Origin of the sequence: Streptococcus sp. 20925_1_22 (assembly GCF_041431685.1) — a bacterium.
In the GTDB taxonomy this organism is placed as follows: domain Bacteria; phylum Bacillota; class Bacilli; order Lactobacillales; family Streptococcaceae; genus Streptococcus.
This window is the reverse complement of the sequence record NZ_JAPVYE010000004.1, coordinates 57,672-173,014: the sequence shown is the minus strand read 5'-3', so window position 1 is coordinate 173,014 and position 115,343 is coordinate 57,672. Positions and strand designations below refer to the sequence as shown.

The 115,343-nt window shown below is 44.6% G+C and carries 108 protein-coding genes, 1 tRNA gene and 1 riboswitch (2 of these 110 cut by a window edge); of the genes, 30 read left to right on the top strand and 79 right to left on the bottom strand.

The annotated features are described in order from the left end of the window. Positions 1–1,186 carry the 3' portion of a serine/threonine transporter SstT gene (sstT, locus tag O3621_RS06855; protein ID WP_314450473.1) on the top strand. It extends 32 nt beyond the left edge of the window, so the window shows 1,186 of its 1,218 coding nt (coding positions 33–1,218); its start codon lies off the left edge, out of view; its stop codon occupies positions 1,184–1,186. Positions 1,187–1,251: 65 nt separating this feature from the next. On the opposite strand, the gene O3621_RS06850 is transcribed toward sstT, so the two are convergent. The 4 genes from O3621_RS06850 to O3621_RS06835 all read right to left on the bottom strand — a co-directional run bounded on the left by O3621_RS06850 (position 1,252) and on the right by O3621_RS06835 (position 4,591). Beyond that, positions 1,252–2,589 carry a sodium:alanine symporter family protein gene (locus O3621_RS06850; RefSeq protein WP_314450471.1) on the bottom strand — a complete coding sequence of 446 codons (1,338 nt, stop codon included), beginning with the start codon at positions 2,587–2,589 and terminating at the stop codon, positions 1,252–1,254. A gap of 85 nt (positions 2,590–2,674) precedes the next feature. Continuing rightward, positions 2,675–2,767, bottom strand: a riboswitch (glycine riboswitch). A gap of 166 nt (positions 2,768–2,933) precedes the next feature. After that, positions 2,934–3,248: a thioredoxin gene (gene trxA, locus O3621_RS06845; protein WP_002898369.1), complete on the bottom strand. Its 315-nt coding sequence runs from the start codon at positions 3,246–3,248 to the stop codon at positions 2,934–2,936. An 89-nt stretch (positions 3,249–3,337) separates the two neighbouring features. After that, the gene (locus O3621_RS06840; protein ID WP_314449103.1) at positions 3,338–3,745 is read right to left on the bottom strand and encodes a polyketide cyclase; all 408 of its coding nucleotides are present in this window, start codon (positions 3,743–3,745) and stop codon (positions 3,338–3,340) included. 99 nt (positions 3,746–3,844) lie between these two features. Next, complete coding sequence (locus O3621_RS06835; RefSeq protein WP_314449102.1) at positions 3,845–4,591, bottom strand: LysR family transcriptional regulator; 747 nt, start codon at positions 4,589–4,591, stop codon at positions 3,845–3,847. A gap of 108 nt (positions 4,592–4,699) precedes the next feature. On the opposite strand from O3621_RS06835, the gene O3621_RS06830 reads away from it, so the two are divergent. Next, positions 4,700–5,218 carry a DUF4865 family protein gene (locus O3621_RS06830; RefSeq protein WP_314449100.1) on the top strand — a complete coding sequence of 173 codons (519 nt, stop codon included), beginning with the start codon at positions 4,700–4,702 and terminating at the stop codon, positions 5,216–5,218. 160 nt (positions 5,219–5,378) lie between these two features. Here O3621_RS06830 and trxA (O3621_RS06825) read toward each other — a convergent pair whose 3' ends face one another. The 5 genes from trxA (O3621_RS06825) to O3621_RS06805 form a co-directional block, all read right to left on the bottom strand. Further along, a complete protein-coding gene (trxA, locus tag O3621_RS06825; protein WP_002898369.1) occupies positions 5,379–5,693 on the bottom strand; it encodes a thioredoxin in 315 nt (104 codons plus the stop codon). 85 nt (positions 5,694–5,778) lie between these two features. Next, positions 5,779–7,197 carry a C69 family dipeptidase gene (locus O3621_RS06820; RefSeq protein WP_032916090.1) on the bottom strand — a complete coding sequence of 473 codons (1,419 nt, stop codon included), beginning with the start codon at positions 7,195–7,197 and terminating at the stop codon, positions 5,779–5,781. A gap of 78 nt (positions 7,198–7,275) precedes the next feature. Further along, the gene (locus O3621_RS06815) at positions 7,276–9,609 is read right to left on the bottom strand and encodes an endonuclease MutS2 (RefSeq protein ID WP_314449094.1); all 2,334 of its coding nucleotides are present in this window, start codon (positions 9,607–9,609) and stop codon (positions 7,276–7,278) included. 54 nt (positions 9,610–9,663) lie between these two features. Continuing rightward, positions 9,664–10,215, bottom strand: coding sequence for a CvpA family protein (locus tag O3621_RS06810; protein ID WP_004188805.1), 552 nt, complete (start codon positions 10,213–10,215; stop codon positions 9,664–9,666). Between the two features lie 10 nt (positions 10,216–10,225). Then, the gene (locus O3621_RS06805) at positions 10,226–10,516 is read right to left on the bottom strand and encodes a hypothetical protein (protein ID WP_002919703.1); all 291 of its coding nucleotides are present in this window, start codon (positions 10,514–10,516) and stop codon (positions 10,226–10,228) included. 188 nt (positions 10,517–10,704) lie between these two features. On the opposite strand from O3621_RS06805, the gene rnhC reads away from it, so the two are divergent. Genes rnhC through O3621_RS06790 form a run of 3 tightly spaced genes read left to right on the top strand, consistent with a single transcriptional unit; the run spans position 10,705 to position 14,654 of the window. Then, positions 10,705–11,595, top strand: coding sequence for a ribonuclease HIII (gene rnhC, locus O3621_RS06800; protein ID WP_004188809.1), 891 nt, complete (start codon positions 10,705–10,707; stop codon positions 11,593–11,595). A 3-nt stretch (positions 11,596–11,598) separates the two neighbouring features. Beyond that, positions 11,599–12,228, top strand: a complete 630-nt coding sequence (gene lepB, locus O3621_RS06795; protein WP_268699176.1) for a signal peptidase I — start codon at positions 11,599–11,601, stop codon at positions 12,226–12,228. A 59-nt stretch (positions 12,229–12,287) separates the two neighbouring features. Then, the gene (locus O3621_RS06790) at positions 12,288–14,654 is read left to right on the top strand and encodes an ATP-dependent RecD-like DNA helicase (protein WP_314449085.1); all 2,367 of its coding nucleotides are present in this window, start codon (positions 12,288–12,290) and stop codon (positions 14,652–14,654) included. A gap of 51 nt (positions 14,655–14,705) precedes the next feature. Here the strand turns inward: O3621_RS06790 and O3621_RS06785 are convergent, their stop codons facing one another. From O3621_RS06785 to dinB, 5 genes are all read right to left on the bottom strand, one after another. After that, positions 14,706–15,344: a TetR/AcrR family transcriptional regulator gene (locus tag O3621_RS06785; RefSeq protein WP_004188816.1), complete on the bottom strand. Its 639-nt coding sequence runs from the start codon at positions 15,342–15,344 to the stop codon at positions 14,706–14,708. Positions 15,345–15,419: 75 nt separating this feature from the next. After that, positions 15,420–16,175, bottom strand: coding sequence for a CPBP family intramembrane glutamic endopeptidase (locus tag O3621_RS06780; protein WP_004188819.1), 756 nt, complete (start codon positions 16,173–16,175; stop codon positions 15,420–15,422). After that, positions 16,165–16,959, bottom strand: a complete 795-nt coding sequence (locus tag O3621_RS06775) for a lysostaphin resistance A-like protein (protein ID WP_371513974.1) — start codon at positions 16,957–16,959, stop codon at positions 16,165–16,167. The genes O3621_RS06780 and O3621_RS06775 overlap by 11 nt, the downstream gene beginning before the upstream one ends. Positions 16,960–17,278: 319 nt before the next feature. Next, positions 17,279–17,605: a hypothetical protein gene (locus O3621_RS06770; protein ID WP_002914412.1), complete on the bottom strand. Its 327-nt coding sequence runs from the start codon at positions 17,603–17,605 to the stop codon at positions 17,279–17,281. Between the two features lie 211 nt (positions 17,606–17,816). Beyond that, the gene (dinB, locus tag O3621_RS06765; protein WP_004188827.1) at positions 17,817–18,881 is read right to left on the bottom strand and encodes a DNA polymerase IV; all 1,065 of its coding nucleotides are present in this window, start codon (positions 18,879–18,881) and stop codon (positions 17,817–17,819) included. A 369-nt stretch (positions 18,882–19,250) separates the two neighbouring features. Here dinB and pflB point away from each other — a divergent pair, with 369 nt between their 5' ends. From pflB to O3621_RS06740, 5 genes are all read left to right on the top strand, one after another. Then, a complete protein-coding gene (pflB, locus tag O3621_RS06760; RefSeq protein WP_004188829.1) occupies positions 19,251–21,566 on the top strand; it encodes a formate C-acetyltransferase in 2,316 nt (771 codons plus the stop codon). A gap of 152 nt (positions 21,567–21,718) precedes the next feature. Beyond that, a complete protein-coding gene (locus O3621_RS06755) occupies positions 21,719–22,495 on the top strand; it encodes a threonine/serine exporter family protein (protein WP_004188833.1) in 777 nt (258 codons plus the stop codon). A gap of 4 nt (positions 22,496–22,499) precedes the next feature. Next, positions 22,500–22,967 carry a threonine/serine exporter family protein gene (locus tag O3621_RS06750; protein WP_004188835.1) on the top strand — a complete coding sequence of 156 codons (468 nt, stop codon included), beginning with the start codon at positions 22,500–22,502 and terminating at the stop codon, positions 22,965–22,967. A gap of 145 nt (positions 22,968–23,112) precedes the next feature. Continuing rightward, positions 23,113–24,291: a hydroxymethylglutaryl-CoA synthase gene (locus O3621_RS06745; RefSeq protein ID WP_004188837.1), complete on the top strand. Its 1,179-nt coding sequence runs from the start codon at positions 23,113–23,115 to the stop codon at positions 24,289–24,291. Beyond that, the gene (locus O3621_RS06740; RefSeq protein ID WP_004188839.1) at positions 24,288–25,562 is read left to right on the top strand and encodes a hydroxymethylglutaryl-CoA reductase, degradative; all 1,275 of its coding nucleotides are present in this window, start codon (positions 24,288–24,290) and stop codon (positions 25,560–25,562) included. The genes O3621_RS06745 and O3621_RS06740 overlap by 4 nt, the downstream gene beginning before the upstream one ends. Positions 25,563–25,603: 41 nt before the next feature. Here the strand turns inward: O3621_RS06740 and fni are convergent, their stop codons facing one another. The 8 genes from fni to gla all read right to left on the bottom strand — a co-directional run bounded on the left by fni (position 25,604) and on the right by gla (position 33,573). After that, positions 25,604–26,611 (bottom strand): type 2 isopentenyl-diphosphate Delta-isomerase, encoded by a 1,008-nt coding sequence (gene fni / locus O3621_RS06735; protein ID WP_314449106.1) that lies wholly within the window; start codon positions 26,609–26,611, stop codon positions 25,604–25,606. After that, positions 26,592–27,611, bottom strand: a complete 1,020-nt coding sequence (locus O3621_RS06730; RefSeq protein WP_314449070.1) for a phosphomevalonate kinase — start codon at positions 27,609–27,611, stop codon at positions 26,592–26,594. The genes fni and O3621_RS06730 overlap by 20 nt, the downstream gene beginning before the upstream one ends. Beyond that, positions 27,601–28,548, bottom strand: coding sequence for a diphosphomevalonate decarboxylase (mvaD, locus tag O3621_RS06725; RefSeq protein ID WP_314449068.1), 948 nt, complete (start codon positions 28,546–28,548; stop codon positions 27,601–27,603). Before mvaD ends, O3621_RS06730 begins: the two co-directional genes overlap by 11 nt. Continuing rightward, positions 28,530–29,408, bottom strand: a complete 879-nt coding sequence (gene mvk, locus O3621_RS06720) for a mevalonate kinase (RefSeq protein WP_314449066.1) — start codon at positions 29,406–29,408, stop codon at positions 28,530–28,532. The genes mvaD and mvk overlap by 19 nt, the downstream gene beginning before the upstream one ends. 150 nt (positions 29,409–29,558) lie before the next feature. Beyond that, on the bottom strand, positions 29,559–30,494 hold the full coding sequence (locus O3621_RS06715) for a serine hydrolase domain-containing protein (protein WP_314449063.1): 936 nt from the start codon (positions 30,492–30,494) through the stop codon (positions 29,559–29,561). Further along, positions 30,491–31,225 carry a CppA N-terminal domain-containing protein gene (locus tag O3621_RS06710; protein WP_314449060.1) on the bottom strand — a complete coding sequence of 245 codons (735 nt, stop codon included), beginning with the start codon at positions 31,223–31,225 and terminating at the stop codon, positions 30,491–30,493. The genes O3621_RS06715 and O3621_RS06710 overlap by 4 nt, the downstream gene beginning before the upstream one ends. Positions 31,226–31,320: 95 nt before the next feature. Beyond that, positions 31,321–32,604, bottom strand: a complete 1,284-nt coding sequence (locus O3621_RS06705) for a DUF308 domain-containing protein (protein WP_314449058.1) — start codon at positions 32,602–32,604, stop codon at positions 31,321–31,323. A 63-nt stretch (positions 32,605–32,667) separates the two neighbouring features. Further along, positions 32,668–33,573: an aquaglyceroporin Gla gene (gene gla, locus O3621_RS06700; protein ID WP_048772187.1), complete on the bottom strand. Its 906-nt coding sequence runs from the start codon at positions 33,571–33,573 to the stop codon at positions 32,668–32,670. A 104-nt stretch (positions 33,574–33,677) separates the two neighbouring features. On the opposite strand from gla, the gene O3621_RS06695 reads away from it, so the two are divergent. Next, positions 33,678–35,966, top strand: coding sequence for a Xaa-Pro dipeptidyl-peptidase (locus O3621_RS06695; protein ID WP_314449055.1), 2,289 nt, complete (start codon positions 33,678–33,680; stop codon positions 35,964–35,966). Between the two features lie 80 nt (positions 35,967–36,046). Here the strand turns inward: O3621_RS06695 and O3621_RS06690 are convergent, their stop codons facing one another. Continuing rightward, positions 36,047–36,460 carry a glycosyltransferase gene (locus O3621_RS06690; protein WP_314449052.1) on the bottom strand — a complete coding sequence of 138 codons (414 nt, stop codon included), beginning with the start codon at positions 36,458–36,460 and terminating at the stop codon, positions 36,047–36,049. Positions 36,461–36,629: 169 nt separating this feature from the next. Here O3621_RS06690 and O3621_RS06685 point away from each other — a divergent pair, with 169 nt between their 5' ends. Continuing rightward, on the top strand, positions 36,630–36,929 hold the full coding sequence (locus O3621_RS06685) for a YbaB/EbfC family nucleoid-associated protein (protein ID WP_002919734.1): 300 nt from the start codon (positions 36,630–36,632) through the stop codon (positions 36,927–36,929). 116 nt (positions 36,930–37,045) lie between these two features. Here the strand turns inward: O3621_RS06685 and O3621_RS06680 are convergent, their stop codons facing one another. Both O3621_RS06680 and O3621_RS06675 read right to left on the bottom strand, forming a co-directional pair. Next, the gene (locus O3621_RS06680) at positions 37,046–38,800 is read right to left on the bottom strand and encodes a glycerophosphodiester phosphodiesterase (protein WP_314449049.1); all 1,755 of its coding nucleotides are present in this window, start codon (positions 38,798–38,800) and stop codon (positions 37,046–37,048) included. 90 nt (positions 38,801–38,890) lie between these two features. After that, positions 38,891–39,385, bottom strand: a complete 495-nt coding sequence (locus tag O3621_RS06675; protein ID WP_002903414.1) for a DUF536 domain-containing protein — start codon at positions 39,383–39,385, stop codon at positions 38,891–38,893. Between the two features lie 300 nt (positions 39,386–39,685). On the opposite strand from O3621_RS06675, the gene O3621_RS06670 reads away from it, so the two are divergent. Next, positions 39,686–40,861 carry an NAD(P)/FAD-dependent oxidoreductase gene (locus O3621_RS06670; RefSeq protein ID WP_314449045.1) on the top strand — a complete coding sequence of 392 codons (1,176 nt, stop codon included), beginning with the start codon at positions 39,686–39,688 and terminating at the stop codon, positions 40,859–40,861. 108 nt (positions 40,862–40,969) lie between these two features. Here the strand turns inward: O3621_RS06670 and O3621_RS06665 are convergent, their stop codons facing one another. The 8 genes from O3621_RS06665 to O3621_RS06630 form a co-directional block, all read right to left on the bottom strand. Beyond that, on the bottom strand, positions 40,970–41,710 hold the full coding sequence (locus O3621_RS06665; RefSeq protein WP_314449043.1) for a MerR family transcriptional regulator: 741 nt from the start codon (positions 41,708–41,710) through the stop codon (positions 40,970–40,972). Positions 41,711–41,815: 105 nt separating this feature from the next. Beyond that, a complete protein-coding gene (locus tag O3621_RS06660; RefSeq protein WP_111676585.1) occupies positions 41,816–42,562 on the bottom strand; it encodes a class I SAM-dependent methyltransferase in 747 nt (248 codons plus the stop codon). A gap of 123 nt (positions 42,563–42,685) precedes the next feature. Beyond that, on the bottom strand, positions 42,686–43,024 hold the full coding sequence (locus O3621_RS06655) for an AzlD domain-containing protein (protein WP_314449038.1): 339 nt from the start codon (positions 43,022–43,024) through the stop codon (positions 42,686–42,688). After that, positions 43,014–43,709 carry an AzlC family ABC transporter permease gene (locus O3621_RS06650; RefSeq protein WP_314449036.1) on the bottom strand — a complete coding sequence of 232 codons (696 nt, stop codon included), beginning with the start codon at positions 43,707–43,709 and terminating at the stop codon, positions 43,014–43,016. The genes O3621_RS06655 and O3621_RS06650 overlap by 11 nt, the downstream gene beginning before the upstream one ends. Positions 43,710–43,718: 9 nt before the next feature. Continuing rightward, the gene (tsaD, locus tag O3621_RS06645) at positions 43,719–44,729 is read right to left on the bottom strand and encodes a tRNA (adenosine(37)-N6)-threonylcarbamoyltransferase complex transferase subunit TsaD (RefSeq protein WP_314449033.1); all 1,011 of its coding nucleotides are present in this window, start codon (positions 44,727–44,729) and stop codon (positions 43,719–43,721) included. Further along, entirely contained in the window at positions 44,719–45,171 is a 453-nt protein-coding gene (gene rimI / locus O3621_RS06640) for a ribosomal protein S18-alanine N-acetyltransferase (RefSeq protein ID WP_371513973.1), read from the bottom strand. The genes tsaD and rimI overlap by 11 nt, the downstream gene beginning before the upstream one ends. Beyond that, positions 45,168–45,854, bottom strand: coding sequence for a tRNA (adenosine(37)-N6)-threonylcarbamoyltransferase complex dimerization subunit type 1 TsaB (gene tsaB / locus O3621_RS06635; protein ID WP_371513972.1), 687 nt, complete (start codon positions 45,852–45,854; stop codon positions 45,168–45,170). The genes rimI and tsaB overlap by 4 nt, the downstream gene beginning before the upstream one ends. Before the next feature lie 9 nt (positions 45,855–45,863). Then, positions 45,864–46,328 carry a winged helix DNA-binding protein gene (locus O3621_RS06630; protein WP_314449023.1) on the bottom strand — a complete coding sequence of 155 codons (465 nt, stop codon included), beginning with the start codon at positions 46,326–46,328 and terminating at the stop codon, positions 45,864–45,866. A 132-nt stretch (positions 46,329–46,460) separates the two neighbouring features. On the opposite strand from O3621_RS06630, the gene O3621_RS06625 reads away from it, so the two are divergent. The 3 genes from O3621_RS06625 to rnjA all read left to right on the top strand — a co-directional run bounded on the left by O3621_RS06625 (position 46,461) and on the right by rnjA (position 49,777). Then, entirely contained in the window at positions 46,461–47,513 is a 1,053-nt protein-coding gene (locus O3621_RS06625) for an SDR family oxidoreductase (protein WP_314449020.1), read from the top strand. 347 nt (positions 47,514–47,860) lie between these two features. Next, positions 47,861–48,091 (top strand): DNA-dependent RNA polymerase subunit epsilon, encoded by a 231-nt coding sequence (locus tag O3621_RS06620; protein ID WP_011836427.1) that lies wholly within the window; start codon positions 47,861–47,863, stop codon positions 48,089–48,091. Between the two features lie 3 nt (positions 48,092–48,094). Continuing rightward, the gene (gene rnjA, locus O3621_RS06615; RefSeq protein ID WP_002898451.1) at positions 48,095–49,777 is read left to right on the top strand and encodes a ribonuclease J1; all 1,683 of its coding nucleotides are present in this window, start codon (positions 48,095–48,097) and stop codon (positions 49,775–49,777) included. A gap of 29 nt (positions 49,778–49,806) precedes the next feature. On the opposite strand, the gene O3621_RS06610 is transcribed toward rnjA, so the two are convergent. The 21 genes from O3621_RS06610 to O3621_RS06510 form a co-directional block, all read right to left on the bottom strand. Continuing rightward, the gene (locus O3621_RS06610; protein ID WP_049544088.1) at positions 49,807–50,553 is read right to left on the bottom strand and encodes a DNA alkylation repair protein; all 747 of its coding nucleotides are present in this window, start codon (positions 50,551–50,553) and stop codon (positions 49,807–49,809) included. Then, positions 50,537–51,124 carry a TetR/AcrR family transcriptional regulator gene (locus tag O3621_RS06605; protein ID WP_049544090.1) on the bottom strand — a complete coding sequence of 196 codons (588 nt, stop codon included), beginning with the start codon at positions 51,122–51,124 and terminating at the stop codon, positions 50,537–50,539. The genes O3621_RS06610 and O3621_RS06605 overlap by 17 nt, the downstream gene beginning before the upstream one ends. Then, the gene (locus tag O3621_RS06600; RefSeq protein ID WP_049544092.1) at positions 51,117–51,536 is read right to left on the bottom strand and encodes a VOC family protein; all 420 of its coding nucleotides are present in this window, start codon (positions 51,534–51,536) and stop codon (positions 51,117–51,119) included. Before O3621_RS06600 ends, O3621_RS06605 begins: the two co-directional genes overlap by 8 nt. A gap of 104 nt (positions 51,537–51,640) precedes the next feature. Continuing rightward, positions 51,641–52,045, bottom strand: coding sequence for a GNAT family N-acetyltransferase (locus O3621_RS06595; protein WP_049544094.1), 405 nt, complete (start codon positions 52,043–52,045; stop codon positions 51,641–51,643). 54 nt (positions 52,046–52,099) lie between these two features. Beyond that, positions 52,100–53,446, bottom strand: coding sequence for a type I glutamate--ammonia ligase (gene glnA, locus O3621_RS06590; RefSeq protein ID WP_002896640.1), 1,347 nt, complete (start codon positions 53,444–53,446; stop codon positions 52,100–52,102). A 31-nt stretch (positions 53,447–53,477) separates the two neighbouring features. Continuing rightward, the gene (locus O3621_RS06585; protein ID WP_049544096.1) at positions 53,478–53,843 is read right to left on the bottom strand and encodes a MerR family transcriptional regulator; all 366 of its coding nucleotides are present in this window, start codon (positions 53,841–53,843) and stop codon (positions 53,478–53,480) included. Positions 53,844–53,923: 80 nt separating this feature from the next. Further along, positions 53,924–54,448 carry an aromatic acid exporter family protein gene (locus tag O3621_RS06580; protein ID WP_002896642.1) on the bottom strand — a complete coding sequence of 175 codons (525 nt, stop codon included), beginning with the start codon at positions 54,446–54,448 and terminating at the stop codon, positions 53,924–53,926. Positions 54,449–54,624: 176 nt separating this feature from the next. Further along, positions 54,625–55,290 (bottom strand): CHAP domain-containing protein, encoded by a 666-nt coding sequence (locus tag O3621_RS06575; protein ID WP_049544098.1) that lies wholly within the window; start codon positions 55,288–55,290, stop codon positions 54,625–54,627. Positions 55,291–55,462: 172 nt separating this feature from the next. Next, on the bottom strand, positions 55,463–60,025 hold the full coding sequence (locus O3621_RS06570; protein ID WP_314448999.1) for an antigen I/II family LPXTG-anchored adhesin: 4,563 nt from the start codon (positions 60,023–60,025) through the stop codon (positions 55,463–55,465). A 299-nt stretch (positions 60,026–60,324) separates the two neighbouring features. Continuing rightward, positions 60,325–61,521, bottom strand: coding sequence for a phosphoglycerate kinase (gene pgk, locus O3621_RS06565; protein WP_002910741.1), 1,197 nt, complete (start codon positions 61,519–61,521; stop codon positions 60,325–60,327). A gap of 194 nt (positions 61,522–61,715) precedes the next feature. Beyond that, positions 61,716–62,405, bottom strand: coding sequence for a VIT family protein (locus tag O3621_RS06560; protein ID WP_314448996.1), 690 nt, complete (start codon positions 62,403–62,405; stop codon positions 61,716–61,718). 178 nt (positions 62,406–62,583) lie between these two features. Next, complete coding sequence (gene leuS / locus O3621_RS06555; protein ID WP_371513971.1) at positions 62,584–65,085, bottom strand: leucine--tRNA ligase; 2,502 nt, start codon at positions 65,083–65,085, stop codon at positions 62,584–62,586. A 165-nt stretch (positions 65,086–65,250) separates the two neighbouring features. Then, positions 65,251–66,345 carry a glycerol dehydrogenase gene (locus tag O3621_RS06550; RefSeq protein WP_009659773.1) on the bottom strand — a complete coding sequence of 365 codons (1,095 nt, stop codon included), beginning with the start codon at positions 66,343–66,345 and terminating at the stop codon, positions 65,251–65,253. A 45-nt stretch (positions 66,346–66,390) separates the two neighbouring features. Beyond that, positions 66,391–67,059 carry a fructose-6-phosphate aldolase gene (locus O3621_RS06545; protein ID WP_002907356.1) on the bottom strand — a complete coding sequence of 223 codons (669 nt, stop codon included), beginning with the start codon at positions 67,057–67,059 and terminating at the stop codon, positions 66,391–66,393. A gap of 14 nt (positions 67,060–67,073) precedes the next feature. Further along, a complete protein-coding gene (locus O3621_RS06540) occupies positions 67,074–69,515 on the bottom strand; it encodes a glycyl radical protein (RefSeq protein WP_295504321.1) in 2,442 nt (813 codons plus the stop codon). A gap of 168 nt (positions 69,516–69,683) precedes the next feature. Continuing rightward, complete coding sequence (locus O3621_RS06535) at positions 69,684–70,985, bottom strand: PTS sugar transporter subunit IIC (RefSeq protein ID WP_002907358.1); 1,302 nt, start codon at positions 70,983–70,985, stop codon at positions 69,684–69,686. A 17-nt stretch (positions 70,986–71,002) separates the two neighbouring features. Then, positions 71,003–71,314 (bottom strand): PTS sugar transporter subunit IIB, encoded by a 312-nt coding sequence (locus tag O3621_RS06530; protein WP_032912650.1) that lies wholly within the window; start codon positions 71,312–71,314, stop codon positions 71,003–71,005. 20 nt (positions 71,315–71,334) lie between these two features. Then, complete coding sequence (locus O3621_RS06525; RefSeq protein ID WP_002907360.1) at positions 71,335–71,658, bottom strand: PTS lactose/cellobiose transporter subunit IIA; 324 nt, start codon at positions 71,656–71,658, stop codon at positions 71,335–71,337. 333 nt (positions 71,659–71,991) lie between these two features. Further along, the gene (locus O3621_RS06520; RefSeq protein WP_371513970.1) at positions 71,992–72,483 is read right to left on the bottom strand and encodes a hypothetical protein; all 492 of its coding nucleotides are present in this window, start codon (positions 72,481–72,483) and stop codon (positions 71,992–71,994) included. A 102-nt stretch (positions 72,484–72,585) separates the two neighbouring features. Further along, the gene (locus O3621_RS06515) at positions 72,586–73,557 is read right to left on the bottom strand and encodes a sugar-binding transcriptional regulator (protein WP_371513969.1); all 972 of its coding nucleotides are present in this window, start codon (positions 73,555–73,557) and stop codon (positions 72,586–72,588) included. Positions 73,558–73,573: 16 nt separating this feature from the next. Beyond that, positions 73,574–74,317, bottom strand: a complete 744-nt coding sequence (locus O3621_RS06510) for a DeoR/GlpR family DNA-binding transcription regulator (RefSeq protein WP_002916109.1) — start codon at positions 74,315–74,317, stop codon at positions 73,574–73,576. Positions 74,318–74,441: 124 nt separating this feature from the next. Between O3621_RS06510 and O3621_RS06505 the strand changes: the two genes are divergently transcribed. After that, positions 74,442–75,218: a glycyl-radical enzyme activating protein gene (locus O3621_RS06505; RefSeq protein WP_185755048.1), complete on the top strand. Its 777-nt coding sequence runs from the start codon at positions 74,442–74,444 to the stop codon at positions 75,216–75,218. Positions 75,219–75,287: 69 nt separating this feature from the next. Here O3621_RS06505 and O3621_RS06500 read toward each other — a convergent pair whose 3' ends face one another. Next, positions 75,288–76,157, bottom strand: coding sequence for a glycosyltransferase family 2 protein (locus tag O3621_RS06500; protein ID WP_371513968.1), 870 nt, complete (start codon positions 76,155–76,157; stop codon positions 75,288–75,290). A gap of 210 nt (positions 76,158–76,367) precedes the next feature. Here O3621_RS06500 and O3621_RS06495 point away from each other — a divergent pair, with 210 nt between their 5' ends. Beyond that, a complete protein-coding gene (locus O3621_RS06495) occupies positions 76,368–77,339 on the top strand; it encodes an NERD domain-containing protein (RefSeq protein ID WP_371513967.1) in 972 nt (323 codons plus the stop codon). Positions 77,340–77,389: 50 nt separating this feature from the next. Here O3621_RS06495 and O3621_RS06490 read toward each other — a convergent pair whose 3' ends face one another. The 6 genes from O3621_RS06490 to O3621_RS06465 form a co-directional block, all read right to left on the bottom strand. Then, positions 77,390–78,805: an LPXTG cell wall anchor domain-containing protein gene (locus O3621_RS06490; RefSeq protein ID WP_371513966.1), complete on the bottom strand. Its 1,416-nt coding sequence runs from the start codon at positions 78,803–78,805 to the stop codon at positions 77,390–77,392. A gap of 118 nt (positions 78,806–78,923) precedes the next feature. Beyond that, on the bottom strand, positions 78,924–79,853 hold the full coding sequence (locus O3621_RS06485) for an aldo/keto reductase family oxidoreductase (RefSeq protein WP_061592292.1): 930 nt from the start codon (positions 79,851–79,853) through the stop codon (positions 78,924–78,926). A 9-nt stretch (positions 79,854–79,862) separates the two neighbouring features. Continuing rightward, positions 79,863–81,641, bottom strand: a complete 1,779-nt coding sequence (locus O3621_RS06480) for a beta-galactosidase family protein (RefSeq protein WP_061592293.1) — start codon at positions 81,639–81,641, stop codon at positions 79,863–79,865. After that, positions 81,642–83,003: a PTS sugar transporter subunit IIC gene (locus O3621_RS06475; protein ID WP_002896670.1), complete on the bottom strand. Its 1,362-nt coding sequence runs from the start codon at positions 83,001–83,003 to the stop codon at positions 81,642–81,644. It abuts the gene before it with no gap. A 5-nt stretch (positions 83,004–83,008) separates the two neighbouring features. Beyond that, the gene (locus O3621_RS06470; protein ID WP_002898520.1) at positions 83,009–83,326 is read right to left on the bottom strand and encodes a PTS lactose/cellobiose transporter subunit IIA; all 318 of its coding nucleotides are present in this window, start codon (positions 83,324–83,326) and stop codon (positions 83,009–83,011) included. Between the two features lie 8 nt (positions 83,327–83,334). Next, positions 83,335–83,652 carry a PTS sugar transporter subunit IIB gene (locus tag O3621_RS06465; RefSeq protein ID WP_371513965.1) on the bottom strand — a complete coding sequence of 106 codons (318 nt, stop codon included), beginning with the start codon at positions 83,650–83,652 and terminating at the stop codon, positions 83,335–83,337. 204 nt (positions 83,653–83,856) lie between these two features. On the opposite strand from O3621_RS06465, the gene O3621_RS06460 reads away from it, so the two are divergent. Continuing rightward, positions 83,857–85,053 (top strand): ROK family protein, encoded by a 1,197-nt coding sequence (locus O3621_RS06460; RefSeq protein ID WP_371513964.1) that lies wholly within the window; start codon positions 83,857–83,859, stop codon positions 85,051–85,053. Positions 85,054–85,139: 86 nt separating this feature from the next. Here O3621_RS06460 and O3621_RS06455 read toward each other — a convergent pair whose 3' ends face one another. Further along, positions 85,140–86,036, bottom strand: coding sequence for a PEP phosphonomutase (locus O3621_RS06455; protein ID WP_002926934.1), 897 nt, complete (start codon positions 86,034–86,036; stop codon positions 85,140–85,142). Between the two features lie 232 nt (positions 86,037–86,268). Then, positions 86,269–88,161 (bottom strand): M13 family metallopeptidase, encoded by a 1,893-nt coding sequence (locus O3621_RS06450; RefSeq protein ID WP_125433851.1) that lies wholly within the window; start codon positions 88,159–88,161, stop codon positions 86,269–86,271. A gap of 149 nt (positions 88,162–88,310) precedes the next feature. On the opposite strand from O3621_RS06450, the gene O3621_RS06445 reads away from it, so the two are divergent. The 4 genes from O3621_RS06445 (at position 88,311) to tpx (ending at position 91,472) form a co-directional block, all read left to right on the top strand. Beyond that, a complete protein-coding gene (locus tag O3621_RS06445) occupies positions 88,311–89,030 on the top strand; it encodes a metal ABC transporter ATP-binding protein (protein WP_312023299.1) in 720 nt (239 codons plus the stop codon). Between the two features lies 1 nt (position 89,031). Further along, the gene (locus O3621_RS06440) at positions 89,032–89,880 is read left to right on the top strand and encodes a metal ABC transporter permease (RefSeq protein ID WP_312023298.1); all 849 of its coding nucleotides are present in this window, start codon (positions 89,032–89,034) and stop codon (positions 89,878–89,880) included. A gap of 19 nt (positions 89,881–89,899) precedes the next feature. Beyond that, the gene (gene ssaB, locus O3621_RS06435; protein WP_371513963.1) at positions 89,900–90,829 is read left to right on the top strand and encodes a metal ABC transporter substrate-binding lipoprotein/adhesin SsaB; all 930 of its coding nucleotides are present in this window, start codon (positions 89,900–89,902) and stop codon (positions 90,827–90,829) included. A gap of 151 nt (positions 90,830–90,980) precedes the next feature. After that, the gene (tpx, locus tag O3621_RS06430) at positions 90,981–91,472 is read left to right on the top strand and encodes a thiol peroxidase (RefSeq protein WP_061592298.1); all 492 of its coding nucleotides are present in this window, start codon (positions 90,981–90,983) and stop codon (positions 91,470–91,472) included. A gap of 20 nt (positions 91,473–91,492) precedes the next feature. Here tpx and O3621_RS06425 read toward each other — a convergent pair whose 3' ends face one another. The 3 genes from O3621_RS06425 to O3621_RS06415 all read right to left on the bottom strand — a co-directional run bounded on the left by O3621_RS06425 (position 91,493) and on the right by O3621_RS06415 (position 97,973). Next, a complete protein-coding gene (locus tag O3621_RS06425) occupies positions 91,493–92,593 on the bottom strand; it encodes a DUF3114 domain-containing protein (protein WP_314447950.1) in 1,101 nt (366 codons plus the stop codon). 287 nt (positions 92,594–92,880) lie between these two features. Next, positions 92,881–95,121 (bottom strand): SEC10/PgrA surface exclusion domain-containing protein, encoded by a 2,241-nt coding sequence (locus O3621_RS06420; RefSeq protein ID WP_314447948.1) that lies wholly within the window; start codon positions 95,119–95,121, stop codon positions 92,881–92,883. A 278-nt stretch (positions 95,122–95,399) separates the two neighbouring features. Continuing rightward, positions 95,400–97,973, bottom strand: a complete 2,574-nt coding sequence (locus O3621_RS06415; RefSeq protein WP_371513962.1) for a GBS Bsp-like repeat-containing protein — start codon at positions 97,971–97,973, stop codon at positions 95,400–95,402. Positions 97,974–98,201: 228 nt separating this feature from the next. Between O3621_RS06415 and O3621_RS06410 the strand changes: the two genes are divergently transcribed. The 3 genes from O3621_RS06410 (at position 98,202) to O3621_RS06400 (ending at position 99,834) form a co-directional block, all read left to right on the top strand. Beyond that, entirely contained in the window at positions 98,202–98,849 is a 648-nt protein-coding gene (locus O3621_RS06410) for a metal-dependent transcriptional regulator (RefSeq protein WP_314447945.1), read from the top strand. Positions 98,850–98,954: 105 nt separating this feature from the next. Beyond that, positions 98,955–99,416, top strand: coding sequence for a MarR family transcriptional regulator (locus tag O3621_RS06405; RefSeq protein WP_314447943.1), 462 nt, complete (start codon positions 98,955–98,957; stop codon positions 99,414–99,416). Continuing rightward, positions 99,409–99,834 carry an EVE domain-containing protein gene (locus tag O3621_RS06400; RefSeq protein WP_111676649.1) on the top strand — a complete coding sequence of 142 codons (426 nt, stop codon included), beginning with the start codon at positions 99,409–99,411 and terminating at the stop codon, positions 99,832–99,834. The genes O3621_RS06405 and O3621_RS06400 overlap by 8 nt, the downstream gene beginning before the upstream one ends. Before the next feature lie 113 nt (positions 99,835–99,947). Here O3621_RS06400 and O3621_RS06395 read toward each other — a convergent pair whose 3' ends face one another. Continuing rightward, on the bottom strand, positions 99,948–100,562 hold the full coding sequence (locus O3621_RS06395) for a CPBP family intramembrane glutamic endopeptidase (protein ID WP_314447941.1): 615 nt from the start codon (positions 100,560–100,562) through the stop codon (positions 99,948–99,950). 497 nt (positions 100,563–101,059) lie between these two features. On the opposite strand from O3621_RS06395, the gene O3621_RS06390 reads away from it, so the two are divergent. Continuing rightward, the gene (locus tag O3621_RS06390; RefSeq protein WP_314448005.1) at positions 101,060–101,860 is read left to right on the top strand and encodes a DUF4037 domain-containing protein; all 801 of its coding nucleotides are present in this window, start codon (positions 101,060–101,062) and stop codon (positions 101,858–101,860) included. Between the two features lie 93 nt (positions 101,861–101,953). On the opposite strand, the gene dtd is transcribed toward O3621_RS06390, so the two are convergent. From dtd to O3621_RS06360, 6 genes are all read right to left on the bottom strand, one after another. Next, the gene (gene dtd, locus O3621_RS06385) at positions 101,954–102,397 is read right to left on the bottom strand and encodes a D-aminoacyl-tRNA deacylase (RefSeq protein WP_227964004.1); all 444 of its coding nucleotides are present in this window, start codon (positions 102,395–102,397) and stop codon (positions 101,954–101,956) included. 56 nt (positions 102,398–102,453) lie between these two features. Further along, positions 102,454–104,673, bottom strand: coding sequence for a bifunctional (p)ppGpp synthetase/guanosine-3',5'-bis(diphosphate) 3'-pyrophosphohydrolase (locus O3621_RS06380; protein ID WP_002910788.1), 2,220 nt, complete (start codon positions 104,671–104,673; stop codon positions 102,454–102,456). Between the two features lie 267 nt (positions 104,674–104,940). Beyond that, positions 104,941–105,333, bottom strand: a complete 393-nt coding sequence (locus O3621_RS06375; protein ID WP_314447937.1) for a DUF1310 family protein — start codon at positions 105,331–105,333, stop codon at positions 104,941–104,943. Positions 105,334–105,427: 94 nt separating this feature from the next. After that, on the bottom strand, positions 105,428–105,829 hold the full coding sequence (locus O3621_RS06370) for a DUF1310 family protein (RefSeq protein ID WP_314447935.1): 402 nt from the start codon (positions 105,827–105,829) through the stop codon (positions 105,428–105,430). Positions 105,830–105,900: 71 nt separating this feature from the next. Continuing rightward, positions 105,901–106,029, bottom strand: coding sequence for a hypothetical protein (locus O3621_RS06365; RefSeq protein WP_314448006.1), 129 nt, complete (start codon positions 106,027–106,029; stop codon positions 105,901–105,903). Positions 106,030–106,294: 265 nt separating this feature from the next. Beyond that, complete coding sequence (locus tag O3621_RS06360; protein ID WP_314447934.1) at positions 106,295–106,954, bottom strand: hypothetical protein; 660 nt, start codon at positions 106,952–106,954, stop codon at positions 106,295–106,297. 250 nt (positions 106,955–107,204) lie between these two features. On the opposite strand from O3621_RS06360, the gene O3621_RS06355 reads away from it, so the two are divergent. After that, on the top strand, positions 107,205–109,616 hold the full coding sequence (locus tag O3621_RS06355; RefSeq protein WP_314447932.1) for a bifunctional 2',3'-cyclic-nucleotide 2'-phosphodiesterase/3'-nucleotidase: 2,412 nt from the start codon (positions 107,205–107,207) through the stop codon (positions 109,614–109,616). Between the two features lie 43 nt (positions 109,617–109,659). On the opposite strand, the gene O3621_RS06350 is transcribed toward O3621_RS06355, so the two are convergent. From O3621_RS06350 to O3621_RS06330, 5 genes are all read right to left on the bottom strand, one after another. Further along, positions 109,660–110,412 (bottom strand): 16S rRNA (uracil(1498)-N(3))-methyltransferase, encoded by a 753-nt coding sequence (locus tag O3621_RS06350; protein WP_314447931.1) that lies wholly within the window; start codon positions 110,410–110,412, stop codon positions 109,660–109,662. Then, positions 110,413–111,366 carry a 50S ribosomal protein L11 methyltransferase gene (gene prmA, locus O3621_RS06345; protein ID WP_314448003.1) on the bottom strand — a complete coding sequence of 318 codons (954 nt, stop codon included), beginning with the start codon at positions 111,364–111,366 and terminating at the stop codon, positions 110,413–110,415. 143 nt (positions 111,367–111,509) lie between these two features. After that, positions 111,510–111,980, bottom strand: a complete 471-nt coding sequence (locus tag O3621_RS06340; RefSeq protein ID WP_314447929.1) for a GNAT family N-acetyltransferase — start codon at positions 111,978–111,980, stop codon at positions 111,510–111,512. Then, positions 111,977–112,429, bottom strand: a complete 453-nt coding sequence (locus O3621_RS06335; protein ID WP_314447927.1) for an NUDIX hydrolase — start codon at positions 112,427–112,429, stop codon at positions 111,977–111,979. The genes O3621_RS06340 and O3621_RS06335 overlap by 4 nt, the downstream gene beginning before the upstream one ends. Positions 112,430–112,438: 9 nt before the next feature. Then, the gene (locus O3621_RS06330; RefSeq protein ID WP_314447925.1) at positions 112,439–112,909 is read right to left on the bottom strand and encodes a DUF3013 family protein; all 471 of its coding nucleotides are present in this window, start codon (positions 112,907–112,909) and stop codon (positions 112,439–112,441) included. An 87-nt stretch (positions 112,910–112,996) separates the two neighbouring features. On the opposite strand from O3621_RS06330, the gene O3621_RS06325 reads away from it, so the two are divergent. After that, positions 112,997–114,265 carry a replication-associated recombination protein A gene (locus tag O3621_RS06325; RefSeq protein WP_314447923.1) on the top strand — a complete coding sequence of 423 codons (1,269 nt, stop codon included), beginning with the start codon at positions 112,997–112,999 and terminating at the stop codon, positions 114,263–114,265. Between the two features lie 265 nt (positions 114,266–114,530). Then, positions 114,531–114,603 (top strand) — tRNA-Lys (locus O3621_RS06320). A gap of 168 nt (positions 114,604–114,771) precedes the next feature. Here O3621_RS06320 and O3621_RS06315 read toward each other — a convergent pair. Next, positions 114,772–115,343, bottom strand: partial view of a P-loop NTPase fold protein gene (locus tag O3621_RS06315; protein WP_314447895.1) — the 3' end only. The gene runs 1,243 nt beyond the window's last position; only the last 572 of its 1,815 coding nucleotides appear in the window; the start codon falls outside the window, past its right edge; its stop codon occupies positions 114,772–114,774.

Below are 115,343 nucleotides of genomic sequence, written 5' to 3'. Positions count from 1 at the left end.
AACCAATCTAATCAAGCGGATTTCCATCGGTATTGGCATTGGTGTCCTGCTGGCTATCATCTTCCCCCAAGCACAAGTCATCGGACTTCTGGGCCAAATCTTCGTTGGCGGCCTCAAGGCCATCGCTCCGCTCCTAGTCTTCGCTCTAGTGGCAAACGCCCTTTCTCAGCAGCAGAAAGGACAAAAGAGCAATATGAAGACAGTCATCTTGCTCTACCTTCTGGGAACCTTTGCGGCGGCCTTGGTAGCGGTCCTGGTCAACTTCTTCTTTCCCATTAGTATAGAGTTGGCTTCGTCCTCACAAGAAGTTTCTCCACCAGACGGAATCGGACAAGTCCTCAGCAATCTTCTGCTTCAGCTGGTGGACAATCCCGTCAACGCCCTCATCACCGCGAACTACATCGGTATCCTATCCTGGGCTGTCATCTTTGGAATTGCCATGCGGGAAGCCAGCCACCACAGCAAGGAACTGCTCCAAACCTTGGCAGATATCACTTCTAAGATTGTCGAGTGGATTATCAATCTAGCCCCTCTTGGTATTTTAGGCCTGGTCTACACGACCATTTCCGGCAAAGGTTTCCAGGCTCTAAAAAGCTATGGTATCCTGCTGCTGGTCTTGATAGCCAGCATGCTGATTGTCGCTCTGGTTATTAATCCTTTGATTAGCTTTATCATGCTGTGGAAAAATCCCTATCCCTTGGTCTGGCGCTGCTTGCGAGTCAGTGGTGTGACTGCCTTTTTCACGCGCAGCTCAGCAGCTAACATCCCTGTCAATATGAAGCTTTGTCGGGATCTGGGACTCAATCCAGAAACCTTCTCAGTTTCTATCCCTCTGGGTGCTACTATCAATATGGCAGGGGCTGCCATCACTATCAATACCCTGACCTTGGCTGCTGTCAACACGCTGGGCATCAGGGTTGACTTTGGAACGGCTCTAGTTCTCAGTATTGTAGCAGCAATTTCTGCCTGCGGGGCTTCCGGCGTAGCTGGCGGTTCTCTTCTGCTCATTCCGGTCGCCTGCAGCCTCTTTGGGATTTCCAATGATTTGGCCATGCAGGTAGTCAGCGTCGGTTTCGTTATTGGTGTCATTCAGGACTCCCGCGAGACAGCCCTCAACTCTTCTACTGACGTTCTCTTTACATCTGTGGCCGATATGAGCAGCTGGCCAAAAGAAAAACGTTATTAATTTCAACATAAAACCTCTAGACTTCCATCATTACAGAAAGCTAGAGGCTTTTTTACGTGCGAAAATTAGTTCTTTCGATGCTTGTCAAAGTATTTCTTTGTTTCACTGATGACAATAGGAGAAAGCGCCAGAAGAGCGATTAAGTTGGGCAAGGCCATGAGGGCGTTGACAATATCTGCAATAATCCAGACCGCCTCCAGACCCACAAAGCCACCGAGAACAATCATAAGGACAAATAGCAGACGATAAACGCGAATATAGCGAACCCCAAAGAGAAACTCAAAGCAGCGCTCACCATAGTAGTTCCAGCCCAGGATCGTAGTAAAGGCAAAGAGAACCAGAAAGACCGAAAGCAGAACTGGACCCAAATTAGCAAAAACAGTCGCAAAGGCTGCCTGAGTCAGGGACACACCATTGAGATTGCCATCCCAGACTCCTGTGATTAAAATCGTCAAGCCTGTCAGGCTACAGATAATCAGGGTGTCGATAAAGGTTCCGGTCATGGAAATCAAGCCTTGTTCTACCGGTTCCTTGGTCCGAGCTGCCGCTGCTGCAATGGGGGCTGATCCCAAGCCAGATTCATTGGAGAAAACTCCACGCGCGACCCCGTTTTGAATTGCCATCTGGATGGTCGCACCGGCAAAGCCACCGACAGCAGCCGTCTGACTAAAAGCTGAGCTAAAGACCAGCTGGAGAGTGGGTAGCAGACGATCTAGATTGACCGCTAAGACAGTCACAGTGCCCAAGATATAAATCGCCGCCATAAAGGGCACAACCTTGGTCGATACTCGAGCAATAGACTGGATGCCGCTGAAAATAACCAGAGCTACTAAAATAGCCAAGATAGAAGCTGTCACAACTGGATGCAACTGAATGGTATTCTGCATGGCCTCTGTGATGGAATTGACCTGCGTAAAGGTCCCAATCCCCAAGAGAGCCACCAAGATACCAGCTAGGGCAAAAAAGATGGCCAGCGGGCGCCACTTCTCGCCCATCCCTAGCAAGATATAGTGCATGGGACCGCCTGCCATGGCTCCGTGAGCATCCTTGCGGCGGTACTTGATAGCCAAGAGACCTTCGGCATACTTTGTCGCCATCCCAAAGAAAGCAGCTACCCACATCCAGAAGAGAGCGCCTGGTCCACCGGTTTTAATGGCCGTTGCCACTCCGATGATATTTCCCGTTCCCACAGTCGCAGCTAGAGCTGTACAGAGAGCCGCAAAGCTAGAGACATCGCCCTGATGCTCCTCGTCTGATACAAAGATTAGCCGAAAGGCACGCGGAAGACGAAAAATCTGCAGCAAGCCCAGACGCAGACTGAGATAGATACCGGTACCAACCAGCAAAATGAGCAGGGGCGGACCCCAAACCAAAGAATCCAGACGATTCAATATTTCCAACATGATATAAGCTCCTTTTCACACCGAGAAAAAGAAAGAGCACATGCAAAACATGTACTCTGGATGTGCTGGAGTAGGGAAATCCCTGCCTCTTCGCTCTGTCCTTTTACCTGAGAGTTTGAGCGGTTCTAAACCGCCTTGCCCCTTCGGTGCCATTCATGGTCTCTCCAGAGTTCCGTCCATTTCACAGTCAGAGGCGCTCGCCTCTTTCTGAAAAACTTCGTTCGGTGTTGATTATTAATTTTCTATTATTCTAAAAGAACATTCGCTTTTTGTCAATATTTTATAAAAAATTTTAAGGATGTAAACGTTTTTTGATACAAAAAAGAAGCCCAGAGGCTTCTTACTTAGCTTAATTCGGCGATAATAGCCTTGAGCTGGTCTTTGGTATGAACACCTGCGACTTGCTTAACGACTTGACCGTCTTTCTTGAACAGAAGGGTCGGAATGGACATAATGCCAAATTCACGGGCAGTATTTGGATTTTCATCCACATCCATTTTAAGGATTTTCAATTCGTCCTCATGGACTTCCCCTGCCAACTGCTCCAAGATAGGTGCCTGCATACGGCATGGACCGCACCAAGTTGCCCAAAAGTCAATCAGAACCAGTCCGTCTTTTGTTTCTTCTGCAAATGTTGCATCTGTAACTGCTGCTACCATAAATTTTCTCCTTTAATAGCTTACTTTTGATAACATTTTACAACAAAAGCCAGAGAAAGAAAAAAATTCTCTAGCTAAGTAGAGAATTCTTATTTTTCCAAACAATTTTTTAAAATAAAAATAGATTGAGGAACATCTGAAAAAACTTGGCTTAAAAAACCCAAATGTTGCTGATCTACGCTATTTAAAGCTACGGTGTGCTTGACATTTACAGTGCCATCATCGTTCTCAATGATCTGATGACCAAAAAGGATATCTCCAAACGGGGTCGCTGTTTCATCCCAAAATTCCTCAAAGGGCTTGACAAGTGTCAGCTGATATTCCATTGGGGGCATTCCTTCGAGTTCCATCATCCCACAAGATCCTGTCTCAAATTCACCATTTAATGTAATATTTTTTAAATCTTCTTCCCAGTCATACCACTTTTCAATATTTTCATAGTAGGCCCATACATCTTCTTTTGATGCTTTTATGGTTAAACTAAAACTAAATTCCATTATAAAATCTCCTTTATATTATATACACTTATTATAAGTATATTTATGAAATTTGTCAAATGGTTTTCCTCTCTAGCATTAGCATTTCTTCTAAATGAGCTACCTGCTTTGGTTCTTCTTTTCATACTGATAAAATGGAATCAGAACGATGTCTTGGTCGTATGGCTTGATTTTCGCTCTCTTATTTAACCATTTAGGCAATAGTGCGATTCCTTTCCCGTTTTCAACTAAGCTGATAATGTTCTCAAAAGAATCAATTTCTACAACTGATTTTAAATGAGCAAACTTCATTAAGCTTTGTTTTCTAAAAGGGCAATTTTTATCTTTATTAACGAATATAGGCATTTCCTCAGTAGCCTTTATATTGCTCGAACAAGCATAAACTGACTCGATATGCCCGATAGTCTCATCATAATGCTTTAAATTTTCAATTTTTTGAAAGCAAAAAATTTTATCAAAGTCTTCCTGATGAGCAATGATTGGTATATCCGAAGTTTTTTGGATATTGATCTCACTTTTATTCAAATCAATTGTTTGTGAATTATTAATATCGTGATTGAACAATAATTCTGAAATTAAGATGGATATTTTCGAGGTTTCACATTTCTTTTTTAATTTCTCTAAATTGTTAGAAGTTTCCTTACAAAATTGATAAAATAAATCTCCACTTTCTGTCGGAATTAAACCATTATATTTTCTGTAAAATAATTTTGTATCTAATTCAGTTTCAAGCACCTTCAATCTAGCACTGAGATTAGATTGCGCATATTGTAAGATCTTTGAACTTTTGTTTATTGACCTTGTCTCATAGATTGTCACAAAAATGTTCATATCATTAAAATTCATTTAAAACACCCTATCACTTTTTATGATAATTATATCATTTTTAAGTATTATTCAATATGATATAAATCATTTATACTATCAATAGTTCATTAGAAAAGGGGTACTACAATGCAAGCAATGCAATATACTATAAAATTACCATCAGATTATGATATGGATATCATTAGACAACGTGTCCGAAATACAGGTCATTTGATGGATGGATTCGACGATTTGTTTTTCAAAGTTTATTTAATCTCTGAAGAATCTGAAGGCCAATTATTTAACAGTTACTGTCCGCTATATATTTGGAAAAATACCAACGGAATGACAAAATTCATATTTGATGGTTACTTTGATCATATTTTAAATTCGTTTGGCAGGCAAAATATTGAAATCGGAATAACTTCATCAGTCGAAATATCTGATCATTTTGACTCAAGTAAATATGCTACATTAGAAGTCATTGATATAGAAGCATCTGAAAGTTTAAAATCCTTTACCATTCACGAGCAAATGCAAAACAACGAAAGTGGCAAAGCCGTTATTTTCAATCCTGATAAATGGAAAAAATGTATCTTTACTTTTTATACCAATAAACCCGACACACAACTACCAACATTTGAAATTTTGCACATTTCACAATAAGTGCTTATGATAAGTTATAGGGAAACGCCTGAGCAAACACTTCTTCAGTATTTTGCACACTATGATAGTATACTTGCTCTTCCCAAAATTGTATGACCTTTACTGTCATCGGCTAAATGAAAAAATCGTTACGACATGTAACGATTTTTTGGCTATGCTATTAACTCAATTCGGCGATAATAGCCTTGAGCTGGTCTTTGGTATGAACACCTGCGACTTGCTTAACGACTTGTCCGTCTTTCTTGAACAGAAGGGTCGGAATAGACATAATGCCAAATTCGCGGGCAGTATTTGGATTTTCATCCACATCCATTTTGAGGATTTTCAATTCGTCCTCATGAACTTCTCCTGCCAACTGCTCCAAGATAGGTGCCTGCATACGGCATGGACCGCACCAAGTTGCCCAAAAGTCAATCAGAACCAATCCGTCTTTTGTTTCTTCTGCGAATGTTGCATCTGTAACTGCTGCTACCATAATTTTTCTCCTTTGAATAGCTTACTTTTTATAACATTTTACACCAAAAACAAGAGAAAGAAAAATATTTGCTACGGGTAGCACCTCAGTCACTTAGTGAGAAATGATTGGTCATGAGATTGCTGGCATCCAAGAGAACTTTCTCCAAGAGCTGGTCTGTCGCTTCTTGCACCTTGTCGCTCATGGCTTGATTTTCAGCTTCAAAGTCCACATCCTCGCCCTTGGCCAGAGCTCGGTCTACCCGACCAATCATTTCATGACCCCAGGCCATGGTCTTTTCCTGATAATCATCCAAGTCTCCGACATGACTGCTAAAATGAGCATCAGCCAACCCAGCAATGAGTCGATTAGCCCAGTAGAAAGAATCTGTCGAAACCTTGTCCGTCGTATTGGCAAAGTAGTCTGGCGTTGTCGAGACTTGAGTAAAGAAAGGAACAGCTGTATTGTAAGGCATGGAGCCGTAGGATAGCCACTGGATCCCAGTCGTTTCCTGCGGTTGATTAGGGCGTAGCTGCAAGATAGCTGTCTGGCTGGTCCGATTGATCCCAATAGTCCGGAAGGCCCGTCTGCTGTGGTGGTCCCCCTCTGCTCCGTAAGGATCATAAGGTGAATCCTGATAGTGACTGCTCAGGACATACTTGACATCTTCGATCGTAATCTTGCGGTAAGGCTTGCGGCACCAAGGTATGAAGAAACTCCTTGGATCTTGCTCCACCTCTGGATTGAGAAATCGCTGGATATCCCAAGCTCGCGGCGTATTGTAATGGCGGTCCTTATCCTTCTGGCTGCCAAAAGCATAGCGCGGATTGAAGCCCTCATCCGAGTAATTCAGATTGAGATAATTTTCCTTGATAAAGTTTTTAAGATTTGGATGACAGAGGAAGTGCTCAGGATTGTCAAATTCAAAATAATCACTACCCAGCTGATTGGGGTTGGTCACATAGGCATCATCCGGAACGCGCCGCGCCATCCAATGATGCCCCCCAATGGTTTCCAGCCACCAGATTTCATTGACATCTGAAATGGCAATCCCATTGGACTCATAAGTGCCGTACTCCTCTAGGATTTTCCCTAAGCGTAGAACCCCTTCGCGAGCTGTTTTGATATAGGGCAGAACCAGCGTAAGAATATCTTCCTCGCTGATACCTGACTCGACTAACGGATCAGCCCCCAGCACGCGGCTATTGGTTGTAATCGTTTCCGTTGCGCTGACAGCAACATTATAACTGTTAATCCCAGCAGCTCCCCAGATCCCATCTTTGGGAACTGCATCTGGCACTGCCGTATAGCGGACTGGATTATCTGGCAACTCCATCTCAAAAGATGTCAAAACTGACTGATAATGGCGTGGCTGGTCTTGTGGCTCCACTACGACAAATTTCTTGGGCGTAAAGACCCCGTTTTGTGAATCCTCTGTACGAGCCACAATGGTTGAACCGTCGTAACTGGCCTTCTTGCCTACCAAAATAGTCGTGCAAGAATCTGATGCGTGTTTTAATCTCATGGCTTCTTCCTCCAATCTATTATACGCCTACATTATAGCACAAAAAATGGCTTAACCAGCCATTTTTCTTTATCCTTCTTACTTAAAGATCACAATCGTTGCGCCGCTCCCCCCAGCATTTTGTGGAGCATAGCCGAAAGACTTGACATGCTTGTTGCGGCGGAGGTATTTTGTCACCCCTTCACGGATGACGCCGGTCCCGATACCGTGGATAATATCCACCTGAGCCATGTTATTGAGGAGGGCCTGATCAATAAAGGCATCCAGCTCTTCCATGGCCTCTTCGTAGCGCTTGCCGCGCAGATCCAGTCTGGCTTTCGGTCCAGCAGTATTAGCCCGCTTGACCACATTGACCTGCTTGCGCTTAGGTTGCTGCTCCTTTTCAGCCTTGAGTAAGTTAAACTCCTGCTCTTCTAGAGTCATCTTGATAAGACCGACCTGAGCTTCCCAACGGCCGTCCTTGAGCTGCTTGACCAAGGTTCCCCGCTGACCATAGCTGGTGACTAGGATATCATCTCCCACCTTGGGTGCCCGATTTTTCTTGGCCTGCTTGAGCACCTTATTCTTTGATAAATCAACCGTTTCTGGTGCCAACTTTTTAAGTTGAGCCTTGGCTTCAATAATCTCATGCGGTTTAAGGCTGGACTTATCATGGAGTTTTTTGAGAATGCTCTCACTCTCTGACAAAGCCAAATCAACGATTTCCTGGGCTTCCAATCGCGCCTTATTCAGCTCGGTTTCCTTTTCTCGGTTAAACTCATTATATAGCTTTTTGAGGGCTCGATTAAATTTGAGATTTTCCTGCTCCACCTCGCGGATATTATCCAAGCGCTTGCGGCTTTCCAGCGTCTGCTCCTCTAGGCGCTCAATGATCCGATTGACATCACTGTCTGTGTCAGTCTGCTCTTGGGCATGGCTAACGATAAGTTCAGACAAGCCTAAACGGCGAGCAATTTCAAAGGCATTGGAGCGGCCAGGCACACCCTGCATAAAGCGATAGGTCGGTCTTAAACTATCTGTATCAAACTCCATGCTGGCATTTTCCACCCAGTCCGTCTCAATCCCATAGGCTTTGAGCTCAGGATAGTGGGTCGTCGCCATTGTTTTAATCTGTCTTAGCCGCAAGTCTTCCAAGATAGCAATGGCCAGAGCTGCACCCTCTTGCGGGTCAGTCCCAGCTCCCAGCTCATCCAGCAGAACCAGACTCTCGCTATCAACCTGCTCTAAAATAGAGACGATATTGGTCATGTGACTGGAGAAAGTCGACAGGCTCTGCTCAATGGACTGCTCATCACCAATGTCTGCAAAAATCTGACTGAAAATCCCGACGCGACTTCCCTTGTCTGCCAGAATCGGCAAACCTGACTGGGCCATGATCTGAGCTAAGCCCAAGGTCTTCAGCATGATGGTCTTACCACCCGTATTAGGCCCAGTAATGACAATCTCTGTCAAGTCTGGCCCGAAATGCAGGTCATTGGCCACTGCATTTTCAATCAGGGGATGACGGACACTGAGCAGTTGGATATCCTGCTCTTCCGACAGGTCTGGCACCACTGCTCCCGTCTCCTGCATGAAGCGGACCTTGGCACGCACCAGATCCAGATGTCCGATAATCCAAGCATTGTTGGCAATTTCAGCTGCATGGGGACGGAATAGGTCCGATAATTCCTGCAAAATCCGCTGAATTTCATATCGTTCATCCGCCCGACTGCTGGCGATTTCTTCGTTGAGATTGACAACTGCTCTAGGCTCGATATAGACGGTATTGCCGCTGGCTGAAATATCGTGAACCACACCAGAAATGCGGTTGCGGTAGGTATTTTTCACAGGCAGCACATTGCGGCCATTCCGACTGGCCACTACCTGATCCGCCAGCATCTCTCCCTTGTTTTTGAGAATCTCCTGCAGGATTTCCCGCACCTGATTTTCATTTTCTTGAATTTTTCGGCGGATACGGCTCAGACTTTCGCTGGCAAAACTTTCGATAAAGCCGCCATCATTCACAGCCTGCAGACTTCCTTGTAGCTTAGGGAAAACAGCTAGATTCTCAAACAGACGGTCCAGCTTTTCCAAGTGCACATTTTCCAAGTCCTCATAAAAGGACTTGAGTTCCTGAGTCACAGCCAAGACGCGCTTGAGAGCCAAAAACTCCTCAATATTCAAGTCGCTCTCCAGCTCCAAGCGCTTGGTCAAGGCAGTAATATCCTGAGTCGCAGCTAGACTAAAGTGCGGATGCTGCACAAAAATCTGCTGCATATCTGTCATTTCCAGAAAAGCCGAGGCCACCGTCTCCTTCTTGCTGGTCGGCAAAAGCAGGCCCAGCTCCAGCTGCCCCTGCTCTGTCAAAAGATAGGGAGCAAAAAGTTCTTTTATTTTCTTAAATTCTAAGGTTTCTAAAATTTTTGTGTTCATAATTTTCTTTTCTAGTAAAAAAGAACCCAGCTAGCAGGCCAACTGAGTCGTCTTTTATCCGATAACTTGATTCACCCAGAGATCTTTGAGGATATTGGATGTGATAGGGGTATACTTGACAATAAAGCGAATCATGAAGCTGCTATTGAGCCGCTCCTGAACCATCTCCATCGGCACCGTCGCTAAAATAGTCAGGCACATTCCTAAAACAAAAATAGAGATGCAGACAGCGATAGCTCCGCTGGTCACATTGTACCATTTGGTATCCAGCTTATTGGGATAGGGAATCAGATTGGCAAAAATCCCGAAAAAGCGCCCAAGGATATAGACAGCCGTAAAGATAATGAGATAGGCCAAACCAGCATAAAAAACCTGATCCAACTGAAAAAGCTGGGAGCTAGGGAAAAAATAGGTCGAAGAGCCCTGAGTTGCGCTAGCGTAAGGCACCCAAAGGCTGATAAACTTAGCCAAGCTTTTATAAAAAGCTCCAGCTACCAGCATAGAAACCATGGTTGCAACAGCATAATAGCTCTGCAGAACAATACCACGAGAGTAGCCAATATAAAAGCTCCAGGCCAATATTAGTAAAATAACAATAGAAAACATTATTTCTCCTCTATTTACCTGACTTTTCTCTCAGCTCACTGAGCATTTTGTGACGAAAATCTTCTAGTTCTTTTTCCTTGTCGTCAAACTCAATCTCGCGGCTAAGCTGAGTAGATAGGCTATTGACCGCCAGCAAAATCGCCAGGACTTCATCATCTGCCGCAGGCATCTGCTCTTTGATAGCCTTGTATTTTTCCTTCGCTACCCGTTCCACTTCTTCCATAAAGAGATTATCGTGTTCTGTTGTTAGAGTTAAGGTCTTGTTTCCAAATGTAAATTTATATCGATTCAAATTTGCCATAAAATCACCTCATTGTATTATATCAAAAAAGAAGCCCTTTGTCAGTTATTAAAACACTGGGAACTAGACAGGGACTTTCTTTTTCATCTTTTTTGACATTGCAAGCAGCGGTGCGCTCCTACAAAATTTTTGTAGGATTTTCAATCTTATGACTTTAGACTTTTCCATTTTATGGTACAATAGGGGGTATGGAAAGTATCACCCTCAGTCCCAAACAGCAAGAAATTCAGGCTTTTGTTGAGACATATCAGAGCCAGCTGGCTCCCAGCAAGAACCCGCATATTCAATATTTCTTCCGGCTGGATCAGGCGACGGTCAGTGTCTTTAGCTCCGGAAAAGCTCTCTTTCAAGGGGCTAAAGCTGCTCACTACGCTGGCTTTTTTGGCCATCAACCAGAAAAATCCAGTTCTAGTCCTACTTCTCAGGATTTTACCCTCATTGGGACAGATGAGGTCGGAAACGGCTCCTACTTTGGAGGTCTAGCCGTTGTGGCTTCTTTCGTTAGTCCCGGCCAGCACGACTTTCTGAGAAAACTGGGTGTCGGTGATTCTAAAACCTTGAACGATAGCAAGATTCGCCAACTGGCACCTGTCTTGAAAGAAAAGATTGCTCATCAAGCTCTGCTCCTATCGCCAGAGAAGTATAATGAAGTCATCGCTTCTGGCTACAATGCCGTCTCTGTCAAAGTAGCCTTACATAATCAAGCTATTTATCTACTGCTGCAGAAAGGCATCAATCCCGAAAAAATTGTCATCGATGCCTTTACCAGCCAGCAAAACTACAAAAAATATCTAAAGCAGGAAAAAAATCATTTTCCAAATCCGGTAAGTCTGATTGAAAAAGCTGAAGGAAAGTTCCTAGCTGTTGCGGTCAGCTCTATTATCGCTCGTGACCTCTTTCTGGAAAATCTAGAGAACCTCAGCCAAGAGTTAGGCTATACCCTGCCTAGCGGGGCCGGAAGCAAGAGCGATCATGTTGCCAGCCAGATTCTTCAAGCCTACGGAATGGCCGGTCTGCAGCATTCTGCTAAACTCCACTTTAAAAATACTGAAAAAGCACAAAAACTTCTAGAAAGGTAACCTATGAAAAAATCAAATCCTGTCCTCGCATTTCTCAAAGAATGGGGCCTCTTTCTCTTCTTTATCTCTGTCATTATTCTGTCACGGCTATTTCTCTGGTCCCCTGTAAAGGTAGACGGTCACTCTATGGATCCTACGCTGGCCAATGGGGAATACCTGCTTGTACTCAAACATCAGTCTATTGACCGCTTTGATATCGTTGTCGCCACTGAGACAGATAATGACGGAACGACCAAGGAGATTGTCAAGCGGGTCATCGGTATGCCGGGTGACACTATTCAGTATGAAAACGATACTCTTTACATCAACGGCAAAAAAACAGACGAACCTTACCTGACGGACTACATCAAGAAATTTAAAGAAGACAAGCTCCAATCCACTTATACTGGGGACGATTATGATGACAATGGTGAGTTTTTCAGAAAACTCGCAGCTCAGGCTCAAGCCTTCACTGTTGATAGTGAAGGTAGCCCTGTCTTCACCGTCAAGCTTCTGGATGATGAATATCTTCTTCTAGGTGACGACCGGATTGTTTCCAAGGATAGCCGCCAAGTCGGTACCTTCCAAAAAGAACAAATTCAGGGCGAAGCCAAGTTCCGCTTCTGGCCGCTGCTGCCCTTTAAGACCTATTAAGCATATCGAACTCAGTTGAACGTCAGCTGAGTTCGTTTTAAAAGAAAAACCTATAAACTATGGAATTTTACTTTTCAGGAACGATTGAACGCATTATTTTTGAAAATCCTAGCAACTTTTTCCGTATCCTGCTCTTAGATATTGAGGATACCGATGCCGAGGATTTTGAAGATTTTGAAATCATTGTCACCGGCTCCATGGCAGATGTCATGGAAGGCGAAGATTACAGCTTCTGGGGCAGTCTTGTCCAGCACCCCAAATATGGCCAGCAGCTGAAAATTTCCCGCTATGAGCGAGCAAAACCCAGCAGTAAAGGCCTAGTAAAATACTTCTCCAGCGACCATTTCAAGGGCATCGGGGTCAAGACTGCTCAAAAAATCGTCCAACTCTACGGAGAAGATACCGAAGACACCATTGACAAGATTTTAGCAGAGCCGGAAAAGCTGACCCAGATAAACGGCTTAGCAGCTAAGAACCGAGAGGCCTTTGTCGCCAAGCTCAGACTCAACTACGGAACTGAGATGGTACTGGCCAAGCTAGCAGCCTACGGCATTCCCAATAAGCTGGCTTTTCAAATCCAGGATACCTACAAGGAAGAAACGCTGGATATTGTCGAAAAATATCCCTATCAGCTGGTAGAGGATATTCAGGGGATCGGCTTTAAAATCGCTGACCATCTGGCAGAAGAGCTGGGTATCCAAAGTGATGCCCCTGAGCGTTTTCGGGCTGGCCTTGTCCATACCTTGCTGACCCAGTCCATGGAGCGGGGAGATACCTATGTCGAAGCTCGTGATTTACTAGAACATACCATCGAACTCTTAGAAAGCTCACGCCAAGTGGAGCTGGACCCTAGTCTAGTTGCTGATGAGCTGGCTCATCTAATTGAGGAAGATAAGGTCCAGAATGTAGAGACCAAGATCTTTGAAAACAGCCTATTTTTTGCTGAAGAAGGAATAAGGAGTAATCTAGTCCGTCTGCTGGAAAAAGGCAAGCAAGATTCTTTCGACCAAGATAAGATTACTACAGCTATCCAGCAAGTGGAGGAGAACTCCGGCATCTCCTATGACAGCATCCAAAAAGAAGCCATCCGTCAGGCTATCAATCAGAAGGTCTTTATCCTAACTGGCGGACCGGGTACTGGAAAAACTACCGTTATCAACTGTATCATCGCAGTCTACGCCCAGCTTCGCGGTTTGGATCTGCGAAAGGTCAATGATCTGCCTATTCTGCTCGCGGCTCCCACTGGACGTGCTGCTCGGCGCATGAACGAATTGACCGGTCTTCCTAGCGCCACTATTCACCGCCATTTGGGAATGACTGGCGATGATGATACCAGTCATTTGGATGATTATCTGGATGCTGATTTTATCATTGTGGATGAATTTTCCATGGTGGATACTTGGCTGGCTAATCAGCTGCTCAGCAATATCTCCTCTCAGACCAAGCTCTTGATTGTCGGAGATGCGGATCAACTTCCGTCTGTCAGTCCAGGTCAGGTTCTGGCAGACTTGCTGCAGATACCGACTATCCCACAGACCAAGCTGGAAACCATCTATCGGCAGAGCGAAGAGTCTACAATCGTCACACTGGCCAGCCAGATTCAGAAGGGCATTTTACCAGCAGACTTTACAGAGAAAAAAGCGGATCGCTCGTATTTTGAAGCTAGAAATGAGCATATTCCGCCTATGATTGAGAAAATCACTAGCGCAGCCATTCGCAGCGGTATCCCAGCTCAAGACGTTCAGGTATTGGCACCTATGTATCGGGGGCCAGCCGGCATTGACCAGATTAACAATCTTATGCAAAATCTCATCAATCCTGTAGAGAAAGATGAATTAACCTTTGAAGCTCCCGACTGTCAGTATCGCCAAGGAGACAGGGTTATCCACTTGGTCAATGATGCTGAAAGCAATGTCTTCAACGGTGACTTAGGCTATATCAGCGACCTGCTGCCTGCTAAGTACACTGACTCCAAGCAGGACGAGCTGACCATTGACTTTGATGGCAATGAACTTGTTTATCAGCGCAGCGAGTGGTACAAGATTCGCCTAGCCTACGCCATGAGCATTCACAAGTCTCAGGGCAGTGAATTTCCCGTGGTTATCTTGCCCATCACCAAGAGCAGTCACCGGATGCTGCAGCGCAACCTCATCTACACCGCTATCACCCGCGCCAAGAGCAAGTTGATCTTACTTGGGGAAAAAGCAGCCTTTGACTATGCTGCAAAAAACACTGGCACCGCCCGCAAAACCTATCTAATCGAGCGCTTTGGCGACTTCCCGCAAGCTGAGAGCAATATTCACAATCCTGTGGATAAAATGAAAACACCTGTGGAAAACTATGTCCTGACTGAAGAAAACTTCCAGAAAATTGACCCCCTAATCGGCCTGACCGAGGAAGATATCCACAGTATATTCAGCACATAAATAAAAAGGCTGGGACAGAACTAAAAAATTTAATTCTGTCCCAGCCTTTTTTTATGCCTTATTTTTCTGGCTAAAGAGCTGCAGGAGCTCGTCAGTAAAGACATCCAGACCGACCGAGGTCATCATAAACTGCAGAAAATGGAAACGTTCTGGCAGTTTTTCGGGCTCACTTTCAAAAGCGGTCCCATGCATCCAGAAGTTCACCAGCAGCAGAAAAACTTCTGCAGCCTCTTCCGGATACTGGGTCTGAAGGGAGCCATCTGCCATCCCTTTTTTGATAATGTCACTGACCACAGGGGCGCCTATCCGCAGATTGTCCCGCATCATGGTCAAAATAAAGCCCGCGTCCTTCTCATACTCACCCACAATGCCGTCCGTAGCCCGGGCTGTCTGACTTTCCAGATTAGACTTGAGGATGGTCTGCAGCTGCTCCCTGCCAGTCAGATTTTCCGTAGCCTTGAGCCACTGCTTCATCTCTTTTTCCATCAGCTCCTGCCGGCTCCTCAACACCGCAAGGACAATCTCATCTTTTGACTTGAAATGATGGTAGATAGCCCCCTTGGAGATGCCCGCCGTCTGAGCAATATCCTGCATACTGGTCTTTTCGGACCCCTTTTGGATAAAGAGCTGGGTTGCTGTATTTAAAATTTTTTCTCTCATGGCCTGGGATTTGTCTTTTCGCTGCGCCATTCTGTTCCCCTTTGTTTCTAATATAGCTTTATTCTACCAAAAAAGCCGGAGAAATACAAAATCATAAAAATATCTTTAAGCCTTGTCTTGCTGATCCCTTTGATACCAAAGATAGATACTGTAAGCCGCCATCAAGATATAGCCTAGGAAAAAGAGCGGATTTTCCGTCCCCTTCCCCAGGAAAATGCCTTCACCAATGGTATTGATGGCCCCGTGGAAAAGAACACAGTAAAGGATGGACTGACTGACCTTGTAAAGAGCCGCCAGCCAGAAACGGGCGAGCAGGCAGGCGGCAGTAAAGACTAGAAAAGAAGTCCCTGCCTGACTGCTGCCGGGGGTAAAGAAGAGGGGCAGATGCCAGACAGCCCAGATTAAACCAGTTGTTACAGTTGCTAAGGGAAAGGGCAGGATCTTCTCCAGACTTGGCTGCAGGAAGCCCTGCCAGCCAATCTCTTCATTGCCGCCTGTCAGAAGAGTCGTTACCAGAGCCAGAACCAAGACATTCAAAAGATTCAAACCTGGCAGCGGCCTGGTCACAAAGGCAATGGAAATCGTGTATAGCCCCACAAAAATCAATAGATAAGGCCAGCTTCTTTTCCTAGTAAACTTGATAAAAGCCAGCATTTCTTTCAAAGACTTACCTAAGACAAGCTTGGCACTTATAGCAGGACCAAATGCTCCCACTATCGTGAGAAGCGGAGGAAGCAACGGCACTCGCCCTTTCAGCACAGCCGAGAGAATCCACGCAGACCAAGTGATACCAAAAGTCCTAAGCAGAAACATTAGAATTTGCTTGACAGATGAGGAATCTTTATAGCTTCTAGCTTGCATCTTTCTGAACTCCTTTCCGATTGCCCTTCCAATACCACCAGCCGACCAGCAGGGCGGTCATGACCAGATTAGCAACCTGGAAGCTGAGATACCTTCCGCCATTTGTAGCACTGCCGACAATCGTCGCCTGAGCAAAGTTAATGCAGCCGTGAAAGGCCATGCAGGCAAAGACAGAGGCCGTCTGCTTGTAGAGAACCGCCAGACAGAAACAGAGCAAGATACCAAAGGAGAGATAGAAGGTCAAAGAAACCTGACTTTGACTCGTTCCCGGAATCAGCCAGAGGGGCAGATGCCAGGCCACCCAGACCAGAGCCGTGATGACAGTTGCCAGAGGGAAGGAGAATTTTTTCTCCAGAGCCGGCTGCAGCACTCCCCGCCAGCCCAGCTCTTCGTTCCCGCCTCCAACAAAGGTGACAAAGATCCAACCAAGAGGAAACATGAGCATGGCATTGAGCGGCGGTAATACAGGATTGGCAATAAAGAGAGTCAAAATCCGAACCAGACAGAAGGCCAGCATATAAATCCACCAGCCCTTAGCATGAGAAAAGATAAAGTCCAGCATCTTCTTAGGATGAGAAATTTTGAGGCTGATAAAAGTTCCCAAGGCCGGTCCGAAGCCACCGATGATAATGAGAGCATAGCCCAAAGGCTCAGCCCCGCTGGTCAGCTTCAGGGCGGCTAAAATATACAGAATCAGCCAGGATCCCCAGCTAATACCAAAGGTCCAAGCTAAGAAAGGCCAAATATGCTTGGGTTCTGGTCCTACATGTGTTTGTGTGTTCATACGATAACTCCTTATCAAATGTAGAATAGTGAAAAGTCATCCGAAAACTGGACAAAGGCATCCTTTACTCTCAGTCGTTCAGATGATTGCCTGTTTTGAAACGTAGTCTTTTTAAATTCCGACCATTCGGTTTGTTTTATTATAAAAAATAAAGACCTGCGCCACATAGAAAACATAGTCTTTTATTCCTTGCCTAAAATAAAAAGCAAAGATAGACTAAATGATGCTAAAAGCTATGTAAGTACCGTTTAGCTACTGCCAGCTGCTTTTTGTTTCTAAGTTGTCCTGGCTCTGATGCTTAAGACAGGTCATCTCTCTGCTACTTACTCCTTTCTTGATTTTGCAATCGCCGGATATGCCAGAGATTGGAGGCAAGGCTCAGACCCCCTACTGCCATAATACCCAGTCCTCGCCATGGGCTAAAGACAGAAGTCAGCAAGCCACCAGCAAGGACAGCATATCCAGCTTTGACTCCCCACTTAGAATAGCGTATGCCATTCTCACCCTGTGTTATCTTTTCTAGCCACACCTTACGTTTTTCTGCCTGCTGCTGCAAAAACTCTTTCTGACCTTCCCGCTGTCGATCCAGCTCCTGATTCAACTTGAGGATGTGCTCGCTTGTTTTTTCTACTACAGATTTCTTCATTTCTGCTCCTTTCTTTTTAAAAACCGACCGGGCGGTTTTTATTTTATAGACCCAGTATAACAGACACAGAAAACTTTGTCCAGTATTTTTTCAAAAAAGATTATTTTTAGTTAATGAAAATCATCAGACAACTTAGAAACTCGTCACAAGCAACTATCTCATACTAAAAACATTTTCTAAAAAAGCCTGGTATCGAACCAAGCCTTTATCTTTATTCAAACCCCGTCACTGTCAGTCCTAGCAGTCGGATACCTCGTGGTTGTTCTTCCAAGCTATCATATATCTCATGAGCCGTTCGCTCGATTTGCTCCTTGTCTTGAGTAGCTAAGGCCAAACTTTTTCTTTTAGTCAAGGTGGAGAAATCGGCATAGCGGATTTTCAGAACGATGGTTCGTCCTTTCTTATCATGCTTAGTCAAGCTATTTTCTACCTTCTGCGCCAACAGGGTCAGCTCTTTCTTAATATCCTCCTCATTATAGAGCAGTTTGGCATAGGTCCGCTCCTTCCCAATCGACTTACGAATACGATTGGATTTGACCGGACTATTGCTGATGCCACGCGCTTTCCGGTAGAGATCAAAACCAAAGCGGCCAAACTTATCAATTAAAGTCATTTCCGGTATCTTGAGCAGATCTGCACCGGTATAGACGCCCATCTCATGCAGTTTCTCGACACTCTTCTTGCCAACTCCATGAAATTTAGCTATGTCCATTGGGGCCAGAAAGGCCTCTGCCTCTTCAGGCAGAATGACGGTCAGACCATGAGGCTTCTCATAGTCGCTAGCAATCTTGGCCAGAAACTTATTATAAGAAACGCCTGCCGAAGCCGTCAGATGGAGTTCATTCCAGATATCGTGCTGAATCAGCTTGGCTATTTTGACTGCGGATTTAATCTCTAGCTTGTTTTCCGTTACATCCAGATAAGCCTCGTCGATGCTCATGGGTTCAATCAAGTCCGTATAGCGTTTGAAAATCTCTCGGATCTGCAAGCCGACTGCCTGATATTTTTCGTAATTCCCCGATATAAAAATCCCCTGAGGGCAACGCTCATAGGCTTCCTTGGAGCTCATAGCCGAATGAACTCCGAACTTTCTGGCCTCATAATTGCAGGTGGAGACGACACCACGACCACCAGTCAAACGGGGATCGCTGCCGATAATGACCGGATGTCCCTTTAGCTTAGGATTATCCCGCTCTTCCACCGAAGCGAAAAAAGCATCCATATCAATGTGGATAATCTTCCGAGATGTATCGTTAATCAGTGGAAAAATCAGCATGTCTTCCTCCTTTCTCCTGCCATCAATCTCAGCTTACAAGCTTTCACAAAGTCGGCCCTTTTTGCTCAAATAAATCTGAAACAGTTTTTCGTTCTTGTAAAAAGTATTTTAAAAGTAAGATTCTTCGTCAGTAATTTTTATATGACATTTTAATTACTTTTATTATAACTTTTTTACCCATTTTTCCAAAATATTTGAAAAGAGTCATGTTTTTCAAATCTATAGTACACATCTGCGACTTTTTACTTTCTGTATTATAAAAGAAAGTCTTTCTTTCTGCCGAAAATGGTTTGTGAAACCGATTACCGTATGATATACTTTACTTATAAATGTAACAGTTTATGTTGCTAGAATAAAGAGGAAAATCAAATGGTTGTAAAAACAGTTGTTGAAGCTCAAGATATTTTTGACAAAGCTTGGGAAGGCTTCAAAGGTGAAGACTGGAAAGAGAAAGCAAGTGTTTCTCGCTTCGTTCAAGCTAACTACACACCTTATGATGGAGATGAAAGCTTTTTGGCAGGTCCTACTGAGCGCTCACTCCACATCAAGAAAATTGTAGAAGAAACAAAAGCTCACTACGAAGAAACTCGTTTCCCAATGGACACTCGTCCAGCATCTATAGCTGGTATCGACGCTGGGTACATTGACAAGGACAACGAACTGATTTACGGTATCCAAAATGACGAACTCTTCAAATTGAACTTCATGCCAAAAGGCGGTATCCGCATGGCTGAAACTACTTTGAAAGAAAATGGATACGAACCAGATCCCGCTGTTCATGAAATCTTTACTAAATATGTTACTACAGTAAATGACGGTATCTTCCGTGCTTACACTTCTAACATCCGCCGTGCTCGTCACGCCCACACTGTAACTGGTCTTCCTGATGCTTATTCACGCGGACGTATCATCGGGGTTTACGCACGTCTTGCTCTTTATGGAGCTGACTACCTCATGGCTGAAAAAGTTCGCGACTGGAACGGTTTGACTGATATTGATGAAGAAACAATCCGTCTACGCGAAGAAATCAACCTGCAATACCAAGCACTCGGTGAAGTTGTAAAACTTGGTGACCTTTACGGAGTAGATGTTCGCCGTCCTGCTTTTGACGTTAAAGAAGCTATCCAATGGACTAACATCGCCTTCATGGCTGTCTGCCGTGTCATCAATGGTGCTGCAACATCTCTCGGACGTGTGCCAATCGTTCTTGACATCTATGCTGAACGTGACTTGGCTCGCGGTACTTACACTGAATCAGAAATCCAAGAATTTGTTGATGATTTCGTTATGAAACTTCGTACAGTGAAGTTTGCTCGTACAAAAGCTTACGACCAACTTTACTCTGGTGACCCAACCTTCATCACTACTTCTATGGCAGGTATGGGTAACGATGGCCGTCACCGTGTTACAAAGATGGACTACCGTTTCCTTAACACACTTGACAACATTGGTAACTCTCCAGAACCAAACTTGACCGTTCTCTGGACTGACAAATTGCCATACTCATTCCGTCGCTACTGTATGCACATGAGCCACAAGCACTCTTCTATCCAATACGAAGGTGTAACAACTATGGCTCGAGATGGTTACGGTGAAATGAGCTGTATCTCTTGCTGTGTGTCTCCACTTGACCCTGAAAATGAAGAGCAACGCCACAACATCCAATACTTCGGTGCTCGTGTAAACGTTCTGAAAGCCCTTCTGACAGGTCTCAACGGTGGTTATGACGATGTTCATAAAGACTACAAGGTATTTGACATCGAGCCTATCCGTGACGAAGTTCTTGACTTCGAATCAGTTAAAGCGAACTTTGAAAAATCTCTGGACTGGTTGACCGACACTTACGTAGATGCTTTGAACATCATCCACTACATGACTGACAAGTACAACTACGAAGCTGTTCAAATGGCCTTCTTGCCAACTTACCAACGTGCTAACATGGGATTCGGTATCTGTGGATTTGCCAACACTGTTGATACCTTGTCTGCTATCAAGTATGCAACTGTTAAGCCAATCCGCGACGAAAACGGCTATATCTACGATTACGAAACAATCGGTGATTACCCACGTTGGGGTGAAGATGATCCTCGTTCAAACGAACTGGCTGAATGGTTGGTTGAAGCTTACACAACTCGTCTGCGCAGCCACAAACTGTATAAGAATGCAGAAGCTACTGTGTCTCTTCTGACTATCACATCTAACGTTGCTTACTCTAAACAAACTGGTAACTCACCAGTCCATAAAGGAGTGTACCTCAACGAAGACGGTAGCGTGAACTTGTCTAAATTGGAATTCTTCTCACCAGGTGCTAACCCATCTAACAAGGCAAAAGGTGGCTGGTTGCAAAACTTGAACTCTCTTGCTAGCTTGGACTTCAGTTACGCAGCTGACGGTATCTCATTGACAACTCAAGTTTCACCTCGTGCGCTTGGTAAGACTCACGACGAACAAGTAGACAACTTGGTTACTATCCTAGATGGCTACTTCGAAAACGGTGGTCAGCACGTTAACTTGAACGTTATGGACTTGAAGGATGTTTACGACAAGATTATGTCTGGCGAAGATGTTATCGTTCGTATCTCAGGTTACTGTGTAAATACTAAGTACTTGACTCCAGAGCAAAAGACTGAATTGACTCAACGTGTCTTCCACGAAGTGCTCTCTATGGACGATGCTTTGAGCTAATAAACGACTTACAAACCATTTGAAAGAAGATTGGAAATCTCCAGTCTTCTTTTTTATATCTATGAGTCTAAATGACTGCCAACTTGATGATATTTTTTAGAGGCTTTATGGTATAATGGTTCTATTGCTATACTAGGAAAAGGACTGGGGAAATGACAGAGAAAGGTATCAGGGAAGAAGCCAAAGATTTCAATCTGGCGGTAGATGTCATCATGCTGGCTGGGACACTGCTGCTGCAGAGCGGATCCGAGACCTATCGGGTAGAAGACACCATGATTCGTATCGCTCATTCGCAAGGGATTATCGACTGCAATGCCTTAGCAATGCCAGTGGCTATTTTCTTTTCGATTGAAAATACAAATATCTCACGGATGAAGCGCAATCTCAAGACCAACTACAATATCGAAAAGGTCTGCGATGTCAATCAGGTCTCCCGTCAGTTGGTTACAGGAGAAATCAGCCTTCAAGAGGCTTTTGATGAGCTGAATCGCCTCAAAGTGAAGGAGCTGCCCTATAACAACAAGCAGCTGATTGCTGCCGCAACGCTCAGTGCTCCCTTCTTCTCCATCATGTTTGGCGGAAACTTCTACGATGCTTTAGGCGCGGCCATTGCCACCTTCTTTGGCTTTGCTTTCTCTTTGTATGTTGACAAATATATCCGTATCCCTTTTGTGACAGCTTTTGCCGGAGCCTTCGTCTTTGGACTGCTGGCTCATATCTGGACACGCTATTCTGGTTTTAACTCCACAGATGATTTGATTATTGCAGGTTCTGTCATGCCTTTTGTGCCCGGCATTGCTCTGACCAACTCTGTGCGTGACATCATGACCAACCATATCAACTCTGGGATGAGCAAGCTCTTTGAATCGCTCCTCATCACTCTTGCTCTCGGTGCAGGTACCTCTGTCGCCCTCCTTATTATGAAATAAGCCTATGACAATCTTGACTTTCTTACTGCAAGCAGTTGCCAGCCTACTGGCCATTATTACTTTTTTGATCGTCCTAAATGTCCAGCGGAGTATGCTGATTCCCGGTGGAGTACTGGGTATGGCTATTTGGCTGCTCTATCTCCTGCTCAAAGGACCGACCAATGTCATCATAGCAACCTTTGTGGCTGCTATCCTTGGTTCCTGCATCAGTCAAATCCTCAGCATCATCTACAAAACGCCTGCTGTTGTTTTTATTTTGGCCATTCTAGCCCCCTTGGTCCCAGGCTATATTTCCTATCGGACGACTGCCTTCTTTGTCACTGGTGACTATAGCCAGGCCATGATTCACGCCACTCTGGTAGTCATTCTAGCCTTGGTCATCTCAATTGGCATGGCCAGCGGCACTGTCGTACTCAAGCTCTATCACTATTTAAAAAAGCGCCAAAGCAAACTCACAGTAAATAAACAGTAGAACTATCTGCTGTTTTTCTTTTGGAAAATACATCTTAAGCCTGATTTAGCTGAGATTAGATGTTTTTTGTAAGAGTTTTATTCCTAAGTATGGTAAAATAGTTTTCGGAATATACTAGAATAAAAGGATTTAAAGAGGTCTTATAATGACAATCGGAATCGACAAAATCGGTTTTGCGACCAGTAATTATGTTTTAAAATTAAATGATTTAGCGGCAGCCCGTAGGACTGATCCAGGAAAGCTTAGCAAGGGGCTCCTACTCAAAGAACTAAGCATTGCTCCTCTGACTGAGGATATTGTTACCTTGGGAGCCGCGGCAGCAGAACCCATCCTGACAACAGAGGACAAAGAAAAGATTGATATGGTCATCGTGGCCACTGAATCAGGAATTGACCAGAGCAAGGCGGCAGCCGTTTTTGTCCACGGCCTTTTGGGCATCCAGCCTTTTGCCCGCAGCTTTGAAATCAAGGAAGCCTGCTATGGAGCTACAGCTGCACTGGACTATGCCAAGCTCCATATCGAAAAACATCCAGACAGCAAAGTTTTGGTGTTAGCTAGCGACATTGCCAAGTATGGCATTAACACATCTGGCGAGCCAACCCAGGGAGCGGGAGCCATTTCTATGCTGATTAGCAGCAATCCCCGTATCCTCGCTTTCAATGATGATAATGTAGCCCAGACACGCGATGTCATGGATTTTTGGCGCCCAAATTACTCGACAACTCCTTATGTCAACGGGCTCTATTCAACCCAGCAATATCTGGATAGCTTAAAGACAACTTGGACGGAGTACCAAAAACGCCACAAGCTAGCTCTCAAAGATTTTGCGGCCTACTGCTTCCACCTGCCTTATCCAAAACTGGCTCTTAAAGGCCTCAATAAAATCATGGATAAAAGCCTGCCTCAAGAGCAGCAAGACCAGCTTAGAAAGAACTTTGAAGCATCTATTCTCTACAGCCAAAAAGTTGGAAATATCTATACAGGCTCCCTCTTCCTAGGCCTCCTATCTCTTTTAGAAAACTCTGATAACCTCAAGGCTGGCGATCGGATTGCTCTCTTCGGCTATGGCAGCGGGGCTGTCTCTGAAATCTTCAGTGCCAATTTGGTCGAAGGCTATGAAAAGCATCTATCCAAGACACGCCTAGAGGAATTAGACCAGCGTCAGGCTCTTTCCATCCCGGATTACGAGCGCATCTTTTTTGAAGAAGCTGAGCTGGATGCGGAAGGCAATGCCAGCTTCTCTGGCTATGAGGAACAAAGCTTTGCTCTGGCGGAAATTGCAGAGCATCAGCGTAAGTACATCAAAGTTGAGAAATCATCATGAAAGTAAACTGGACTGGATTTTCTAAAAAAGCTCCTGCTGAACGGCTGCAAATGCTGAAAGATGAGGGACTTTTACAAGATGAACATTGGCAGCTGCTAGACAGTCAGCAGACTTTGCCTCTGGAAACGGCCAACCAGATGAGTGAAAATGTACTGGCCACTCTAGCCCTGCCCTACTCTCTGGTGCCAGACTTTCTGGTGGATGGCAAAAGCTATCAAGTTCCATTTGTGACAGAAGAGCCATCTGTGGTAGCAGCAGCTAGCTTTGCCGCTAAGATTATCAAACGTTCAGGCGGATTTGAGACGGAGGTTCACAAACGCCAGATGATTGGGCAAATTGCCCTTTATCAGCTTGATAATGCAGACCAAGCTATCAAAGATGTTCTCAAAAAAAAGAAAGAGTTGCTGGAGCAGGCCAACCAAGCCTATCCATCTATTGTTGCTCGTGGTGGCGGTGCTAGAGATCTTTGGCTGGAGCAAAAGGATGACTTCCTCATTTTCTATCTATCTGTGGATACGCAAGAAGCCATGGGAGCCAATATGCTCAACACCATGCTGGAGGCCCTCACCCTTCCTCTGGAAGAGCTGACTGGCGGTAAGAGTCTGATGGCTATCCTGTCAAACTATGCAACAGATAGCCTGGTAACAGCCCGCTGTGTCATCGACTATCGCTTTCTCAGTCGGGATACGGCCGAGGCGGAACTTCTTGCGGATAAGATGCAGCTAGCCAGCAAGCTAGCTCAGGTCGACCCTTACCGGGCAGCTACCCACAATAAAGGTATCTTTAATGGTATTGATGCTTTGGTGCTGGCTACTGGAAATGACTGGAGGGCTGTAGAAGCCGGTGCCCATGCCTATGCCAGCCGAGAAGGAAGCTATCGCGGCCTCTCTACTTGGACGACGGACCCAGACAAACGCCAGCTTCATGGTCAGATGACCCTGCCCATGCCCATTGCAACTAAGGGAGGCTCCATTGGCCTCAATCCCGCAGTGACAGCCAGCTTTGACTTGCTAGGGCAGCCTCATGCCAAGGACTTGGCTTCCCTCATTGTATCAGTTGGATTGGCACAAAATTTCGCCGCCCTCAAAGCACTGGTCAGCACTGGTATCCAAGCCGGACACATGAAATTGCAAGCCAAATCTTTAGCATTACAAGCTGGAGCTCAGGACGAAGAAATTGTTGCTGTAGCCAATCGCTTAACAGCTAATAAGACTTTCAACTTAGCTGCTGCTCAGGAAATACTAGCTGACTTACGAAAACAGGACAAGTAAAAAGGCCTTGATGGCCTTTTTTGTATGTCTTTATGCTTTTTTTAGTCAATCTGTTCCTGAGCTTCTTTTAGCCGACCGTAGAGTAGATAGGGAACACTCTTTAATTCTTGCAAGTTTCGGCAGGATAGGGCGCACATGATGAGACGCAGATCTGATTTCCAGCCTTCTACAATATCAATAACCTCTTCCACTAAGTGATTTTCCACCAAGTCTAGCATGGTACGAGAAAGGCCGACCGCCTTGGCTCCTAAGACCAAGGCTTTGATCATATCCAAAGGATGGCGGACACCTCCACTAGCCAAGAGTTCGACCTCATCGCGCAATGGCTGAAGCGCCAACAGGCTCTGCAGAGTAGATTGTCCCCAATCATTGAGGTAGTTACGATTGCCACCCCGCTGATTTTCAATATAGGCAAAGCTAGTGCCGCCTCGGCCGGAAATATCAAAAGTCTGAATCCCCAAGGAGCGCGCTTCTTCGACAGTAGAGCGATCCATGCCAAAGCCAACTTCTTTGAGAATCAGAGGGACTTCCAGTCGCTGACCATAATCTTCTAAGTGCTGGCGCCAAGAACGAAACTCCCGCTCGCCCTCTGGCATCAGCAATTCCTGCATGAGATTGACATGGACCTGCAAAAAGAGGGGCTGCAAACCTGCTACTGCCTGCTGGGCAGCTTGATAAGGCTTGTCTAAGCCGATATTAGTAGCCAGCAATAAATTAGGCCGACCAGTCGCCACCCGATAGGAAGGATCAGAAGGATTCTTCAAGGCCGCGCTGTAAGAGCCAGTTACAAAAAGAAGGCCACAACTTTCAGCTACTTGAGCCAGCTTTTCATTGATTTGACCGCCTTTTTGGCTGCCGCCAGTCATGGCATTGATGTAAAAAGGAAAGTCCCAATCACGGCCAGCAAAGTAAGTAGATAGGTCTATCTCTGCCAAATCATACTTGGGCAAAGAACGGTGAACCAGTTCCATTTCATCAAAACTGTTGTAACCCGGACTCTGCTCTAAAGAGTATTTTATATGGTCGTCCTTACGATTCTGGCTCATCATGGCCCATCCTTTCTCTGTATAATAACTCAATGCCAGCTTCTTGCCAAGATTGAATCAATTGGTTGCTAGATGCGGCATCAAAGCTGAGAGCAATCCCACAATCGCCACCGCCGGCACCACTGCTCTTAGCCACACAGTTCAGTCCCTCTGCCGCTTCTTTTAAGACTTTCAGCCTGTCTGTATAGATAGCTGGGCTGAGCCTTTCTAAGAGCTGGCTAGCCTTTTCCAGACTAGACTGAATAACGTACTTCTCTCCTGCTAATAAAGCTCTCTCCAAAGCATCAACCTGTGTCCTACTGCCTGTCAAAAAGGACTCTGAAATAGCTGACTTGACCTGATCGACCAAGTCCTTAGAAATCGCTGGCTGCTTGGTCCAGCCAACCAGAAAATCCATGGCTAAGCAAGGCTTAATGATGCGAATTTTAAAATCCCAATCCTCTGCTAACAGCTGTGGCAAGTCGACTTTGTCCATACGCTTACGGACCAATTCTCTATCAAAAGACCGATAGTATATCAAGTCTTCATAAGCAATGCAGGCTAGATCTCCCATGGAGCCATTGTCTCCGCACTTGAGGAGAACGTAGGAAGCCAGCTTAAAGAGTGGCTCCGGCTCTAAGTCTAGCTCATAAAGTGCCGCCATAGCCTTGATGGTCAGAATAACCACACTACCGCTGGAGCCAATCCCGAACTTCTTGCCGTCCCTTTCCATCTTGCCACTAATCTTTAGAGAAAAAGGCTGAAGTTGGTAGCCTAAGGCTAGCAAATAAGTGTTCATAACTGCTACCGTCTCCTGAATCAAGGCATAATCAGGGTCTGGCTTTAGGTTAGCGCTGTGATCAAACATATCTGATGTCAAGCAATAGGCAGAGGCTGCCTGGATGTCCCCCGTCATATAGATGGGAATGGCCTTGATAATGGCTGGCTGGCCGGCCGTCAGCACTGCATATTCACCCGCCAGATAGAGCTTGCCGCAGGTTTGAACTCTTGCACTAACTTTCATCTGACAAGTCCTTTGTTTTGGAGACGATAAGTCGGTAGTCCTTCTCAAAAATAGCCACCAGATGGTCTAGGTCTTCCTCCAAACAGAGGACCTTGACATTTGGCCCCGCATCCATGGTAAAGTAGCAACGCTCGCCCTGGTCCCGCAGCTTTCTGACAGCATCCATAGCTTGGTAAGACTCCTCTGTCAGATAAGAAAAGGGCGGATAAGCTTTTTCTGTTGTAGCATGCATTCGAAGAGCATTTTCTTCCGTCAGCTGACCCACCTTGGCAAAATCATTGCCCTGCAAATAGCCTAGCATAGCCTGATAATCCAAGGTAGACTGGGTAATCCAATCTGGGAAAATCGTGGAAGTTTTGGCACAGAGCTCCATACCGTCGCGGCTGGAAATGGGCTTTTTCTCATCGTGCAGAACCAGCATAATCATGGCTAGCTTCAAATCCGTCTTGACTGGATAAATGGCCCCGCTGTCCTTATCCCAGGCCGCTAGCGGACCAAAGAAAGAGCGAGCTGACGACCCTGAAGCAAACTTGGCCAGCTGAGCCAGCTCTTGCGTCTGATAGCCCGTCTGAAAATAAGCATTGCAGGCCTTGACGAGGGCAGACAGACCGCTGGAGCTGGAAGACAGACCCGCTGCAGTCGGCATATTATTGCTGGTATCAACGCGGACAAAACCATCTTCTGGAGAGCGGAAACGGTCAATTATCTTACTGATTTTGGCATGTTCTGCCGGGCTTTGTAGCTGACCGTCAATATAAAACTCATCTCCAGTCGCTGTATCCGGCAAAGGACTCAGCTGGGTCTCGGTATACATATTTTCCAGTGTCAGCGAGATACTGCTAGTAGACGGAATCATCTTTTCTGCATCTTTCTTCCCCCAATATTTGACAATTGCAATATTGGCATAGGATTTGACACTTACAGGCTTTCGATCCATGTGTTAATGGCCCCTTTCTCTCTCAGTAAGGCGGCTAAGGCCTCCGCCTGATTTTTTTCTCCTACAAGAGCAATGACACAGCCACCCAGACCGCCGCCGCTCATTTTAGCACCCAAAGCTCCATTTTCAAGCGCTGCCGCTACCAACTCATCCGCTTTCTGGCAAGAAACCCCTAGCTTGGCTAGCTTCTCATGAGCCTTGGTCATAGCTTGTCCCATTGTCATCAGGTCCTTGATAGAAATAGCCTTCTCAAGGATTTTCGTTAAATTCCCCAATTCCTGCAGCAAAGGCAGAGCCTTTTGACCCTGACTTTCTACAGCACGGATAGCTTCGCGGGTATGACCGTGAATGCCCGTATCTGCAATCACTAAAAAGGCATCCAAATCCAGCTCAATTTCACTGAAACCGAAATTGCGGATAAACTTAATAGCTACATCACTGAGGCAGGTCTTAGCATCAAGGCCACTGGGATTCATATGGGCAATCATCTCTGCCCGATTGGCTAGAATCTCCAGTGTTTGGTCATCCAGCTCTTCCTCAAAGTAGTCAAAGACCGCACGAATGGCCGCAATACTGACTGCGGCTGAAGACCCCATCCCCCTCTTCTCAGGGACCATAGACTCCACCTGACAGCGAATCTTAGATCCCTGCCGACCGAGATGTTCCAGACAGGCAAAAACAGCCATAGACAGTGTATCCTCAGCGTAGAGGGTCCAGGCCCGCTCAGACGGAAAGACCTGACAGGTCACTTCGATACGATTAAGAGGCAGGGAAATAGCCGGATAGCCATAGACCACCGAATGCTCTCCCATTAAAATAATTTTACTATGTGCCTTGCCGACACCGATTTCTTTTGTCATATTCTTCTCTTGTCTGTAGATTCTCTCTATCTTATTTTAATATACTTTGGCAAAAAAAGCGATTTTTATTCAAATAAAATCACTGGGGCTAGAGACCGATATTTATATAGGCAGACATGATAAAACTCCGGGGCTTGCAGCCGGAGTCTTTTAAAGTTCTATTCTTATCAGGTCCATCAGCTGGTTCCGATCCAAGATCCATTGAGCCCGCTCGTCTTTTTCATAGGTCCGGTTGGATAGGAAAATAGCCGCCTTTTGCTCCTTGCGATTATACATGATAAAGGTTCCCGTGTAGCCAGTGTGGTCCAGCCAGCCGCCCTCTAGATTCCAGGCTAGACTTCGTCTTTTGCCTGGCTCCTTGGAAAAATTCTGGGTCAGATTGGCCGCAAAGTCATCCTGCAGATAATGTTCCAGAAAGACTTCCAAATCCCTGAGAGTTGAAAATAAGCCAGCACTGCCAGCATGGATGCCTAGAACACGCGCCTTAGGGTCATGAACCTGACCATCCTTGACACCGCAAACGGTCGGCACAGCTCCTGGAACTGGTCCAAAACTAGTCTCAGCCAAACCCCAAGGCCGGAAAATCCGACTTTGAAAAATCTGATCCAAAGACTGACCGTAGATTTCTTCCAACATAAAGCCCAAGAGCAGAAAATTCACATCCGTATAGCGAAAGGTCTTATCTTCAAGCACCGTCAAATGATTAAGCGCTGCTTTCAACTCTGGAGCTGTCAGCTGATCACGATTGGGAATAAAGGGATCCAGCCCAGATGTGTGGGTCAAAAGCTGACGCAAGGTCACATCTTCTCGATGGAAGGCCGGATAGTAATGCTGCAGGGGCAAATCCAGCTCCAGCTTGTCCTGCTCATACAAAAAGGCTGCCAGAGTACCAACTCCGACCACCTTGCTGACGCTAGCCAAGTCATAGACCAAACCCGCTTGAGTGGCCTTTCCTTCTTGCGGATCTGCCAGACCAAAGTAGAATTCCTGCCACCGGCTAGCTTGATACAAGGCCAGACTAGCACCGGGATAGATACCGTCTTTCAGCTGTTCTTGGATTTTACTGATGATTTTTTCTAGAGTCATGCTTCAAACCACAATTCAATCTTACTAGAATCCTGACTCAACAGGAACTTATCTGACTTGGGTACAAAGACCTCTTGTTCTTTAAAGACAGGACGCAGGGCAGCGGTTTCTAAACGATTGACCTGAGCTTTGAGCATGGTCAAGTCCCAAGTTAGGGCATTGTCTGCCTGCAAGTCTTGTCCCTCTGCTTCTGTAAAAGTCAGGAAATCCAGCGCATTTTCAATCTTGCTGTAAAATTCTTGGGCTGCATTGGCATCAGGCACACGAATTTCTACCGTCTCTATCTCAAATTGACTAAGACCGATAAAGCCCTCTTGCTTTTCAAAGTCAGGCACCGCCGTTACTTCTTGCAGATTTACTTTATTCTCTTCTGCATGCAGGAGAACTAGGTCACCCTCTGGTGACAGAGCTTCAAAAGCATAGCCTTTCTCTCCTTGATACAGCTTAGTCCAAGCAGGCTTTTGAGCCAATAGCGACTCGATTTCTTTAGCATCTGCAACCTTGACAACGATTCTGGCTAATTTTTTAAGGCCTTTGACTCGCCGCGACCGCATACTGGGTGATTCTTCCAGCTGCAGTTTCTCTGTCTTAGTCTGATCTCCTAAAGACAGAAAAGCAGCTTCCTCTAAAAGGGCCTTCATGCCCAGCTGATTTACAAAAAATTCTTGATTTAAATGACGATTATTTATCTTTAATACAGGGATAATTCTAATAATATGATTCGCGCTCATAATTCCTCCAAACCATTTTATTGTAATGGATTTTCATCTTTTTGACAAGAAATTATGCGCAAATAAACAATTTTTAAAACAAGAAGGACTTGGATTTATTGGTAAACGGTCTGAGCAATGACCAAACCCCTAGCGGACTCAAACTCGTACTGCAGATAGGACTGGTAGGTACCGGGCGCGATAATCCCGCGAATATCCAGAATATCTGTCCCAGCCTGTCCAATAATCGAATCTGCTAGTAGGCAACAGTTGGTCGATAGGACAAAATACGTCTTGAAACGACTGGTTTTAAACTTATATAGCTGCGCTCCTAGTTCATGCTTCAACTTGTAGGAGTATGTTGGCTGGCCATTTTTCAGTTCCGCTGGCGGCTCCCATTCTACCAACAGCTGATCAATTTCAGCCAGGCGCTTCTCAACCGCCTCCTTCTCCTTATCCGTCAAAGCCAAAGAATAACCAAAAAGTGTTTTCTTGCTTTCTTTTTTGCAAAGCTCAATATAGGCGTCTTTAGGAACCTTGAAGAGAACACCATCTCCAATCATGCCCTTGCATCGCTCAGAAAAAACATCATAGCTGCCATAAGAAATCACTTGTCCCTGATAGCAAATATCTACATGACCAATGCCCCCTAATAAACTCGTCTTTGAAGTATGGACCAAAACCTCTAAGTCCGACTTTTTCTCTCCACTCTTAACAAGACTATAAACATTTTTGCGATCAGAAGCTGCATCTCCCTGAATCAGTCGATTAAAGCGCTCCAGATTTTCTACCGGAATAAAGGCTGCAAAAATAATAGGTAGGTTAATACGAATTTGTCTACGCAGCCGATGTTTTTCCCGGTCATTATCAAAAAAGAGACCATCTCGGATATTGGACATTCCCAGCATCATCAAATAGATTCCCAAAATCAAAAACTGTAAGTGTCCGTCGGTCGCAGGCGAAAGAATACTGGTCAGCCCAATCCCACCATAGAGAATGGTATCAAATAGATAGCGCAAACCTCCCTTGACATGATTTTGCCGATAAAGCAGATAGGTCATTCCGTAAATACCGGCAGTCAAGAGCTGGTAGCTACCCAAACTAATAATCACAATATTGACAGGCACATCACTGATTCGGTTGAGCCAGCTGATACCTATAGCGACTGCAATCTGAAGCAGACTATGCCAGACAGCCTCTTCTTTCTTGCGCATAAAAACATGAAGAACAATATTTACCAAGCCAACAACTGTCAGATAAAGCGAAATAAAATCGAAGGCCAGCTTGGTAAATCTGAAGCCATTGACAATGATAATCAGGCCGAAAACAAGGGCTAAAAGACCAAAGAGTAAGGTTCTGCGGCCACTGATCTTATGATATTTTGATACTTGCATCTCCATCTTTACCTTCTCTATCGTTCGAAAAAAGAGCTGGGGAAATCCCCCAACTCTGATCTTATGTGCTTATCCGTAGATTGTTTTAAACAAGAGGACCGCTGTGATACCTGCAAGAATCGGTGCCACAACTGGAACCCAAGAATACCACCATTTTGAATCACCCTTGTGTTTGCCCAAAACAGATTCTGGCAGGATGAAGTGGAGGATACGAGGTCCGAGGTCACGAGCTGGGTTCAGTCCTGGTCCAGTAGGGCCTCCCAGTGAGGTTACCAAAGCCATTACCAAGAAACCAAGTGCCAAGTGAGCGACTGAAAGGCTACCAACTTGGAATGGTGCAACTTGGTCTTTAGCCTGAGATATTGCAGCAGCAATCTGTTCTTTAGGAACTGAAGTCCCTTGTGCTGCCATCTGAGCAGCTTGCGAATTGATAGTTGCTTCAGCTTTGCTCAACAATTCTGCTCCAAAGAAGTTCTTGGTCAAGCCCATAGCAGCAAAGAAAAGAACAAAAGAACCAACAAATTCATTGATAAAACCATTGAACAAGGCTGCTTTACGTGATTCAGGCGTGCCATGGTCTAGACTAGAGATGGTAGAGAAAGTACCCAAAATATTATTAGGATTTTCTGTTCCCAAATAGTAAGGGCGATGAGTCGCAACGACCAAGGCCTGTCCGAAAATAGCTCCTAAAAGCTGGGCTGCAATGTATGGTGCAACCTGTGCCCAAGGGAAATAACCGCTGACAGCCAGTCCCAAAGTAAAGGCAGGGTTGATATGGTTACCGGACACATTACCAAACATCAAAGCTGGAATCATAACCCCCATACCGTAACCGACAGCGATGACTAACCAACCGCTCTGATGTCCCTTAGTTCCTTTTAATTCAACGTTGGCAACAGCTCCGTTCCCCAAGATAATGAGGATAGCTGTTCCTAAAAATTCTGTGGCGTATTTAACGACCCATTCGAAATCCATTTAGTGATACTCCTTAAATATTTTTTAGACAAAGTCTATTTTATCAAGTATAATGGATAATGTAAAGGTCATTTTTTATAAAAATAAGAAAAAGAGGGAAGAATATGCGTTTTAATCAGTATAGTTATGCAAGAACGAAACGGGAAAATATGTTGATAGAATTAGCTGAATTAGGCTTTTTTTATGACAGCAATCGCTCTGATAAGGAAAATCTTGAAGATTTTCTCCGCACCAGCTTTTTCACTTATAATAATACAGATTATCCCTTAAAATCCTGGGCTGCTGACAGTCAAACAGATCTGCTGAGCTTTTTCCAGTCTGACAGAGAACTGACGGCGTCTGTCTTTTACACCGTGGCCTTTCAGCTGCTTGAATTCTCGCCCTTTATTGATTTTACAGATGTTGAGGCCTTTCGCAAAGAAACAGGCTTTCCCATTACATTTGGAGACTTGTTGGAAAATCTCTACCAGCTGCTCAACACTCGGACAAAAAATGGTAATTTGCTGATTGATAAGCTAGTCAGCGAGGGTTTGATTCCTGAGGACAATACCCACCACTACTTCAACGGTAAGAGCTTGGCAACCTTTTCCAGCCATGATGCTATCCGAGAGGTGGTTTATGTGGAATCACGCGTGGATACTGATCGAGACGGCCGTCCGGACCTCATCAAGGTCAGCATTATCCGGCCCTGCTATCAAGGACAAATTCCTGCAGTTATGACCGCTTCTCCTTATCATCAAGGAACCAACGACCCCGCAAGCGACAAGGCTCTCCACGACATGAATGTGGACTTAGTAAAAAAAGAACCTCATCAAATCACGGTACAAGATCCTGAGCTCAAATTGCTCCAGCTGGATTCGCTAGCTCCAGTTCAAGAAGTCTCTGAAGCCGAGGAAAAATTAGGTCATATCGGCACCTACACGCTCAATGATTACTTGCTGCCTCGCGGCTTTGCCAATCTCTATGTGTCTGGCGTAGGAACTAAAGACTCTGAAGGACTGATGACCAGCGGCGACTATCAGCAGATCGAGGCTTATAAGAACGTTATTGATTGGCTCAACGGCCGCTGCCGAGCCTTCACCGACCACACTCGCCAACGGGAAATCAAGGCCACTTGGTCCAACGGAAAAGTGGCTACGACCGGTATCTCCTATCTGGGCACCATGTCCAACGGACTGGCAACGACTGGCGTAGATGGTTTGGATGTCATTATCGCTGAAGCTGGGATTTCTTCTTGGTATAATTACTACCGCGAAAACGGCCTTGTCACTAGTCCTGGCGGCTATCCAGGAGAGGATTTTGAATCCCTGACCGAACTGACCTACTCCCGCAACCTGAGGGCTGGTGACTACCTGCGTCATAATGACACTTATCAGCAAAGCCTAGAGCAGCAGCGCAAAGACCTAGACCGGCAAACCGGGGATTACAATCAATTTTGGCATGACCGCAATTACCTGCTCCATGCAAATAAGGTCAAGGCCGAAGTCGTCTTTACCCACGGCTCTCAAGACTGGAATGTCAAGCCCCTCCATGTCTATAATATGTTTCGGGCCTTACCGCCCCACATCAAAAAGCATCTTTTCTTCCATAACGGTGCCCATGTTTACATGAACAACTGGCAGTCCATTGACTTCCGTGAGTCTATCAATGCTCTACTGAGCAAAAAACTGCTGGGTTGTGAATCAGTCTTTGAGCTGCCAGCAGTCATCTGGCAGGACAACAGCCATGCTCAAAGCTGGCTGACCTTGGAAGACTTCGGTGGACAAGAACAGAAACTTCATTTCCAACTAGGCCAAGACTGCCAATCTATCCAAAATCAATATCCAGAAGAAGACTATAATCGTTTTGCCAAAAACTACCAAAGCTTCAAGACTGAGCTTTTTGACGGTAAAGTCAACCAGATTACTCTGGACTGGACCTTGGAAAAAGACCTCTTTCTCAACGGAGCGAGCCAGCTCAATCTTCGCCTCAAATCCAGCACTGATAAAGGACTGATTTCTGCTCAATTGCTGGACTTCGGACCAGCTAAACGCCTCGCACCGATTCCTACGCCTATTGAGCCTAGAGTCATGGACAACGGCCGCTACTATATGCTGGACAATCTGGTTGAACTTCCCTTTGCTGAAACGCCTCATCGCGTCATCACCAAAGGTTTTCTCAACCTGCAAAACCGGACCAACCTACTGACTGTCGAAGAAGTCACTCCTGACCAATGGCTGGAATTTTCCTTTGAACTGCAACCAACTATCTATAAGATGAAAAAAGGCGACCAACTGCGCCTCGTCCTCTACACTACAGACTTTGAGCATACCGTTCGTGATAAGACTGACTATCAGCTGACGGTAGATTTGGAGCAATCTAGTCTTTATTTGCCAACCATGACATCACATTAATAAAAGAAAAAGACGCTGAAATTCAGCGCTTCAGATTGAAGACAAAGTCCTAAGAACAGAAGTTTCTAAGGGCTTTTCTTTTATTGTAGATTGAGATAGTCCTCTGCATATTTTTTATAATCCGGCTTTTCCTTGCGGTTCATAGCAAAGAGCATACTGCCTGTGAGATAGTCATCGTCTGAGTCAGGAATTAGCATAATAGCAATATTTTTATCTTTCTCAGGAAAGACGATAGAAAATGTTCCGCCATTATCTTTCCGAGTCAGGCCATAATAACTCACCCCATTCTTAAAACCAACTGCATTTTGAGTATACTCATACTCTTCTTCGTTGACAATAATGGTCTTGTCTTTTATTTCAATGGTCTTTTGTTCACCGCTAGCGTCCTGTACATTCCATTTTCCCTGAATTTTGGGGCTGCCGCTGCAGCCAATTAGGATAAAAAGGGATGAGAGCACTACCAACAGCAAAGCTTTTATCTTCTTATTTTTCAAGTTGTCTTCTCCTTGGTATATAGATTCATGACCATTCTACTATAAATGCTAAATTTTTGTCAAACCTCTTAGAAATGTTCTTCTTGCCACTTTCCCAAAAAATGATATAATTTGAAGAGTGAAGATTACCAAGGGCTAAGCCCTTGCGAGAGAAAGGAAAGAAAATCTTATGATGAACATGCAAAGCATGATGAAGCAAGCGCAAAAGCTTCAAAAGCAAATGGAAAAAGGCCAAGCGGAACTGGCTGCAACAGAATTTACCGGCAAATCAGCCCAAGATTTAGTTGTTGCTAAACTGACAGGTGATAAAAAAGTAGTCAGCATTGACTTCAATCCAGCAGTTGTGGATCCTGAAGATTTGGAAACTCTGTCAGAGATGACTGCACAGGCCCTGAATCACGCGTTGGCTCAGATTGATGATGCTACTCAGAAGAAAATGGGCGCTTTCGCAGGCAAATTGCCATTTTAAGCAAGATAAATAACCTTCCAACTTGACTAAACATAAGTCAAGCAATACTCGAACCAGCAAAAAAGACTGAAGAATCTCAGTCTTTTTTGATTTATAGTCGTTTTCTCACTAGTCCACTACACAAAATTAAGCAAATCCGCTGCCTTACTCATCAAAAGCAGGGCATAGTCGGGATTATTTTGCAGTTCCTTGATGGAGCTCTGAACCAGCTCTAAATCATCAGTTATCATGCCATCAACACCCAAGCGGAAGGATTTGCCGATGCTGTCTGCATCATTAATGGTCCAGTCATAAAGCTGCTTATCTGTCGTCCATAGCTTATCGACAAAGTTTTCATCAAGGGTCGAATACTCCATCGTATAGCCGGAAGCCTGTGTCCGTGGGAAAATAGTATTGTAGGGCAGGATAAAGAAGGTCGGTATGCTCTCATCATAGTGTACTGTCTTGTCAATAACCTGATAGTCCAAGGACTGAATCTGGTGGCCATAAACCTTGATGTTGGCTCCGTATTGGCTCAGGAAACGATCCATCATATCGTCTGAGTCCAAGCTGCTGGTCTTGATTTCTATCAAGAGTCTCTGGCCCATTTGATTGGCTCGTTTGAGATAAGCATCAAAGCTGGAAATTTTGGCAGTGTGTCCATTTTCTGAAATATCTAAAGCCGTCAGCTCTTGCAGAGTCAGCTCTTGCGGTCTGGCATCGACGCCGGCCAAGGCTTCTAGATTGGCATCGTGCATCATGACAAACTGGCCGTCCTTGGTCTCCTGAACATCCATTTCGATGTAGTCTGGCTTGAGCAGAGCTGTCTTCTCAAGCGACTCAACCGTATTCTGAACACCATTTCCCTGCGAAACCCCACGATGCGAGATGGTCAGAGGGACGTTTTCCAAGGGCAGATTGAGATAGACAAATCCTTCAAGGGCAAAGACAGAGCTAGTGACCAAAAGGATAAACCAGCGCATGAGAGGCAGGCCTTTTCTGTAGCGGTATTCAGACAGCTTACTGTCTGTCAGAAAAGCCACAAACTTAATCAGAAAGTAGGCTACCATAAAGTAATAAGCCATCTTGATGAGGCAGTAATTGACAACCGCCGCTATCAAGGCTATCTGATTGGACTGGGCATCCGCATACTGCTGCAACATCAAAATCGGAATGCTGCTTAAAAGAAAGAAGAGAAAGCTCTTGGCCAGTATCCAAAAGAGCTGCCAAGTATAGCGAATCAAGTGCCCCTTGGTCTTCTCCAAACTATACCTAATCGCGTCTCGTAGGCGGAAATGCTCAAAAAAGAGCTTGGGCAGGGCAAACATTAGTCGGACAGCTATCAAAAAAAGCAGAAAACCTAAAGCATAGATTGATAATTTCATCCATAAGGCCGTCTTGAGATAGGTCACGATAAATTCTGGAATCAAAATTTTATTCAAGTAGTAGATTTTGAGAATTTGCCGCAGAAAGGGAAAGATAAAACCCATATACAGTGCAATAAAGAGGACCTTGCTGGGCCTAGCGTAGCGAATCAGTGAGCCGCTGTCTTTGAAACTTTTCTTAATGAACTGAAAGGCGCTTCGTTCTTCCTCGTCCAGAAGATTGCGGAGCCCCATAAATATCAGTCCAATCTGAAAATAAGCGACAAAGAGATTAGCTGCAAAAAGCGCTAGAAAGGCTAAGCCAACCCAGACATTTGAAGTCAGAACCTTCAGGGCATTCGTATAAGACAAGAAGAGGTAGCCTGTCTGCTTGAGCAGAGTCTCTGCTGCAAAGGAGTTGAAAGGCACCCAGGCCAGCTCCATGAGCATAAAGACCGTGAAAAAGAGCAGCAGAATTTTATCAAGATTGCGATAGAGACGTAAAAGTCCCAGTCTTTGTGATTTCATTTTCCTCCTTTATGTTGTGAACAATACAAAGCTTACTAAAAAGCGATTCTTATTTAAAACAAGGTTGAGACAGATGTCCCAACCTTATTTTTATTTTCCAAATAAACGTGCCCAGAAGCCCTTGCTTTCCTGCTCCTGCACCTTTTCCTTGGCTTCATCCAACTCCAACAGCAAGGTTTCACGCTCGTTCATAGCCTTAGCTGTTAGCTGCTGCTGCTGGTCCAACTGCTTGTCCTTTTCAGCAATCTGGACATCCTTGATGCGCAGCTGCTCATCTTTCTTAGCCAGTTGGCCGTCCTTGGCCTTAAGCTGCTCATAGAGACGCACAATCTCAGCATTTTTTTCGTCCACCAAGATTTCCATCAGCTCGCGTTGCTTCACATCTTCGCTAACAGGTTCATCTTCAAAAATAGTTTTCTTATAAATCTCTTCCAGCTTAATCAAGCCGCTGCGGGTCACCACCGTGACTCCTTTTTCATTCTTTTCCGTATCTTCTGGCGGCAGTGCCTTGACACGATTGTTAATCGCCTGGCGGCTAACTCCAAGAATCTCGGCTAACTCGCTGACTGTCTTTTCAATTGCCATAATTTCCTCAAAAACTTTTTCTAGTTTGTAGATACCTAAATCTTATCATATCAAGCCTTAACTGTCAAATTTCACAATATTTTTTGAGCCTGACTCCTATCTTTTTAGCCCTTTTTTGTGATACAATGAGACAGATTAGTCTAGTAAAAGAAATGAAAAAATCAAATGAATTTAGAAGCCTAGAGATGTTCAGCTACAACCTTCCAAGAACGTCTACAAGATAGCAAATCCTGCTCACCAAGGAAGCACAAGATTTCTGACTAACTGATAGAAACCACTCTCCACGAAAGGAAAAGACCAATGAAGTATTTCGACACAATCATCATCGGAGGAGGACCGGCTGGCATGATGGCTGCCATTTCCAGTTCTTTCCACGGGCAGAAGACCCTGCTCCTCGAGAAAAATAAACGACTGGGCAAGAAACTAGCTGGTACAGGTGGCGGGCGCTGCAATGTGACCAACAACGGAAACCTAGATGACCTCATGGCCGGAATTCCCGGTAACGGGCGCTTTCTTTACAGCGTCTTTTCCCAGTTTGACAACCATGATATCATCAACTTCTTTACAGAAAACGGTGTCAAACTCAAGGTCGAAGACCACGGCCGTGTTTTCCCAGCGACAGACAAGTCCCGCACCATTATCGAATCTTTGGAAAAGAAAATTGCAGAGCTGGGCGGCACTGTCATCACCAATACTGAAATTGTCTCCGTCAAAAAAACTGATGAGCTTTTTACTGTCAGATCCAGCGACCAGACTTGGACCTGCCAGAAATTGATTGTGACGACTGGCGGCAAGTCCTACCCTTCAACTGGCTCGACAGGATTTGGCCACGATATTGCCCGACACTTCAAGCACACAGTGACTGACCTGGAAGCTGCTGAAAGTCCTCTTCTGACTGACTTTCCTCACAAAGCGCTTCAGGGGATTTCGCTAGACGATGTGACCCTGAGCTACGGAAAGCATGTCATTACCCACGACCTGCTCTTTACCCACTTTGGCCTATCAGGTCCGGCAGCCCTGCGCTTGTCTAGCTTTGTCAAAGGCGGCGAAACTATCTATCTGGATCTTCTGCCGCAGATGAGGAAGCAGGATTTGGCAGATTTTTTAGAAGAACATCGGGAAAAATCTCTGAAGAACTGTCTGAAAATCCTCCTACCCGAACGAATGGCAGACTTTTTTGCCCAGCCCTTTCCCGAGAAAGTCAAACAACTCCATATCAGTGAAAAAGAGGACCTCATCATGCAAGTCAAAGAACTGCCCATCCCTGTCACTGGCAAAATGTCCCTGGCCAAGTCCTTTGTCACCAAGGGCGGTGTCAGCCTCAAAGAAATCAATCCTAAAACTCTGGAAAGCAAGCTGGTTCCCGGCCTCCACTTCGCTGGAGAGGTCCTAGACATCAATGCCCACACGGGCGGCTTTAACATCACCTCCGCCCTCTGCACCGGCTGGGTGGCAGGAAGCTTGCATTATGAGTGATTAGAAAAATATTTTAAAGTAATTGAAAAAACTGGTCGAGGAACATTGCACTGCAACCTAAAAGTTAACTAACTTTTGGGGTGCAGTGCAGAATATTCTCACCAGTTTTTATTCTGCATTTGTCTGCACATAAGCAGCAATCACATCTGCTGTGTACTGGGCAGTTCCTGTTCCAAATTGATCGATATTCTTCTTGAATTCTGGATTGTGGACATAGCCCTGACCGATGTGGGCAAAGACTTGCAGTGAGCAGTCAAAGCCGTAAGTACGAATGGCTTGCAAGAGACGCGCTGCCTGCTCCTGATTTTCTGCTGCTTCAATCGGCAAGCCTTGTTGCATATTCTCTGCCAGACTTTGAAAAACTTGATTGAAAGCTGCGGCAGATTCTTCTTCCCGTCCATTTTGACGAGCCAATGCTTCTGACATGACTTCTTGACCGTATTCTTCGACGGCTTCTTGATGGTATTTTTGATTGTCTTCGTAGGTAAAACCTGCGAATTTTTCTTTCATTGTCATTTTTCTTTCTCCCTTTTCATCTTGGATGGTTTTTTGCAAGGTGGAAATCAAGGTATCCAAGCGGTCTCTTTCCTGCTGCAAATACTCTAACTGCCTAATCAGATGCGGCAATAAGGCCTGATCATCCTGACTCAGCAGCTTTGCTATTTTCTCTAAGGAAAAGCCTAGATACTTATAGTAAAGAATGACCTGCAGCCGCTCTAAATCAGCTTGGTTATATGTCCGATAGCCATTTTCTGATTTGGCGGGTACTAAAAGTCCGATTTTGTCGTAATGATGCAGGGTTTTGACAGAGACTCCCGAAAGCTGCGCAGCTTCTTTGATATGGTACATGATAGACCTCCTTACCACTATAGTATAAGCCCTGACCTAAGGTCAGGGTCAAGCTTTTTTAGAAAATTTTTTCAACCGCCTTAGAGTTTCCAAAGCGGCTAGTATTTATTTGCGAGAAACCATAGCAATAAAGCCCAGTTTTTCTTGATTCTTTTGGAACATCTTAAACATCTTCATAAATTGACTGTAGTTTTCTTTTTTAAGGGCATTGAAGCAGATTTTCAGTGTGCCGCCCAGTCCTTCGTCATAAATCATACCTCGAAGACTCATCAAGGTCATTTCGCCGACAAAGGTGTCCACACGGTCAAAAGCATGAGAACGTGCCAGCTGAATCCAAGAGCCCTCGGTTAGAGGCCCCACATTGACATTAATCGCACGAGATAGCTCTTCCCGGACATTCTCATCTTTTTGTTTGAGCATGACGTCATGTGTGAGGAGCACTCCACCTGGCTTCAGCACCCGGTAGTACTCATCCATACATTTGGCCTTCCCCTTATCCGTCTGCATGGTCAGCATGGCTTCATTGATAACAATATCAAAAGAATTGTCATCATAAGGCAGCTTCATGGCATTAGCCTGCTCAAATGTGACGAGTTCACTAACACCAGCTTTGTCTCCATTAAGCTTAGCCTGAGCCAGCGCAGCCTTATCCAAATCAACTGCAGTAATTTGGCAGCCATATTTTTTAGCTAGCTCGATTGTTGTGGTCCCCATATTGCAGGCAACCTCTAGAACTTTCTTATCGCTGGAAAAATGCCCCTGCTCAATCAGCCAGTCCGTTGCCAGCTTGCCACCGGGACGAAGGCGTTTCTTTCCTAATTTTGCTAAAAATTTATGACCTGCTTCTGCCATTTCCGAACCTCCATAATTTTGATTGGTTCCATTATAGCATAAAATATTATATTTTCAGACAATTCTTAGAATTTAGCAAAAAAACAGACCGAATCGACCGATTCAATCTGTCTTGTATCTTCTTTACAAGCCAAGAAATCCAGCTAGATAGCGCAGCAAGGCCACCAAGACTACACCAAACACAACAGTTGCAATTAAGTTCTTATACTTAAAAGCTACATAGCTAGTCGGAAAAACGGCTATTAAATCCAGCCATTTAAAACTCGGCAGCCGACCTGTTTTAGCATTGGTGACACTAGACAGGATAAGGGCAAAGATAATGGAAACTGGCAGATATTTGAGGAAACGCTCTACCATAGGCGGAAGCCCCTTGTACTTGACTAGGATAAAGGGCAAAACCCGTGGAATCCAAGTGACTAGAGCTGACAAAAGAATAACTAGCAAAATATATTTACTTATCATCCAAAATCACCCCCACTGTACAGCCTAGCAAGGTTGCAAAAAGCACCGCCAGCGAATTTTGAAGCAGCATGGTCAGGAGCAAGTAGGCAAGACCCACCACACCTAAGACCAAAAAGAGCTTCTTTATCTTGACCCGGCGCAGCATGATTGTAAACTGAGAAGAGAAAATGCCAATAAACATGGCGACTAGGGCAAAGTCCAGGCCGAAGCTCTCAGGATTGGGCAGAAGGGCACCGAGGGCAGTTCCCAAAATAGACCCCAAAATCCAAGCAGTATAACTCATGAAATTGTTACCCATCATCCAGCTAGCAGCGATTTCCTCTGTATGCACCTGCTCCCCCATCAAGACTCCATAAGATTCATCTGTTAAAAAAGACCCAATGACAATGTTCTGCATCAAGCTAGACTTCCGAAAAAAGGTTGACGCATGCAGACAGAGCAGAAGATGCCGAATATTGATGAGAAAAACAGTCAGTGCGATGGCTAAGACAGGCGCCTGCTGGGTAAACAAACCAATCATGGCAAACTGGGCACTGCCGGCATAAACCAAAATACTCATCAGCCCCATCTCCAAGGGATTCATATAGGGTGCCGCCATGATGCCACAGGCTAGGCCAATCCCAATATAGCCCAGAGCCGTTGGCACTGCCGCCTGTGCCCCCTGTTTAAATGTCTGCCCGCGCATTCTTCTCCTTTACTCCATCGTTTCAAAAGCCAGACTTGGCTTAGCATTGAGGTCCAAACTGGCAAAATTCTTCTTATTCCACTCACTGACACTAGCATAGGCAATCATACCAGCATTGTCACCGCAGAGGCGAAGAGGCGGAATAATCACCTTCACATCCTGAATCTCAGCTGTCAAGCGTTCTCTCAGGCATTGATTAGCCGCAACACCGCCCGCCACGACCAGAGTCTTGACTGGATATTTTTCCAGCGCTTTTTTAGTCTTGGCCATGAGAATATCCATGACCGCTGCCTGAAAGCTTGCTGACAGGTCTTGATTAGATAAGACCTCTCCTTTTTGCTGGGCATTGTGGTGCAGGTTGATAAAGGCCGACTTGAGACCGGAAAAAGAAAATTCCAGATTGTCTTCCTTGACCATGGCCCGCGGAAAATCATAAATATCCTGTCCCTCATGAGCTAACTGATCAATCTCCCGGCCTGCTGGATAGGTCAGCCCCATGACTCGACCGACCTTATCATAGGCTTCTCCGACCGCATCATCGCGGGTCTCACCCACAATCTTATAGTCACCAGCCTGACTGACATAGACCAGCTCAGTATGACCGCCGCTGACCAAGAGAGCCAGCAAGGGAAATTCCAAAGGTTCCACGCTCTGGGCTGCCATCAGGTGTCCAGCCATATGATTGACCGGAATCAAGGGAATATCATGAGCCCAGGCAAAGGACTTAGCCGCTGCCAAGCCGACCAAAAGGGCCCCAACCAGACCAGGACCGTAGGTAACGGCCACTGCTGTGACCTGCTCCTCGCTAATCCCTGCTTCTGCCAAGGCCTCCTCAATGCAAACCGTAATGACCTCTACATGATGACGGCTGGCCACTTCCGGTACCACTCCGCCAAAACGCTTGTGGCTCTCAATCTGACTGGCAATGACATTGCTCAAAGGCTCGGTTTCATTCTTTAGAACCGCCACACTGGTCTCATCACAGGACGTCTCAAAAGCTAAAATATATCTATCTTTCATGGATCTCTCTTTTCATGACTATCGCGTCTTCCACCGGCGCATGGTAGTAGGCCTTTCGCCGCGCAATTTCTTCAAATCTTTCTTTTTTGTAAAATAGCAGAGCTGGCCTGTTTGACTCTCTCACTTCGAGGAATATTTCCTTGTCGGCAGGCAAAAAGTCAAACAAGGCTGTCGCGATTTTCTGCCCCTGATAGTTAGGCAATACAGCAATCTGCAGAACTTCTGCTTCAAAGTCTGTATCCTGCCAGACTAAAAAGCCGACAAGCTGACTCCCATCTTCTGCTAGCGCACATCTATTCACATTCGAGAGCAGGACCTCTTCCAATTGACCCACAGTCCAAGGGCTGACCGCATAGACTGCAAGTAAGAGCTGTTCCAGCTCTTCTGCTAGAACTGCCACGTCCACATCCGAGCTGTCGCTCCATTTTCTCAACTTAATCATAGGCGCTGAATGTAAGAATTACTGGATTCCTGGTGGGTCTTGAGCCAATTTTCCTCGGCTTCTACCCGCTTGAGATAGTTAGGAACAAAGTCATGAATAGACTGGGCTGGCAGGTCTAAACTGAGACGACCAATAGCTGCCGCATCTGGTAAAGTCGGCTGAACCGATACCCCAGGAAGAGCAGCTTCAATCTGCTCCGCAAACACTGCAGTCTCTCCGACAAAGGTGACTGGCTGATCAGCAACGCCAGCTATTTCCAAAACCTCTGCCAATGGCAGATGAGCCTCCGGCCGTACAGACTGACCAGACTGATAAAAGCCAGCATAGACATTATTGCGGCGGGCATCCATGACAGGAATGACCAAACCTTCCACCTGCTCTGGGACTAAAGCCAGCAAACTAGACACACCGACCAGCTCAATCTTGAGGGTATGAGCCAGAGTCTTGGCTGTCGCCACCGCCATTCGCAGACCTGTGTAGCTGCCCGGACCCTGAGCAACTACGATACGATCCAAATCCGTCGGCTTCATGTCCAGACTATTCATCAGAAAATCAATAGCCGGCATCAGGGTAATGCTGTGGTTTTTCTTTATATTTAAAGTCATCTGCGCCAGCAAGGTCTCGTCCTCTAAAATCGCGAGCGTCAGCGCCTTACTTGACGTATCAAAAGCTGCAATCTTCATGCTTATCCTCTATTTTTCCTCTTGCCGCCAAAGTGAGCGGCGTTTTAATTTGTCTTCGTAGAAACTATCTACCAAAAATTCCTCTAAAATCTGGCTAAAAGCCTCCAAATTAGGCACTTGCTGCGCCAAGTGTTTTCCAAAAATCGCTTCTTGCTCAGCAATCTTGGGCAGCAAATCCGCTCCAGCAGCAGTCAAGCTCAAGCGAGAACTGCGCTTGTCCTTGCTAGAAATTTCCTTCTTGACCAAGCCTTTTTTAATCAAAGACTGCACCAAGCGACTAGGGCTTTTTTCCTCACAAATCAGGGATTCCCCCAAGCCCTTGAGAGACAGCGGAGCATGTTCGCCCAAAACGAGCAAGACCTCGCTTTGATTGGGCGTAATTCCCAAAGGCTCTAGCAACTTCCCATATTCTCTCGTCGCTAAGCTCTCTGCACTTCTAAACAAATAGCCAAATCGAATTCCTTCTGCTACCACGCTGCTCTCCTTTCAAAAATCACTTCTATACTATTTTACACTAGATTAGGTAAATTGTTGACAATTTTAGTTAAAAAATATAAAATCTTAAATAGATGATATATCATCTATTTGCAAAAGGAGGAAAAACGGATGACCCCAAACCCTACAAATCAAAAACCAGCTAGAACAATGACCCACGCTTTTGTGACTGGTGCGACCGGTCTTTTAGGAAATAATCTCGTGCGTGCTCTGCTAAAAGAAAACATTCAAGTGACCGCTCTCGTTCGCTCCGAGGAAAAAGCGCGCAAACAATTTGCCGACCTGCCTATCCAGATTGTCAAGGGGGATATTTTAGAGCCCGAAAGCTATCGTGACTATCTAGCAGGCTGCGACAGCCTCTTTCATACCGCTGCTTTTTTCCGCGATAATTATAAAGGCGGCAAGCACTGGCAGGAGCTCTACGACACTAATATTATAGGCACAAATAACCTCCTAGAAGCTGCTTACGAGGCTGGTATCCGCCAATTTGTCCATACTTCCTCCTGTGTCGTACTGGAAGGTGAGGCCAATCAGCTAATCGATGAAAGCATGTCTCGCTCAAAAGATACTCCTTTTGATTACTATCGCAGCAAGATTTTGAGTGAAGAGGCCGTTCGTGATTTCTTGGACAAGCATTCAGATGTTTTCGGTTGCTTTATCTTGCCGAGTGTAATGTTGGGTCCTAGAGACCTTGGTCCGACCTCCAGTGGGCAGCTGATTATCAATTTTGTAGAGCAAAAACTTCCAGGTATCTTAAAGGCTAGCTATAATATGGTGGATGTTAGAGATGTAGCAGATATTCATCTCCGCGCCATGAAATACGGACGCTCAAAGGAGCGCTATCTGGCAGTTGGACGGCAAGTGACCATGACAGAATTGTACCAAATACTGGAAAAAATCACTGGCGTTCCCGCCCCCAAGCGCAAGATCTCCCCTCTTTTCGTCAAAATCTATGCCCAAGCAAGTGAGCTCTACCACCGGCTCACCAAAAAACCAATTTTGGTTACCAATGAGCTCGCTCATCTCATGGCCGAAGAATATCTCAAAAGTAATTTTAGCTTTGCCAAAACCGAGAGCGAGCTAGGCGGACAGCATCGCCCTCTCGAAGAAAGCATAGCTGACGTGGTAGATTGGTACCGCAAGCACGGCTATTTCGCCAAATAAGCAGCCCTCAAAATCAAGTGACCAAATGTTCATCGCTTGATTTTTCTTTTTGTCAAGCCGCTTTGGCTGAAAAACCGTCTCTGAAATTTACCGTCCCGACTTGCTTCCTAAGCTCATTCTATGGTATAATTACAATAATAATTAAACATCAGGTCAATTTCATTACTCTTACTTTTCCATAAGATACAAGGCTAAAACAGCATTTTAGCCTCTTCATTTGAGTAAGCCCTATCAGAAGTCACAGCAATCGCTCACTTTCCATTTATCATTTTTAATTTATCATGTGAAGAAATGCGCTAACGCCTGCCTTCTTTTATTTTTTAGACCTTATCACAGAAAGGAATCTTATGATTTACAAAGTTTTTTATCAGGAAACAAAAGAGCGCAGCCCGCGCCGTGAAAAGACACGTGCCCTTTATTTAGAGATTGAAGCAGCTAATGAATTGGAAGGCCGTATTCAGGCTCGTAAGCTCATCGAAGAAAATACCCCTTACAATATTGAATTTATCGAGCTCTTGTCTGACAAACACCTCGAATACGAAAAAGAGTCAGGCACTTTTGAATTGACGGAGTTCTAACCCATGGCATATACCTTAAAACCCAAAGAAGTTGGCGTTTTTGCGATTGGTGGGTTAGGCGAAATCGGTAAAAACACCTACGGGATTGAATACCAAAATGAAATCATCATCGTGGATGCCGGCATCAAGTTCCCAGAAGACGACCTGCTAGGAATTGACTATGTCATTCCTGACTACTCTTATATCGTGGAAAATATTGACCGCGTAAAAGCTGTTCTCATCACCCACGGGCACGAGGACCATATCGGCGGTATTCCTTTCTTGCTCAAACAAGCCAATGTTCCTATCTATGCTGGTCCTTTGGCTCTTGCTCTCATTCGCGGCAAGCTAGAAGAGCATGGTCTATTGCGCGATGCTAAGCTTTATGAAATCAATCAAAACACAGAACTGCAGTTCAAGCATCTGAAAGCTACTTTCTTCCGGACAACCCACTCTATTCCAGAGCCCTTGGGAATTGTCATCCATACCCCGCAGGGTAAGATTGTCTGTACCGGTGACTTCAAGTTTGACTTTACACCAGTCGGTGAGCCGGCAGACTTGCACCGTATGGCTGCTCTGGGTGAGGAAGGCGTTCTCTGTCTCCTATCTGACTCGACCAATGCTGAAGTTCCGACCTTTACCAATTCCGAAAAAGTGGTCGGACAGTCTATCATGAAGATTATCGAAGGCATCCACGGACGGATTATTTTCGCCTCCTTTGCTTCAAACATCTTCCGACTCCAGCAGGCAGCAGATGCAGCTGTCAAGACCGGTCGTAAGATTGCGGTCTTTGGCCGCTCCATGGAAAAGGCTATTGTCAACGGGATTGAGCTGGGCTATATCAAGGTTCCTAAAGATACCTTCATTGAACCAAATGAACTCAAGGACTACCCAGCTGGTGAAGTGCTGATTATGTGTACCGGAAGCCAGGGTGAGCCGATGGCAGCACTATCTCGGATTGCCAATGGAACCCACCGCCAGGTTCAGCTGCAACCTGGAGATACGGTCATCTTCTCATCTAGCCCTATCCCTGGTAATACGACCAGCGTTAACAAGCTGATTAATATTATCTCTGAGGCCGGTGTAGAAGTGATTCACGGTAAGATTAACAACATCCACACCTCTGGACACGGTGGCCAACAAGAGCAGAAACTCATGCTTCGCTTGATCAAGCCTAAATATTTCATGCCAGTCCATGGTGAATACCGTATGCAGAAAGTCCATGCAGGCCTAGCCGTTGATACTGGAGTACCAAAAGACAATATCTTCATCATGAGCAATGGTGACGTGCTGGCTCTGACAGCTGACTCAGCTCGTATTGCCGGCAGCTTCAACGCTCAAGATATTTATGTTGATGGGAACCGCATTGGTGAAATCGGAGCTGCAGTCCTGCGCGACCGTAAAGACCTGTCAGAGGACGGTGTTGTCCTGGCTGTTGCGACGGTTGATTTTGAGTCCAAGATGATTTTAGCCGGTCCAGATATTCTCAGCCGCGGCTTTATCTACATGCGCGAATCAGGTGACCTCATTCGCCAAAGCCAACGCATCCTCTTTAACGCCATTCGCATTGCCCTCAAGAATAAAGATGCCAGCGTTCAATCTGTCAGCGGCGCTATCGTCAACGCCTTGCGTCCTTTCCTCTACGAAAGCACTGAGCGCGAACCTATTATCATTCCGATGGTGCTTACACCAGATGAAGACAACTGAAAAATAAGCTTTGCTAGATTTAGCAAAGCTTATTTTTCTGCTTTATTTTTTGTTCGCGAAGCATGCTTAATAATCCAAGCGCAACTCGGACTCAGTTCTTCCTCTTGCCAAGATCCAATCACCCTCTCAAACTTTTCAGGAGCTTCTTTATATAAATCATTCAGATTATTAGCGACACTTTTTTGGATTGATTTATCCGCATCATCCTTTAGATTCCTTAAAATAGAGGTAAATTCATCAAAATAATCTAAGACCACAGTCTGCTTCTTAGCCCAGGGCAGTCGGATACGCATACACTCGCTGGCTAATCTGCGGACGCGCATATTCTCATCTCGGCTCCACTCTAGCAGTAAATCCATCGTAGCTTTAGGATAATTAGCCAGCAAGGGTCGCATGGAAAATTCTCCAGTAAATCGCTTGGTTAATTCCTTGCTGAAGGCTGCACTCAGCTCGAATTCCTGACTTCCGTAAAGTTCTACGTATTTGCCAATCGGCCACAACCAGTACCCTTCTGAGAACATCCCCAAGCCGCCCTCTAACTCCGGACCAAGTATCTGCTCAAAAACCTTCAGAGAATCAGCATAAGAAAGCGGCAAGCATTCTTTGATACTCCTTGCCAGCAACTCTTGACGCTGAGTAAATTCCAAAGTCTCTAATTCGCTTTCAACTAGAGACATAAAATGCTGAGCATCAAATTTATCTGTTACTGTTTGCAAGCGACGGCTCAAATCCTCCGCATAAACCAAATCATAATAATATTTAACCTTTTTCGCCATGATTTTTAAATCCCCTTAACAGACTTCTCACTGCTCCTCTGACTTCTGCTTCATCCTCTTTCTCAGCTAGAAAAAGAGACAACTCATTCAAGGCACCTGAAATCATATGAGCCGCCATATCCAAATCAATAGAGATAAGTCTTCCTTCTTTAGATAAAATGTCTAATTGCTCTCTCAAATGAAAGAAAGAATTAGCCTCGTCCTGACGACGCCACTCTTTCCACTCAACGACATTGGGACCATCAAGCAAGAGAATGCGTTTATTTTCGGTCAAGGTTGCAAAACGAACAAAAGCCACACAGCCTTCTACCAACTGCTCCCAAGAATCATGTGCTTCCAGGGCGTTTTTTTCTACATAAGATCCCAGTTCGGACTGAATTTGTGCCAGTACGGCGGTAAATAAAGTCTTCTTATTCCCGAAATGATGATAAAGTGCGCCTCTTGTCATTCCCAACTCATCTACAATTTCTTCCAAGGAAGTTTCTGCATAACCCTTTAAAGAAAAATGTTTCCGGGCGATAGCTAATATTTTCTTGCTTGTCTCTAGAGAAGCCTGCTGCTTTTTATTCATCTTCACTCTCCAAATAATTTGCCGCAAACTCCGCGCTAGGTGGAATTACTTGAATTACATCAACCAAAACAGAACCCGGCGCTTTCACAATGAAATGGCGCTGACCAAAATCTTCACTCTTAATGGGAAGAAGGAACTCCATTTCTTCTTGCTGACGCAATTCTTCATAAAGACAATCCACATTGTCAACTTCGATATTGATGATTAGGCCACTCGTCTCAGACTGGTAGGCTTGTGGCACTGTCCCATGCTTGCTATCAATAAAAGCAAGCTCAAAACCACTCTCGATATTCTTTAAACTAATATACCAATCTGAACGGAAGGTTTCCTGAAATTGGAAATGCTCAATGAAAAATTGTGCCGCTTGATGGACATCTTCGCTCATTAAAACGGGGTATAAACTGGTAATCATTTGTTCTCCTTTTCTTAAACTTTATTTTAACATACATACCGAATGTATGCAAATGAATATTAAAAAACAGAAGCCAAATTGACTTCCATCTATTTGAGAATGGCTCAGCTTAATCGCTTGATAAAATGATATTTGGTAATGCCCTTTTGCGGGACATCTGATAGACTGGCGTAGATTTCATAGCCTTGCTTGATGTAAAAATCTCTGGCCTGATAAGATTTAGTGGACAAGGTAATACTAGTAGCTCCAACTTCTGCAGCCTTTTCTTCTAATTCTGCCAGCAGACTGGCTCCCAAACCTTTTTTCTGATGTTCTTTATCCACCACCAAAGCCTTGATATGAATGTTTGCCAACACCTGTTGGGCATGGAGCAAGGCAATCAACCGGCCATCTTCCTCCCGCCTTAGATAATAATCTTGAGGTTCAAGTTTTTCAAGCATACCTGAACCAAAACAAGCCTCATATTGCTCATCAAAAACCCGCTTAATAAAATCATGAAATTCTTCCATCTTTCTCCTCCTCCATGAAAAAGCAGGGGATATGCCAATCCTCCTGCTCTAAGTTTAGTATAAATCTAAATAATTATCCACTTCCCATTGAGAGACAAATGTTGCATAGCTTGCCCACTCAATGCGCTTAGCTTCTAAGAAGCTCGTATAGATATGCTCGCCAAGAGCCGCTTTAACGACTTCGTCTTCTGTCAAGGCCTTCAAGGCATTGTGAAGAGTAGACGGCAGGTCTGTAATTCCAGCTTCCTTCCGCTCCTCTGGAGTCATGATATAGATATTCTCTTCGATTGGTGCTGGAGCTTCGATTTTATTTTCGACACCGTGCAGTCCAACTTCCAAGAGAACAGCCATAGCAATATATGGATTGGCCATCGGGTCAACGGAGCGCAACTCCAAGCGAGTACCCATACCACGAGAAGCCGGAACGCGCACCAACGGTGAACGATTGCGTCCTGCCCAAGCGATATATACTGGCGCTTCATAGCCAGGAACCAGACGTTTGTATGAGTTAACCGTTGGGTTCATGATAGCTGTATAGTTATAAGCATGATTGATCAAACCACCCAAGAAATGGTAGGCTGTTTCTGACAGCTGCATACCTTTTGGATCTTCTGGATCGAAGAAGGCATTATTGCCATCTTGATCAAAGAGGGACATGTTACAGTGCATACCAGATCCCGCAATGCCAAACTTAGGCTTAGCCATAAAGGTCGCATAAAGGCCGTGCTTACGAGCAATAGTTTTCACAACCAGCTTAAAAATCTGAATTTTATCACAAGCACGGAGCACTTCGTCATACTTAAAGTCAATCTCGTGCTGGCCGACTGCGACCTCATGGTGGCTAGCTTCTACTTCAAAGCCCATCTTGGTCAGGACATTGACGATTTCCCGACGGGTATTGTCTGCCAAGTCTGTCGGCGCCAAGTCAAAATAGCCACCCTTGTCATTTACTTCCAGCGTCGGATCACCATTTTCATCCAGCTTAAAGAGGAAGAACTCTGGCTCTGGTCCGAGATTAAAGGACTTGAATCCTAGCTCTTCCATATGCTTGAGGGCGCGCTTGAGGTTGCTGCGAGGATCCCCTAGAAACGGTACATGATCTGTCGTATAAACATCGCAAATCAGGCCCGCTACACTGCCGTTTTCATCTCCCCAAGGAAAGACTGTCCAAGTATCTAGATCAGGATAAAGATACATATCTGATTCATTGATACGGACAAAACCTTCGATGGAAGAACCATCAAACATGGCTTTATTGGATAAGACCTTGTCAAGCTGTTCATCCGTGGCAGGAATTTCTACATTCTTCATAGTCCCTAAAATATCAGAGAACATAAGACGAATAAAGGTAACATTTTTCTCTTTTACTTCGCGACGGATATCAGCTGCTGTAATAGACATTAAATTTCTCCTTGTAATTCAAACAAAATAGCTATGGTCGACGCATCTGACCAAAGGTTGGCAGAGAAGAAGCAAAACGGCCTTGCTGCAAGATGTCATGATGCAGAGCACGGCGGACATCTTTTTCACTAATGGTCTTGTGGGACTTGGCTTCACGCTCAGCATATTTCCTCTTAATTGCAGCGATATTATAACCTTCCGAAATATAATCCTTAATTTCTAAAAGGCGGTCCATATCATTCAAAGAATACATCCGACGATTGCCCTCATTTCGATCAGGGGTAATCAGATTCTGGTCTTCATAATAACGGATCTGACGAGCAGATAGGTCCGTCAGTTTCATAACACTGCCGATGGGAAAGACTGCCATGTTTCGGCGAAACTCTTTTTCCTTCATTCAAATTCCTCTCTACGCACTATTATAGGACGAAATAAATCTTATGTCAAGAAATAATGTTAGATTTTCTTACACAGATTTTATTTTTTCTTTTCAAAGATGGTTCGCAGCCGATCTATATCAGAATTTACCAGAATTGCAACAAAGACTCCCATAAAGGTTTCAAAGATTCTGGCAAAGACATACAAGATGGTATCTTCCGGCCGAATAGACAGGGTAATAATCAGCATGGCAGATACTCCGCCAATGACTCCCGCCTTGTTGTTCATAGCGACATTGGTCATGATTGTCAGCATAGTACAGACCGGTACCAAAAGGAGGGTGACCCAATACTGCTCCTTAAAGACACTATTGGCAATGAAAAAGAGCAGAGCGTAAAAACCACCGATGCTGTTTCCTAAGATTCGTGATGTCCCGAAGTGGACACTCTTATCAAAATCCTCACGAAGACTAAAGACTGCCGTCAAAGCACCGATTTGCAGCCCTTTCCAACCAAAAAGCCCAAAGAGCAGTAGAATGATGAAGACAGCCAGACCGGTTTTAAAGGTACGCATGCCCAGACGAAATTTCGATTTATCAAACTTGTATTTATTGAAATAACTCATTAGTCTCCTTCCAGGAAATCCTCCCTCTCTTCATTTTAACATATTTCGTCTCAAAAAAACTCTTTCTGCTCAGGACTTTTCCCACACAAAGAAAAAGCCCTATCAGCGACCGCATCAAGAGCTATCGACTATTTAAAAGCTGAGACATTATCTGTCCCAGCCGCATTTTATTTTCTTTAGTTTGGATAAATGTAGGTAACTCCACCCATAAATTCATTCGGGTTAAAGTAGCCACGATAGTTGTTAATTTGCTTTTGGTGATTGTAATTCGCTTCTAGAACTTGAATTGAGCTGTCGCTTTGCACATCTGTCACATAAGCAACATGTCCGTATTCGCCACCATCCCAAACTGCAATAGCGCCTGGTACTGGAACATTTCCTGTTGCATAACCCTGAGCACCAGCATTGATTGCCCAAGTATTAGCATTGCCCCACCAGTTGCTTGCCCAAGGAGCCATTTCTTTCACACCCCAAGTACATTGGCCGATTGGGTAAGAATTGCCATAGTCAGTTGGCGTATTTAAGACAACATCTTCAGTATCAGATACCAAAGCAGCATCACTTGTTGCTTCATAAGCTGGAGCACTGTAAGGATTGTAAGTCTGAGCCAAAGCAGTGCCATTTACTTGCAACACATCTCCTGGGTTAATCGTATCAAAAATTGTCTTTCCATTATTGGCAGCAAGTTCGTAAGGATTCATTCCATTGGCACTAGCAATGGCAAAAAAAGAGTCCCCTTGCTGGACAACATAAGAATCTGCATGAACAGCTTGAGCACCGATTGTCGCCAAAAAAGCTGTGGAAGTTAAACCAAGAGTCGCTTTAGCAAATGTTTTTTTCATAACTGTTTTTCTCCGTATAATTTGATGATAAAAAAATCATACCTCATTTACATGTCAGTTTTTTTAGAGTTATGTTTTTGTCATGTTACAAATGATTTAGACTTTTGCTACATGAGATTTTGCAGTATTTTTAAAGATAAAAAGGCTAGGGATTCCCTAGCCTCATCTATTATCAGTCTTCTTTACGTCTCAATTTTCCTAGACCTAAAGCACCAATAATGGCTGCTAAACCTAGATATGGCAAATAGACTGTATCTTTGGCTCCCGTTTCTGGCAGAAGTGAAACAGGAATCTTTTTAGCCACTGAAGTTGGATTAGCTCTTCTTGGATCGTTTATATCTGAAACAAGCAGATGCTGTGCCTTAGGAGTGACTGTTGTAACTGTATTTGAAGCATAGACCACATGGTTGACCGTATTGATGTAGGTATTTTCAAAAGTACCCGTAGCAATCCGCTTCATCTGTAGATAGGTTTCAGCCTGAAAAGCTGAATCCAGAGAAATAGTCTCTAAGAATTCTTCCTTGAAACGAATAGAAATCAAGCCTTTCTCAAGATCAATATTCGCAGCTGTATACTCAGTCAAATCTGTACCAGCCTTTATCACCTTACCATCTTTGAGCATGATATCTACTTTGGCAGAGGTTTTGTAAGCACCCGTGTACTCATCGCCTCGTTGATCATAATCATCCACAAAGCTATAGTCTGTCAACTCTTCAGAATGGTTAGCAGGGATCAAGCCGCCGATGAGACGGTAGTTAAAGTGCCGTCCCAACGTCAGTTCCTTGCCATCCAAGTTCTCCGCACTTGCTGGATCAAGGCTCAGAGTAATATCTTTTTCAGGACTGATTTTAGGAACATTGTTGACGACTACGTCTGTCGCATAACCATTTCCAAAGTCAATTTGATAAGCCCGGTTCTCGAATTTACCACCTGTGCGGCCCATTCCTTCTTTGACAGCCATAGGGCTTGTTATCGTCAAAGACTTACCTGTTACGACATATTGGTCATAAAAGGCTTGGGCATCGTCTGCTGCAAAGAGTTGGAAAGAACCTTTAACAGTGATATTCGCCTTTTGAAGGAGCTCTCGAACTGCTGCAGGGGCTGTTTCAAGGCTCTCGTAGTGGGTCAATGTTACACCTGCCACAGCTTTGCCATCCGCATCTACTAGCTTGACTAATTCCGGACGAAGTTCAAGTGCTTCTTCCGGATAGTCATCTACATAGTAGAAACCTTTTTGAATCGTGCTCTTAGATGACTTGTCACCCTTATACTGATCCAAATCCCAAGTCAGCTCGTAGTAATTGGTCGAACCAGCCAAGACTTCCTTACCATCAATCACCAATCCTGCCTTGTTTTTATTGACCTTGGTTGGCTTGATGTAATTATTGCTAGGATTGTCTGAATCATCAGGCTTACCTGGTGTAGTCACGCGTACTACGTTTGAGCGGACACCATAGGCATCATTGACTGTCAGGGTGAAATTATTAGTATAGGTTGCGCCATCGTTGAGCACTCGGCCAACCACTGTCGGAAAGAGCGTAGCAACTTCTTTGGTCCTATCTGCGTTATAAGTAGCTAAGGTTGCTGCATTTGCTTTAAATGTCACTGTGTGGCTAGCCTTGTCATAACTAACATCAAAACCTGCACTAGCAGCTTTTGTTGCTGCTAAGTCAACTTCATAACCACTTGGCAACGGATCAGTAATGACAAATGAAGTCGTCTCACTGCGTCCAGCTGGAAGAGCTTCTGTCTTTAGAGCAAACTGAACGACGGACTGCTTAGCCACCAGAGTCTTATCAATATTGGTGCCTTGGTCATTTTGAATCTCTTTATTAATCTGCGGTTGAGATTGCAAGAGATGATAATGATAGCGCACAGTCGGAGCTACGGGCGCTGCTGGCTCTTTTTGATAAACAGGCTCTGCTGGTGAGGTTGGTAGCGGGCTATAAGTTGGTTCTACCGGCTTATTAGGCTCCGGTGTATCTGGTGTAGGAGTTGGCGCTTCCGGCTCCTTCTCATAAGTTGGTGCTGCCGGAGGGGTTGGCTCCTTTTCATAGGTCGGTTCTACCACTGCTGGCCGGACAGCTTTTTCTACTTCATAGCTTGGCTCAGAAGGCTTACTAGGCTCTGGGGTATCCGGTGTACGTGTCGGTGGCGTCGGTTCTTTTTCATAAGTCGGTGCTGCCGGAGGGGTTGGAAGAGCCTTCGGTGTTGGTGCAGTTGGAGCTGGATCCAAAGGCTTAAGCGCTTCTTCACTTGGCACTGCAGGAGCTGTAGGAGCTACGGGCGCTTCCGGTTCTTCTACTGTGATGATTGGCAGATCAGTCGCTCGAACATCACCATTAATCGCAAACCAAATATTTGGTTTCTTAGGAGCTAGTTTGTCAGCCCTACGTGGATCAGTAGCCTCTGGCTGGCCTAACACTTCAGAAGAGGAAATCGTTCCAATCGTCATGCTGTTGGTTGTACCAGAAATTTCCACCGCTCCTGCCCCATACCATGAGTTAGGAGCATCTGTAGTGTCCCAGCCTGAGTCTGGCTGAGCATTCTTATACATGGTAAAGCGAGATCCGCCAACTCCTTTTTTGAAGTTTTCAGACTCAGTCGCATAGATTTGGCCGTTCTTTTCACCAACTGATGAACCCGAAATCTTGTTGAAAGTTCCGGTATAATCTTTGGCCATTTCGATAGAATTAGCTTCACGGTTGAGGGAAGCCACGGACATCAAAGCCTGATCAAAATTAATAGGTTGGCCTTTATCATCATAAAAGACAAATTCCGTCTTCACAAAGAGAGAGGTTGCATCTTCAAAATTTCCTGTATAAGCTGAAGCAAAAACTCCCATTGTCGGGTCTTTAAAAATACCTAACCAGGCCTTATCATTGCGGAATTGAGAACTTGGATCAAGGGTATAAGTATAGACAATTTTAGAAACTTTTTTCCCTCGATAATAAGTCCCCTGGAGATTTGTATAGGTTGCTGTAGCAGACTCACCACGACGCAACAAGACAGAAGACCATTCAGTTGGCCCTTTACCGCTTGTTACGTTAGAACTGTAGCCTGCATACTTGCCAACTGTACCAAAGCTTTCCTGCTGGTTGGTCTGATAGTTAGCATTTTGAATATCTGTTACTTTGAAGTTGTCCAGTTGGAAGAATTTCTTAGAAAACTCTGCAGTATTCTTTACAGCGGCTTCCATACCAGCATAGCTGACAAACTCACCAGTTGTAGTCAGTGACAGATCAGCATTAGGTTCTGATTTGAAAACTAGGCTTTGCGCAATTGGACGGCTCAAATGACCGTCTTCAGCCTTCTTTGTTTCTGCGATAGCCAGTCCAGCCTTAATCTTGGCCTGTTCAGCATCATACTTAGCCTTATCTTGCTGATACTTGGCTAATTTTGTATTATAGACAGCCAAATCAGCATTATACTGGGCCAACTGAGCTTGATAATTTGCTTGGGCTTGAGCATTACGCTTCTTGATTTCTTCATTTTCAGCTGCTATAGTGGCATTCTTAGCTTGGTTCTCTGCCAGCTTTTGCTCATATTCTTTTTGAGCTGCTGCATTTTCAGCTTCAATTTGAGTCTTTTTAGCTTCATAAGCTGCTAAATCTGCTTCATATTGAGCTTTTTTATCTTGATTTTCCTTTTGGATACGGGCCAATTCTGCCTGATAATTCGCCTGAGCAGCTTGATATGCCGCTTCATTATCAGCATTGGTCTTTCGGACAGTAGCTAAATCTGTTTGATATTGGGCAAGTGCTGCCTCGTAGGCCTCTTTTGCAGCCGCATTCCTCTGTTTAATAGCTTCATTATCAGCAGCAATCTTAGCATTGGCAGCTTGAGTATCCGCCAAAGCTTTTTCATACCGGGCCTTAGCTGCCGCATTCGCCTTTTGAACACGGTCCAGCTCACTAGCATAAGCCGCCAGAGCCGTATCATAATTAGCCTTTGTTTCCGCATTCAGTTTTTGAACACGAGCTAATTCTGCATCATAGGCCGCTTTAGCCACTTGGTAAGCTGCCGCATTATCAGCATTGGTCTTTTGAACCATTGCTAAATCTGTTTTATATTTACTAAGGGCAGCTTCATAATCTGCTTTCAGCTGAGCATTTTCTGCTGTGATTCGATCTACTTCTGCTTGATGAGCAGCCAAATCTTTAGCATATTGCTCCGCTGTCGTTTTGTTTTCTGCTGTAATCCGAGCTACTTCCGCCTCGTAGACTGATACTTTTTTTTTGTACTCCTTGACCTTGGCATCAATATCGGTTACCTGCGCTTCATAATCCGCTGCAATCTCCGCTTTTTTGCCTGCTATTTCTTGAGCAGTCTGAGCGACTCCATTGTCAACAGCTGGGTCTTTGACTACTGTCAGGCCTGCTTCTTGAGCCTTTTTGACACTTTCATCTAAACCTGCTGTTGGAACAGTCACTGTCACACCGCCATCTGCCTGACCTGCTCGCGCCTGACTCTCTTTAGATGCCTGACTGGCTGGCCCTTGAGCTTGAGGCAGATTGGTCGCTGCATTTCCAGTGCCCACTATTTCAGTATTGATATGACCATTGGTATCAGATACTACTTCATCTGCTCTTGCTTGTATCGTTGACGTTAAAAAAGCCGCACCTAGAACAGCACCGCATAAAGTTTTAACAGCCTTATTTTTCCGAAAACCAAAAACTTCTTTTTCCATTTTTCTCCTCTCCCTGCAAACTTTTACAGTCTGCAGTTTTCCCAAGCCCTCCGAAAATCAAAAAATAATTGAAACCTCCTATTGGAAGCTCCATTCTCATTTTGACTATCTGTAAGCATCAGAATACATACCTTTATCCTATCAAGTTTTCCCTCGTTTTGCAAGCATTTTTTCCTCAGTTTATTTACCTTTTTTGTTTTTTGGACATTAATTATATAATGTCTATTTTGATTTTCTCTTCCCTCTCTGTTCCACAGATTTCCCGTAAAAAAGAAAGGACCAGTCTTTACTAGTCCTTCTCTTATTATAGTTTTATGGTATATTAAATATTCTGAGTATACCGCTTATTTCTCAGTCAGTGCTGCAAGTCCTGGTAATACTTTACCTTCAAGGAGTTCCATTGATGCACCACCACCAGTAGAAATCCATGAGAACTTGTCTGCACGGCCAAGGTTGATGGCTGCGGCAGCTGAGTCACCACCACCGATGATTGATTTTACGCCAGGTTGTTTCACGATAGCGTCCATGACACCGATTGTCCCAGCTTGGAAATCTGGGTTTTCAAATACACCCATAGGGCCATTCCAGACAACAGTTTTCGCACCAGTCAAAGCTTCATCAAATTTAGCGATAGATTTAGGACCGATATCCAAACCAAGGAAGCCTGGATCCACTGCTTCACCTTCAGTGTCTTTCACTTCAGTATAGTCCGCAAAAGCATTTGCTTCTTTAGAGTCAACTGGCAAGATCAATTTGCCGTTTGCTTTTTCAAGAAGAGCTTTTGCAACATCCAATTTGTCTTCTTCTACAAGTGAGTTACCGATTTCGATACCTTGTGCTTTGTAGAATGTGTAAGTCATACCACCACCGATAAGGACTTTATCAGCTTTTTCAAGCAAGTTTTCGATAACACCAATCTTGTCAGATACTTTTGAACCACCAAGAATGGCTACGAATGGACGTTCTGGAGTTTCAACTGCTTCTTGGATGTAGGCAATTTCATTTTCGAGAAGGAAGCCAGCAACAGCTTTTTCAACGTTTGCTGAGATACCGACGTTAGATGCATGTGCACGGTGAGCTGTACCGAATGCATCGTTTACGAAGATACCATCTCCAAGAGATGCCCAATATTTACCAAGTTCTGGATCGTTTTTAGATTCTTTTTTGCCGTCCACATCTTCAAAACGAGTGTTTTCGACCAAAAGAACTTGTCCATCTTCAAGAGCATTGATAGCTGCTTCCAATTCAGCACCACGAGTGACACCTGGGAAAACAACATCTTGACCAAGTTTAGCAGCCAAGTCTGCAGCAACTGGTGCAAGTGATTTACCTTCTTTATCTGCTTCTTCTTTGACACGTCCAAGGTGAGAGAAGAGAATTGCACGACCGCCTTGCTCAATGATGTATTTAATAGTTGGAAGAGCAGCAGTGATACGGTTGTCATTCGTAATCACTCCGTCTTTCAATGGTACGTTAAAGTCTACACGAACGAGGACTTTTTTACCTTTCAAATCAACGTCTTTAACAGTAAGTTTTGCCATGTTACAAAAACTCCTTTTCATATTTTATACGCAACTATTATATCATATTTTCCAAAAGTTTTCTTGATATAAGGAAAATTTTCACAAAAAAGAAGTGCGCTGAACTCATTCAGACAATAGTTAAAGCTGGATTTTTCTCTAGATTTGACAACTCAAAAAGCCAGTAAAATTACTGACTTCAATGCTTCCCATTGTTAAATTGCAAATACCTGTCCTACTGCATAGGTGACCGCCATGGTTAAAAGACCGATAACGAGGTTCCGAATCATGGCATTTTTGAGCGGTGCTTTGCCTAATCTAGCGCTGGTGTAGCCCGTTCCCAAAAGAGCCAAGGCCACAATCAGAACGGTTGCCCAGATACGGATAGTGGCTGGAAGCAGGATAATGGTAATCATAGGAAAAAGCGCACCAACAGCAAAGGCTAAAAAGCTTGATACGGCAGCATGCCAGGGATTAGTGAACTCCTCGATCTCGATGCCATATTTTTCCTCCACCAAGGCCTCTAACGGATCCTGGAGAAAGGCCCGATTGGTCATGAGCTGGGCAGAAGTCTCACACTCGCCATTTTGAACATAGGCAGCATAAAGAGACTGCCTAGCGATATCTGGATTTTTCTCTAAAAGCTCCCGCTCTCTGGCAACAGCAGCTTCTTCTGTATCCTTTTGAGTAGAAACAGAAACATACTCTCCACCTGCCATAGAAAAGGCACCCGCAAAGACTGCCGCTAAACCAGATAGAAAGATAATCCAGACATCGTCCGTCGCACTAGCCACCCCAATAACCACACCTGCTATAGAAATAATGCCGTCATTAGCTCCTAAAACCCCGGCCCGCAATATATTCAGCCGACCACTAAAGTTCGTATCAATTTTATGTTCTTCCACTATTTAAATTTTCTCTTTCTCTTTATTTATAATGATTATAAATAAAATCTGTAACTAATACAAGAGAAAATCGAAAAATGAGAAAAGTTCTACTATTTAAGAGAAGAAAAGTATTGAAAAAAGAGCCGTTTTAAACGACTCCTTTCTTTATAATCACTATAATGCTGTAGCAAACGTATTATTTCACCACGATATTAACCAGTTTATTTGGAACGCTAATCACTTTCACGACTTCTTTGCCGGCGATTTCAGATTTAATTTTCTCATCTGCCAGAGCGATTTCCTGCAGTTCCTCACGGCTCAGATCTTTGGCTACGACTAGCTTAGCACGAACTTTTCCCTTGATTTGAACTACGATTTCGACCTCTGCTTCGACAAGCTTGCTTTCATCATAAGTTGGCCAAGCTACGTAGGAGATGCTCTCGTCTGTTTGAGCTAGTGACTGCCAGAGTTCTTCAGCCAAGTGCGGTGCAAAAGGCGCCAGCAATTGAATGAAACCTTTAGCATATTCGACATAGAGTTTTTCTTCCTTGTTGGCTGCGTTGACAAAGATCATGAGCTGGGCAATGGCTGTGTTAAACTTGAGCTCCTCAATCTGCTCTGTGACAGACTTGACTGTTTCGTTGTATACCTTGTCCAAAGCTCCGCTATTTTCAGAGACCAGCTCCTTAGAGTTAAGGAGACGATAAACCCGATCCAGGAACTTACGACTGCCTTCTAACCCTTCCTCGCTCCAAGCGATTGAAGCATCCAGCGGCCCCATGAACATTTCATAGACACGAAGCGTATCAGCACCATATTGCTCCACTACATCGTCTGGGTTGACCACATTCTTCAGAGACTTAGACATCTTAGCAGGCGCCTGCTCCAGTTCTTCTCCCGTTTCGATGTTGAAGAAAGAACCATCGCGTTTTTCCACCTTGTCTGTCGCCACTAGAGCACCGCGGCTATCACGGTAGCTAGTTCCCAGAATCATCCCTTGGTTAAAGAGTTTTTGGAAAGGCTCTTTGGTCGGTACCACTCCGATATCATAGAGGAATTTGTGCCAGAAACGAGCGTAGAGGAGATGGAGCACAGCGTGCTCTGCACCACCGATGTAAATGTCAACTGGAAGCCAAGCCTTGAGCAGCTCTTCGTCTGCTAATTTCTCATTGTTGTGGGGGTCAATGTAACGCAGGTAATACCAGCTAGAACCAGCCCATTGAGGCATGGTGTTGGTTTCGCGGCGTCCTTTGACACCATCTTCCCGAGTGACTTCTAGCCAGTCAGTCAGATTGGCCAGCGGGCTCTCACCAGTACCAGAAGGACGGATATCCTTGGTTACAGGCAGGACAAGCGGCAGTTCATTTTCAGGGACAGCCGTTGAAGTCCCGTCTTCCCAATGAATGATTGGAATCGGCTCACCCCAGTAGCGCTGACGGCTAAAGAGCCAGTCGCGCAGACGATAGGTGACTTTTTCATTTCCGACACCTTCCGCTTCCAGCCAAGCAACCATCTTTTCAATAGCGGCAGCCTTGTCCAAGCCATCTAGGAAGCCAGAGTTAATGTGCGGCCCGTCTTCTGTATAAGCAGCGTCAGCAACATTGCCACCCTCTAGAACCGGAATAATCTCCAAGTTAAACTGCTTAGCAAACTCCCAATCGCGCTCGTCATGCGCAGGAACAGCCATGATAGCTCCTGTTCCGTAGCTTGCAAGCACATAGTCGGCAATCCAGATTGGGATTTCCTTGCCATTGACAGGATTGATAGCATAAGCTCCTGTCCAGACACCGGTCTTCTCCTTAGCTAGATCAGTCCGATCCAGGTCAGATTTGAGGCTGGCTGCATGTTTGTAGTCTGCTACTGCTTGGGCTTGTTCTGCACTTGTAATGGCATCGACGAGAGCATGCTCTGGAGCCAAAACAGCATAGGTCGCACCAAAAAGAGTATCCGGACGAGTCGTAAAGACGGTGAAGTCCTTGTCTGTGTCCTTAATCTTGAAGGTTACATTGGCACCGGTTGACTTGCCGATCCAGTTGCGCTGCATATCCTTGATAGACTCTGGCCAGTCCAGCTCCTCCAAGTCATTGAGCAAACGTTCTGCATAAGCTGTGATTTTCAGCATCCACTGACGCATAGGCTTGCGAACAACTGGATAACCACCGCGCTCAGATGTTCCGTCTGGCAGAACTTCCTCATTGGCAATAGCCGTTCCCAGCTCTTCAACCCAGTTTACTGGCACCTCAGCTTCATAAGCCAAGCCTTTTTCGTAAAGCTTGGTGAAAATCCACTGGGTCCACTTGTAGTAATTAGGGTCAGTTGTATTGACCTCCCGGTCCCAGTCATAGGAGAAGCCAAGAGCGTTGATTTGACGCTTGAAGTTGGCAATATTTTCTGCTGTAAAGTCAGCTGGGTCATTCCCTGTATCCATGGCGTATTGCTCAGCCGGCAGACCAAAGGCATCCCAGCCCATAGGATGAAGGACATTATAGCCCTGAGCCCGCTTGTAGCGGCTGAGGATATCTGTCGCCGTGTAGCCCTCCGGATGCCCTACATGGAGCCCCGCTCCTGATGGATAAGGAAACATGTCCAATGCATAAAAATTAGGCTTGTCCTTGTCCGTACCTGTCTTAAATGTATGATGCTCTGCCCAGTATTTCTGCCACTTGGGCTCGATTTCTTTGTGATTATAATAAACCATTCTTTTCTCCATTTTTTGTACTGTTTCTATTATACCATTTTCAAGGGATTTTGAAAGACGGAATTTCATAACTGCCAGATACATCAACCAATGGGACTCTCCACCAAAAAACAAGCCACCCTGTCAGTCCTACAGTTGAAAGGTAGCTTGTTTTGTATTTTACTTTTATTTATCCAAATCCCTAACATATTGGTCGACTGCTAGAATGGCACCTGCAATGTCAGAAGCTGAAATCTCAAATGGCATCTGATGGATGGTTTCGCCCTCAATCGTCGCTTGCTGACCAACTTTGAGCAAATCTTCATAGCTGGCATTTTCCAAATGCATTTCTTTCAGAGTTGTCGGCATACCAATCTTTTGATAGAAGCGAATATATTTTTCCAATTCTTCTTTAGGTCTGTTTTCTAAGAAGAGCTGGGTCAAGGTTCCATAGGCAACTTTTTCGCCGTGGGTCAGGTGATGAATATCGCCTGTGAGAGCTGTAAAGCCGTTGTGGATAGCATGGGCTGCTGCTAAACCTCCGCTCTCAAAGCCGACGCCGCTGAGAAGGGTATTGGCTTCAATGATATTTTCCAGAGCTGGAGTCACGACTTTCGCTTCACAGGCTGCGATAGCCTGCAGACCATCTGCAAACAGAGTTTCTTCACACTTCTTCGCAATCGCTACACCAGCTAGGCTCTGTCTTTGTCCCAGCATGGTAGTGCCATTTTTTTGCTGGACAGCACGAGCTTCTACCCAAGTCGCTAAACCATCTGCAATCCCAGAAGCCAGAAGCCGTTTTGGCGCCCCAGCAATCACTTTCGTATCCACCAAGACAAGTTCAGGATTTTTACTATAGAAAATGTATTTTTCAAAGGCACCATCTTCTGTATAGATAACAGAAAGTGCTGAAGTTGGAGCATCTGTAGAGGCAATGGTTGGCGCAATGACCACAGGGCGTCCTAGTATGTCTGCAATCGCCTTCGCACTGTCAATCGTTTTCCCACCGCCTAGACCAATAACCAAGTCTGCTCCGTCTTTTTCAGCCAAAGCAACGACCCGATCAATTTCAGCGTCAGAAGCTTCTCCGTTAAAAGCGACATGCAGCACATGAAAGCCATAACGGGTAAGGTAGTCATTGAACTTTTCCCCAACGATCTGGTAAACCATATCATCACAAAGCAAGACTGGATGGCTGCCTAACTGAAGAATCTGTTTTGCATTTTCAAACAGGGCATTTTCTCCCTGAATATAACGAGACGGGCTTGCAAAAATTCTCATAGAACACCTCTTTCTTTTTTATAGATAGAGCATTATATATGCCTTTCAAATGTATTCCTGATTGTGAATTGCTGACCAGTCAGCAGCAAAGTCATCTACTGCCTTAGCTATAGACGGCATGGCAAAGGCTGCTGCAAAGACATCAGGTCCTGCTGTAATGGCTTGGGCCCCATCAGCAAAAGCACGATTGATTTGGCCAACATTCTTAAAGGAAGCTGCCAATATTTTGCTAGCGGAATGTTCCCGCTCAATCGCCTGAGCCAGCTGGCTAATCACAGCATCTGAATCAATATTGAGATTTTCCATGCGGTTATAGTAAGGAGCAAGATAGTCAGCCCCCGCTTCAATAGCTAATAGCCCTTGAAAAGTTGTATAAATGGCTGTCGCTGTAATCTTGTAGCTTTCTGCTTTGAGAGTTTTGATAGCTGCCAGCCCAGCCGGTGTGACTGGAACTTTAATATAGACAGCATCGTCGCATTTTTTTCGAATTTCAGCAGCATCTTTCAAGATTCCCTCATAATCCTTGGCAACAACCTGCACATGGATAGATGGACCTTCTCCTATGATTTCCCGAACGGCGCGAATCCGTTCGAAGAAATCTATTTTTCCTTCTTTTTTTGCGATGGTCGGATTAGAAGTCACTCCCGCCAAGGGGAGGACTTCCGACCATTTTTTTATCTCCTCTAAATTTAAGGTATCAAGCATGAATTCCATAAATTGGACCTCTTTTACAATGTGTGCTCCGTACGCCCGATAATATCATCTTGTGTCGCCTTGGAAAGCACATTGAAGAAAGCAGAGTAGCCTGCAACGCGAACAATCAAATCGCGGTGTTTTTCAGGATGCTTCTGAGCATCAATCAAGGTTTCCCGAGAAACGACATTGTATTGGATATGATAGCCATGCAGACGGTTAAAGAATGTACGAAGCAAGGCAATAAGTTTCACTTTATCTTCTTCCTTAGACAGGGTCTGAGGATTCACTTTTTGATTGAGCAGAACGCCTCCTACGATTTCATCTGTCGGCAATTTGGAAACAGATTTCAATACAGAGGTCGGGCCGTTCTTGTCCATATTGTGGGATGGAGAGCAGCCTTCAGCGAGCGGTGTTCCAGCATTGCGGCCATCTGGTGTCGCCAAGGTACCGCGACCTTGACCAACATTGGCTGAAATAGAAGATGTTCCAGAGTAGCGGATACCGCCAATTGGACCACGGCCATAACGGGTATTTGGATATTTAGCGATTTCATCCACATAAATATCGTAAGCATCTGTCACTAGCTTATCTGCGTAATCATCATCATTACCATATTTTGGTGCATCATGAATCATCATCTCTTGAATTTCTTTACCACGCTCACCTGCATAGTCTGTTTCAAGTGCATGCCAGAGTTCAGCCGGAGTCAGCCTGCCTTCTTCAAAGACCAGCTTCTTGATGGCCGCCAATGAGTCTGATAGATTGGCAATACCGACTTGAAGGCCAGAAATATAGTCATAGACAGCTCCACCCTCTTTCAAATGCTTACCGCGTCCGATACAATCATCTGTTAAAGCTGAGCAGAGGATATCCGGCACTTCTCTTTCAAGAGACAGGTCGATAGAATTTTCCACGATGACACTCATGCGGGTCAAATGGCGCAAGGTCTTGTCCCAAGCCGTTTGCAGCTCAGCAAAGCTCTTCATATCTTTAAAATGACCGAAGCTTGGCGCAAAGCGCTTGCCAGATGCTGGATCAATCCCATCGTTCATAGTGATGAGGAGCACCTTAGGGAAGTTCATGTAGCTCATGCCTGTACAACGGTAGCCCCATTTACCAGGCACAGCAGTTTCCACACAGCCGATAGCACTATAGTCGTATGCATCTTCTTCTAAAACGCCTTTGGCGATAAAGGACGGAATGATGATTTCATCATTATTGAAGGCTGGCATACCGAAACCAAGCTTCATGACTTCGATACACTCATTCATAAAGCGAGCATCCAAGCCTGCATGATAACGAACGGTCAGATTCGGCTGAGGAAGATGAGTTTGAGCTACAGATTTCAACACAAGGTAGGAAAGTGGGTTGACTGCATCTCTCTTATCTCTCGTTTGGCCCCCGATTGTCACATTTTGATAAAGGGGACTGCCCGCAGATGAGAATGTGTGAGCCTGACTGCGCACTTTATTAATGGTAATCGTCTTAATCCAGAGATTGGTTAAGCGTTCTACAATGCTAGCCTCGGTCTCACGTCCAGCTTCCAAATCTGCCTTGACATAAGGATACATGTACTGGTCAAAGCGTCCATAAGAGAGTGAATGTCCGTTGGACTCAATCTGAAGGATACACTGGATAAACCAAACAGACTGAACAGCTTCAGCAAAGGTTGATGCTGGCTCGTACGGCACTTTAGAACAGATTCTAGCGATTTCTAAGAGCTCTTGACGGCGCTTAGGCTCTGCTTTTTCAGCAAGCTGATTGGCCAAGGCCACAAAACGCTCCGCATAAGCTTTCACAGCATCTACTACGATGAAAATGGAATCATAGAAGTGGTATTTGTCAATACTAGCCGGATCGGTCAAATCCAAGGCTTCCTTAGCTGCGCGAGCTTTTTCTTCAAAACCTTTCAGTCCATAGGCCAAGAGTTTTTGATAGTTGACCGCCAAGTGGGCATCCCCAGAGTTCATCTTTCCTTCCATGCCAAAGAAGCCAGTTTCCATATAAACCTGAACTTCTTCTGGAAGTAAAGCTCCAGCTCTCGCACGGAGGTTATTGTTTTCCCAGAAAGGAGCGATGCTGCGGAGCTGCTCTTTGGTTTCCTCTGTGATATAGAAGACGTCTCCGTCCCGCTTCTCAAAAAGATCTAGTTCATTGAGTACAAACTCTAAAGTATACTCTGGGAAAATAGGCGCATCTTTATTAGATGAAGCCTGATTACCGACAATCATCGTTTCATCTTCGATATAGAGCGTCATATTCTCCAAAATCTCTTTGAGCATGTAAGCACGTTTCAACACATTTGGTTTTTCCTTGTGCTTATCATAGGCCTTAGTAGCTAGGACAGCACGCTCTGCGTCAATATAGGGCTTTTTATTTAAAACATCTTCCCGATATTTATTCATCCGCTCTGTTAAGCTGCCAAAATAGTCTGTTTTTATTGTTGTTTTTTCTACTTCTTTTACCTGGATCATTTGACTACGACCTTTCTTATGAAATTTAATTTATTTCTTTCGTAACTATTGTAACACGCAAAATTCTAGAATTCAATCATTTATAGGCGATTACTAAATTAAAGATTTTTTGCACATTTGTGCCATCTGAACCAAGAAACTTTTGTGTTTTCATCCAACAAAATCAGATTATTCTTCATTTTCCAATTCGTTATTGTAGGCAATCTTATCCTGAAACTTCACAAATGGGAAATAGACAAAGGCGGACATGGCTAGGATGACAATTTGAATTACTGCCCCTTGCCAGCCAGCGACCATAAAGCCAGAAATGATAGCCGGTGTACTCCAAGGCAAAGTCACACCTGCGAATGGCTGCATAAAGCCGACTGCAATCGCCATGTAGACAATCAAAGCAGCTAGAACCGGTACCAAAACGAAGGGCAGGAACATGACCGGATTCATCACAATCGGAAAACCAAAGACAACTGGCTCATTGACATTAAAGATTGCTGGGAAAGCAGCAACTTTCCCCAGAGCCTTATACTGCTTGGACTTGGCAGCAAAAAGCATGGCTACAACCACTCCGAAAGTAATACCGGAGCCTGACAAGATAAGGAAACTATCCAAAAATTGCTGGGTCACAATATGAGCGCCTTGACTGACAGAAAGCTTATCTGCAGCAAGCAGGGCCTTATTGGCATCCAGATTTGACAGCAGCAATGCTGTTACGACACCATTGACAACAGACTGGCCGTGGACGCCGAACCACCACAGGAAAGAAATGAAGAAAGCAATACCGATAGCTCCATACAGAGAGCCCGTCAGACCTTGCAGAGGCACCTGAATGACATCGTAAATCATCTCAATAAAGGTACCGCCACCAGTCGCTATCTTGGCAATAATATAAACAAGCATTGACAGCAAGAAAATAACGAAAGCTGGAATCATGGCTTCAAACTGCTTGGCAATCGCTTGAGGAACTTGCTCTGGCATTTTGATGACAATATGCTTTTGAATGAAAATCGTATAGATACTGCCAACTGCCAAACCAATAAGAATGGCCCCAATGATTCCTTGACCGCCAAACCAGACCTTGGCAATCGCATCTGCAATCGCTTCACCCTTTTCTGGTATGTAGGAGGATTTCAAAAGGATAAAGAAAGAAGAAAGAGACAACACCCCTGCCGGCAGAGGCTCTACACCGCTGTTCTTAGCATAAGAATAGCCAATTGAAAAACAGGAAATCAGCCCCATAATGGCAAAGGTTCCTGAATAAACCTGCATAAACGGTTCTGTCCAGTCCGCCCCAAACACACCAGCAATGGCTTGATTTAGACCTTCAAATGGTAATTGCCCTACAATCAAGAATAGGCTTCCCACAACTGTAAGAGGCAAAATTGCCAACATACCATCTTTTAAGGCGATAATCCCACGCATATTGACAAACTTCATAATCGGCGCAATGATTTTTTGAGTATCCACTTTAGACATAACGAAGCTCCTTGATTTTAATGTTTATCCAACAAACTCAAAGCGAGGTTTAACACTTTTTCGCCATCTAGCATACCGTAATCAGCCATCGGAATAACTGCAATCGGAGTATGGCAACTGTCGCAAATAGCTGTAGATTTGTCTAGTGTATAGGCTACCTGCGGGCCCAATAAAGCGACATCCAGATCCGCTGCATAATCAGCCAACTTAGCCTGAGAGTAAGCTTCGATCTCAGCTTCCAGCCCTTTTTCAGCTGCAGCTATCTTCATATTATTGACCAACATTCCTGTTGAAAAACCTGCCGCGCAAAACAAACCAATATTAACCATCTTTTCATCCTCCTGATGATTCATTTTTTCCCTTGTAATTCTCTTCTCAAGTCGATGATTTCTTTGATGAGATTAATTTCTGTAATGCTAGTCATCAAATGATCTTGAGAATGAACAAACAGCGCTGTAATCTCAGTTTTCGTTCCTCCAGCTTCCTGAGCTAGGAACTTGGTCTGCAAATTATGGGCCTCTAACAGCGCCTTATCAGCCAGCTCAATCTGCTCATCACATTCTGAAAACTTACCATCTTTAGCTAGTGATAAAGCTTGATAAATATGCTGCTTGGCATCACCAGCGTCTAAGATAAGGCCCATGATAATTTGATCTGCTACAATCATTTCCATATGTTACAACCGCTCCTATCTTTATGATTAACAAAAACTTGTTCTTTTGTTTGAAAGTGATTTGTTTTTGTTTGTAACTAGAATGTATCACCTTTATCTCAGTCCGTCAATATATTATAGAACAAATTAGCTTATTTAATTTTTTTCGCACATTTGTGCAAATAAAAAGTCTCCTCCATAAAAAACAACTCCTATACAGCTGTATTCATCTGCGAATGAAAGGCACTATATTAGATACGAAAGATAAGCAGATTCGACACAAAAAAAGAAGCAGCAGCTATTCGCTTCTTCTTCCTCATATTGTGTTATGTTAAGAAACCGAAACTTATCTTTTTAAACGGCTTTCTCAATTTCCTTTGCTATTTTACTTTTCCGCAATTTCCTCTGGAAGATGTATTTCAATAAAACGGCAGGATTCAGACTGTAGGATAATTGTAATTTAAAATAATTCATCCACTCGATGACAGCAAAAAACCAAATTGCTACTGAGATTATAAATGTGGGAAATCCACTGTAATTTAACATAATTATCAGGGCTCCCACACCCAGCAAAATAAGGTCTAAGATCTTTAGTACCTTATAAATCTTGCCTGTATATCTTTCAGCAAATTCTGGATTGGAAATCCTTTTTATCAAAATCCACCAAAAAACAGAGCCCTGTATCAGAATAAAACTCAGTACAAACAAGGAGAAAGAAATAGAAATCAAAGCTCCAGTAGTAAAAATCCATTTTTTGAGCAGGAAAAAATTCATCCAAAATACTAGCACAGCGACTAGCTCTCCTGTGGCTAAACTAGTCAATTTTTGTTTCATAAGCTTTTTCAAATCAACAATCCACCTCCATACATAGCTGCTAATTAACTATTAAAAAATAGGATTCCTGAATTTAGTTTTGGAAATCTTATTTCACCTGAGATTCTACTGCCATCAAGAAGTGAGGAAACTCCTATCTCCATCCAGTTCTAGCATTTTTAGAATCGTCGATTCATCTGTGACCAAGTGATTGACATAGCCAGCTCGCAACACCGCTAAGATAGCAGCAGATTTTTGACTGCCATAGGCAAAGGCTAGACTAAGCGGTACTTTTTTCAAATTTTCCAAAGAGATGGCAATCGTTCGATTTTGCAAATGCTGGTAGACCATATCCCCTTTTTTATTAAAGAAGCGACAGCAGATTTCTCCAACAGCATCCTGACTCTCTAGAGCAAGAAAATCCTCTGAGGTCAACATGTCCAACCATTGACGATTTCTCGTATCAACCTGCCCGCCAATACCAACCACAGCCACATCCAGCTCCTGCCAGCTGCTTTTCAGATCTTCAAAATATTTAGAAGCTAAAATTCCATTTGCTAGTTGCTCATCTTCCTGAATAATCGTGGAATTCATAAAACGGCAGTCCCCATGGTATTTCCCAGCCATGCTATAGATGAGGGTATTCACATGATAGCGAGCATGGATATGACTGGGACCACCTGCCAAAGGAAAGAAATGAACATTTGTCAAATGCTTGTTGCTGGAGTGCTCTACTAAAAGGCTCAAGCTCTTGCCCCAAGAAAATCCTACTTTATCATTGTCTTTAATCAGGCTGCGCAGCATAGCTGCAGCAGCTTGAGCCAACCTCTCTTCCAGGTCTGCTGGAGATTCATCCACTAAATTACTGACAATTTCGATTCCCTTGAGCCCATATTTTTCTTTTACATAGTTTTCCAAATGGAACAAGCGGGTATCAAAGTCTTCAATCTCAATCTTTACAATGCCCTCTTTTTTAGCTTCTGCCAGCATTCGGCTAATGGTGGTGCGATAAATCCCTGTCTCAGCCGCAATGTCAGACTGGCTTCTTTCTTCGATATAGTAGAGATAAGCAATTTTTGCCAATAGTTTTTTTCTTTCATTTTTCATCTTATCTCCTTCTCTGCTAGATCAGAGTCAGCTTGATATCGGCAGCTTTCAAGCGCTCAACAGCCTCTTTCGGAATCGCCTTGTCAGTCACCACTTGAGCAATCTGCTTGAAGCCGAATCTCTTAACTATTCCTTTTCTGGTAAACTTACTTGAGTCCGTCAAGACAATCATCTGGTCAGATGCCTCTGACATATACTGCACAACCTCACTCCGCATCAGGTCCTTGCCTGTAAAGCCTAGATTTTCATCATAGCCATCTGTTCCGACAAAGGCATGTTCTACGTGGAAAAAGCGGATCATTTCCTTGAGAAGAGGCCCTACTGTCACCTGCGAATCTTTCTGAAATTCTCCGCCCAGTAAGATAATTTTACAAGAATCAGTTTGTTTTATATAATCCGCAATAAAATAAGAATTGGTAATAATCTTGACATTCTTCTTCGTTCGGCAGATTTCCTCAGCTAGCAAGGCACAGGTCGAGCCTGATTCGATCATAATGGTTTCATTATCCTGAACGATTTTTGCTGCTTCCTGGGCAATTCGGCGCTTGGTATCATAATGAAAGGAAAGCCTAACATTCAGATCATCGCCGCTATTTAAAACAGCATAGCCATGCTCTCTGCGCAACAGACCTTTGGTTTCCAGCTTATCCAAGTCTTTGCGAATCGTTACTTTGGACACTTTTAAGCGGTCAGACAAAGTATTGACATCGATTCGTTCAAATTCGGATACTAATTTAACAATTTCATCTAAACGTTCCATTCTATCACCTCTGCTATTATTGTAACAAAAGACGTCTTAAAAATAAAATAAAAATAACTTTCATTCGTAATTGTTTTTCTTTCTAAAATAAGTTATAATGATTGTATCCAAAGGAGGCCTGAGTATGGAAACAACAAAAGGAATTATTTTCAACATCCAACATTTCAGTATTCATGATGGACCAGGGATTCGTACAACGGTTTTCCTCAAGGGCTGTCCTCTGCGCTGCCCTTGGTGCTCTAACCCAGAATCACAGCAATTCAGACCCGAGCCTATGCTGGATGCCACTACCAAAAAAAGCATCACTATGGGGGAGGAAAGAAGTGTCGAGGAGATTATCAATGAAGTCCTAAAGGACAGAGATTTTTATGAAGAATCTGGCGGTGGCCTAACCTTATCTGGCGGAGAGATTTTCGCCCAGTTTGAATTTGCCAAGGCCATTCTCAAAGCGGCTAAGGAAAAAGGGATTCATACCGCTATTGAAACAACTGCCTTTGTAGAACATGAAAAATTCGTGGATCTCATCCAGTACGTTGATTTTATCTATACAGACCTGAAACATTATAACTCTGTCAACCACCGCAAGGTGACTGGAGTAAAAAACGAATTAATTGTTCAGAATATCCACTACGCCTTTACTCATCAAAAGACGATTGTTCTGCGCATTCCAGTCATTCCAGATTTTAATGACTCTTTAGAAGATGCGGAGCAGTTTGCGACTTTGTTTAATGAACTATCCATCGATCAAGTCCAGCTGCTGCCTTTCCATCAATTTGGCGAAAATAAATACAAATTACTTGGCCGAAAGTATGCCATGGAAGATGTCAAGGCCTTGCACCCTGAAGACTTATTTGAATACCAAGATGTCTTTTTGAAGCATGACATTAATTGTTATTTTTAGTCTTTAATTTTCAAACACTAAAAAAAAGCTACGCTTTCAGCCCTATGGTTGAAAGGTGGCTTGTTTTGTTTATTCTCCAAATAGTTGGAGTTTGCTTTCAATTTCCTGATAGACCAAGCTGGATTGCATGCCGACAGCTGCAGCGCTGTCGCGACAATACTGGAGCAGGAAGGTGTAGTACTTGTAGTAGAAACTCAGGTCATAGCTCAGCTTACCCAAAATGGCTAGCTGCTCCTCAAAACCTACAATCAAGTCTCGAAACCACTGCTCATTCCAAGTCATGGAGATGCTATTTGGCCGCAAGCGATAGTAATAGAGCGGTTCATTGAGATAGATAATCTTGTCTGACTGAAGATAAAGCTTATAAGTCGTAAAAGCATCTTCTGCCACTCGGCCGACTGGATAGCGCACTGTATCAAAGAGCTTACGCTTATAGAGCTTGGCCCAGGCACAAAGAAAGACACCGTCTACCATGCGCCGTCTAGGGTACTCCTCAATCATCTCTTCTCGCGTATAGAGGGTTTCAAAATGCTCTGTCGAATAGTAGAGGAAGGCTGAATCCTCTGCACGAAAGCTACAATGATGACCAATAGCAATATCCGCATCGTACTCCTTGAGCTTTTCATAAAGGCGGGCAACATGCTGCTCAGGCAACCAGTCATCCGAATCTACAAAAATCAAATAGTCTGCACTAGAGTGCTCAATCCCTGTGTTGCGGGCACCGGACAAGCCTTGATTGTCCTGATGAATGAGACGAATCCTCGCATCCTGGTCAGCTAGCTCTTGGCAAATCTGGCCAGAAGCATCTGTTGAACCATCATTGACTAGAATAATTTCCAGATTTTGATAGGTCTGACGACAGACGCTGTTCACACATTCTGCTAAATACTGCTCAACATTGTAAACAGGGATGATAACACTGATTAATTCCTGAGACATGATAACTCCTATTCTTTTCCTGTCTTTTTATTATACATGATTTTTTAGGTTTGTGAGGTGTTTTTGGAAAATAAGTTTTTAAAGGATAGCTTTCTATTTTTAGACATATTTTAATTCATTGTCCAATTACTGTGTTTTTACACTGATAAAAATCTTCCGTTCTTTATTTTGTGCTATACTCGAATTAGGGATTTTAAGGGAGATTAGGAAATGTTTGGATTCTTTTTCGTTGCATTTGTGGCTGTCTTTGGCATCGTCTTTTTTATCAGTTATAAGCTACTCGAAGACAGGGAAGATATGGACTCGGATTGGTCGTCCAGCCAAAGCCAAGAGCCTGACTATTTCCAGCAAACCCAGACTGCCCCTTGGGAACTAAAATATAACAAGGGAAAACAGGGAGAGTACCAGCTTGGTCAGATCTTGAACCAGCTCTATGGCTATAAAAAGATTTTGTACAATCTCTACATCTTCAAAGAAGATGGCACTACCACTGAGATTGATGCCCTGCTGATTCACCCGTCTGGGATTTATATTTTTGAGTCAAAAAACTACAAGGGCTGGATCTTCGGCTCAGAAAACCAGCAATACTGGACTCAGGTTCTTTCCGGTGGCCGCGGAAAATCTTACAAGCATTCTTTTTTCAATCCCATTATTCAAAATAAAGTCCATCTCAAATGGCTCAGCTATTATCTCAATCAATACACGCCAAACCTTTATTCCTATATCGTCTTTGGCAATGACTGTCAGCTTAAGGAAATCCATCTAAACACTGACAGGCATAAGGTTATTCAGACCTGGCAAGTGATAGGGAAAATTGACCGGCAGGCCTGCCAAAGTCCAGTCTGCTTGTCGCCCGAGCAGATTGACGACCTCTATCGTATGCTCCTGCCCTTGACCAAGCGAAAGCAGGTCATCAAAGAGCGCCATATTAACAGCATTGCCCAGAATAAACAGCGTAGAGAAGCAGAAAAGATCTGCCCTCGCTGCCAGCATGGATTGGTGCTCCGTACAGCAGCCAAAGGTTCTAAGGTCGGTCAGCAATTTTGGGGCTGCTCCAATTTCCCAAGATGCCGCTTTACTCAAAAATACCAAGAGCCTGTCTGCAGTCCGCCCGCTGCGCAAGCATCTAATTTTGGACAGCCTGTCGTGCAAAACCTAAATCAAACACAAAGCAACAGCTAGAATCTGCTGTTGCTTTTTTGTAGATTATTTTCCCCTCTAGCTTGCAAAACCTAAGATTTTTTCTTCAAGCCAAGGAAGCCAGCACCCAGCCCTAAGAGTCCGAGCCCAAGCAGATTGGTCAATAGACTGCTTTGACTGCCGGTCTTAGGCAGTTGTTTGGAAGAAGCTTGCTGAAGAGTTGGCTCTTGAGACGTTGCTTGAGGATCCGTCTGGCCGCTTGCTTTGTAGGTCAGATTTTCCACCTGGCTCCCCTTTGGATCAGGTCTTGCAGGAGTTGGCTGCTGGGCTTGATTTTGGGGAGCCTGCTCCATATCGGCCAGCGGCACGATACTCTTCATAAACTCATCTTGTGAAATGGCCCTTTCTTCGACTGCATCTTGAATACCAGTGAGGCTTACAAAATAGTAACGAGCCCAATCCTTGGTCAGTCGCTGAATACCAGCCAAACCAGCTCCTGGATACCAGAGCGGCTTACTCACTTCTTCAGCAAATTTCCAGTCACCGCCAACTTGAATACCAAGCTTGGCATCTGGGTCAGATTTTTCAGAAATACGCGCTTCGACAGAAACCAGAACAGCCCGAATGGTCTGAGGATTCGGAATATCACGAGCCTGATCAGAACCCCAGTGGGCAACCCGATCCTGCTTAGGTAAGACCTCAATAGCTGTTCCCCCGCCAGCCAAGGCTTCCTGCCGGGCATCTCCTACGTTGCTGGACATATTTCCCTTGAATTGAGAAACCCATTGAACCCCTTGAGGGTGATCCACAATTTTCTCCCAGACATTGGAATCCTTCCGGAGCACAAAAGCTTGCATGTTCCGAATATCCGCCCAAGCATTGCTGGCCTTATTGTCCGTCATTTCCATCACAACGCCCCAAGGATCAAATTCATTCATCCATTTGCCGCGTTCCTTGTCAAAGACAGCCTGTGCTTCTTCGTCGGTCATCCCTTCGCCTTTATAAGCTAGGTAGTACCAATCAGCCGCTGGGTCATAAGTCGGACGGCCGCCTAACACGACGGCTCCGCCATTAAATTGACCAGGGCCGCCATTAGGACCGCGCTTTTGACGCTCCCCATTTTCTTCAACGGCATTTTCCTCCGACCAAACCCAGACATCCCCTTGATTGGGTCCCATCTGAGCAATGGCGCGCTGCTTCTGCTCATCAGACATGACTTGACTGGCTGGCAACTCGCTAGCAGCTGCAGCTGATTCGGCCTGACTTGCAGGAGCTGCTTGGGGTTCGGCCACAGCTGGATTTTCAACCTCAGGACTTGCTTGGGCTGCTGGAGAAGCCGGCGTTTCAGCTACTGCGGCAGGGGCAGGCGCAACATCTTCTGCTTCAACTCTTGAGACAGCTGTAAAAGCTGCCAAGGACAAGAGGGAAGCACATAGCAGCAAGCCGCTCCCATACTTGGCAGCAGAAGCGGATTTTGCTAGGGCTTGCCAAGAAAACTTATTATTCATATCATTCTCCTTTCATAAGGCACAGAATCTAGCTTAATCAATGAAACAAGCAGACTGATCCACTGCTCTTAGCCTTCATTGATTCTGAATAACAAATAATCTCCCTGCAAAAACAAGCTTAGGGCAGAGGATTCCCTGCGCTCTTGTATATCTTATACCAGTCAGCCCGAGAGAGCTCAATATCAAAAGCAGCCACCATTGAGCGAATTCGCTGCGGATTCATGGAGCCAACAATCGGCTGCATTTGTGCCGGATGACGCAAAATCCAGGCGAGAACTAAGGCTTCAAAGGAAACTTGATAATCTGACGCAAAGGCATGCAGAGTTTCTGTAAGCGGAGCATATTTAGGATGCTCCATAAAAAGTCCCTGGTTCAAGTCAACCTGAAATGGTGACCAAGGCTGAATCGTGATATGATGTAATCGACAATAGTCCAGCACACTACCATCCCGGACGATTGCCAAAGGATTGAGCATATTGGCATTGAGCCCAGCATCCAGCATCGGAGTATGGGCTGGGCCAAACTGCAGTTGGTTAGCAATCAAGGTCTGCTCCACACTTTTCTGCAGCAGCTCGATCTGATAAGGATTTTGATTACTGACTCCGAAATAGCGGACCTTCCCAGCTTGGTGCAGCTGTGAGAAAGCTTCAGCCACCTCTTCTGGCTCTACAAGAGCATCTGGCCGGTGCAGGAGGAGCACATCCAGATAGTCTGTCTGCAAACGCTCCAAGCTGGCTTCAACCGAACGAATAATATGATCCTTAGAAAAGTCAAAATGGTAGTTGGTGTGAACATCCCGCAGCCCACACTTGGACTGGATAAGAACTCGATCCCGGGGAATCTTAGCCGAGCGAAGAGCCTGCGCAAACTTGGTTTCAGATTGGCCGCTAGCATAGACATCTGAGTGGTCAAAGAAATTAATTCCCACTTCTACTGCTGTTTCAAGAACGGAAACGACCTCTTTAGGATCATGCTCTGCCAGTCGCATGCAGCCCAAAATCAGCTGACTGGCCCCCTCCAGTTCATTTCCGACTGTCATATATTTCATCGCAACACCTCATTTCTTATAGACTGGATGGTCAAGCAAGCTCAACTCTTCAATCTTGACATTTTCAGTTTCAAAGACGATAAATTCATTCTTTTCCTTAAGCAAGCCAGACGGCACATAGAGATAGTGAATTGGCCCTTCATTCCAGTAGCGGCCAAGGTTGAAGCCGTTGACCGAAATACACCCCTTCCCATACTTAGAGCAGTCAATAAAAGTATCAGCGATATCATCTAACTCTGCTTCAAAGCGATAGAAGGTCGGTGCTTTGACTCTTTCCGGTGGAGCTGAGTAGCAGTCTAGCTTGGCCAGCATTTCCTGGTCAAACTTGAGCGCATAATGCTTCCAGCCCTTACGAAACTGATGGTTAATCATGATACCACCCTTGACTCCCTTGGATTGACTGGGTGCGCCCAGCTTGTAACCATAGTTGACCCGTCCCATATTTTCCACCAGCACATCAATCTGAATCCGCTCGGTATCAGCTGAGAAGAGCATTTCATCACCGATTTCTTCACGATACTGAGTAGCCAGGTGCTCCTGATTGACATAGAAATGACAGCGGTCATGAGTCTCCAAGGCCTTGAGCCTTTCCTCATGGTATTGATTTTTGATATCGGAACGGTAGAGGATATAGCCATGATTCTGCCCAATCTGCTCCATAGGCTGCGGATAATCCAGCAGAATTTCCTCTGTGATATCCGCTGCCACATCCAGCAGGTTTGCAGTACCAAGCAGTGGAAAACTGCCATAGGCCTTAGCCTGTCGGCTAATCGGCTCCATCTGCTCAAGCTCTGGAAAGACCTCGTGGGTCACCCGCTGAACAGCGTAGTATTTCTCTGTTGGCTGCCCCCACTCAGTAATGGGTGCGTCAAAATCATAGGAGGTAATCTGTGGCAAATCCTTGGTCTTGCGGGCTGAACAGCCGCTGATAAAACCAAAATTGGTCCCACCTCTCAGTAGGAAGAGGTTCATACTGCCCAGCTGTAGCATTTCTTTGACATCCTGGGCCAAATCTTCTGCCTCTCGCCGAACGATTTCCTCGCTCCAGCGGCTGAACCAGCCGTCCCAAAACTCAGTACACATAAGAGGCCATTTTTTGCCATAGCGCTCCATGAAAGCTCGCAGATTATCTGTATTTTCCTTGGGCTGAGAGCCGAAATTCCCCGTCACAAAAATATCGTCTTCAATCAAGGTACCAGACTCCAAAGCCTCTATCCATGTCCCATCAGAGGTAAAGAGGGGAACCGTAACGCCACGTACCTTCATCATCTGAGCAATACTACGCATGTAGGCCTTGTCCTCGGCGTAAGAACCGTATTCATTTTCCACCTGCATCATGAGGATAGGGCCCCCTTGATCACTCTGATAGGGCAGAAGCTTGGGAAAGAGCCAGTCATAGAAATAACTGACCTTCTCCAGAAACAGCGGATGATTGACCCGCAGGCGCATCGAAGGATATCTCAAGAGCCAAGCCGGGAGACCACCAAAGTCAAACTCTGCACAGATGTAAGGCGTCGGACGGACAATGAGATAAAGCCCCATCTCCTCAACCAACTTGAAGTATGCTTCAAAATCCAGCATGCCCTCTGCCTGAAACTGACCTTCTTGAGGCTCATGCAACGCCCAAGGAATATAGGTTTCTACCGTATTAAAGCCTAAAGCTTTAAGATTGTAAAGGGTATCTCGCCACTGGTCTGGATGAAGCCGGAAATACTGAATAGCTCCCGATAAAATCTTAAAAGGTTTGCCATCCAGGTAAAATTCTTCTTTAATTTCAAATTTTGCCATCTATCCAAGCTCCTCCTGTTTATCTGCCATCTTGACAAAGGGCAGATATATAGCGGTCGAAATAGCGATGTTAACCAGCGAAAGAATAATTGCTCGCCAGTCGAAGGCTGTCGCAAAGAAACCGTAGAGAATCGGCGGCATTACCCAAGTAACGTTTTGAGTAACCGGCGCAACCAAGCCCATAGAGGTTGCAAAGTAGGCTACTGTTACCATGACCATTGGAGTCAGGACGTATGGAATAAACATAATTGGATTCAAAACGATTGGCAGACCGTACATGACTGGCTCACCGATGTTGAAGACCATTGGGAAAATTCCCAACTTGGCCACTTCGCGATAGTGCTTGTTCCGAGATTGCCAGAGAATGGCAATGGCAACCCCAATCGCATCAAACCAGACAAAAGCACCAAAAGAATTATCCGTCCACATGTAAGGAATCGCATGCCCAGCCTGATAAGCTTCTAGATTGGCCAGCATGGTCACGCCAAAGAGACTAGCCATAACTGGCGCCAGCACATTACCACCGTGCAGTCCGAAGAACCAGAAAATCTTATTGAGAAAGACAATGAGCAGCACAGCCCAGAAGCTTTGAGACAAGCTGAGAAGCGGCGCCTGAAGAATCTTGTAAATCCAGTCAATCAACAGCTCGCCTGTCACCAGATTAAAGAGATAGGTCGCAATTCCCACGACATACATGGCAATTGCAGCCGGAATGATAGACAGGAATGGCTTCATGATAGCTGGCGGAACAGAATCTGGAAGTTTGATGGTCCAGTTACGATTCATGACCTTACAAAAGATGATGACAGATACAAAACCAATCAGAATAGCAGTAAAGTAGCCACGCGCACTGATTTGGTCACCTGGAATGACACTGTTAATCGTCACAGACAGGTTACTGCCGTCAAGTTTTAGCTCTGGAAGTTTTGAAATTGCCTTGCTCAGCCCTGGTGTTTTGCCAGCCAACTCAAAGGTTTTAGTAACAGAGCCACCAATGGTAATGATGTAGGAGGCAACAGCTACCAGACCAGCAGACACCTTATCAGTATTGTAAATCTTAGCGATATTGACCCCAAAAGTAAAGAGGAACAAGAGGGTAACGATAGGGATACTGCCCTTAAATACTAGCCAGTTAATATCAATCAGCCACTGGAAGGTAGAGGAAATCCAGGTCCAGCCGAACTGTCCTGGCAAGTCAGATAGAAAGGCGTTGACCATGAGGGCGAAAGAGCCAGTCATAATCACAGGCATGGTCCCGATAAAGGAATCCCGCAGGGCAACCAGGAATTTTTGGTTGCCGATTTTATTGGCAATAGGCATGAGACGCGCTTGCCATTTATCAACCAAACTACTCATCTGCATTTCTCCTATTCATCAAATTTTTTATGTAAATCAACAATCTCCTTTGCCAAATCAACAAAGGCGATACTGGTCATGAGATGATCCTGCCCATGCACCATAAATAAACTAAGTTCTGTCTTCTCTCCTTGTGCCTCCTTGCTCAGCATTTCAGCCTGGGCGTGATGGGCTTGCAGCAGAGCTTTCTGAGCCTGACTCAGTCTCTCCTGAGCTCGGTCAAAATCCTGCTTTTTAGCTGCTGCAATGGCTTCGATAGCACAAGACTTAGCCTCTCCGCCATACATGATGAGGGTCATAGCGACCTCTAAGGAATCTTTATTTTCCATAGGAGTACCTACTTCATGAGCGACTCTGCCAGATCCAGGACCTTATCCCCCTTCATCATTCCGTAGTCCGTCATAGGGATGACATCGACCGGAATGCCTTTTGAAGCTAGTTTTTCCTGTAAATCCTCCAGCAGATAGCGGACCTGAGGCCCCAGCAAAAGGACATCAACTTTTTTCTCGCTTAGATAGTCTTCTGCTTCTGACACTGGCACCGCAAATATCGTCGCAGCTAAACCTCGCTCCTCTGCAACTTTCTGCATTTTATTGACCATGAGACTGGTGCTCATCCCAGCCGCACAGACTAACATAATCTGTTTTGTTTCCATCGGCATCCTCCTTTATGAATCTGACCTAACCTGCAACGACGCTTGCTATTTATTTTCAATATATAAACAAAAATCCGAAAACAGAATATTTTTCACTATGTTATTAATATTCTATAAACATTATAACTATTTTTTTGTACTATGTCAACGCTTACATTTGAGATTTATAGCTTTTTTTGATAGTATAGCAGCAGAGGAAACAAGATGACACGAACTAGAAAACAAAACGAGCTAAGGGCAACTGTCCTGGATCAGCTCTATGCCAAACGACCGATTTCTCGGATTGATATTTCAAAAGAAACTCAAATTACACCAGCCACGACCGGAAGCATCATCAATGAACTGATCAAGGAAGGCTTGGTACTGGAGCTAGGTGAGCTCAATGATGAGAGTGTAGGACGCAAGAAAACCCTACTAGATATTGCGCCTCATAGCCGCTACTATCTGGGCTTTGAGATTTCTGAAAAACAGCTGGCCATAGTCATCGCTGACAATACCGGTGAGATTGCAGAAAGCAGCATTCGGACTTATCAGGTCGAGGTGACAGGCGGCCCGTCTGACCAGGAAATTATCCGGCTGATTCAAGATTTTCTGAAGAAGAACAGCAAATACTTCATCTCAGCAATTGCCCTCGGGCTGCCGGGGCATGTGAATCTCTCTGAGAGTGATTTTATCATTTCTAAAAACCCCCACTGGGGACAGATTAACCTGCGGACTATTCAAGAAGCATTTGACCTTCCTGTCTACTTCGCCAATAAGTCCCACTGTTTGACGCTGGCTGAACGCCTCTTTAGCTATCATCCTACAGACAGTAATTTTATCGTCTATCATGTTGCCAGAGGTATTCATTGCTCCTACATGTACAAGGGCAGCATTTACAGTCAGGAAAATTATCTTATCGGGGAGGTGGGACACACCGTCATCAATCCTGAAGGCGAGCGCTGTCCTTGTGGCAAGCACGGCTGCCTGCAGGTTTATGCCAGCGAGAGTGCTCTGATTGATAAAGCAGCTATCCTGTATCGGGCTTCCCAGACCTCGCTCTTAAAGACCCTTGTAGAGGACGTCAATGACATTGATTTGACAAGTCTGATGACCGCCTATCGCTTAGGAGACTTGGGCAGCATTGAGTTGATTCATACTGCCTGCCGCTATCTGGCCATTTCCATTTCCAATCTCTGCCAGCTTATTGATAGCGAAAGGATTTATCTGGACGGCCAGCTCTTCTCCTATCCGGTGATTGCCGAGCAGGTTCTGGCTCAGTTAGAGCAAGAAGTACCCCTCTTTCCAAAACAAAAACAAGCAGAGATTGTCATTATCCCCTACTCTAAATACAGCATTGCCCGCTCTGCAGTCAGCCTCTGTGTTTATCATGAATTTTTAGATAAAAAAGGAAACCTATAAAGGCCTAGACAAGAATCTCGGTCTTTTTTTACAAAAAAAGAGACAGACTTTCTAGGAGCTTCCCCCTAAAAGTCTGTCTCATTTTACTATCGATTAATCGAACGTGAAATCATGGAAATGGTGTGACGCTGTCCTCTGAGAGCCTTACTCATGGCAAAGATATTTTCAACCGGAGCCAGACAGCCGTAACCAGAATCCCCGATATGCTGGATATCTACACCGCAGATTTTGTTGCGGATAGCCATTTGCTTGACAATATCCTCATCAGCACTCTCCTGGCTGGTACCGATAGCACTCATAACCAGAGCCCCCTTTTGATGGGCCAGTCGGACAATCTGCTTCAAGTCCTGCTCGTCAAAGCCCGGCACACTGCCGACTGCCGGTGCTAGGACAATATCAACACCTGCTTCGATAAATTGAGCGATTGCTTCCAGGTCAGCTACCGGCTCATCCACACCTGAAGCATGCATTTTGCCCGCAATCAATAAACCGGAAAAATTCTCCTTGACCACTCGAATAGTGTCAATAATAGCCTGATTGGTAACACCAGTTCCCGGATTACCCGTCAGACAGATAAAGTCAACGCCCAACTCTTCTGCTCGCTGAATGGTCGCTAGACTAGCCTGACGCCCCTCATTAATGATCAGGCGTTCTCCTGCCATCTGGGCCTGACTATCCACCGGCTCCAGATTGATACCGATAGGACGACCCACCAAGCGATGAAGTTCCTCAACAAAATCTTCCTTGGCGTCCAGACCAGCTACAAAAGGCTGGAAGATATCAATCCCATTCAGCAAAATCAAGTCAGCACCAAAAGACCGAGCAATCTCTGCATTGGTCACATCACCGATATAAGATTCTTTGAAAGCTACGTTTTCAGATAGGATAACGCGGCCCTCACTGGCCTTGATGCTCTGTTTCAGCTCCGGCGCAGTCATACTTAAAATTTCTGAAGCATTTGAACTAATGAATCGTTTTACCATAAGAACATCTCTTTTCTTTATTATTCATTAATAAACACTTTGAAATCTATTCTATTTGGATATTTTGTTTATTTTTTGTTATCAACTACAGTATAGCACAAGCCTAGACAAATGTAAACGCTTTATCTTTTCTTTGATAAAATAGTCTGCTTTCACAAACAAAAGCAGACTATTGAGATGAACTCGATTATTTTTGATTTGAGCAAGATTCGATAAGCGTCTTACCTCGGCATCACCAAATGACTACCCGCTCTTCTGGACTTCGCCACATGCCATCTCCTTCTTGCACATCAAAGGTTGTAAAGAAATCGTCAAAGTTAGGCAGCTGCACATTGGTCCGAAGCTTGGCTGGCGCATGGACATCGACGCTTGCCAAGAGCTTCATATACTCTTCGCGTCCCTTCATTCGCCAGATGCGGGCAAAGTTGGTAAAGAATTCCTCTGCAGAGAAATCAGCTTCTTTCTTTGCTGCTTCTAGGGCTGCTGCAATCCCGCCCAAATCTGCCACGTTTTCTGAAACAGTCAGCTTGCCATTGACCTTAGCACCATAGGAATCCTGTCCTTCGAACTGGTCAATGACCTTTTGAGTCCGCTTGGTAAAGGCTTGGTAGTCGTGCTCTGTCCACCAGTTATTGAGGCTGCCATTTTCATCAAAGGACGCCCCATTGGTATCAAAAGCATGAGAAATCTCATGGGCAATGACCGCTCCGATACCACCGTAATTGGCTGATGAGGATTGGTGCAGATCATAGAAAGGCGCCTGCAGGATAGCCGCTGGAAAGACAATTAGGTTTTTCTGCGGATTATAGTAGGCATTGACCATGTGGGCTGGCATTCCCCATTCCTTGTAATCTACCGGTTGATTCCACTTGCTCCAGCTATAAGCAATATCAATCTGACTTAACTTCTGAGCATTTTCAAAGAGAGTCAGCTTTTCATCGACGACCTTGCGGGAATAGCGTTCAGGCAGCTCGTCAGGATAGCCAATATAAGGCTTGATGACATTGAGTTTGACAATAGCCTTATCCCGAGTTTCTGGTGTTAGCCAGTCATTCTGAGTCAAGCGATTCTTGTAAACTTCAATCATCGTCGCCACTTTCTGCTCCACATCAGCCTTAGCTTCTGGCGAGAACTTCTGACCAGCATACCAAAGACCGACAGCTTGATTGAAGGGACCTTGAGCCAGGTAAAAGGCTGCTTTTTTCTTGTCCTGAGCCTGAGGAGTCCCTGATAGAGCACGATGATAAGCTCCTGCCAAGACACGGATGCCATCCGTTAGATAAGGTGTCGTATTGCGGACCGCAGAGAGAATCAGCAGAGCATGGAGTTTATCCCAGTTAGCAGCTGTATAGATATCCTTAGCCGCCTGCCAAAAACGCTCTTCTGGCACAATGACTTGGTCGGGTTCTTGACCGATTAACTTGGTGAAAATATCTGCCAAAGGCAACTCTGGTACCAAGGCTTTGAAATCGTCCCACTTATAAGGATGATAGAGCTTAGCATACTCAGAGCTTTCTTCACTAGACAGAACATACTGAGCAAAAACAGCATCCAGCTCCAAGACCTTATCCAAAAGATCCTTGATTTCCTCTTCCGCAAAGCCAAATTTGGCCAGCAAATCTTCCTGAGCCTTGCGCCATTTTGCAAGCAGGTCAGCCTTCTGCGGATGGTCCTCAGCATAGTAGGTCGTGTCTGGCAAAATGGTTCCCGGTCCGTCTGCCCAGAGAACATTGATACGGGCATCCATAAAGTCAGGCGCCACACCAAAGGGGAAATAAGTTGGCTTACCAGCCAGCTCAAAATCAGCAATCTTAGAAGCATAGTCTTCAAAAGACGCTAGGTTGCGAATTTCATCAATGTAGGCACGCGCAGGCTCAATCCCAGCCGCTTCCCGCTTGTCATAATCCGCTGCCAAGCGATGGTAAGCAACAAAGTTCTGCAGAATGTCATCTTCTGGCACTCCATCGCCAGCCAACCATTTATCAGTCGTGGCGAGCATGAGATCTTCAATCTCATCTGCCAAATCCATGAAACCTCCCGTCACTGGCTTATCATCAGGAATGACCGCCGTCTTGGCCCACTCACCATTAATCGCATCATAGAAATCATCTTGTAGTCGTGTCATCTTCTTCTCGCTTTCATGCTTTTGATATAACCTTATCAAAATCTACTTGTTTTTTCAAACATTTCTTATATTAATTTTAGAGATTTATCGAAAATTAACTTGACTTAATTTTTATTTTAATGTATATTAATCTCATGGAGGTGTATGAGATGATTACGATTAAAGATTTGACTGTCAGCTATCAGGATACGCTGGCTCTTGAGCCCCTTTCATTAACCATTAAGGAGCCAACCATTACTGGGATTATCGGTCCTAACGGAGCCGGAAAATCCACCCTGCTCAAGGGCATGCTAGGGATTATTGACCACCAAGGCCAGACTCTGCTGGAGCAAAAGCCACTGCAGAACTCTCTCCAACGGGTTGCCTATGTGGAGCAAAAGATCAATATTGATTATCATTTTCCTATCAAAGTCAAAGAGTGTGTCTCTTTGGGGCTTTACCCTCAGCTCAAGCTTTTTCAGGGGCTAAAGAGTTCCCATTGGAACAAGGTGGCTGAGGCATTGAAAATTGTCGGTTTAGAGAACTTGGCAGAGCGTCAGATTAGCCAGCTGTCCGGCGGCCAATTCCAGCGAGTCTTGATTGCTCGCTGCTTGGTTCAAGAGGCGGATTGTATCTTTTTGGACGAGCCCTTCGTCGGGATTGACTCTGTCAGCGAAGAGATTATCATGTCTACGCTGCGCAGTCTCAAAGCCGCAGGCAAGATCATCCTGATTGTCCATCATGACCTGAGCAAGGTTGTTGATTATTTCGACCAAATTATCCTGCTCAATCGTAAGCTGATTGCCTTTGGTCCTACCGAGACTAGCTTTACCAAGGACAATATGAAAAAGACTTACGGCTCCCAGCTCTTTATGAATGGAGGTGCCTAGAATGATTTTAGAATTTTTCCAAGGGCTGCGGGACTTTCACTTCCTGCAAAATGCCCTCATCACAGCCATCGTCATTGGGATTGTTGCTGGGGCTGTCGGCTGCTTTATCATTCTGCGCGGCATGTCGCTCATGGGAGATGCGATCTCTCATGCGGTTCTGCCCGGTGTGGCCCTGTCCTACATTTTAGGGATTAATTTCTTTATCGGAGCCATCACCTTCGGACTTTTGGCCTCGATTATTATCACCTACATCAAGGGCAACTCCATTATCAAAAGCGATACGGCCATTGGGATTACCTTTTCTTCCTTCCTAGCTCTGGGTGTGATCCTGATCGGGGTTGCCAATAGCTCCACTGACCTCTTTCATATTCTCTTCGGGAATATCTTGGCTGTGCAGGATATTGATATGTGGATCAGTATCGGAGTCGGAATAGCTGTGCTCTTAATCATCATCCTCTTTTTCAAGCAGCTTTTGATTACTTCCTTTGACCCCCTGCTGGCTCAGGCCATGGGCATGCCAGTCAACTTCTATCACTATCTGCTGATGATTCTCTTGACCTTGGTCTCTGTGACAGCCATGCAGAGTGTGGGAACCATTCTGATTGTCGCTCTCTTGATTACGCCGGCAGCAACGGCCTACCTCTATGCCAACAGTCTGAAAACTATGATCCTGCTGTCCTCAGGACTGGGCGCTCTAGCTTCTGTGCTGGGCCTCTTTATCGGCTACAGCTTTAATGTCGCTGCAGGATCCAGCATTGTCCTGACCTCAGCTCTCATCTTTCTCATCTCTTTCTTTATCGCCCCTAAGCAACGCTATTTAAAACTTAAAAACCGACCTAAACTAAAATAAAATTTGATGGAGGAATCCCATGAAAAAATTAGGTTTTTTATCCCTGCTTTTGCTAGCAGTCTGCACTCTCTTTGCCTGCTCCGGTCAGAAGAAGGCGTCCAGTGACTCGTCCAAGCTCAAGGTTGTTGCAACCAACTCAATTATCGCTGATATTACCAAAAATATAGCTGGCGATAAGATTGACCTGCACAGCATTGTACCAGTCGGCAAAGATCCCCATGAATATGAGCCCCTGCCTGAAGATGTCAAAAAGACTTCTCAAGCGGATCTCATCTTCTACAACGGTATCAATCTGGAAACTGGCGGTAATGCTTGGTTTACCAAGTTGGTCAAAAATGCCAATAAGGAAGAAAACAAGGACTACTATGCTGTAAGCGATGGCGTTGACGTCATTTACCTTGAAGGTCAAAGTGAAAAGGGTAAGGAAGACCCTCATGCTTGGCTCAATTTGGAAAACGGTATCATCTATGCGCAAAATATTGCCAAGCGTTTGATCGAAAAAGACCCTGACAATAAGGCCACTTACGAGAAAAATCTCAAAGCTTATGTGGAAAAATTGACTGCTTTGGACAAGGAAGCCAAGGAGAAATTCAACAATATTCCAGAGGAAAAGAAAATGATTGTGACCAGTGAAGGCTGCTTCAAGTACTTCTCTAAGGCCTACAATGTGCCATCAGCCTACATCTGGGAAATCAACACCGAAGAAGAAGGAACTCCAGACCAAATCAAGAGCTTAGTTGAAAAACTACGCGAGACCAAAGTGCCATCTCTCTTTGTCGAATCAAGTGTGGACGACCGCCCAATGAAGACTGTTTCTAAAGACACCAAGATCCCAATCCACGCTAAAATCTTTACTGACTCAATCGCTGACCAAGGCGAAGAAGGAGACAGCTACTACAGCATGATGAAATACAATCTGGATAAAATTTCTGAAGGATTGGCCAAATAACGATAAAAGGTTAGGGAGACAAAACCCTAACCTCTTTATTTTTGGAGAAGGAGCTTCACATGGAGTCGATTTCAAATTTCCGGTCAAATTATTCGAAAAAAATTCCTATTCGCTGTACAATGAAGCTATCAAACAAGAATGGAGACTTCCTATGACAACTTTTCTCGGAAATCCTGTAACCTTTACTGGAAAGCAACTGCAAGTCGGTGACACAGCCCACGATTTTAGCTTGACAGCCACTGACCTTTCAAAGAGAACTCTGGCCGACTTTGCTGGCAAAAAGAAAGTCCTGAGTATCATACCATCTATCGATACTGGTGTCTGCTCAACTCAGACCCGCCGTTTCAATCAAGAACTCTCTGACTTAGATAATACCGTTGTTATCACGGTTTCAGTTGACTTGCCTTTTGCTCAAGGCAAGTGGTGTGCTGCTGAAGGCATTGAGAATGCTGTCATGCTCTCTGACTACTTCGACCATTCTTTCGGCCGTGACTATGCTGTCCTCATCAATGAATGGCACCTTTTGGCTCGCGCAGTTCTAGTTCTGGATGAAAATAACACTGTGACCTACGCTGAATATGTTGACAATATTAACACTGAGCCTAACTTCGAAGCAGCTATCGCCGCAGTTAAGAGTTTATAAGAGATAAAAATACGGACCTGCTAGTCCGTATTTTTTTGTACGAAAAATTTCTGCCAAAACTGACGAAACCAAGCCCAGGAACGCAAGAGAAAGGATGGTCGATCCAGCAATTTCTTGAACCGAGCAATCTCTGCCTTTACCTGTTTCTGAGCACTCCGCCCCTTTCGAGCATAAGGGCTCTTAGCCGAACGATAGCCCAATGGGCCACGATTATTCTGAGGTGACTTGAACTTGCGGCCGCCATTTTCAATGACAAGCCTGCGAAAGCGAGGATCCCATACAGCAGGCGTTTTGACATCGTAGCGAGTATGAGAAGCCTGGTTGACCGGACGATTGCGCTCACCGTAGTTAAAGCTGGCACCATTCACAATACCATTTTGGCTAGCCCCCTCTGGATCGATAATATTGAGAAAGCGACCTCTCTGATCCAGAATAAACTCTGTATGAAAATCAATCAGGATTTTTATATTGGCCTGACTAGCTTGACCATCCGGATAGATAGCTTGCTCTGACATCTTATCAATATAGGCTTTATTATGCAAGCGAGAGGATTCTTGAAAGCTATAAGGCAGCGCTGGCCAATCCTTTAGATAAGAGGCCAAGGCTTCAGCATCTGTCATGCCAGTCTGACGATAGTGTTCTCTGACCCACTGGGCCTGCTGGCAGGAAATAACATAACGAAACTGATGCAGCTGCCTTTTGAGCTTTTGACTACCATCCTTTTGGCTCAAATCATCTGCCGGAAAAGCCTGGCGCAAGGTCCTTGAGAAAATTTTCCAAAAGCGATTATGAGGTGTTAGGTCTGGAGCAATTCGAGCCAGTAAAAGATCCGTCTCTGCCTTGTCTCCGCTCAACTCCTCAGGCATATTAACAATATTCATAGTCAGAACCAGTATCTCCTGAGCTCCTAACTTGCTGTTCTGAACTGCCTCAGCCTGCCATAGTTTTTGAAAAAAGGGACTGCCAAAAAGCTGAGCCTCCTGCAGGTAATTTCTTTCTTCTGACACTGTTTTTCCTTGCCCGTTATTGAACCCTGCAAAAACTTGTTCCAACGCTGACTGAGACCAACCGATTGATTGCAATTGCTGAAAAAGCTGTTCTTTCCCTTCTTTTGGATACATGGCTCCCCTCCTCTCTTTTAGCTCTAGTAGTTAAAAACTGTAGAGGTTATAATAAAAAATCTAATCCACATAGAACAATTAGATTTTATCACAAACTCACATGATAGCAAAGAACAAAATATGAATCCTTGGACTATTAACAATAAAGATTTTCTTAACAAATCACTCAATAAATAAAGAGAAGACCAAACTGGTCCTCTCTCAGTATGAGTTTTATTGAAATGAATCGTCCAACTTTTCACCGATTGGACAATTCATCTAGAATTTGATTTTATCGATAAATTCTCTTAAGCTTTACGACGTTTTGCAAAAGCCAGTCCCAGCATAGAGAGCAATCCCAGACCTGCAAGTGCTAGAGAAGATTCAGCAGAACCTGTTTTTGGAAGAGCTGCCGGAGCCTGATAGGTCTGAACTGGTTTCTTTCCCTTCTTCACTCCTGTTGTAGTGACTTTCAGAACCTTTCGCTCATTCTTAGAAACGATTTTGGTTGGGTCGTCTGTCTCTAGGGCTGCAAGAGCTGCTTTCAAAGCTTCAAGTTTTGCATTTTCGACTCTATACGTTTCTTCCTTACTTGCCAAGTTTGCTTTAGCATCATTGAGAGCCGCCTCTGCTTCTTTTAGAAGAGCAGGGGCGTTTTGCAAGCGAGTAACATAGTCTTTAGCAGCTTGAACAGCGCGTTGAGCCTCTTCCAGAGCTGTAGCCGCAGCAGCTGCCTTTTCTTGAGCGGTCGCTGTAGCTGCTTTCAATTCGGCAAGCTTGGCATTAGCTCCCTCAGCTGTTTTTTGCGCACTTGCTTGGGCTGCTTCTTTTTCTTTCAAGCTTGCTTGAGCTTTATCTAAAACCGCAAGTTTAGCCTTGGTTTCTTCAGAAGCGGAATTCTTGCTATTTTCGAGTTCAGCTTGGTAAGTACGTTCCGCCTTGGCCAACTTGTCCTTAGCAGTTTTCACAACCTCACGCAGTAATGGGGCTTTCTCCTGCTTGTTCTGAGCATTTGTTAGCGTACGTTGAGCAGCGTCCAACTTAGCTTGCGAAGCCGCCAAATCTTTACGAGCAGCGTCTGCCTCTTGATTATTGGCATTTGGATTGATTAAGGCTGGTGTTATTTTGGAAGGGTCCTTAATATCACCGTCATCATTCGCGAAGAGAAGGAAGTTAATTCGGTTAATAATGCCGTTGTTGCTAAAGTTAACAGCTACATAATCTCCCTTTTTCTGTCTATCTAGGCTGCCAACTATTTTTTGAGCATAGATTGTTGTTCTAATGGGGTCTCTAAAGCTATCTCCAAGGTCAAATAATTGGAATTTAATATTGTCATAGATAGTCTTCTTCAAATAATCAACGGACACTTTTTCTTGACTGGCCAACGTAGGATAAAAACCAAGCTCATTTAAACCAGTAACTCTATATCCAAACTGATCAAGCCCAAATTTAGCAACCACATCTTTTGGAACATTCACTTGTGAAGTTATAGGATCTTTTGCTTGGGCTCTATATTTTTGCTGACGAGCGGCTTGGCTTAGAGCTGCTGCATAATCCATACTATTTTGTGTTAATGTTACTGGTGCCGTTCCTGCTTGCCTACGAATTTGATTGATCAAATCTTGTGCATAGTAATTGAGTTCCATCAGAACATCATTTGGAATAGCATTGATGTTAACTATTCGTTGCGCATCTTTTTGACTACCAATATAGTTGTTGCTAGATTTTAGGGTAGCTGCTTCTTTAGCAAGTGTTTCTTGTGCCTCAGATGTTAATTTAGCTGTACCGTTGATATTGTTACTTTTAATTGCATTTATATAGGCTTGCGATAGGGTAAAGGTATTGTGTACTTGGTCCTGGGAAGAAAGTTTCGCTTCTTTTTCCTTGATTTCTGCTTGGGCTACTTTGATATCAGCCTGGGCTTGATCAATCGCTGCTTGGCGTTTGGCATCTTCCACTTCAGCTGTCTTCAACTGGTCTTGGTAAGAATCCAGGTTCTTTTGTTCCTTGTAAAGCTCCTCCTTTGCCTTCGTTACCTTTTCGCTTACCAGTTTGTTGTCCACATCTTTTTGAGCTGCATTCACAGCATCTTGGGCTGCTTGGGTTTCAGTTTGTGCCTTAGCTGCTTGAGCTTGAGCATCCTGAGCTACAGCCGCCTGTGTGTTTTCTACTTTTTTAGCTGTATCAAGAGCTGCTTGGGCTTGCTTAGCTGCGTTTTCTGCTGGAGCAACTTTTTTCTCAGCTTCTGTAACTGCTGCCTGAGCTTCCGCAATTTTTTGTGCACTTGTATCAGCATTATCTTTCTTAGCTGTTTCAACCTTATTCTCAGCTGCTGTAACCTGTTCTTTGGCTTGGTCAACAGCCGCTTTCGCTTGATTAACCTGCTCAGTTTGCTGTTTAACAGCTTCTGGACTTGCAGATAGAGCCTTATCTTGGTTTGCAGGTGCATTTGCATCCACTGGAGTTGTATCTGCAGCTACAGTGTGAGCAAAGCCAGTACTAGCAAGAACTGCTGCACCTAGAATGACATGTTTTTGGATTTTTTTCATGCTTTTCCTCCTGATATGTTAATAGTATAATGAGAAAAGCTTTGTTTGTCAAACTATTTACATGTTTTTTTGAGAACTTTTATCGCAATATGTCCAAAAATAGAATCTCTTCTCAATCGCTTCTAAAAAACCTGTGTGTCCTGCCATCTATCCCATAATAAACTTGCCCCTTACTGACTTTATCAATGATAAACTCTTGAACGAGTGCAAGTATACTAGTCATAGAATGCAGAAAACCGCCCGTCAAGCAACGAGCGGTCTTCTTATTCACGAATTTCTTATCCTTTGATGGCAATAAAGGGTGATCCTTCTGTATTATCCGTCGGATCGACACTCTTGACTCCAAAGAGATAGTCTACTGGATACCAGCCATTATTAGCTGCATTATAAGGGTCACGGACATAGGTTTTTCCATTGTCATAGCCTTTTAGAACCAGCTCATGAGTGACTGGATAATGGGCAAAGATGCTGGTACCAACGGCACCTAGAACATGATGCCCCTGCGAAAGCACTTCTTTGACTGCAGAAGCTGTAAACAGGGTCTCAGTCGTCAGATCCCAGTGCTGGGCAGCTCGGACAATACCCCGGCTGCTGGTGCCAAATCCATCTTTATTAAATTCATTAGTATGATTATATAGGTAATCCGCAACGGTTGTCGGAAGCACTTCTGTCCCAGTAATTCCAGAAATAACCATGGCTAGCGTTGTCGGCACGCATCCTGTCGCATCCATGCTGTAAGGACCATACTTCCTGCCACCCCAGCGACCATCACGCTGTGAGTAGTACGGAGTATTGTAAACCGCTTTTGATACCTGGGTCGTAGTAGCATCAACAGCAATGAGCTGACCATTGTCCTGCTTATAGTAAAGATGAATCTTGTACTCGCCAGTAGAAAGCTTATGGTCACTAGCTCGGACTGTGATCTTATAGGTGCCATTCGCCTGCTTTTGAGCTAAATACCACTTGACATCATCCTGATCCTTATCCGTTGACCAAGTTGGTAGATAGACTGCTTGAATTCCGCCTGGATTGGAGACATTTGTCACAACTACATCAAAAGTTCCTGTTCGAGCATTATTGTTTTGGATATTGATTTTTCCAGTCGCACGGATGTTTTCAGGTGCTACAGAAACCATCAGCTTCTCACCACCTGCACCTTGCATCTGGCCATCCTCATTCAGATAGTAAAGATGAACCTTGTACTCACCTACTGAAAACTTATGATCCTGAGCTCGGACATGTTTTTTATAGGTACCGTCAACTTGGCGCTCAGCGATATACCACTGCACATCGTCTTGGTCATCCTTGCTGGACCAAGTCGGCAGGTAGACCGCCTTCAGACCATCCGGGGCGACAATATCTGACACGACTATATCAAATTCACCCGTCTGCGGATTGTTGTTCTGAATGGTAATCTTACCTTGAGGCTGCGCGCGAGTAACCTCTGTCTTAGCCGAACCTGCACCCTGCAGCTGGCCTGCATCATTCACAAAATAGAGGTGAACATTGTACTCGCCCAAGGAGTTCTTATGATTGCGGTAGCTGACATGCTTGAAATAGGTCCCATCAGCTCGTCTTTCAGCGGTGTACCACTGCACGTCGTCTTGGTCGTTAGCGGTGGACCAGGTTGGAAGACTAACAGACTTCAGACCATCTGGAGCAACAATATCAGACACGATAATATCAAATTCACCTGTCTGTGGATTATTGTTCTGAATGGTGATCTTGCCCTGTGGCTGAGCGCGAGTAACCACCGTCTTAGCCGAGCCTGCACCCTGCAGCTGGCCTGCATCATTTACAAAATAGAGGTGCACATTATACTCACCCAGAGAGTTCTTGTGGTTGCGGTAGCTGACATGTTTGAAATAGGTTCCATCATCGCGCCTTTCGGCTGTGTACCACTGCACATCGTCTTGGTCATTAGCGGTGGACCAGGTTGGAAGACTAACAGACTTCAGACCGTCTGGGGCGACAATATCGGACACAACAATGTCAAATTCACCTGTCTGTGGATTATTGTTCTGAATGGTGATTTTTCCCTGTGGCTGAGCGCGAGTAACCACCATCTTAGCCGAACCTGCACCCTGCAGCTGGCCTGCATCATTTACAAAATAGAGGTGCACATTATACTCACCAAGAGAGTTCTTGTGGTTGCGGTAGCTGACATGTTTGAAATAGGTCCCATCGGCTCGTCTTTCAGCGGTGTACCACTGCACATCATCTTGGTCGTTAGCAGCTGACCAAGTCGGCAAGTAAACGGACTTCAAACCATCTGGGGCTACAATATCTGACACGACAATATCAAATTCACCTGTCTGCGGATTATTATTCTGAATGGTAATCTTACCTTGGGGCTTTTTGACTTCTGCTGCCGCCAAGGGGCGCTCTGTAGCAGAAGCTGCTTGTGCTGGCTGATTAGAAGCATCACTTTTTTCTGAGTTCTCAGCCACAGCAGGTTGATTTTCTGTCGAAGCTACAGTATCACTTTTCGGCCGGGCATTTTCTACAGAATCAGAAGAAGTAGACTGAGCACTGGTATCGGAAGACGTAGGTATCTGACTAGCGTCAGGACTAACAGTCTCCGGTGCTGGTGCAGCCTTATCCATGCTTGACAGACTGGTTTCTGTCACAGTCGGAGTTGCAGCTGTGCTAGCTTGGTCCTCCACAGCCTGGCTGACAGCGACACTGTCAGCTGTCTGACTAGGCGCCAGCTGATCTGCCTGCACTGCTCCACTTCCAAGAACGGCCAGACCAGTCGCAATCGCTACTGAGACTGCTCCCAGACTGCATTTGCGAATGCCAAAACGAGTAAACTTCTCTGCTCGAGACGCAATCATTCGTCTTCTTTTCATAATAAGATTCTCCTTTTGCAAAAAAGTAAAAAGCAAGCTAAATTTTCTGCAAACCAGCTAAAGAATTTTTACTTTTTATTTTTTAAATCGTACGCTTTGATTATATAATAATCGCAAAACGATTACAAGCGAATGAAGAAAATCTAAACATCAAAGAAAGGCTTAGACACTGTATTCTTACAGCGATTTTTGTTATACTAATGATAGAAAGTTCAGCGAGGATGCAAGATGACCCCAAATAAAGAAGACTATCTCAAGTGTATCTATGAGATTGGCAGTCGCCACAAAAAAATCACCAATAAAGAAATCGCTCAGCTCATGCAGGTTTCGCCTCCCGCTGTGACGGAAATGATGAAAAAAATGTTGGCGGAAGAACTTCTGGTCAAGGATAAAAAAGCCGGCTACCTGCTGACTGATTTGGGGCTAAGGCTAGTTTCTGACCTCTACCGCAAGCACCGGCTGATTGAAGTCTTTCTGGTCAACCATCTCGGCTACTCGACTGATGAAATCCATGAGGAAGCCGAAGTCCTAGAGCACACTGTTTCTGAACGCTTCGTTGAGCGTCTGGATGCCATGCTCCAGTACCCCAAGACCTGTCCTCACGGAGGCACCATCCCGGCCAAGGGAGAGCTTCTGGACGAAGAAAACCAACTGACTCTGGAAGAGGCTTCTGCTCCTGGCGACTATATCATCAAACGGGTGCATGACGACTTTGACTTGCTCAAATACTTGGAAAAATATAACCTGCAAATCGGCCAAACCATCACCTTCATCCAATACGATTCTTTCGCTCATGTCTATCTTCTCAAGACAGAAACCCAAGAAATACAAATCAATCCTATGATTGCCCAACAGATTTATGTAGAAAAACTATAAACAGAACCCAGTTCGGACTTTTTAGTCTAAACTGGGTTTTTATTGACAAAAATAAGATGTCAGATTATAATAAGTGTACTTATAAAATATCTAGAGGGAAAGCTAATGGAAAAATCGCAGTTTAACTCCATCTACAAGGATGAATACAAAAAATCAACCGGTCTGCTCTTTATCCGTACCTACCACAAGTGGCATGGGATGATAAAAAACAAACTGAGAACGATTGATTTGACCCATCCCCAGTTTGTCGTTCTAACCACTCTTGCAGCGCTTCTGCGTCAGCAAGAATGGGTGAGTCAGACCGATATTGCCCGCTTTTCTGACATGGATGTTATGACCGTATCCCAAATCATCCGCCTCTTGATCAAGAAAGAATTTATAATGCGGGAAGTCCATCCCAAAGACAGCCGCGCCAACATCATACTTCTAACGGATACGGGGCTGCAAAAGGTCAACCAAGCCCTTCCTCTGGTAGAAGGCATTGATCAGGCGTTCTTTGGAAAATTAGAAAATAATACAGAAACATTAAACCAACTCTTAATCAAACTGGAGGCAGAAAATGACTAGATTTTGGATTGGTGTCGTATCAAAAGAACATGTACTAAGAGGTGTAGAAGGTGGATTTTGCCAAGTCTGCCATGGTAAGAAAGCACCGCTGAACCGAATGAAAAAGGGGGACTATCTTCTGTACTACAGCCCCAAGTATCAGCTGAATGGTCAGGAAAAGCTGCAGGCCTTTACAGCAGTTGGCAAGATTCTAGATGACACTGCCTACCAAGTAGAGATGTTTGAAGGCTTTGTCCCATTTCGGCGAGATGTCAGCTACTACCAGCCTGTCAAAGACTGCCCCATTGAGCAAGTCCGACAACATCCTCAGTGGCGCCAATATGCTTCTCAGATAAGATACGGACATTTCGAAGTTTCGAAAGACTTTTTCCTTTATGTTTTTGAGCAAATGAAACTGGCCAGCCATGCAAATCAGTAAAAGCAGCTTCGTTTGACTTACACCTAAACCTTTACTCACCTGTCATCAAATCTAAAGTTCCGATTCTCAAGGGAAATCGGAACTTTTTGATTTGAAGTGAAATTATCGATTTATCAAATCAGCATAAAAGCCGATAAACTACCCACAACTACATTGGCTAAAGCATGCATGATCCAGCTGGATAAAATGGAGCCCTCAGATTTCTTTTCATTGACAAAGCCCATATAGGCCGCGATGCCACCCGTACACAAAATGATGAGCAGGGTTTGCTGCCAAGAGAGCACTGTTATAAACATCAAGCCATGGAGCAGACCAAAAAGAGCAGCTTGTATGCTATTGGCCACTACAAAGGGTAAGCGGCTAGCCAATCTCTTTAAAAGAAAACCTCTGAATAGCAGTTCTTCTGGCAGAGCAGTTTGAAACAGACCATAAATCAAAATAGCTGGCAAGGCTTGAAAGCCGAGGCCTGAGAAGTTTGAAGTCGCTGTCTTAAGACCTTTTACAGTCGTATATAGTAGCAAAAACGAAAGGGCCAGGAAAAATAGCGAACCCAGCAAAATCCACAGCCAGATCTTTCGGCTGCCAGCATCTTTTAGTGGTTTTAAGCCAAGCCATTCTAAAAATGGACTTTTTCTTCTAGCATTTATCAACCACCAAACAAAAGGAAGAAAAGCAAACAAAGCAATTTGAATCAGAGCATTCAGCATCTGTTGAACTAGATTGTCCATGATAAGAGACTCCTTTCTTTTCTTTAATATGATTATACAAGACAAACTTCAAGAATTTATAAAGTAATTCTAAAATATTTCTAAAGAATGAAAGAAATCATAAACATAAACAATCAAAGATTATTGCCACTTCCTCTTGCTTGCTATGCTTATCATTTTTGGACTAAATGATGTCAAAAAAATCTTTAAAAACTTATCTCAAAATCTAAGAAAAGTTGCTGATAAAAATAAGGCGATGAGTTTAAAAAAATAGAAAACTGACAATGATTTTAAAGAAAGAAAAAAGTCCTAAAATTTTATTACAAAAAGTCAAATTTTCAGACTATCGTTCCTAGATCATTTTCTTTTTAGTCCAATACTTCCAGCTCCTGCTCATCCATTTCATCCCCCTCGGGGTTTCAATTTTACAGGCTCAGAACCATGCCAAAAGCTGTTTTTTCCTTCTTGCCAACCCGCTTACATTTTGCTACAATGATGTCAAAAATCAGTAAGGAAAAATCAGGCCACAACAACTTTTTAAAGAATTTGCCCAGCTAGATCAAGTGGAAGCTATTGTTCTCGGTGGCTCTCGTGCTGGACAGCATTTTGACAAAGACTCAGACTATGATGTTTATATCTACTTGACAGATTCCATTGCTCCCACGACTCGACGCGATATCCTCAGCAAGTACTGCTCCTACATGGAAATCGGCAATCAGTTTTGGGAACTAGAGGATGACTGTGTGCTGAAGAGCAAGATCGAAATTGAGCTCATTTACCGTACACTGGATAGCTTTGATAAAGACCTGCAGACTATAGTCCTAGACCACCAAGCTCAGAATGCCTATACCACCTGTATGTGGCACAATCTGCTCCACAGCAAAATCATCTACGACCGAAATGGTCGCTATGAAGCACTTCAAAACAAGTACAGACGACCTTATCCAGCTGAACTGAAAAAGAATATTATCAAGAAGCAGCTCCTCTTACTCAATCAAGCCATGCCAGCTTTCTCCAAACAAATAGAAAAAGCGCTCAAGCGTCAGGACTTGCTCAGTATCAATCACCGTAGCAGTGAATTTTTTGCTTCCTATTTTGACTTGCTCTTCGCCCTAAACAAACAGACTCACCCTGGAGAAAAGAGAATGCTGGAGTTTGCAAAAACCAACTGCCCGCTATTACCTCAGCATTTCGAAGAAAATATACAGACCTATTTTCAAAAGCTCTACACAGAGCCCGCTGAAGCCATAAACCTTATCAATCAGCTAGTGACGACCATCAAAGAAGCCATTCCTCAAGAAATGATTGATGGTTTTTAGAAATGTTGTAGGAAATTATACATTCATTGCTACAGAAGCAAAAAAAATTAGGAGTTTGAACACTAGTGTTCAAACTCCTTTTCATACTTCTTCTCAGCGATTCTTCGTATCCAAGATAATGGTCACTGGACCATCATTGATTAGCTCTATCTGCATGTCTGCGCCAAAAACACCCGTCTGAGTAGGCACCTCCTGCTGCAAGGCAAGATTGAAGGCATCATAAAAATTGCTAGCCATCTCTGGCGGAGCAGCCTTAACAAAGGCTGGCCGATTACCCTTTTTGGTATCTGCATGCAGAGTGAACTGGGAAATGGACAAAATCTCTCCGGCAATGTCCTTGATAGACAGGTTCATCTTGCCCTCAGCATCGGAAAAAATCCGCATATTGACAATCTTCCTGACTGCATAATCCATATCCTCCTGACTATCGTCAGGCCCTACGCCTACTAAGAGCAGGAGACCTTGCCCAATGCTACTGCGCAGCTGTTGGTCAATGCTGACCTGAGCACGTTTCACGCGCTGAATCACTATTTTCATATCTTTTCCTTTGATTTAACGGTAATTTACAGCTCAATAATGATTTCCGAAATAGATCAACCATTAGTCCGCTTGACCGAGTAGACCTCTGGCACGCTCTTGATCTTATCCACCACTGTCGTCAGCATGGACAGATTAGCAATGCCAAAAGAAACGTGGATATTAGCAAATTTCATATCCTTGGTCGGCTGAGCATTTACCGTTGAAATATTTTTAGTGGTATTAGACAGAACCTGCAACACATCGTTGAGGAGGCCAGAGCGGTTGAGACCGTAAATATCAATGTGAGCCGTGTACTCTTTGGTTGTGTTGTTGTCTTCCCATTCCACATCAATCAGCCGCTGCTCGTAATTTTCCTGGGCCTTGAGATTCATGCAGTCCTGCCGGTGAATGGCTACACCACGTCCTTTGGTAATATAGCCGACAATATCATCGCCCGGTACAGGGTTACAGCACTTGGCAATCCGGATGAGGAGACCAGACGCCCCCTGAATAACCACACCGCCTTCGTGCTTGACCTTGAGGGTATCTTTTTTGTTTTCGACCTTGACCTCGCCGCCCTTGACCAATTCCTCCGCCTCTGCTCTGGCCTTGGCTCGTTCTTCCTCACGGCGCTCTTTTTCTGTCAGACGGTTGAAAATGCTAATGGCACCAATCTCACCGAAACCAATCGCCGCGAAAAGCGCCTCTTCAGTCTTATAGCTGGTCTTCTGCAGCACTTCTTCCATGTGCTTCTTATCCATGTACTTATTGGCTACATAGCCATGCTCCTGAAATTGAGCCTGTAAGAGCTCCCGCCCTTTGGAGATAGACAGCTCCTTGTCTTGATTTTTAAAGAACTGACGGATTTTATTTCTGGCCTTGCTGGTCTTGACAATATTGAGCCAGTCGCGGCTCGGCCCGAAGGAGTTAGCGTTGGTGATGATTTCCACCTGATCACCTGTTCTAAGCTTGGTTGTCAGAGGAACCATCCGACCATTGACCTTGGCTCCTGTGGCTTTCTCACCGACCTTAGTGTGGATCTCATAGGCAAAGTCAATCGGGCCCGAGTCCTTAGGCAGAGAACGCACCGCTCCGTCTGGTGTGAAGACGTAGATTTCCTCAGCCAGATAGCTTTCCTTGACCGAATCAACGAAGTCCTTGGCATCATTGGATTGATCTTGAAGCTCCATCAGCTCCTTGATCCAGTTCATCCCGATGGCTGATTCTCTGCTGTCTACCTGTCCCTTGACACCTTTCTTATAAGCCCAATGGGCCGCAACCCCATACTCAGCGACCTCATGCATTTCCTTGGTCCGAATCTGAAACTCAATCGGGCCTTTCGGTCCATAAACGGTCGTATGGATGGACTGGTAACCATTGGCCTTGCGGTTGGCAATATAATCCTTGAACCGCCCCGGCATCGGCCGCCAAAGCTCATGAATATAGCCCAACATGGCATAAACATCACTTTGAGTATCCAAGATACAGCGAATAGCAATCAGATCATAAATCTCATCAAAACGCTTCTTCTTGTCCTGCATCTTGCGATAGATCGAGTAGATATGCTTGGGCCGGCCATAAATCTTACCGTGCAGATTGCGCTCGCCAGCATAGGTCTCAATCTTCTGAACCACCTCTTCTACCAGTTCTTCACGCTCCCGACGCTTCTCCTTCATCATGTGGGAAATTTTGTAAAATTCCACTTCATTGAGATAACGGAAGGACAAATCCTCCAGCTCCCACTTGACACTGGAAATCCCTAGGCGATGAGCCAAGGGTGCGTAAATTTCCATTGTCTCTCGAGAAATCCGCTCTTGCTTATCCTTGCGCAGATGCTTGAGCGTCCGCATATTGTGGAGACGGTCTGCCAGTTTGACCAAAATAACCCGGATATCCTCCGACATGGCCATCAGCATCTTGCGATGGTTTTCCGCCAGCTGCTCCTCGTGGGATTTGTACTTGACCTTCCCCAGCTTGGTAACCCCATCCACAATAACGCGCACATCCGTCCCAAACTCTCTTTCCAAATCATCCAGCGTCGCACGCGTATCCTCAACCACATCATGGAGAAAGCCGCAGGCAACCGTTACCGCATCTAGCTTGAGCGTGGCCAAAATCCCCGCCACTTGAATAGGATGCACAATATAAGGCTCGCCTGACCTGCGAAACTGCCCACTATGACAGTCAATCGCATAGATCAAAGCTTTCTGTATAAAGGCCACATCCTCCGCAGCCAGATATTTTCTCGTAAGGGCCAACACCTGATCGCCCGTCAAATTCACTTCTTTTGGCATCTCGTCTCTCCAATTCCTGCCTACTATTTTATCACTTTTAGCCCGATATGAAAACCTAGAAGACAGTTCATATAAAAACCCGCCTTAAACGGGCGGGAGTTATCCGGTGCGAGGCTGGTAAAAACAAAGCCTTAATTATTATTCTGCAATTCCTGAATGCCACTTCTCTTTTGCTGGGCACTTTCTTTGACTTGTCACCGATTTTATAACTAGTATATTCTTGCCAAGCAATCTTATTCTTTTCTTCATCATTGTAAAACATCGAAATCACTCCTTAAGCAAATCTTGAAATTTCTTTGATTTTGACATTCCTACTGTACTAATTGGTTCGTCTTCCCCATATTTTTGAATGCCAAACTCACCTATAATATTTCGGTTTTTGTTAATCACAATATGAAACATGATTCCGCCCATAGGATTATGACGGATGGTCTTGTCATCTATTTTATAAGAGCGAATCTTCCCCTTATCCGTTAAAGCATGAGGATCTAATTTTTTTAATTTCTTTTCTATTAGATTCTTCACTTCTTCACTGTGGACAATTTCGGTCATTTCATTCTGAAATTCTTGATTTTTGTGCGCCATGTACATTCCTCCTCCTAGACAAACAGCCACAAACAAACTGATAACCGATAAGATAATTTTATGTTTTTGCTTCATGAGACACTCCTACGACTATTATAATTTAGTATGTGGTATAGGTTTTGCAATTCCAATTAGAGCAAGAGGTTTTCGCTATAGCTAGAATAGTGAATCACTTGTCGTCACTTTCCAACAACGCCCGCAAACCCGCTGATTCATCCATACCTACTGAACTTAGTTGCTCACTTCCGCCATCTTTTTGAATTCCCATTTTCCCAACCATACTTATACTATCATTGATGATAATATCAAACATAATGCCTCCCATTGGATTATGTTTAATGGAGCTATCATCAATTTTATAAGAACGAATCTTCCCTTTGTCTGTTAACGCATTTGGATCTTTTCTTTTTAAATCTTCTTCAATCAACTCCCTCACTTCCTCACTGTGAACAATCCTGAACATTTCCTTTTGAAATTCTTGATTTTTATGAGCTAGGTAGAGGCCTCCTCCCAGCAATATCAATACAGTTAGGCCAATAAGTCCCATAATCCTATTTCTTCTCTTAGACATATAAACACTCCTCAATCTCTATCAGTTTCACTATATAATATAAACTATTTTACCAAAAGCAAAAACCCGCCTTAGATGGGCGGGTTGTGGTGAAGAAAGTGATGAACTTCTTCCTTGATAAATTGACAATAAGCGTAGACAAGGTAGCAAGTAGATGCCACACCTAAAAGGGCGACAAACAACTCAAATAAGGCAGACATAGTCATGGCGAACCTCCTCTCCTTATCAGGCAAAAATGCAGATACGCTTCCCAGCTTAGGCAGTCTGATTTTTTCCGTTTTATTTTCCTTTCCGACTTACCTAAGTGAGTTCATCACTATTATACCAAAATACGAAAGCGGATACAAGGTAGTGAGACAGCTGCTCCTAATAATGATTTTATCAAAATAGATAACATGCTAAATTTGAAGCATCAAAAGTAGAAATACCAATGTTAGCAAATTTTTTCCACCATCTTATCTCCTCTTAATTTGACACGGTTTCTCTAAATGAATAAACATTGTCGTAGTTGACAGTTACTGAATAATAGTAATAATCGTCGTTTCGGTTTGAGCTTCCAAAACCTAAAGTTGCCTGCTCTCTTTCATTTTTGTGAAAATACTGATTGATAGTTTGATTTTGAACCGAATAATCAATATCGAAGGCCCCGTTGTTGCCATTATAACTTTTGGATTTCATGGATAAAGAAGATAGAAAAGACTGATTAATTGTTAACTTTTGAAATAAGAATCCATCAAAAGGCCATAATTCTTTCGCTTTCCCCTCATCAGAAAAGATAAAGTTGCTGTCTATATAATCAACTCTTATTGTTTCTTCTGGCTTTTCAGTAATATCATCAGAAGCCCGTGTCTTGGTTAGCACTCCAGAAATTGTGTGATTGCTACCATCCCCTTGTAAAGACATTTCGATAAGATAAGTCCCACGTTTGATATACACTTGCTCTACTTTAAACCCATCCGGAAATTGCTTAAACAAATCAAATAGGTTTTCAGTGGGATAGACGCGACTGACTTCAGCCACCTTATTCTCAATCCAGTCTCGGCTGCTCCTCTGTTCTCCACATCCTATTAATCCTATCATCACTCCCCCTAAAAATAATATTTTGAGAAAAATCCGCTTTTTCATGATATTTTCCTTGTTTATTATACTTAATAAAGTACTTATTTCAGTCACTGTATAGTGTACCATAATTTTTTAAAACTCTATTTTATTCTACCTTCATCCGATTATTCACTTATCCTCTGATGTCTTCATTCAGCATTTTCAAACCAATATTAGACAGCATGAAAGCTCTAAACTGGAAATTCCTTCTTGATGATAGCGTTTTAATATAGTATAATATAAGTCTGAAATTCATTTTAACAAAGGAGATATTATGTCCAAATCATCCCTTCAAAAAACGGTTGCGCTTTTGAGCGCAGCTGCACTTGCGGCAGCTGTAAATGCTGTTCAGGCTGATGAGAATACTCCAGCAGTCACTGCTAATCCTGCTCCAGTAGAAAGCAGCGCAGCGGAAGCAAAACCAACGACTGCTGCAAGTCCTACTGAAGCTACTGCGACACCAGAGAGCACGGATCCTAGCTCTGCTATTTCCCCAGAAAATGCCAATGAAAGTACTGATGCTCTGATGGCTATGGCTCGCAATGTAGCGGCTACTGAGGATACTAAGCCCGTGGAGGGACAGACTGTCGATGTCCGTATCTTGGCAACGACCGACCTCCATACCAACTTGGTCAACTACGACTACTATCAGGACAAGCCGGTTGAGACCTTGGGACTGGCTAAAACAGCCGTGCTGATTGAAAAGGCCAAGAAAGAAAATCCAAACGTCCTCTTGGTCGACAATGGCGACACCATCCAAGGAACGCCGCTGGGAACCTATAAGGCCATTGTAGATCCTGTGGAGAAGGGCGAGCAGCACCCTATGTACGCTGCTCTTCAGGCTCTGGGCTTTGAAGCTGGTACGCTAGGAAACCATGAGTTCAACTACGGTTTGGACTATCTGAACCGTGTGATTGAGACAGCAGGCATGCCTCTTGTCAATGCCAATGTGCTGGATCCAGCGACTGGTAAATTCATCTATCAGCCTTACAAAATCATCGAAAAGACCTTTACGGATACTCAGGGCCGCTTGACGACTGTCAAGATTGGTGTGACCGGAATTGTACCGCCGCAGATTCTCAACTGGGATAAGGCAAACCTAGAAGGAAAAGTGGTCGTTCGCGATTCTGTTGAAGCTATTCGAGATATTATTCCTGAGATGCGCAAGGCCGGTGCAGACATCACTTTGGTACTTTCTCACTCTGGTATCGGAGACGACAAGTATGAAAAAGGCGAGGAAAATGAAGGTTATCAAATCGCCAGCCTGCCAGGTGTGGATGCTGTCGTAACGGGCCACTCCCACGCAGAATTTCCAAGCGGAAACGGAACTGGCTTCTACGAAAAATACCCTGGCGTAGACGGTGTCAACGGTAAAATCAATGGCACTCCAGTAACCATGGCTGGAAAATACGGCGACCATCTGGGCGTCATTGACCTCAAACTAAATTATACCGATGGCAAATGGAAAGTCACTGACAGCAAAGGCTCCATCCGCAAGGTAGATACCAAGTCTAATGTAGCAGATCAGCGCGTCGTTGACATTGCCAAAGAATCCCACCAAGGAACTATCAACTATGTCCGCCAGCAAGTCGGCACCACCACTGCACCGATTACCAGCTACTTCGCTCTGGTCAAAGACGATCCATCTGTGCAAATCGTCAACAATGCCCAGCTTTGGTATGCTAAGCAAGAGCTGGCTGGCACACCTGAAGCCAACCTTCCTATTCTGTCTGCAGCAGCGCCTTTCAAGGCAGGAACTCGTGGGGACGCAACGGCCTACACAGACATTCCAGCTGGTCCTATTGCCATCAAGAATGTAGCAGACCTCTATCTCTATGACAATGTCACTGCTATCCTCAAGGTCAACGGTGCCCAGCTCAAAGAATGGTTGGAAATGTCAGCTGGCCAGTTCAATACCATTGACCCTAACAATAGCCAACCGCAAAATCTGGTCAATACTGACTACCGGACTTATAACTTTGATGTTATCGACGGTGTTACCTATGAGTTTGACATCACCCAGCCTAACAAATACGACCGCGAAGGCAAACTAGCAAACCCTAATGCCAGCCGGGTCCGTAATCTGAAATACCAAGGCAAGGAGATTGACCCCAATCAGGAATTTATTGTTGTGACCAACAACTACCGGTCCAACGGTAACTTCCCAGGTGTTCGAGAAGCCAGCCTCAACCGTCTGCTCAATCTGGAAAACCGCCAAGCCATCATCAACTATATCTTGGCTGTCAAAAATATCAATCCAAGTGCAGATCAGAACTGGCATTTCGCTGATACCATCAAGGGACTGGACCTGCGTTTCCTGACAGCTGATAAGGCTAAGAACTTGATTGGTACAGACGGAGACATCATCTATCTAGCAGCTTCTGCCCAAGAAGGATTTGGCGAATACAAATTCGTCTACGTCGCACCGAAAACTGAATCAGTGCCTATTGAGCAGCCAAGCCGTCCGACTATCGCAGTCGAAGCAGCCAACCTGCAGCATAGCAAAGTAGACTTCCCTGTCTTGACTGCTGTTAACCCTAGCACAAACAAGCAAACGTCTCACAGACAAGCAGGAGCAGAAAGACTCCCAGAAACCGGAGAAAAGACGTCCTCACTCGGACTCTTGGGACTTGTCATGACCGGACTTGCAGGAATCTTCGCCTTCAAAAAACGAGAAAGACAATAATGATTAAAAAATCAGCAGCCAAAATGGCTGCTGATTTTACTTTTTAAAGACTGTCATTGCTCAATTCCAACAAAACACTAACTGCGGTCAAGGCATAAAGCGGAGCTGTTTCAGCCCGCAGGATACGTGGACCTAGACCAGCGGAGATAGCCCCTGCTTGGCCAAAGGCATCTATTTCATCTGGCGATAGACCTCCCTCTGGTCCGAAGATAAAGAGAACTTTTGCTCCAGTTGCCAAGCCCGACAGAGCCCGGACTAGAGCTGCAGATTCTCCTTCTTTTGCCGATTCTTCATAGGCTATGATGATGCGGTCAAAGTCTGCCAAGGCTGCCTGAAAATCTGCCTTTTTATCAAAGAGCCGAACCTCAGGAATCAGATTGCGCTTGCTCTGCTCTGCTGCTCCCTGAGCAATTTTCTCTAGCTTTTCACTCTTTTTAGCCAGCTTTTTACCATCCCACTTGGCCACCGACCAGTCCGCTGGGAAAGCCCAGATAGCACTGGCTCCTAGCTCCGTTACCTTCTGAGTGATGAATTCCAACTTATCGCCCTTAGGAAAGCCTGAAGCAATGGTCACTTGAACCGGCAACTCTGTATTGTCTGCCAGCTCCTCCAAGATTTCCAAGCTCTGCTGGCTAGGATCCAATACCTGAGCCAGCCGTTTCACGCCATCATCAAAGACTAGTGTAACTTGGTCGCCCTCTTTGAGCCGCATGACTGAAAACATATGTTTGGCCGTGTCCTTATCCGTGACCACCAGAGGAGACTGAGGGTTTCCTTTTATAAAATACTGCTGCATCTAACCACCTATCACGCCTGAAATGTCCTGCGTTTTCTTAAAGACACAGGCATTCCATTCGCCCTGAATCATATGCGTTTCCAGGAAAAATCCTGCCGCTTCTGCTGACTCGCGCACCATTTCCCACTTCTCAGAAATGATCCCACTCATAATCAGATAACCCTCATCCTTGACCAAACGGTAGGCATCCTCTGTCAGATGGATGAGAATATCGGCCAAAATGTTGGCAACAATGACATCCGCCTTGATTTCTACACCTCGGAGAAGATCTCCCGGCGCCACATGGATGTTCTCCATACCAGGGTTGAGATCAATATTTTCCTGCGCCACGCGCACCGCCACCTCATCCAAATCATAGGCGTAGATGTCCTTAGCGCCTAAGAGAGAGCTAGCAATGGATAGAACTCCGCTTCCTGTGCCTACATCCAGCACCGTTTCTCCGCCACGCAGAATCTGCTCCAGCGCAAAGAGGCTCATCTTGGTCGTCGGATGAGTACCTGTCCCAAAAGCCATACCAGGATCCAGCTTGATAATCTTCTCACCAGCTGTCGCCTCATAGTCCGTCCATGATGGCACAATAGTCAAATCATGAGTGATCCGAGCCGGCTCAAAATACTTCTTCCAGTTATCAGCCCAGTCTTCCTCAGCCAGTTCCTGCCGAGTCAGCTGAATATCGCCCGTCTCTAATCCGAAGTCATCCAGCTCAGCCAGTCGCTCATTGGCCTGGGCCGCAACAGCCTCTATATCCACAGAATCCGGATAATAGCCAGTAATCTTGACCCGTTCGCTCTGCTCAACTTCTGGAAAGAGCTCGCCATACTGGTCAACCTGCTCCAGATAATCTGCGCTGTCATCGATAGCCACACCCTGACTGCCCAGCTCAATCAGAATATTCGAGGCTGCTTCCTCCGCCTCACGCTTCACTTCAATCGTTAATTCCTGCCAAGTGTCCATGTTTAAAATACCAAGCCCGTAAAACATAAAGCCAAAATAGGAAATTCTCTAATGACGCTTGCGTCTATGAGAACCTTATCTTTTTGCCACAGTGTTTAGGGCGGGTTCAGTTTAGAAATTTAACTGAACAATCCTTTCTTTGTTTATTTCATTGTCTTCGTCATGTAAACCATATCCATACCCTCTTTTTCGGGCTCCGTATGGGTCTGATGATAACCATTTTTCTCATAAAAAGCCACCATACCTTTATCTTGGAAAACCGTGCACAAATCCCATTGCGTTATGGTGGAGAATGTCTCCTCAATCAGACCGAGCCCCTCAGAACCATATCCTTTATTCTGGTGCTCTGGCAAAATCGCCACTGTCCCAATCCAGCCTGCTGTCTGTTCGTCATTTGTATTCAAGCGAATAAAGCCAAGAATCTTCTCATCGTCTTTTACAAAATAATAAAAACTATTGGGCCGCTCAACCAGCTTCCAGCGAATCCGCTCACGCTCCTCCAGATAGGGGTCGTATTGATCCTGATATTTCTCATAAACGGCCTTGAAACTCGCTCGCTGAATGGCAATAATGGTCTCTAAATCCTCAGCTCCCGCCCTCTCAATATGAATCATGCTCGCACCTCCAAATAATCACTCAACCTGTCCTGCAACTGCGGAATAACCTTTTTATCTGATAAGAACTGGCTCACATCCACCATCTGATAAGCCTGTCCCTCATCGCCAAAGACGATACTGGCAAAATCTTCCTGAGTGATAGTTCCCACCATAAAAATAGAGGTTTTGTCTGGATCAAGCATCCCTTGATATTCCTTAACCCAGACAATAGCAGCTTCTTCAAGCTTCAAACCAAGCTCTTCAAAAACCTCTCGTTGGACGCATTCAAAAGGCGTCTCCTCACTCTCTCGGCCACCGCCCGGCAACTCCCACATATTGGGCCAAGGGATGGTTGAAATATCATCTCGCAAGATAGTCAGTAGCTTGTCATCACAAATCAAGGCAATCTTACAGCCAGAAAATTCCATCCGTTTGTGCAGCAAATCTAATTCTTCTGCATTTTCCATAAGCGCCTCCTAATACCTCGGATAGGAATAAAAGTCAGTCTCAGTCAAATCTGCTCTGCCATTTTCAAAAGCCTCAGCATTCCAAGCCATCTCAAACTCTGCCGCCTCTGAATCTGCTAAAAAGCCCATGAGCGCATCAAGGCCAGACTCAGCTGTTTGGCTTAGGAAATCCACGAAATAAGCCAGAAACTCCCGTGACAGCCCTCTCTTCGGCTCATAGGGCAGGGCAGCCAGATAGTCCTCGGCCTCAAAACGAGACTTGACCGGATTATAGAAAAGCACGGCTTCCTCAAAGTAAATATCCTCAGCCGAGGTATTTCCTTCAGCATCAACCGTCTCAATCCCGCCTGGATTTTGCACCTCAAGGAGAAAGGCCACTTCCACTGCATGATTCTTCTTGTCCCAGTTTATCTCATAGTCAAAAGGAAAGCTCTTTCCCATTTCCTCGTCCAATATCTCCAAAAAACCGTACTTAGCCATGATTTCCTCTTTTCATTGTGATAAAATATTACTATCTACAATAGTAACACAAAAAGCCAAGAAAAACACTTTCAGAAAGGAAATCTTATGCCAGAAAACCTCGCCCTGCGCATGCGACCGACCGACATTGACCAGATCATCGGCCAGCAGCATCTGGTCGGATCTGGAAAAATCATCCGTCGCATGGTTGAAGCCAACCGCCTGTCCTCGATGATTCTCTACGGACCACCCGGCATCGGCAAGACCTCTATCGCCTCAGCTATTGCCGGCACAACCAAGTTTGCCTTTAGGACCTTTAACGCCACTGTAGATAGCAAGAAACGCCTGCAAGAGATCGCTGAAGAAGCGAAATTTTCCGGCGGTCTAGTTCTCCTGCTGGACGAGATTCACCGCTTGGACAAGACCAAGCAAGACTTCCTGCTGCCGCTATTAGAAAGCGGTCTGGTCATCATGATTGGTGCGACGACAGAAAATCCTTTCTTTTCTGTCACCCCTGCTATTCGAAGCCGGGTTCAGATATTTGAGCTTGATCCCCTAAGCAACGACGACATCCGAAAAGCCATTCAGCTAGCCTTGACGGATAAGGAACGAGGATTTGATTTCCCAGTGGAACTAGATGATGAAGCTCTGGATTTCATTGCCATCTCTACCAACGGAGACTTACGCTCCGCTTATAACTCGCTGGATTTAGCTGTACTCTCTACACCAAAAGATAGCAAGGGCATCCGCCACATCACGCTCGATGTGATGGAAAACAGCCTGCAAAAGAGCTATATCACCATGGATAAGGACGGAGACGGCCATTACGATGTCCTCTCTGCCCTGCAGAAGTCCATCCGTGGCTCCGATGTCAATGCCAGTCTCCACTACGCAGCTCGCCTCGTTGAGGCAGGAGACCTGCCTAGCCTAGCTCGACGCTTGACCGTTATCGCTTACGAGGATATTGGTCTGGCAAATCCAGACGCTCAAGTTCATACTGTTACAACTCTGGAGGCAGCTCAGCGGATTGGTTTTCCTGAAGCCCGTATCCTTATTGCCAATATTGTTATCGATCTGGCTCTATCTCCCAAGTCCAACTCAGCCTATCTAGCCATGGACAAGGCCTTAGCTGACTTACGAAAGAATGGAAATCTTCCTATTCCCCGCCACTTACGAGACGGCCACTATGCCGGCAGCAAGGAACTGGGCAACGCACAGGACTATCTCTATCCTCACTCCTATCCTGGCAATTGGGTCAAGCAGGACTATCTGCCTGACAAGATAAAAGATGCCAATTACTTCACGCCTAATGAGAATGGCAAATACGAGCGAGCCCTTGGAATGACCAAGGATAAGATTGATGACTTAAAAAAATGATGACATCGTTTGCAAAAAATCACATTTTTCTCTTGAATTTTTCAAAATTTATGGTATTATAATTATAGAAACGCTGTGGTGTACGACTTCACACTTAAGTGTTGACCGACTATTTTTTGTATTATTAGGGAAACAAAAGACTTCTAACAGCATGCAAGCCGTGTCACGCGGAAGCAGCTTCAGTTAGAGCGAGTTGCCCACCTGCTTAATTGCGCGGGTTCAATACAAATCGTGAAGGTCCGGCACCAATACAGCTTTTTCTATTGCCTCCTTAGCTCAGCTGGCAGAGCAGCGGACTCTTAATCCGTGGGTCGCAGGTTCGATCCCTGCAGGGGGCATAGAAATAGATAAGAAAAAGCCTTGATTTACAAGGCTTTTTTGATGTCAAATTACTTTTTGTACCGAATAATTATAAAAGTTTACTTGTATTTGTTTTATAAATTTGTCTTTCTAAAAAATCAAGGTTTAAGATCTTGACTAGATAAAAATTTTATAATTATTGTTCTTTACTTTTGCCAGTGTTCTAACAACTCATATAATTTTTTAAGTAGATGATTAATTTTAAAGCTATCAACTTTATCTAATGTCTTATTCTTAGATAAATTATTGATTTCACAAATCATTTTTTTAACATCCTCTATCTCATCTTGATGATATTCGTATGAGTTACTGACTCTTAAGTATTCTGAATTTATAAAGGTTGCTAAATTGAATGCTTTGTTATTATGAGCTACAATCTTTGTAGGAAGCAAATTATGAGATAAGATACTTTCGAATACTTTGATTTCTTCAGACGGAGTATTTTCAATTATATATTTTTCTTTTTTATAATCTTCTTTAAAGATAGCATCAATCAGTTCTAAATTGTTATCTGAGTAATGAGAAGCAAGTTTTTCTTCAATCGCTGCTTTTAAACTTTTAATGTTTTTATTAGTAGATGAAGTATCCTCAAAAATAATGTCTTGGCGCAGACGATTTGCTTCTTCAATAGAGATATTTGCATTTGATAGCAATTGAGTTATTCTTAATATCAATTCTTCTAATTTATTTTTTTCTATTAATAATAGGTCAATTGTTT

What these genes read in the sequence shown, in the direction of transcription:
- O3621_RS06850 (WP_314450471.1), bottom strand. Translation starts at nt 2,589, where the DNA reads ATGTTGGAAATATTGAATCGTCTGGATTCTTTGGTTTGGGGTCCGCCC.
- trxA (WP_002898369.1), bottom strand. Translation starts at nt 3,248, where the DNA reads ATGGTAGCAGCAGTTACAGATGCAACATTTGCAGAAGAAACAAAAGAC.
- O3621_RS06840 (WP_314449103.1), bottom strand. Translation starts at nt 3,745, where the DNA reads ATGGAATTTAGTTTTAGTTTAACCATAAAAGCATCAAAAGAAGATGTA.
- O3621_RS06835 (WP_314449102.1), bottom strand. Translation starts at nt 4,591, where the DNA reads ATGAATTTTAATGATATGAACATTTTTGTGACAATCTATGAGACAAGG.
- O3621_RS06830 (WP_314449100.1), top strand. Translation starts at nt 4,700, where the DNA reads ATGCAAGCAATGCAATATACTATAAAATTACCATCAGATTATGATATG.
- trxA (WP_002898369.1), bottom strand. Translation starts at nt 5,693, where the DNA reads ATGGTAGCAGCAGTTACAGATGCAACATTCGCAGAAGAAACAAAAGAC.
- O3621_RS06820 (WP_032916090.1), bottom strand. Translation starts at nt 7,197, where the DNA reads ATGAGATTAAAACACGCATCAGATTCTTGCACGACTATTTTGGTAGGC.
- O3621_RS06815 (WP_314449094.1), bottom strand. Translation starts at nt 9,609, where the DNA reads ATGAACACAAAAATTTTAGAAACCTTAGAATTTAAGAAAATAAAAGAA.
- O3621_RS06810 (WP_004188805.1), bottom strand. Translation starts at nt 10,215, where the DNA reads ATGTTTTCTATTGTTATTTTACTAATATTGGCCTGGAGCTTTTATATT.
- O3621_RS06805 (WP_002919703.1), bottom strand. Translation starts at nt 10,516, where the DNA reads ATGGCAAATTTGAATCGATATAAATTTACATTTGGAAACAAGACCTTA.
- rnhC (WP_004188809.1), top strand. Translation starts at nt 10,705, where the DNA reads ATGGAAAGTATCACCCTCAGTCCCAAACAGCAAGAAATTCAGGCTTTT.
- lepB (WP_268699176.1), top strand. Translation starts at nt 11,599, where the DNA reads ATGAAAAAATCAAATCCTGTCCTCGCATTTCTCAAAGAATGGGGCCTC.
- O3621_RS06790 (WP_314449085.1), top strand. Translation starts at nt 12,288, where the DNA reads ATGGAATTTTACTTTTCAGGAACGATTGAACGCATTATTTTTGAAAAT.
- O3621_RS06785 (WP_004188816.1), bottom strand. Translation starts at nt 15,344, where the DNA reads ATGGCGCAGCGAAAAGACAAATCCCAGGCCATGAGAGAAAAAATTTTA.
- O3621_RS06780 (WP_004188819.1), bottom strand. Translation starts at nt 16,175, where the DNA reads ATGCAAGCTAGAAGCTATAAAGATTCCTCATCTGTCAAGCAAATTCTA.
- O3621_RS06775 (WP_371513974.1), bottom strand. Translation starts at nt 16,959, where the DNA reads ATGAACACACAAACACATGTAGGACCAGAACCCAAGCATATTTGGCCT.
- O3621_RS06770 (WP_002914412.1), bottom strand. Translation starts at nt 17,605, where the DNA reads ATGAAGAAATCTGTAGTAGAAAAAACAAGCGAGCACATCCTCAAGTTG.
- dinB (WP_004188827.1), bottom strand. Translation starts at nt 18,881, where the DNA reads ATGCTGATTTTTCCACTGATTAACGATACATCTCGGAAGATTATCCAC.
- pflB (WP_004188829.1), top strand. Translation starts at nt 19,251, where the DNA reads ATGGTTGTAAAAACAGTTGTTGAAGCTCAAGATATTTTTGACAAAGCT.
- O3621_RS06755 (WP_004188833.1), top strand. Translation starts at nt 21,719, where the DNA reads ATGACAGAGAAAGGTATCAGGGAAGAAGCCAAAGATTTCAATCTGGCG.
- O3621_RS06750 (WP_004188835.1), top strand. Translation starts at nt 22,500, where the DNA reads ATGACAATCTTGACTTTCTTACTGCAAGCAGTTGCCAGCCTACTGGCC.
- O3621_RS06745 (WP_004188837.1), top strand. Translation starts at nt 23,113, where the DNA reads ATGACAATCGGAATCGACAAAATCGGTTTTGCGACCAGTAATTATGTT.
- O3621_RS06740 (WP_004188839.1), top strand. Translation starts at nt 24,288, where the DNA reads ATGAAAGTAAACTGGACTGGATTTTCTAAAAAAGCTCCTGCTGAACGG.
- fni (WP_314449106.1), bottom strand. Translation starts at nt 26,611, where the DNA reads ATGATGAGCCAGAATCGTAAGGACGACCATATAAAATACTCTTTAGAG.
- O3621_RS06730 (WP_314449070.1), bottom strand. Translation starts at nt 27,611, where the DNA reads ATGAAAGTTAGTGCAAGAGTTCAAACCTGCGGCAAGCTCTATCTGGCG.
- mvaD (WP_314449068.1), bottom strand. Translation starts at nt 28,548, where the DNA reads ATGGATCGAAAGCCTGTAAGTGTCAAATCCTATGCCAATATTGCAATT.
- mvk (WP_314449066.1), bottom strand. Translation starts at nt 29,408, where the DNA reads ATGACAAAAGAAATCGGTGTCGGCAAGGCACATAGTAAAATTATTTTA.
- O3621_RS06715 (WP_314449063.1), bottom strand. Translation starts at nt 30,494, where the DNA reads ATGACTCTAGAAAAAATCATCAGTAAAATCCAAGAACAGCTGAAAGAC.
- O3621_RS06710 (WP_314449060.1), bottom strand. Translation starts at nt 31,225, where the DNA reads ATGAGCGCGAATCATATTATTAGAATTATCCCTGTATTAAAGATAAAT.
- O3621_RS06705 (WP_314449058.1), bottom strand. Translation starts at nt 32,604, where the DNA reads ATGGAGATGCAAGTATCAAAATATCATAAGATCAGTGGCCGCAGAACC.
- gla (WP_048772187.1), bottom strand. Translation starts at nt 33,573, where the DNA reads ATGGATTTCGAATGGGTCGTTAAATACGCCACAGAATTTTTAGGAACA.
- O3621_RS06695 (WP_314449055.1), top strand. Translation starts at nt 33,678, where the DNA reads ATGCGTTTTAATCAGTATAGTTATGCAAGAACGAAACGGGAAAATATG.
- O3621_RS06685 (WP_002919734.1), top strand. Translation starts at nt 36,630, where the DNA reads ATGATGAACATGCAAAGCATGATGAAGCAAGCGCAAAAGCTTCAAAAG.
- O3621_RS06680 (WP_314449049.1), bottom strand. Translation starts at nt 38,800, where the DNA reads ATGAAATCACAAAGACTGGGACTTTTACGTCTCTATCGCAATCTTGAT.
- O3621_RS06675 (WP_002903414.1), bottom strand. Translation starts at nt 39,385, where the DNA reads ATGGCAATTGAAAAGACAGTCAGCGAGTTAGCCGAGATTCTTGGAGTT.
- O3621_RS06670 (WP_314449045.1), top strand. Translation starts at nt 39,686, where the DNA reads ATGAAGTATTTCGACACAATCATCATCGGAGGAGGACCGGCTGGCATG.
- O3621_RS06665 (WP_314449043.1), bottom strand. Translation starts at nt 41,710, where the DNA reads ATGTACCATATCAAAGAAGCTGCGCAGCTTTCGGGAGTCTCTGTCAAA.
- O3621_RS06660 (WP_111676585.1), bottom strand. Translation starts at nt 42,562, where the DNA reads ATGGCAGAAGCAGGTCATAAATTTTTAGCAAAATTAGGAAAGAAACGC.
- O3621_RS06655 (WP_314449038.1), bottom strand. Translation starts at nt 43,024, where the DNA reads ATGATAAGTAAATATATTTTGCTAGTTATTCTTTTGTCAGCTCTAGTC.
- O3621_RS06650 (WP_314449036.1), bottom strand. Translation starts at nt 43,709, where the DNA reads ATGCGCGGGCAGACATTTAAACAGGGGGCACAGGCGGCAGTGCCAACG.
- tsaD (WP_314449033.1), bottom strand. Translation starts at nt 44,729, where the DNA reads ATGAAAGATAGATATATTTTAGCTTTTGAGACGTCCTGTGATGAGACC.
- rimI (WP_371513973.1), bottom strand. Translation starts at nt 45,171, where the DNA reads ATGATTAAGTTGAGAAAATGGAGCGACAGCTCGGATGTGGACGTGGCA.
- tsaB (WP_371513972.1), bottom strand. Translation starts at nt 45,854, where the DNA reads ATGAAGATTGCAGCTTTTGATACGTCAAGTAAGGCGCTGACGCTCGCG.
- O3621_RS06625 (WP_314449020.1), top strand. Translation starts at nt 46,461, where the DNA reads ATGACCCCAAACCCTACAAATCAAAAACCAGCTAGAACAATGACCCAC.
- O3621_RS06620 (WP_011836427.1), top strand. Translation starts at nt 47,861, where the DNA reads ATGATTTACAAAGTTTTTTATCAGGAAACAAAAGAGCGCAGCCCGCGC.
- rnjA (WP_002898451.1), top strand. Translation starts at nt 48,095, where the DNA reads ATGGCATATACCTTAAAACCCAAAGAAGTTGGCGTTTTTGCGATTGGT.
- O3621_RS06610 (WP_049544088.1), bottom strand. Translation starts at nt 50,553, where the DNA reads ATGGCGAAAAAGGTTAAATATTATTATGATTTGGTTTATGCGGAGGAT.
- O3621_RS06605 (WP_049544090.1), bottom strand. Translation starts at nt 51,124, where the DNA reads ATGAATAAAAAGCAGCAGGCTTCTCTAGAGACAAGCAAGAAAATATTA.
- O3621_RS06600 (WP_049544092.1), bottom strand. Translation starts at nt 51,536, where the DNA reads ATGATTACCAGTTTATACCCCGTTTTAATGAGCGAAGATGTCCATCAA.
- O3621_RS06595 (WP_049544094.1), bottom strand. Translation starts at nt 52,045, where the DNA reads ATGGAAGAATTTCATGATTTTATTAAGCGGGTTTTTGATGAGCAATAT.
- glnA (WP_002896640.1), bottom strand. Translation starts at nt 53,446, where the DNA reads ATGTCTATTACAGCAGCTGATATCCGTCGCGAAGTAAAAGAGAAAAAT.
- O3621_RS06585 (WP_049544096.1), bottom strand. Translation starts at nt 53,843, where the DNA reads ATGAAGGAAAAAGAGTTTCGCCGAAACATGGCAGTCTTTCCCATCGGC.
- O3621_RS06580 (WP_002896642.1), bottom strand. Translation starts at nt 54,448, where the DNA reads ATGAGTTATTTCAATAAATACAAGTTTGATAAATCGAAATTTCGTCTG.
- O3621_RS06575 (WP_049544098.1), bottom strand. Translation starts at nt 55,290, where the DNA reads ATGAAAAAAACATTTGCTAAAGCGACTCTTGGTTTAACTTCCACAGCT.
- pgk (WP_002910741.1), bottom strand. Translation starts at nt 61,521, where the DNA reads ATGGCAAAACTTACTGTTAAAGACGTTGATTTGAAAGGTAAAAAAGTC.
- leuS (WP_371513971.1), bottom strand. Translation starts at nt 65,085, where the DNA reads ATGGTTTATTATAATCACAAAGAAATCGAGCCCAAGTGGCAGAAATAC.
- O3621_RS06550 (WP_009659773.1), bottom strand. Translation starts at nt 66,345, where the DNA reads ATGAGAATTTTTGCAAGCCCGTCTCGTTATATTCAGGGAGAAAATGCC.
- O3621_RS06545 (WP_002907356.1), bottom strand. Translation starts at nt 67,059, where the DNA reads ATGGAATTCATGCTTGATACCTTAAATTTAGAGGAGATAAAAAAATGG.
- O3621_RS06540 (WP_295504321.1), bottom strand. Translation starts at nt 69,515, where the DNA reads ATGATCCAGGTAAAAGAAGTAGAAAAAACAACAATAAAAACAGACTAT.
- O3621_RS06535 (WP_002907358.1), bottom strand. Translation starts at nt 70,985, where the DNA reads ATGTCTAAAGTGGATACTCAAAAAATCATTGCGCCGATTATGAAGTTT.
- O3621_RS06530 (WP_032912650.1), bottom strand. Translation starts at nt 71,314, where the DNA reads ATGGTTAATATTGGTTTGTTTTGCGCGGCAGGTTTTTCAACAGGAATG.
- O3621_RS06525 (WP_002907360.1), bottom strand. Translation starts at nt 71,658, where the DNA reads ATGGAAATGATTGTAGCAGATCAAATTATCATGGGCCTTATCTTAGAC.
- O3621_RS06515 (WP_371513969.1), bottom strand. Translation starts at nt 73,557, where the DNA reads ATGAAAAATGAAAGAAAAAAACTATTGGCAAAAATTGCTTATCTCTAC.
- O3621_RS06510 (WP_002916109.1), bottom strand. Translation starts at nt 74,317, where the DNA reads ATGGAACGTTTAGATGAAATTGTTAAATTAGTATCCGAATTTGAACGA.
- O3621_RS06505 (WP_185755048.1), top strand. Translation starts at nt 74,442, where the DNA reads ATGGAAACAACAAAAGGAATTATTTTCAACATCCAACATTTCAGTATT.
- O3621_RS06500 (WP_371513968.1), bottom strand. Translation starts at nt 76,157, where the DNA reads ATGTCTCAGGAATTAATCAGTGTTATCATCCCTGTTTACAATGTTGAG.
- O3621_RS06495 (WP_371513967.1), top strand. Translation starts at nt 76,368, where the DNA reads ATGTTTGGATTCTTTTTCGTTGCATTTGTGGCTGTCTTTGGCATCGTC.
- O3621_RS06490 (WP_371513966.1), bottom strand. Translation starts at nt 78,805, where the DNA reads ATGAATAATAAGTTTTCTTGGCAAGCCCTAGCAAAATCCGCTTCTGCT.
- O3621_RS06485 (WP_061592292.1), bottom strand. Translation starts at nt 79,853, where the DNA reads ATGAAATATATGACAGTCGGAAATGAACTGGAGGGGGCCAGTCAGCTG.
- O3621_RS06480 (WP_061592293.1), bottom strand. Translation starts at nt 81,641, where the DNA reads ATGGCAAAATTTGAAATTAAAGAAGAATTTTACCTGGATGGCAAACCT.
- O3621_RS06475 (WP_002896670.1), bottom strand. Translation starts at nt 83,003, where the DNA reads ATGCAGATGAGTAGTTTGGTTGATAAATGGCAAGCGCGTCTCATGCCT.
- O3621_RS06470 (WP_002898520.1), bottom strand. Translation starts at nt 83,326, where the DNA reads ATGGAAAATAAAGATTCCTTAGAGGTCGCTATGACCCTCATCATGTAT.
- O3621_RS06465 (WP_371513965.1), bottom strand. Translation starts at nt 83,652, where the DNA reads ATGGAAACAAAACAGATTATGTTAGTCTGTGCGGCTGGGATGAGCACC.
- O3621_RS06460 (WP_371513964.1), top strand. Translation starts at nt 83,857, where the DNA reads ATGACACGAACTAGAAAACAAAACGAGCTAAGGGCAACTGTCCTGGAT.
- O3621_RS06455 (WP_002926934.1), bottom strand. Translation starts at nt 86,036, where the DNA reads ATGGTAAAACGATTCATTAGTTCAAATGCTTCAGAAATTTTAAGTATG.
- O3621_RS06450 (WP_125433851.1), bottom strand. Translation starts at nt 88,161, where the DNA reads ATGACACGACTACAAGATGATTTCTATGATGCGATTAATGGTGAGTGG.
- O3621_RS06445 (WP_312023299.1), top strand. Translation starts at nt 88,311, where the DNA reads ATGATTACGATTAAAGATTTGACTGTCAGCTATCAGGATACGCTGGCT.
- O3621_RS06440 (WP_312023298.1), top strand. Translation starts at nt 89,032, where the DNA reads ATGATTTTAGAATTTTTCCAAGGGCTGCGGGACTTTCACTTCCTGCAA.
- ssaB (WP_371513963.1), top strand. Translation starts at nt 89,900, where the DNA reads ATGAAAAAATTAGGTTTTTTATCCCTGCTTTTGCTAGCAGTCTGCACT.
- tpx (WP_061592298.1), top strand. Translation starts at nt 90,981, where the DNA reads ATGACAACTTTTCTCGGAAATCCTGTAACCTTTACTGGAAAGCAACTG.
- O3621_RS06425 (WP_314447950.1), bottom strand. Translation starts at nt 92,593, where the DNA reads ATGTATCCAAAAGAAGGGAAAGAACAGCTTTTTCAGCAATTGCAATCA.
- O3621_RS06420 (WP_314447948.1), bottom strand. Translation starts at nt 95,121, where the DNA reads ATGAAAAAAATCCAAAAACATGTCATTCTAGGTGCAGCAGTTCTTGCT.
- O3621_RS06415 (WP_371513962.1), bottom strand. Translation starts at nt 97,973, where the DNA reads ATGAAAAGAAGACGAATGATTGCGTCTCGAGCAGAGAAGTTTACTCGT.
- O3621_RS06410 (WP_314447945.1), top strand. Translation starts at nt 98,202, where the DNA reads ATGACCCCAAATAAAGAAGACTATCTCAAGTGTATCTATGAGATTGGC.
- O3621_RS06405 (WP_314447943.1), top strand. Translation starts at nt 98,955, where the DNA reads ATGGAAAAATCGCAGTTTAACTCCATCTACAAGGATGAATACAAAAAA.
- O3621_RS06400 (WP_111676649.1), top strand. Translation starts at nt 99,409, where the DNA reads ATGACTAGATTTTGGATTGGTGTCGTATCAAAAGAACATGTACTAAGA.
- O3621_RS06395 (WP_314447941.1), bottom strand. Translation starts at nt 100,562, where the DNA reads ATGGACAATCTAGTTCAACAGATGCTGAATGCTCTGATTCAAATTGCT.
- dtd (WP_227964004.1), bottom strand. Translation starts at nt 102,397, where the DNA reads ATGAAAATAGTGATTCAGCGCGTGAAACGTGCTCAGGTCAGCATTGAC.
- O3621_RS06380 (WP_002910788.1), bottom strand. Translation starts at nt 104,673, where the DNA reads ATGCCAAAAGAAGTGAATTTGACGGGCGATCAGGTGTTGGCCCTTACG.
- O3621_RS06375 (WP_314447937.1), bottom strand. Translation starts at nt 105,333, where the DNA reads ATGAAGCAAAAACATAAAATTATCTTATCGGTTATCAGTTTGTTTGTG.
- O3621_RS06370 (WP_314447935.1), bottom strand. Translation starts at nt 105,829, where the DNA reads ATGTCTAAGAGAAGAAATAGGATTATGGGACTTATTGGCCTAACTGTA.
- O3621_RS06365 (WP_314448006.1), bottom strand. Translation starts at nt 106,029, where the DNA reads ATGTCTGCCTTATTTGAGTTGTTTGTCGCCCTTTTAGGTGTGGCATCT.
- O3621_RS06360 (WP_314447934.1), bottom strand. Translation starts at nt 106,954, where the DNA reads ATGAAAAAGCGGATTTTTCTCAAAATATTATTTTTAGGGGGAGTGATG.
- O3621_RS06355 (WP_314447932.1), top strand. Translation starts at nt 107,205, where the DNA reads ATGTCCAAATCATCCCTTCAAAAAACGGTTGCGCTTTTGAGCGCAGCT.
- O3621_RS06350 (WP_314447931.1), bottom strand. Translation starts at nt 110,412, where the DNA reads ATGCAGCAGTATTTTATAAAAGGAAACCCTCAGTCTCCTCTGGTGGTC.
- prmA (WP_314448003.1), bottom strand. Translation starts at nt 111,366, where the DNA reads ATGGACACTTGGCAGGAATTAACGATTGAAGTGAAGCGTGAGGCGGAG.
- O3621_RS06340 (WP_314447929.1), bottom strand. Translation starts at nt 111,980, where the DNA reads ATGATTCATATTGAGAGGGCGGGAGCTGAGGATTTAGAGACCATTATT.
- O3621_RS06335 (WP_314447927.1), bottom strand. Translation starts at nt 112,429, where the DNA reads ATGGAAAATGCAGAAGAATTAGATTTGCTGCACAAACGGATGGAATTT.
- O3621_RS06330 (WP_314447925.1), bottom strand. Translation starts at nt 112,909, where the DNA reads ATGGCTAAGTACGGTTTTTTGGAGATATTGGACGAGGAAATGGGAAAG.
- O3621_RS06325 (WP_314447923.1), top strand. Translation starts at nt 112,997, where the DNA reads ATGCCAGAAAACCTCGCCCTGCGCATGCGACCGACCGACATTGACCAG.